Below are 111,660 nucleotides of genomic sequence, written 5' to 3' on the forward strand. Positions count from 1 at the left end.
ATCGCCATGGGTCTTCTCCTGCGCGCCACCTGCGACGAGGGAGAGGACGTCTCCCCGGGGTCACGGGTCTCCCATCTCGCCCACCCCTTCTCGGCCGGTGTCGCCGTCCCCCTCTTCGCCCTCTTCGCCGCCGGCGTCAGCGTCTCCGGCGAGTCCCTCGGTCAGGTCTTCACCACCCCGGAACCGCTCGGTGTCCTCGCGGGGCTGGTGGTCGGCAAGGTCCTCGGCATCTTCCTCGGCACCTATTTCGCCGCCCGCTTCACCCGGGCCCGGCTCAACCCGGACCTCGCCTGGGCCGACGTCCTCGGACTCGCCGCCCTGGCCGGCATCGGCTTCACCGTGGCCCTCCTCATCGGCGAACTGGCCTTCCCCGACCCGGCTCAGGCCGAGCACGTGAAGGCGGCCGTCTTCCTCGGATCCCTGACCGCGGCCGCCCTCGCAGCCGTTCTCCTGCGCTGGCGCAATCGTGTCTACAAACGCTTGTACGAGGCGGAGGAGCGCGACGCGAACGCCGACGGCGTCCCCGACGACGAGGCCGACGGCCCGGCGGACGGCGTCCGCTGACCAGGCGGGGCGAGGCGGGCGAGGTCGAGCAGTGCCGAGCCCACGAGCGGCGCCTGCCCCTCCGGTCCCGCCCGGTGCTCCGTCGGCCGGGTGGCGGCACGATCGGACGGGGACCAAGCTGGGAGGACAGGAGCACCCGGAGCGGGGAGGCGTCGTGGCCGGTCCGATCGTCGTCGGAGCGGACGGGTCGTCTTCGAGTCTCGCCGCGGTGGAGGAGGCGGCCAGGGAAGCCCGGCGGCGCGGGGCGGGACTTCGGATCGTCCACGCGTTCGTCTGGCCCGCCATGCACCCGCCGTCGCTGCTGGGGCTGGAGGGAGGGTTCCGCGAAAGGGTCGAGCAGCTGGTGGCCGAGGCGGCGGTACGAGCCGGGGAGACGGCACCGGGAGTGGAGGTCACCTCCGCCGTGGTGACCGGCCAGCCGCTGACTGTGCTGGAGAAGGAGTCGCGAGGTGCGGACCTCGTGGTCGTCGGGACGCATGGCACGGGCGGCTTCGCCGGACTGCTGGTGGGTTCCACCGGGGTGCACCTCGCGGCGCACGGAAGCTGCCCGGTGCTGGTCGTACGGGAAGGAGGCGCCGCGTCCGGGCCGGTCCTGCTCGGTGTCGACGGCTCGCCCGAGGGCGAGCGGGCGGTGGACTTCGCCTTCGCCGAGGCGGCCCTGCGCGAGGCGCCTCTCGTGGCGCTGCACGCCTGGACCACGTGGAACGCGCCGCTGCCCCCGCCACAGGACGAATCGGAGCCGTACGCCAACCCTCCGGGCGCGCTGGCCGCGGGGGAGGAGCGGCTCGTGGCCGAGGCGCTGGCCGGTCACCGGGATCGGTATCCGGGCGTGACGGTCGAACCCCGGGTGGTGCGCGGCCGCACCCGGGAGGCGCTGATCGAGGCGAGCCGGTCCGCCCAGCTGCTGGTGGTGGGTGCGCGGGGACGGGGCGGTTTCACGGGACTGCTGCTGGGCTCGGTCAGCCAGGCCCTGCTGCATCACGCGCACTGCCCGGTGGCGGTGGCACGGGGGTCGGACGCGGGACACTGACGGCCCGGCCCGGGCACGACGGCTCAGCCGTCGTCCGGTGGGCGGTCCGGCTTCCGGTCGTGTGACGGGCCGGAGTCGTCGCTTCCTCCGGCTCCTGAGCCGCGGGTGTCGTCCGGGGCACCGGGCCGGAGCAGGCTGAGGAGGACCGACGCGGCGAGGACGACGACGATGACGGCGAGGCTCACGTGGACGGGGATCTCGGGGATCGCGGGTGTGATCATTTCATGGGACGCCTGGAGGAGGAGCTTGACGCCGATGAAGAAGAGGATGATCGCCAGACCGGTGTCGAGGTGGCGGAACCGGTTCAGGAGGCCGGCCAGCAGGAAGTACAGCGCCCGCAGGCCGAGGATGGCGAACGCGTTGCTGGTGTAGACGATGAAGAGGTCGTCGCTGACGGCGAGGACGGCCGGGACGCTGTCCACGGCGAAGACGAGGTCGGCCGCCTCGATCGCCGTGATCACGACCAGCAGCGGGGTGGCCATGCGCCGGCCGTGCTCCCTCACGAAGAACCTCGTCCCCGCGTACGCGTCGTGGACCGGCACGATCTTCCTGAGGGCGCGTACGGCGAGACTCCTGTCCGGGTCGAAGGACTTCTTCTCCTGGAGCAGCTTGTAGGCGCTGTAGAACAGGACCGCGGCGAAGACGAAGAGGACCGCCGTGAAGCGGCTGACCACGGCGATCCCCAGGAAGAGGAAGACGCCTCGGAAGACCAGGGCGCCGACGACGCCGAGGAACAGCACGCGGTGCTGATAGGCGCGGGGGACCTGGAAGTAGCCGAAGATCACGGCGAAGACGAAGAGGTTGTCGACCGCCAGGCCCTTCTCCAGCAGCCACGCGGTCGTGTACTCGGTCCCCGCCGCCGTGCCGAGGACGAGGAAGACCGCACAGCCGAAACCCAGGGCCAGACCGATCCACAGTCCGCTCCAGGCCGCGGCCTCCTTGAAGCCGAGGACGTGCTCACCGCGGTGGGCCAGCAGGTCGACGGTGAGCGACACCGCCACCGTGACCGCGAACGCCGCCCAGAGCCAGAAGGGGACCTCCAGCATGCGGTCTCACCCCCGGCGACGGGTGCGAAGGAGCGGCGGCCCGTTCACCGTTCGCGCTTCGGAGGAAGTTCCCTGCGCCGCCTGCGGAGAAGGAACCCCAGATTCACCCCGGCCAGGAGGCACAGGGCGCCGCAGGCCACCGCCAGCACCGTCAGCTCCCCCGCACCGGGGCTCCCGTCCGGTGGGACGGTGCTCGCCCACACCCCGAGGGCCGCCGACGCCAGGGCGAAGAGCACCAGGGCCGAGAAGGCCAGGACGATCCGGAGCCCCAGGGCGCTCTGGGCGGTCACCGGCTCCGTACCGGTCCGCGGGAAGTGGCGTCCCAGCATGCCGGACCGGGAGCGGGGCACGGAATGCCGGGAAGGGCGGGATCGACTCATCACGGCCTCCTGATCGACACGAGCGGCACGCGGGGAACCCGGCCTGCCGGACCACGTCCGGACGGCGCCGTACGACGGCACCGTCCCCGGATACCAGGCGGCTGCCCGACACGACGGCCCGCTAACGGACAGGACGCCCCGGAACAGGCGGACAGACGGACAGGCCGCATGCTTCCGGGCCTCGTGAAGATCCGCAGGGCAGAGGGTGGAGGTGACCGCCGTGAAGCCGACGGTCTCCCTCGGGAGGCCGTCGGGCCTACGGGTCGTGGTGCACTGGAGCGCCCCGCTCATCGCCGCGGTGATCGGCGCGGCCTCGCGGGCCGACTGCCCGTCGCCCACCCCGAACAGCCGGGCCGGCAGTACGGCCTCACGGCCGTCGCCGCCGCGGCGGTCCTCCCGCTGTGCCTGCCGGCCCACGAGCTCAGCCACGCCGTCGTCGCCCGGCGCAACGGCGTCGAGGTTGAAGGACGTCACCCTGTGGCTCCTGGGCGGCATGGCACGGCTGAGGGGCGAGGCCCCTCTCCCGGAGCGGAGGCGCGCATCGCCGGCGCGGGACCGCTGGTCAGCCTGCTGCCGGCGGTGCTGCTCGGCCTGCTCGCCGTCTTCAACGCCCTCCCCGCGGCCCCGCCCGACGGCGGGCGGCCGCTCAGAGCGGCAATGCGGCGCCGGACCGGCGACCGGCTGAGGGCCACCGCCGTGGCGACGGCCGTCGGCCGGACGCTCGGCTGGGTACGGGTCGCCCTCGGCCTCTACCTGGCGACCCGCGGGGTGGCGCTCAGCGGCCTGTGGCCCGTCGTGATCGGCTGGTTCCTCGTCGCCGTGGCGACCGCGGAAGGGGGACAGGCGCAGCCGGCGGAACCGCTGACCGGGGTCACCGTCGGAGACGTCATGGGACGATCCCCGCTCACCGTGCCCGCCGCACTCGCCGTCGGCGCCGTCCTCGCGTCCCCCGGGTTCCGCTTCCGGCACGCCGCCTTCCCCGTCGTCGACGCCGACGGCCACCCCGTGGGCCTGGTGAGCGTGAACGCCGCCGCGCGCGTACCGGCCGACCGGCGTGACACCCCCGTGGCCTCGGTGATGGTCCCGATCGAGGAGATCCCCACGCCGAACCCCCACGATCCGCTGGTGGACGTGGTGCGCGACCTGGAGGAGAGCCCCGCCCGCCGCGCCGTCGTCGTGGCGGACGGCACGGCCGTCGGCGTGGTCACCAGCTCCGGCATCAGCAGGGTGACTTCCTGGCTCGCCTCCTCCGCATGGCGAGAACGGGACTCCTGAGCCGCGACAGGACCCCGGACCGGTCGACGTGCCGCCCCGGCGGACACAGCTGCCGGCCGCGCCGACCGCCGCGCGGCGGGAGCGGAGGACGAGGCCGTGAACGACTCCGGGACCCGAGGCACTCCACCAGGAACCCCACGTCGTTCCGGTCCGGCGCGTCCGGGTGACCGCCGCGTACGCCCGGGTCCCGCCCGGCCGACGCGGCGAGGGTCATCCGCCCCGGGGCCGTGATGCCCACCGCTCACGCGTGAGTCTGCCGACGAAGGCGCCTCCGTAGAGGACGAAGCCCACCCCGACGAGCCACGACAGGATGATCACTACGGCTCCGATGGGGCCGTACACCGTCATCTGGGAGATGATCAGGGGCGAGAAGACCAGCCACGCGAAGAGCCGCAGACCCACCAGACCGAGCGTGGTGGCGATCGCCCCGGAGAGAAGGGCCCGCCCTCCCGGCCGACCGCCCAGGAGCACCGCTTGCGACGCCCAGACGAACGCGAGGACGACGATCAGGACGGCCACCACCCCCAAGGGGCCGGGGAGGAGGCCGGTGCGGCTGAGGGGGGTGGCGCCGAGCAGCAGGAGACAGCCGATCAGGAGGACGAGCCACAGCACGTGGCGGATCAGCTCCCGCAGGGCGGCCCGGACGCCGTCGACGTGCGGCCCGGGCGTCCCCCACACCGCCTCGTACGTCTGCCGAACGTGAGCGGCGAACGCCAGGCCGAAGACGCAGAGGGCGGCCAGACCGAAGCCCGTGACCTCCCGCAGGATGCGACGGGGACGGGCGAACAGCGCCAGGATCTCCCGCTCCGCCGGCTCCGACGCGCTCATGGCCCTGGCGAGCCAGCGGCCGAGTCCGGCCGCCCGCCCGGGGTCGGCCGCGGCGACGACCATCATGAGCGGAACGAAGGAGAGGAACCCCAGGGCGGCGAAGAGCAGGGAGCGGTTCATCAGATCCAGCCCGTCGGCCTTCTCCGCCACGAACGACAGGAGTTCCCGCAGCCGCCGTCCACGACGACGACTCGACCGCCCTGCTTCTCGTTCCGCTCCGGGGCACATGGCACTCCTCTACCACGACGGAGACGCGCGGCCGGCGCATCGCCACCCGCTTCCGGAACACAGTCCGTACGTCCGGGTACGGCGGTCACCGGGGGAACCGGTGCGTTCCACGCGTGTCGTCCCCGCAGGCGCTGGAGGACGCGATCGGAGACCTTGGCACCGGTCATGAGCTGCCGCCTCTCTCGCTCCCCGCCCCGCACACGTGGCCCCTTCGGTGGCGCCTACTCCTGTGGGACGGTGTACGCGACGGGACACGCCCCCGTGCCGGCGCGGGGCGGCGCAAGCGGCTTGGCACCCGGAGTGGCCTTCACCACGACTGGCCCATCCCGCTGGAGTGCAAAGAGGCCCCCGGGGCATCGGCTTCGCGCTCCTCGGCCCTCTGACCAGGAGGCGGCACCGGGGAGCGGTGACGAGCCCCCGGTGAGCGGCTCTCCCCGGGACGGAGTACGGCGGCGGCGGAGCACGACGGCAGTGCTGGGCACCAGACGCGCCCGACTGCCCCCCGCAGGCGCCCGGAGTGGGAGAGAGCCGGCCGGATGAGCGGGATGACCGTGGCAGCGCGGAAACGAGGTCTCCGCGTACGACGGGAGCCGATCGCCTGTGTGGTGAGCCGTCATCGGGCGGGGAGCCTGAGGACGCCGTCGCCGTAATCGACGGTGACCGAACCGAAGTCGCTGAGCACGTCCGACCCGAGCAGACCCTGAATCATGCCGGGGCTTCCGGGAACGTCGAGGTCGATGACGGTCACGAGGCCCGGGTCGAGACGCACATCGCCGAGACGCCACTGCTCGACCCGGGCGACCGGGACCCGACCCGTGCCCAGGATGCCGCTCACCGCGGATTTCTCACCGGTGCGTTCCAGGCCGGCCCGGTCGGCGACGTCATCGTCGACCACGCTGACGGAGGCGCCGGTGTCCAAGGCGAACATGAAGGGCCCCTCACCTTCGACGTGCACCGGGACGAACGCCAGCGTCCGGTCACCTTGGTGCACCACACGCAAGGGCACCTCGCGCACGGCTCCGGGGGAGGGCCTCGACGTGTCCGGGCCTCCGGGGTCTCCGTGGATCACGCACCCGGCGAGCAGCGCGGCCGTCGACACCGCCAGAGCGCTCGCCCGGCAGCGCCTCGGGTTGCGCGTTCGGCTGCCACCACCCATGGTGCGCCGCTGCCCTGCCCGACAGCGGGCAAACCCGATGCGAAACCGGGTCCGTGCCACCGTGGCGGAGGACCGCACGCCACGTCGCGCCCATGCGGCGTACGGACGCCGACGGGGCGCCCTGACAGCGAGGGCTCTCCTCGCGGCCGGTCACCGTCGCCTGGATGAGTGGGGGAATGATCCGCCGCTCCGTCATCCGGCATCCGGCGTCCGGTGGAACAAGCATGCAGCCGATGAACGGCTACGCAAGGTTGTCACCGGGGCCGACGCTGCCTGATAAGCACGGGGCGTCCGTGCGACGCGCCCCGTCGAGATCGACTCACGCCCCTCTTCGGCAGGAGGCCGGGCCGCGGTTCAGGCCGCAGCGAGGAAGACATGCGCCGTCATGGGGGCGGTGACCGGCCCCGGGCCCAGCCGGGCCGTCATCTCCTCGATGACGGTCGCGCGGACGGCCGGTCCGCCGCCGCGCTCCTCGACGGCCGCGCGCACCGGGGTTCCGGTGAGGTACCCGGCGGCAAGGTCGGCGGTCGACGCGGCCCGGCCCTGAAGCGTCAGCTCCTGCCCGTCCTCGACGGCGAACCCGGCGGCCGTCAGATCAGCGGCCACGACAGCGGGGTCGGCGTAGCCGTGCGGAACCGTCCGGAAGAACTGCGGCGGGTCGACCGGAAAGGCTCGCTCCAGGCCGGCCTGGAGCGCGTCCTCGAAGGTGTGCGCCCCGAGCGGGCCCCAGGTGTTGAACAGGAACCGGCCGCCCGGCGCGAGGACCCGGCGGACCTCTGTGAAGGCTCCGATGCGGTCGGGAAAGAACATCACGCCGAACTGGCAGGCCACCAGGTCGAAGCCTTCGTCCGGGAACGGCAGCCGCTGCGCGTCGGCCTGCCGCCATACTGCGCCGGGGGACCGGGCCGACCCGAAAGCGACCATGGCCTCGTTCAGGTCGGTGGCCGTCACCTCGGCCGACGGGGCCGCCGCGAGCAGTTCCGAGGTCAGCACTCCGGTCCCCGCGGCCAGTTCGAGGATTCGCCGAGGACGGAGTGCCGCCGCCCGGGCGGCCAGGTCCCCGGCGAAGGGCCGGAAGACCACCGGCACGAGGTGCTGCTCGTAGGCCGCCGGCATGGACTCGGACCACCGTCGGTCGGCATGGATTCCTGTCACCCTCGTGACGGTAGCGTCGCGTCAGGGAACCCCTGCCCACGCCGCGCCGTGACCTGGAGCCTGCCCCGCCTGACAGCGTGGAGGGCAGGTGTTCTCCGGCGCGGCACCGAGCAGGCGTCTGCGCACGGTCCGGAAGGGCCCGAGCTCCTCTGGAGGATCGCGCCGAGGCGAGCAGGTGCGGTACTTCCCTGCGGTTGCCTCCAGGGCTCGGCGATGGTCGGCTCACCGTCGTCCACGGACCGGATCGGGCGGCATCGACGGCTCGATCCGGCCCCACATCGCATCAGTGATCACCCAACGGGCAGGCTGTCGGGAAGACAGGGCCGCACCAGCCGACCGGCCCGCCGAGGACCCCGCCGTACCCGTGCGTCTCCGCCTGCCCGCCCGGGGGCTCGTGCGTGTCCGCGCCGTCCCCCCCCCCGCCGAAGCGCGGGATTCCGGAGCAGCGGCCCGGGATGGCAAGCGCCGGGAGGCGTACGCCAAGGACCGGGCGGAGTGGATGCCGCCGCCCGAGGCGCACCGCGCCGGTGCGTGTATGGGGGAGCGGCCGGGGAGCGAGGCGGCGCCCCCGGCGTACGAACCGCCCGCGGCGGCCGAACTCGACGAGAGGCCCGAGGAGTCCCTCAGCCGGCTCCGTACCGGAATCGCCGCGGGCCTCCCGGCCATGGCCGGGCCGGACGGCCAGGACTGGGTCTTCCCGCCCTCCCCCCGCGGCTACAGCGTCAACACCCCACTGCCTGGAGCACGGCACCGCCGGCGTCCCGCACGCCCTGGTGCGCTCCGGGACGGACGTCCCCGCCGAGCTCGTCGCCCGGTTCCGCGACGACGCGCCGGCGAACGCCGGATCCCTCGCCCCCGGCCTCCAGAGCGGCACCGCGGGAATCGCCTGGGTCCTGGCCGAACACGCCCGGTACGCCGGTGATCCCGAGGAACAGCGGACGGCCGTACGCATCGCCACCGGGCTCGCCAAGTACACGATCCGGCACCCCACCGGCCTGAGCGTCCTCGGTGGCGGCGAGGAACGCTTCCACGCCGACCTCGGCGGCGGCAGCGCCGGGGTGCTGCTCGGCCTCGCCCGGGTGCTCGACGGCCCCGGCACACCCCCGGCGTGACCGCGCTGGCGACGAACCGGCCCCGGGCCTATCGTGAGACGACTTCACCGTGCGGCACCTCCGCACCGCGGGGTGGCCCCGAGGCTTCGGCAGAGGAGACGGTCGCCATGACCCGGCCGATCAGACCGCACCCGCTCTTCGCCCGCTTCTACGCCGCGTTCGCCGGGCCCGCCCTGGAGAAGGCGGGCATCACCGAGCACCGCAGGCGGCTCCTGGCCGGCCTGACCGGCGAGGTGATCGAGATCGGCGCGGGCAACGGGCTCAACTTCCCCCACTACCCGCCCGGCGTGACCCGGCTCGTCGCCGTCGAGCCCGAGCCGAACCTGCGCCGGCTGGCCCAGCGGGCGGCCCGCGACGCACCCGTCCCCGTCGAGGTCGAGTCCGCCCGGGCCGAGCGACTCCCCTTCCCCGACGCGTCGTTCGACGCCGCCGTGGCGTGCCTGACCCTCTGCTCCATCGCCGCTCCCGCCGCCGCGCTCGCCGAGCTCCACCGGGTGCTCCGGCCGGGCGGACAACTCCGGTTCTTCGAGCACGTCCAGGCGGGCACACCGGTGATACGGGGCGTCCAGCGCGCCCTCGACGCCACCGTCTGGCCACGGCTGATGGGCGGCTGCCACACCGGCCGCGACACCCAGGCCGCCCTCACCGCCGCCGGTTTCACCCTCACCGACGTCGACCGCTTCGACTTCCCCGAGGCCCGCATCCCGATGCCGGCCGCCGCCCACATCCTCGGAACCGCCGTACGGCCGGAGGTCAGCGGTCCGGCTTGACCGCCAGCAGGGAGACGCTCTTGACGCCGTACTTGACGCCGGCGCGGCGGGCCCGGCCGGAGAGGAACGCGTAGTCGTTGCCGCGGAGTTCCTCGATCCGCAGCCCGGCGGCCTCGACGGCCCGCCGGTACGTGGTCTCGTGGGCGGCGCCGCCGATGCACGAGGCCCAGAGGTCGGCGTCGCAGACGATGGCCTCGGTCAGCGGCTGTTCGGTGACGATGTCGGCGAGTGCGAGCCGGCCGCCGGGGCGCAGGACGCGTGCCGCTTCGGCGAAGACCCGTTCCTTGTCGGCGGAGAGGTTGACGACGCCGTTGGAGATCGCGCAGTCGAAGCTCGCGTCCTCGGCGGGCAGCGCCTCGATGCGGCCCTCGCGGAACTCGACCCGCTCGAAGCCGCTGGCCTCGGCGAGCCCCCGGGCCTTGTCCAGCTGTGCGGGCGTGAAGTCGACGCCCACGACCCGCCCCGAGGCCGTGACCTGCCGTGCGGCGCAGAAGGAGTCCATGCCGGAGCCGCTGCCGAGGTCGATGACGCGCTCGCCCTCGCCGATCGCCGCCAGGTCGAGGAAGTAGCCGACCCCGGCGAAGGACTCGACGGCCCCTGCCGGAACCCGGTCCAGCAGGTCGGCGGGGTAGCCGAGACGACGGGCGAGGTCACGGCCCATCTCGAAGTGGTAGGAACCCCGGGGCTCCTGCGCCACCAGGCGGTACAGGGCCTGGACCTTCGCGTCCAGCTCCAGCGTGTTCACCGTGGCCATGGTTCTCGCCTTCCTTCCCGTTCCCTGTGATGACGAGGACGGTCCGGCAGCCCGGATTATTGCGTCGGCGATCAGAAAGCCCTTCCCTGAGAAATCTGGACAGAACGCAATAAAATGGCCGCTGGGGTCGTCCCAAGGTGTGTGCCGTCCATGCAGGAGACGCAGCAGATCCAGACCCGAGAGGTACGAGAGGCGGAGGACTTCCGCCGCCTCGCGCGCGAGCAGCTTCCCCGGCTCTACGCGATCGCCCGGGCCCTCGTCGGCGAGGACGCCGAGGACGCGGTGCAGGACTGCCTGCTCAAGGCGTTCCAGGGGTACGGGCAGCTCCACGACACCGCCGCCGGTCCCGCGTGGCTGCGTAAGATCCTCGTCAACCGCTGCCGCGACCTCGGCCGCACGAGGGCGCGGCAGCCCGTACAGGTCGACCTCGACCAGGCGGAGAACTTCTCCCTCTACCGGAAGATCGCCTACGAGGACCCGTTCCCGTACTCGGACTCGCTTCACCTCGACTTCCTCGCCGGATTCGGGAACGAGGACGTGAGAGCGGTGCTGACGAGCCTCCCCGAGCTGTACCGGGTCCCGCTCGTCCTGGTCCACATGGAGGGCTTCCTCGCCAGGGAGGTCGCGGCCGTGCTGGACGCCCCGCTCGGGACCGTACTGGCCCGGCTGCACCGCGGGCGCAAGCTGTTCGAGCTGCGCCTGTGGGAGTACGCGGAGGAGAACGGCCTGCTGAAAGAGGGTGCGTCGCGTTGATCACCTGTTCCGAGGCCACGAAGCGGCTCTGGGAGTACCTCGACGCCACGCTCGGAGCCGCGGACCGGGCCACCCTGGAGGAGCACCTGGCCGGCTGCCTGCGCTGCTGCGGCGAGCTGGAGTTCGCCGGGGAACTCCGGAGCTTTCTCGCCGCCGCCGGCCGCGAGGAGATCCCCGGTGACGTCCTGCGGCGCCTGAACCGGGTCCTGGAGGAGCTGGAGCCATGACGAGGGACCTCATGCACGGCGCGGAGGTGAAGGACCTGGTCCGCGCCGCGTACCGGAACGTTCCCCCGACCACCGCCGCGGTGGCCCGCCGCCTGTACGGCCCCGACGCGCTGGCGGACGTGCCGCGGTCCGCGATCGACCGGTCGCTCGGCGTGGCCGACCACCTCCGGCACGCCGGCATCGGGCCGGGGGAGCGCGTCCTCGACATCGGGTGCGGCGGCGGCATCGACACGATCCTCGCCGCCCGCCGCACGGGCCCCTCCGGCCGGGTGATCGCGCTCGACTTCCTCCCCGAGATGCTCGCGCGCACGGCGCAGGCCGTGTCCGAGGCCGGTCTCGCCAACGTCGACCTGCTGGAGGGCGAGATGGAGGACATCCCGCTCCCCGGCGGAACGGTCGACCTGGTCGTCTCCAACGGCGTCGTCAACCTCTCCCCGAGGAAGTCGAGGGCGATGGCCGAAGCGGCACGCGTCCTGCGGCCCGGCGGACGGCTGTGCGTGGCGGACCTGACCGTAGGGCAGGACGACCTCCCGCCGGAGATCCTCACGCGGCCGGCCGCCTGGGCGGGCTGCGTCGCCGGCGCGCTCGCGGAGGACACCTTCGTACGAAAGCTGGAGAAGGCCGGCTTCCGGGACGTCGAGGTGGTGCACCGGGAGGCGCTGAGCGTCGACGACTGCGCGCTGTACCCCCTCTTCACCCCCGACGTGATCCGCCTCATGAAGGAACTGCTGCCACCCGCCCGGCAGCGGTCGGTGGCCGTCGCGATCGTCGTCAGGGCCGACCGCCCGTAGGCGGTGACGGCCCGGACGGCGGTCCGACGGGACCCGTGCGGGCTCCGCGCGGGATCCGCGCCGCCGGGCAGGCGCATCCGGGTGAGCCCCGCGTGGCAGGGCCCCGTGGAGCGGCCCGGCGGCCGGGGGGAGATGGCACGCTCGGCCGGGAGTGGGACACCGCGAGCGAGACGAGGAGCCACGTGACGCAGCGCAGCAGGCGGACCACCGGAGACAGCGGACGCATGGCACGGCTGCGCCGCGACCCCTTCGTCGTCCAGGCCATCCGGTCGACGGCGGCGGCGACCCTCTCGTACGTCGTCGCCCTCCAGCTCAGCAGCGAGCCGGTGCCGCTCACCGCGCCGCTGACCGCGCTCCTCGTCGTGCAGGTCACGGTCTACTCGACGCTCACCACCAGTCTGCGCCGGGTGAACTCGGTGGTCGCCGGCGTGCTCGTCGCCATCGCGTTCAGCGTCCTCGTCGGACTCTCCTGGTGGAGCCTCGCCCTGGTCATCCTGGCCTCCCTCATCGTGGGCCGGTTCGTGAAGGTCGAGGAGTTCATCCCCGAGGTCGCCATCAGCGCGATGCTCGTCCTCGGCGTCACCCAGGTCGCCGACACCGCCTGGGACCGTGTCCTGGAGACCCTGATCGGCGCCGTCGTCGGCATGCTCTTCAACCTGCTGCTCGTACCGCCCGTGTGGGTGGAGACGGCGGGGGAGTCGATCGACGACCTCGCCCGGCGGATGCGGCGCCTGATCCTCGACGTGGCGGACGAGTTCGCCGGGGCGCCCACCGTCGAACGGGCGGCGGCCCGGCTGTACGAGGCGCGGCGGCTCGACGACGACGTGGCCGACGTCGACAGCGCCCTGCGCACGGCCGAGGACAGCCTGCGCTTCAACCCGCGCGTCAAGGAGGGCCTGCTGCACCGGATCGTGCTGCGCACCGGGCTCGACACGCTGGAGATCTGCGCCGTCGTGCTCCGGGTCCTCACCCGTACCCTCACCGACCTGGCGAAGGAGCGGGGCGGCGAGGAGCTGCTGCCACGCCCGGCCGCCCTCGCCCTCCAGGAGACCGCGCAGCACACCGGGGACGCCTTCGTCAGCTTCGCCGTGCTCGTCACGGCCCCCGGCAGCGACTCCGCCGAGGCCGCCGAGACCCGGCTCGCGGGCGACCTGCGGACCGCCCGCGCCTCCCGGGACAAGACCGCAGGACTGCTCCTCGCCCTCGCCCTGCGGGAGCCGGGCCACTGGCAGCTGCACGGGGCGCTGCTCGCCGAGATCGACCGCGTCCTCGACGAACTCGCCCCCGAGCACCGGGGCCGCCGCCTCATGGAGGAGCTCGACCGGCACACCCGCGAGCGGCGCGAGCGCCGCCGCCGCCTGGTGCCCCGGTACGGGCGGCGGGCCCGCGCGGAGGCCTGAGCCGGGTCACGCCGGAGGCGTACGGGCGGGCGGGTGCGGGGGCGCCATGGCGAGGGTGCAGACGCCGTCGGCGCACCGGCGCTCCAGCCGGCCCCGGGAGACGGTCTGTACCAGACCGACCGTCCAGCAGGTGGGGCAGCCGCGGAACGCGATCAGCGCCGGCAGGGCGGCGAGCAGGGCAACCGGTCCGGCGACGGGCACCAAGGCGATCGCACCGGCGATCAGTCCGAAGCCGACGGCGCCGCGCGCCAGATGACGCGGGACGGACCTGCTGGAGAAGTCCGGTCCGGGGGCGGGCGGTCGCACGGCATCGAGGGTGGGCGCGGTCTTCACCGGCGCGGTTCTCACCGGTGAGGTCTTCAGGAGTGTGGTCTTCACGGGTGCGGTCTTCACGAGTGCGGTTCTCACGGTCGTGGGTCTCCTTCGGCAGGACGGGAGTCGGGGGCGGGGCCGCTCGTCCGGCCAGGAGAAGGGTCGGGTCATGGCTCTTCCTCGTGCTCCGGGGACTCTCCGACGGGCGGACCCGGTCAGGCCCGGCTCCGGTACCGCCGCATGAGATGCCGGCCGCACGCTCCGACGAGTACGGCTCCGAGGGCGACGAGGGCGGTGATCAGCACGGTGTCTCCTTCCGGCGGGGCCGACCCCTTCGGCCGACCCGTACGCGCACAAGAGACGGTGGGACCCGAAAAGGATTCGCCCCCGTCGCGGAAACTTTTCCACGGCGGGGGCGCGGGGCCGACGGGCCCGTCCTCACACCGGAAGCCGCGTCAGCACCCCCGCGAAGTCCGTCGCCGGCGCGAGGGTGCCGAAGGCGAGGCCCTGGTCCCCGGCCAGCCGGGACGCGCAGAACGCGTCGGCCACCGCCGCCGGCGCGTGCCGGACCAGGAGCGAGCCCTGGAGCACGAGCGCGGCCCGCTCGGCGACGCGGCGGGCGCGCAGCGGGGCGTCCTCGGTGAGCCGCAGCTCCTCCCGCAGACCGGACCAGGCCGCGTCGAGCCGCCGGTCGGCCCCGGCCGCCGCGTCGACCTCCGCCCCGAAGGCCGCCAGCGCCTCCGGCTCGCGGGCCAGGGCGCGCAGCAGGTCCAGGGCGCTGACGTTCCCCGAGCCCTCCCAGATGCTGTTGAGCGGGGCCTCGCGGTACATCCTCGGCATGCCTGACGCCTCGTCATAACCGTTGCCGCCCAGGCACTCCAGGGCCTCGGCCACGGCGGCGGGCTGCCGCTTGCACACCCAGTACTTCCCGACCGCGGTGGCAAGCCGCAGGAAGGCGCGCTCCCGCTCGTCGCCGAGCCGGGCGCGGTCCGCGGCGCCGGCGAGCCGCAGGCCGAGGGTCGTGGCGGCCTCCGACTCCAGCGCCAGGTCGGCCAGGACGTTCCGCATCAGCGGCTGGTCGATCAGCTTGGCGCCGAACGCCGAGCGGTGCCGGGCGTGGTGGGCGGCCTGGGCGAGCGCGCCGCGGATGCCGGCGGCGGAGCCGAGCACACAGTCCAGGCGCGTCATCGTCACCATGTCGATGATGGTCCGCACGCCCTTGCCCTCGGCGCCGACCAGCCAGGCGACCGTGTCGTCGAACTCCGGCTCGCTGCTGGCGTTGGAGCGGTTGCCGAGCTTGTCCTTGAGCCGCTGGACGCGGAAGGTGTTGCGGCCGCCGTCGGGCAGCACGCGCGGCACGAGGAAGCAGGACAGGCCGCCCGGGGCCTGCGCGAGCACCAGGAAGAGGTCGTTCATCGGCGCGCTGGTGAACCACTTGTGGCCACGCAACCGCCAAGTGCCGTCCGGGTGTTCCACCGCCGTGGTGGTGTTGGCGCGCACATCGCTGCCGCCCTGCTTCTCGGTCATGCCCATCCCGGCGAGCAGCCCGCGCTTGCCCGTCGGGGTGCGAAGTCCGGGGTCGTACGAGCGACTGGTGAGCAACGGCTCGTAGACCTTGGCGAGTTCGGGGGAGTGGCGCAGTGCCGGAACCACCGCGTACGTCATCGAGACCGGGCACAGGTGGCCCGCCTCCAGTGTCGTGGCCAGCATGAACCCGCCGGCGCGCGCCACATGCGCGCCGGGCCGCTCGTCGGCCCAGGCGGCGCCCGCGAGGCCCTCGCCCACCGACAGGTCCATCAGCCGGTGGTAGGCCGGGTGGAACTCGACCTCGTCGATCCGGTTCCCGTACCGGTCGTGGGTGCGCAGTTCCGGTTCGTGGCGGTTGGCCTGGTCCGCCCAGCGCTGGGCCTCCTCGCTCGCGACCACGCGGCCGAGGCGGTGCAGGTCCTCCAGGTGCCACCCGGCGCCCTCCCTCTCCACGCCCTCAAGGAGCACCGGGTCGGCCGCCGCGTCGTGACCGGTCAGCGGCGGAGGCTGGTTGGTGACGTCGTGCGTCACGGCGGTGGGACGGCTCTGGGGCGTGGCGGTGGTCATGGTGGCTGCTCCGGGAGGCGGGTCGGGACGGGGCGTGCGGGGCAGGGGCACGGCGGCGGGATGCGACACCGGCGTGCGGCGGCGGGCTACGGCGGCGGAGGGGCGCCCGCGCACCGCAGGGCCATGGCGGTGAGCTCGGCGAGCAGGGCCTCGGTGGTGGTCTTGTCGTCGGCGGCGAGCGGGTCGACCAGGACCTCGCCGACCGCGCCGGTCAGCGCGGCGGCGGTGATCTCGCCGTCCTGCTCCGGCAGCACCCCCTCGGCGACCCCCTCGCGCACCACCGCGGCGAAGAGCGCGCGGTAGCGGCGCCGGAAGTCCAGCCGCTCGGCGCCGACGGCGGGCTCGGCGGGCGCGGCGAGCAGGGCGTGGGCGAGCCCGCGGTTCTCCAGGGCCCGCCGCGCGAAGACCTCGACCCCACGGCTCAGCCGCTCGACCGGGTCGCCCGGCGGGGCCAGCACCTCGCCGAGCACGTGGACCTCGCGCCCGGCGGCGCGCCGGAACACCTCCACGGCGAGCGCCGCCTTGGAGGGGAAGTGCTGGTACACCGAGCCCGCCGCGATCCCGGCGGCGTCGGCGACCGCGGTCACCGACGCCTGGGACCAGCCCACCTCGGCGACGACCGAGGTGGCACAGGCGACCAGGTGCTCGCGGGCCGCTTCGAGCCGGCGGAGCTCGGCGGGCGTCTTGCGGTAGGCCATGAATGAAGTGAACCACCATTCAGGACTTCACGCCATGGGTCCGGCACCTCGCCGGACCCCGGGGCCGGGCGCCCGGCCGGGTGAGAGACGTGGAACCGGGTGTCGGCCGGCGCCCCCGCACCCCTACAGTGCGAGATGACCACTGCGAGATGACCACGCCGCCCCGCACGCCCGTGCGGACGCCGGAGAGGAGCACCGCCGTGCCCGACCCCGCACCCCCGCAGGCCCGGGAGGCGCCCGCCCCGGCGGGCCGCCCGGTCCCCGAACCGGAACCCGGGCTCGTCGAGCGATGGCACGCGGGAGGCGGCGAACTGGTCGACCTCCTCGCCCTCGTACGGGAACGGCTCGGCGGCGTCTGCGCGTTCCGCCCCGCGCCCGGCGCCCCGCCCACGGTGCTCGTCACCGACCCCGACGCCGTCCGGCACGTCCTCGTCCTCCACCCCGACCGGTACGTCAAGCGCTCCCACCGGGCCCGGATCCTCGTCGGCGACGGCGTCCTCTCGGCCACCGGCGACGCCTGGCAGCGCCAACGGCGCCTCCTCCAGTCCCAGTTCACCGGCCCCGGCATGCGCCGGTACGAGGAGCGGATCGCCGCCGCCGCACGGCTGACGGCCGCCCGCTGGGACGCGTACGCCCGCACCGGCGAGGAGTTCGACCTCGGCGGGGAGATGCGCCGCTTCGCCCTCGACACCATCTGGCGTTCCCTGACCGGGCATCCGCTCGACCCCGGCACCGAGCGCGAACTCGCCGCCGTCGCCGGGGTGGTGGAGGCCCTGCCCACCCTCCCCGCCGACGAGGCCGTCGCTCACTCCGCCGTCGCCGCCGAGCTCGCCCGGATCGACGCCGTCGCCGAACGGGCCGTCGCCACGGCCAGGGAGACCGGCGCGGGGCCCGAAGGACCCGGCCTGCTGCACGTCCTCGTCGAGGGGGCCGGGAACCGTCCCGCGTACACGGACCGGCTGATCCGCGACGAACTCGTCACCCTCCTCGTCGCCGGGCACGAGACCACCGCCACCACCCTCACCTGGCTGTACCTCCTCCTCGACCGGCACCCGCAGGCCCGCGAAGAGGCCCTCGCGGCCGGGCCCGACGGCTCACCCGAGCGGCGGCGGGCCGTGCGGGCGCTCGTCCACGAGACGCTCCGCCTCTATCCCTCGGCCTGGATCCTGCCCCGGCACGCCCCCGAGGCCGACACCCTCGCGGGCCACGCGATCCCCGCCGGCACCGACCTGCTGGTCTGCCCCTACCTCACCCACCGCGACCCCGGTCTCTGGCCGGAACCCGAGCGCTTCGACCCCACCCGCTTCACCATCCCCGGCCGGCACCCCGGACACCCCGGCGCCTACCTCCCGTTCGGCCTCGGCCCCCGCGCCTGCCTGGGCGTCCAGTTCGCCCTCCGGGAGACCACCGCCCTCCTCGGGCGGCTTCTGCCCGCCCACGCCGTCCGCGTCCTCTCCCGCCCGGAGCGGGCGGCCTACGGCATCACGGTCCGTCCCGACGGACCCGCCTCGGCCGCCCTCACCCCGTAGGTCAGCGCATCACGGAGGAGAAGGAGTCGAGCTGCATCCAGGTGACGGGGTTGGACGCCTGCGGGCCGTAGACCTTGATGGCGCGGGCCGTGTTGGCCTCCACGCGGACCGCGTTGATGCCGTAGCTGTTGTTGCGGGGCACGATGCCGCGGGTCAGCTTGGGCGGCTGGATCGTGGCCGGCAGGGTGCCGAGGGTGCCGTCGGCGGTGAAGTTGCAGGTGAGGGTGCCGCGGAACTGGAGGAACTCGGTGCCCGCCAGGCGGATGACCCGGGCCTGGATCGGGGCGGTGGCGTTGGGGGTGACCCCGGCCGCGGGGATGATGTCGGTCCAGTCGACGACGGTCTGGCAGCCGTCGGCCGGGTCCGCGGCGGCGGCCGGGGCGGCGGTGACGAGCGGCACGCCGACGGCGGCGACGGGCGCGGCGAGCGCGGCGGTGAGCAGGGAACGGCGGCTGGTCGACGCCGAGGGCGACTGCTTGGTCATGAAGGAATCCTCCGAAGTGAGGTGAGAACGAGGGGAAAGAGGAGGGTCAGCGCCAGGCGACCGAGACGCCGTCCAGGTCGATCCAGGTGATCGCGTTGTCGGAGTAGGCGCCGTACGCCCACAGTTCGCCGCGGATGTTGGCCTCGATGCGGCAGACGCACCGGCCGGTGTTGTTGTTCCGCGGCACGTTCTGCCGGGCCAGCCGGGTCGGGCGGATCCGGTGCGGCAGGGTCGCGATCCTGCCGTCCGCGGTGAGCGAGCAGTTCAGGGTGCCGCGCAGCTGGAGGTAGGTGGTGCCGGCGAGGGCGACGAGCCGGCCGCGCGGGCGCTCGGCGCCGGCGGTGACGCCGGAGGCGAGCGTGAGGTCCACCCAGTCCGACAGGACCTTGACGCCGTCGACGGCGGGCTTCGTCGGGTACCAGCAGACGGTGACGTCCCGCGAACCGGTCGTGCCGGGAACGGTGTTGCTGAACCCGAAGAGCAGCCGGGTCTCCTGCGTCGCCGGGTCGATCTCGACGGCGACGCCCTCCGGCTCGCGCCGCTCCAGGCCGTCCGCGCTGGTGACGACCTGGCGGTCGAGGCGCTGCCCGGTGGCCCAGTCGTACGAGGTCATGAAGGTGATGCCGGGGAAGGCGCTCGGCACCGTGTCCGGGTAGGTCTTCGTGTCGTACGGCGCCCAGTCGTAGGCGTACAGCACGCCGCCCAGCGTCTGGTAGCCCTGCGAGGTCAGGGTCTTCTGCAGCGGGTAAGGGGACGGCACGGACGGCGTGACGTTCTCGCCGGCCGGCATGACGAAGGTCGTGCCGACGGGCGTCCAGTCGCCGGCGGCGGCGAGGTCGGCGTCGTACCGGGTGAAGTGCCGCTTGCCGTCCTTGTGGTACATGACGGTCAGCAGGCCCGTGGTGGGGTCGAGCGAGGGCCCGGTGCCCGCCGTGGAGCCCGGCGGGGTGAACTTCTGCGCCTGCGGGATCGCGGTGGCGTCGAGCGTCCCGCCGTTGACGAACTTGAAGCGCGTGACGGACTTGCCGAAGGCGACACCGCTGCTGGTGATGTGCAGCGGACCGCACTCGGTCCACAGGTAGCTGTCGGCGCCGACAGGCTGACATCCCATCGACAGACCGTGCCCGAAACCCTTGAGCCGCATGGAGCCGGTGACCGCGCCCGTCGTGCGGTGGATGCGGTTCACGTACATGTTGCCGGAGTCGCCCGGCGCGGTGGCCGAGGACTCCAACTGGAGCACGAAGACGTGCCCGTTGACCGTGTCGGTGGCTATCGCCTGCGGGGCGGGCCCCTGCACCAGGTCGACCGTCTGGATCAGCCTGCCGGTGACACCCGACAGGTCGACGCCGTTGGCGTCCGTGAATCCCATGTTCTCTCTCCTGTGTGGATCACCTCCGGATCCACGTCCCCGGGATCATCACACGAGGCTGCGGCCGCGGGACAACGGGGCCGGGCGGCCGGACGCCCCCGGGGGACGCTCTGTTACGTTGACGGCCACCGGTCCCGAGGAGAGGAAGCGATCCGCCCATGGCCCTCATCCACCGCACCACGATGCGGCCGACCAAGCAGGAACTGCTCGCCGCCTGGCTGCCCACCCGCACGTGGTACGCCGCCGGGGCGGAGGCGCCGCGGCCGGTGAAGGCCGGCGGGTTCCGGCTCGACGACCCCGAGGGCGAGGTGGGCGTCGAGTTCATGGCCGTCACCGACGGCGAGGGCCCGGACGCGGTCGCGTACCACGTGCCGATGACGTACCGGGGCAAGCCCCTCGACGGCGCCGAACACGCCCTCATCGGCACCTCCGAGCACGGGGTGCTCGGCACCCGCTGGATCTACGACGGCGCCCACGACCCGGTCCTCGTCGGCCAGTTGTACGCGCTCCTCGCCGGCCGGGCCGTACCGCAGCAGCAGTCCGTCAGCGACGCCGTCGACCCGACCGTGGCCGCCGCCCTCGACACGGACCACGTCTTCGCCGGGGACGCCGAGCCGCTGGAGGCCGTGGACGGGGCCGACCACACCGACGTCCGCGTCCGCGTGCCCGGCGCCGCCGGAGCCCTCGCCCTCCGCCTCCACCGCGTGCTGCGGGCCGCCGACGGGCGGGAACCGGGCGACGGCGCCCTCGGACGGGTCACTGCCGAGTGGACCCCCGCCGGGGATGCCGCCGCCGTGCGCGGGGCGTACGTGACGGTCCACCGGGCCTGACCGGAGGCGCTCCGCTCCCGGTCAGGGGCGGAGCGCCGTCGCCAGTTGGGCGCGGGAACGGACGTCCAGTTTCTGGTAGATGCGGGTCAGACGGGCCTCGACCGTCTTCACGCTCAGGAACAGTTTCGCCGCCGCCTCCTGGTTCGAGGCGCCCTGGCCGACCAGGCGGGCCAGCCGCAGCTCGGCCTCCGTCAGGGAGGCGAGGGCGGTCGGCGGCTCGTCGCCGCCCGGTGCCGTGCCCGGCAGCTCGCCGGCCGGGGCCTCCGTGGCCAGCGCCAGCCACGGGGCCGCGCCCGCCCGCTCGAAGACCGTCGCCGCCGCGTGCAGCGCCGCCTGCGCCGCCGAACGCCGCCGCCGCTTGCGCTCCACCCGGGCCAGCGCCATCAGCGCCCGGCCCTGTTCCAGCGGCAGGCCCGCCTCCGCGAACCGGTCGGCCGTCCGGGTCAGCAGCTCCGCCGCCTCGTCGGTCCGGCCCTCCGCCGCCAGACACAGCGCCTGCGCCCGGTCGCACCCCAGCAACACCGTGGAACGGCCCAGCCGTTCGGCCACCGGACGCACCTCCGCGAGCAGGGAGAGGGCCTCCTCGACCGCGTCGTGGGCGAGCAGCGCCTCCGCCAGCTCCTCGTGCCAGCGCAGCATCGACGGGTCGACCGTCGACTGCGCCCGCTCGTCCGCCTGCACCCGCCGCAGCGTCTCCAGGGCCGCCGCCACATCGCCGTTGATCAGCTGGACCCGGCCCAGGGCGTACCGGCTGCGGGAGAGGAAGACCCGGTCGCCCTCCTCCTCCGAGGCCTGCACGCTGCGCCGCGCGTAGCTCGCCGCCCGGCTCAGGCTGCCGCCCGCGGTCTCGGCCAGCGCCAGCGCGTACCAGGCGGGCCCCGGCGACAGGCCCGCCTCCAGGGTGAGCGCCAGCGACTGCCCGGCGTGCGCGAGGGCCGCCGGGCACGGGCCGATCCGCGACTCGATCTCGGCGAGCGTACGGAACAGTTCGATCGCGTCCTCGACCGAACCGCGCCGCTGCACCAGCGGCAGCAGCGCGTTCAGCTCGTCCCGGGCGTCGGTCAGCCGGTCGTCGAACAGGGCATGACGGATCGTCAGGATCTGGGCCGCGTTGCGGATGCCGAGCGGGCGCTCCGCCAGCTCCAGCTCCCGCGCCCGGGCCAGCACCGGCTCCGCGTTCGGCGAGCCCAACGCCCGCTCCATCCGGGCCTGCACAGTCAGCGCCTGCGCCGTCGTGCGCGGGTCGCCCACCGATGCCGCGAGTGCGGCGGACTCCATCGCCGCCGTCCGGGACCGCTCCGGATCGCCGTCCGCCAGCACGTACTTGACGGCGAGCCGGAGCTGCACGGCGGCCCGGAGCGCGATCTCGCCCTCCGAATCCTCCATGGCGTGCACGTACATGTCGTCCAGGCCGGTCAGGCCCTGACCCGCCGTGTCGAGGACCGCGAGCCGGGCCCGTACCCGGTCGGCGGGGGACGCGTCCCGGGCGAGCAGGTCCGTGGCGGCCCGCATCGCCAGGTCGGCGCGGGCCGCACGGGCCGCCTCCTCGGCCGCGTCCACGAGCCGGGCGATCCGCCGGTCCCCGTCCCGGCCGGGCGTCGACTCGGCGGCCAGCAGGGCCAGTTCGGCGGCGAGCGCGTTGTTGCCGCGCCGCCGGGCGGTCTCCGCCGCGGCCGCCACCTCGGCGGCCAGCTCCTCGTCAGGACGGTCGGTGGCCAGCGCCCGGTGCCGTACCGCCTCCACCGGATCGTCCACGACCTCCGCGAGCGCCGCGTGGCCCGCGCTGCGCTCCGCCCAGCAGGCGTCGTGCACCAGGGTGGACGGCAGCAGCCCGGCGGTGAAGGCGAGCGAGCCGTCCTCGGCGAGCGACACCAGACCGGCCCGCTCGGCCGCCGCCAGGTCCGCCTCCGCGTTGGGCCGCCCGGCCCGGCGCACCAGCGTCGCCGAGGGGCGCAGCGCAAGGGCCGCGAGCAGCAGGGTGGCCCGGACCGGCGGGGGAGCGGCGCCGAGCAGCTGGCGGGCGAGGTCCCGGGCGCGGCCGGAGAGCGTCAGCGCCTCGGCGTGGTGCACCGGCGTGCGGGCGTCGGCGAGGGAGCGGCCGACGGCCAGCGCGAGCCGCGGATTGCCGCCGCTGGCGCGGTGGATGCGGCCGGCCATCCGGGACGGCAACCGGTGGTGGATGAGGAGTTCGGCGATCTCGTCGGCCTGGAGCGGCGGCACGAGCAGCAGATCGGCCTCGGACGGCACCCACAGGTGCGCGGAGTGCGCCGCGTGCCCGGGGTGAGGACAGCCGGGGGCGCCGGTGCCGGTCTTCGGCCCGTCGGCGGGGTGGCTGTCCCCGTACGGCTCCGGGGTCTCGACCGCGATCACCCGCAGCGACGGCGGGGCGAGGTGGAGGGCGAAGCGGAGCAGGTCGGTGCTGTCGGGGTCGAGGAACTCGGCGCCGTCGACGACGAGCAGCACCGGCCCCCGGCCGGTCAGCGCGCGCAGGATCCGCGCGATGCCCAGGCGCAGCGCGATCGGGTCCCAGCCGCCCTGCTGGATGGGCGCCTCGCGGCAGAGCATGGCGACGGCGGTGCGCTGAGGCCCCGGCAGGTCGTCGAAGACGCCCGAGGTGAGGACGCCGGAGGACAGGACGTGCGGGGCGCCCGGGACGGTGGCGCCGGACGGGAGGTCCTCCCCCAGGGGGACAGCTTCGGTACGCGGCCCCGGCGGGGCGACGGTGGCCGCCACCGAGGCCACCAGGGCGGCCGCGGCGGCGCCGGGGATCGCGCGGTCGGCGGGGAGGGCGGCGAGCCACAGCACGGTCTCGCCGCGGGCCTCGGCCCGGGCGGCGGCGGCCAGCGCGACCTCGGTCTTGCCGACGCCGGCGGGCCCCGTGAGCAGGGCACGGCCACGGGCGTGCAGGACGTTCTCCAGACGGGCCAGCAGCTCCTCGCGGCCCACCGGTGCCGGGGGCCCGGCGGTGCCGGGGGCACGTGCGGGCAGGGGGCCGTGAGGAACCGTCGTCACCTGTCGTCACCTCCGCCCGTGGGCCCCGCCCATGAGCCCTGCGCAGAGGATACGGAGCCCACCGGCCCCGTCCAGGGGTCGTGTCCGGCATACGGACAGCCGACCCCGCTCCCGAGCCCCTTCCCCCTATGCGCGACACCCCCGTGGTGTAGACCACGGGGGTGTCGCTGACCAGCGGTGATGCTGGTGTGGGGGGTGGTGGAACGTGGGGGGAGCGGTGGCTCAGAAGGTGAGGCTCCAGGAGTCGATGTAGCCGGTGTCACCCGAGTACACATCGCGGACCTGGAGCTTCCAGGTGCCGTTGGCGACCTCGCTGGAGGCGTCGACCGTGTACGTCGCGAGGACGTTGTCGGCGCTGTCGGAGGAGTTGGACGTCTTCAGATTGCGCACCGTGCCGTCGGGGGCGACCAGGTCGATGACCAGGTCCCCGCGCCAGGTGTGCTTGATGTCCACGTCGACCTTGAGGTCGGCGGGGGCGTTGCCGGTGAGGCCGGTGACGGCGATCGAGGACGACACGGTGGTGTTGTCGGAGATCGTCACGTTGGCGTCGTTGGTGAAGACGGTGCCGGGCTGGGTGGTGCCGCCGGTGACCGCGTCCACGGTCTTGGCCGCGTCGGCGATGCCGGCGCCGCAGCCGCCGGAGCAGGTGCCGGGCAGCGGACGGGCGTTGCTCTTGATCGCCGACTCGATCTCGGCCGGGGTCAGGCTGCTCTTGGCCGACTTCAGGAGGGCGGCGAGGCCGGCGATGTGCGGCGCGGCCATGGAGGTGCCCTGGTAGGGCTTGTAGTTCTCGGTCGACTGGACCGTCGTGCCGGAGTTCAGCGTGGAGAGGATGCCGTTCTCGGGGGTGGTGACGGTGCCGGGCGTGTCGGTGGCGCGACGGGTCTCGCCGCCGGGGGCCGACACGTCGATGATGGTGCCGTAGTTGGAGTAGAACGACCGGTTGCCCTCGCGGCTGGTCGACGCCACGGTGATGACGTTGGCGCAGTTCGCCGGCGTGAAGCCGGAGGCGTTGGCGTTGCTGTTGCCCGCCGCGACGACGACGGTGGCGCCGCGCGCGACGGCGCCGTTGATCGCGTTCTTGTAGACGGTCGGGCAGGTGGAGCTGGCGCCGCCCAGGCTCAGGTTGATGACCTTGGCCGGGTTCGGGTTCGCCGGGACGCCCGCCACGGAGCCGCCGGAGGCCCAGGTGATGGCGTCGGCGATGTCGGAGGACGAGCCGCCGCACTTGCCGAGCACGCGGATGGGCTGGATCTTCGCGTTGTACGCGATGCCCGCGATGCCCTTGCTGTTGTTCGTGACGGCGGCGATGGTGCCCGCCACGTGGGTGCCGTGCCAGGAGGAGTTCGACGCCCGCGAGCCGGTGCCGCACTCGCCGTCGGTGGCGTTCCAGTCGCCCTCGTCCTTGGGGTCCGCGTCGCGGCCGTTGCCGTCGCGGGCGTCGGCGGAGGAGGAGATGAAGTCGTAACCGGCGACGACGTTGGACGCGAGGTCCGAGTGGGCCGCGTAACCGGTGTCGATGACGGCGACGGTGACGCCCGAGCCGGTCGTCTTGTCCCAGGCCGCGGGAACGTTCATGCCGCCGGTGGCCTCGAAGAGGTCCCACTGCTTGGCGTAGTCGGTGTCGTTCGGCGTCACGGCCATCGGGTAGGCGCGGATGTCCGGCTCGACGGTGGCGACGGACGGGTCGGCGCGGAAGGCGGCCATGACCTTGTCCACGTCCTGCTTGGAGGCCGAGTCGCCCAGGTCGACCAGGGCGCTGCCGCCGGTGAGGCGCCGCTCGAAGGCGAGCTTCTCGCCCGTCTTCGCGGCCTTCTCGGCGGTGTCGGTCTTCGCGGCCTCGTTGGAGCGGGCCTCGGCGGCCTGGCTCTTGTAGGTGACGATGACCTTCTCGACGGGGGCGCTGGGAAGCGCCTGCATCGCCTGCGAAGCCGGAGCGGGCTTCGGGGCGGGTGCGGCCGGGGCGGCGGCGAACGCCCCGGTGGTGGTGGCAGTGGCACCGATGATCGCGGCGGTGGCGACCACGGATATGACTCTCCGCCTGGAACCGTTCAAGGTGGATGGCCCTTTCGAGTACGACGTAGGTGCGGAGCAGTGGCGGCGGCGCGGGAGTCGCGGTGCGAAGTGGGGTCGCGGCCGTGGTCCCTGGGCTGGGGGGCCCGTGCGCCGCCACCGGCGCCGACGGCCCGGGTCAAGGCCGTCACCGGCGGCTTGCGTCCCCGCATGCACCTGTCAGGTGCGCTGGGGGATGTTATCCGCCGGTGCGGAGGACAGTAGGGAACGGGGAGGTGAACGCGATACGGGGAAAACCCTTGTCACCCCTCAGGGGCGGGGAGGGGGACCCTTGGGGGAGCCGCCGGAGAGAGCCCGCGGAGGGATCCGGAGGGGCGGGCCGCGGAGGGGTACGCGGGGCGGGGGAGTTACGTGGGCGGAGGGGACGCGGGGAAGGGCGGGGCCGGGTGGGACGACCGCCTCCGGTCCCGAGCGAGCGCCCTCCCGCCTCGACCGGGACCCGGCCCGCCTCGGCCGGGACCCGGCCCCGCCGAAAGCGCCTTGCCGTGGCCCGAGGGCTCTGGGACTGGCCGAAAGCGTCTTGGCTCGGCAGGGAATCCGGTCCTGGCCGAAAGAGCCTTGGCCCGACCGAGAATCCCGGTCCCGCCGAAAGTGCCTCGCCTTGACCCCGGAACCCGGCCCTGGGCAAAAGTGCCTCGCCTCGACCGAGAGCCCCGGTCCCGGCCGAAGCACCTTGGCCCGACCGAGAATTCCGGCCTTGGCCGAAGCGCTTTGCCCCGGTCCGTGAATCCCGGCCCCAGCCGAAAGCGCCTCGCCTCGGCCCGCGAACCCCGGCCCCAGTCGAAAGCACCTCGCTTCGGCCGAGAGCCCCCGCCCCGGTTGAAAGCGCCTCGGCTCAGCCGAGTTCGAGGGTCGTGACGCCGAAGATCCGCTCGCGTGCCACCGGGCGTACCGGGCCGGTGTACATCCGGGCGGTCTCGAAGGTCGGGGTGAGTCCGCGTTCCTCGGCGAGGTGTGCCGCCGCCGGGTTGGTCTCCGGCATGTCGACGGCGATCGACCGTGACCCGAACTCCCGTGCCGCCTCCGCCAGGGCGTCGAGCAGTGCCGCCGCGTCCGCCGGGCCGTCCGCGAACAGCGGGCCCACGCGCGCCTCGCCCTGCGAGGGCCGGACCACGCCGTAGCCGGTCACCCGGCCGTCCACGACCCGGGCCAGGGCGCGGTGCCCCGGTGTCGTCAGCCAGGCGGAGAGGAACCGGGGCCGTTCGGCGTGGTGGCAGGCGGAGTCGTACGCGGCGAGCAGCGCCGGATCGACCCGCGCGGCCGGTACCACCCCGGTCACCGGCCGCTCGGGCGAAGGGACTTCCCCGACATAACGGGCGGTTCGGTAGGCGGGGGCGAAACCGGATCGCCGGTAGTTCTCCTGCTGGGCGGGCACCCCGTCGAGCCCCACCGCCCGGTCGCCCGCGTGCGCGAGCCCCGCCCGCCAGGTGGCGAGCCCGAGCCCCTGCCCGCGCAGTTCGGGCCGGACCAGGTAGAACCCCAGGAAGGCGTACGCGTCCCCGTAGGTGACGACCGAGACGGCGGACACCGGCTCGCCGTCGATCCGCCCCAGGAAGAACCCGTCAGGATCCTGCGCGAAGAAGGCGTCGCCGTCCGCCCGTCCGGGGTTCCACCCCTCCTCGGCGGCCCAGGCCCGGACGAGCTCCCACTCCGCGCGGGTGGCGGGGGCGACGACGAGCGAGCCGGGGGAGAGGGAGGTCACGGGCGTTCCTTACGACGGGTGGGTCACCGCACGCGGAGCAGGCCGAAGGGCCGGCTGAAGCGCCGACTGAACCGCTTCACCGTAGCGTTCCCGCGCCCGCCTCCCGTCCCCCGCCGATCGATTCCGGCCGCCCCTCCGACCGCTCCAGGGTCGCGCTCCGCCGCAGGTCAGGCCACCAGCCGCAGACGGGTCTCGGCGACGGCGAGACGCACGGCCTGGCCCCACGTCAGGTCGAGCGCGTCGGACTCGACGCCGTCGCCGAAGGCGACCAGGCGGTCCGACTCGACGGTGAGGCGGAGGCCCTCCGAGGGCCCGAGGAGCCCTTCGACTCGGCTGGTTCCGGTCGCCGGGGACGGCCACGCCTCGCGGACGAACCAGGCGAGCCCGGGGTCGGTCGGCGAGGGCAGGGCGAGGGCGCTGGACCGCTGCTGCCAGAGCGAGCGGAGCCAGCCCGTCGCCCCGGTGCCGGTCCCGGCCAGCACCCCCGAGGACGCCTGGGCCTCGGACCCGGCGCCCCCTTCCCCCTCCGCGTCGAGGGTGTAGCGGGCGGTCTGGTGGCCGGCCGGTCCCACGTAGATCTCGTTGAGCGCGAGCAGCCGCCGCCCGTCGTCCGTGGTCGCCGCGACCATGGTGAGCTCGTCGGCCGCGACCCCCGGCCCGGCCGCGTACGGCAGCAGCCGGCGCGCGTCGGCCGGCCGGTGCCGGACGAGTACGCCGGGGTTGCGGCCCGGGTCGGCGTCGATGCCGACGACGGGCTGACCGGTGAGGTACTTGGCGGTGTTGGCGACGAGCCCGTCCTGGCCGACCACCACGACCACGTCCTCCGGCCCGAAGAGGAACCGGTCCAGATCGGCGCGCTCCACCGTGGTCTGCCGCCAGGCCGGCGGCACCGCCCCGGCGACGGCCGTCAGCGCCCGCCGCATCCGCTCGTGCCGCTCCCGGACCTCGTCGACCGAACGCCCCCGCGCGCCGAGGAAGAACGCGGCCTGCCCGTGCGTCCCGTGCCGGGCGAGCAGCTCCTCGTACTCCGTCCTGCGGTGTACGAGGACCGCCCGCGGCGCGAGGCTCACGCCCCCGCCCCCGCCCCCGCCCCCGCCCCTGTCCCCGTGCCGTCGCCGCCGCCCAGCTTCGCGAGCAGGCCGGTGAGGACGTCGGGGGAGAGGGTGAGGTGCTCGATCCGGGGCAGCTGCTCGGCGGCCCGGGTGAGGGCCAGGGCGTGCAGGACGGCCGGATCGGCGGTCGCGTGCGCCCGGAGCCAGGCCGTCTGCGCCTCGGCCCGGGCCTCGCCGACCTCGCGCGCCGCCTCCGCCTCGGCCCGCGCGAGGCGCACCTTCCGTACGGCCTCGGCCTCCGCCCGTACCGCGTCGGCGGCGGCGGACTCCTCCGCCTCGCGCCGCGCGTTGGCGCCGCGCTGCTCGACGAGCCGTTCCTCCTGCCGGGTCAGCTCGATCCTGCTGGCGAGCTCGTTCTCGGCGATCGCCCGCTCGCGCTCGACGGCGACCGCGCGGCGCTCGTACGTGGCCCGGTCGGCCTCCTGCTGGATCTGCTCGCGGGCGGGGGTCCGCAGGGCCCGCTCGACCTCGGGTTCGGGCCGGATCGCGACCACTCGGACGGCGACCACCTCGATCCCGGTCGCCGGCAGCCGGGGCTCGCCCGCGAGCCCGTCGGTGATCCGCTCCCGCACCGCCGCCACCCCGTCCGTCAGCGCCTGCGCGAGCGGCGTGCGGGCGAGCACGTCGAGCGCGTGCTGCTGGGCGGTCTCGGTCAGCGGGGTCGCGATCTGCTCCAGCGGGGTGCCGCGCCAGACGCCGGTGTCCGGATCGATGGAGAAGTCGAGCCGGGCGGCGGCGGTCGCGGGGTCCCCGATCCGGTACGTGACGGAGGACTGCACGCTCACGTCCTGGAAGTCCGCGGTACGGGCGTGGAACGCCATCGCGAGCTCCCGGTCGTCCACCGGCACCTCGGAGAGCGCGGCCCCGAGCGGCCGGAACCAGAAGCTGAGCCCGGCGCCGTCGTGCGCGAGCCGGCCGCGCCGCTGGTGGCGGATGTGGGCGGTGGGCGCGGAGCGCAGATGGCGCCAGCCGGCCCGCTTGGTGATGTCGGCCATGAGAGAACCCCCTTGTCGTCACCCTGACGATAGATCCGGATTCCGGTTGTCGTCAAGGTGACGCGAAGGGGGTGGGGGCAGGCGCCGCCCCGGTCAGCGCGCGGGCTCCGTCTCCGGTACGGAGGCGAGGGCCCCGCCCAGCGCCTCGGCCAGGCCCGCCACCCCCGACTCGGAGGGCGCGGACGGCACGGGCGGGTGTACGGGCTCCGCCGGGGCGGAGGGCTCCGCGGCCGCAGGGCCGCCCGCGGTCAGGAGGACGACGCCCCGGGCCGCGACCAGCGCCGCCGCGACGGCGATCGCCCAACCCCGGACGCCCGCCCGGAACGTCTCGCCGAGCAGCGCCACGCCGATGACGGCGGCCGCGGCCGGGTTCGACAGGTTCACCACCGCCAGCGGGGCGGCGAGCCCGCCCCGGTAGGCGGCCTGTGAGAGGAGGAGGCCGCCCACCGCGAAGGCCGAGATCAGCAGCGCGAGCAGGGCGGTCTGCCACCAGGACGGCCGGGCGCCGGGCAGGCCGAGCGTCAGTGCGGCGGTGAGGGTCTGGGTGAGCGCCGAGGCCACTCCGGAGGCGATCCCGGAGGCGGTGGCGTGCCCGAGCCCTCGCGTCCGTACGCCGCCCTCCGCACGATGCCCCCGCCGCCCGGCCCCGGGCAGGCGGCCCCCGGCGAGCGCCGCGATCAACAGCGCCGTCGCCGCGGCGACCGCCAGGGACTCGCGCAGGCTCAGCGCCTCGCCGGGTGCGGCGGGCCCGGTGACCGCGACGAGCCCGACCAGACCCGCCAGGGTCCACAGTGCGCCCCGCCACTCGGTACGGGTCACCCGCCGTCGGGCCGTGTACGCGCCCAGCGGCAGCGCCACCACGAGGGTCAGTGCGCCGAGCGGCTGCACCAGCGTCAGGGGCCCGTAGTGGAGGGCGGCCACGTGGGCGAGGGCCCCGGCGGCGTTGAGGCCGACGGCCCACCACCACTGGCCGCGCGCGAGCAGCGCCCGCAGCGCCCCGCGTCCCGACGGGGCAGAGGGGGTGGCGGCGAGCCGCGCCTGGCCGACGGCGGCGAGCGCGTACCCGGCGGCGGAGGCGAGCGAGAGGAGTACCGCGAACACGGTGCCGACGCTCATCGCCGGACCTCGGCGGGTACGGCGGCGGTCTCGACCCTCTTCGGGCGCTGTGCGATGACGGGCGCCGACGGCCGCGGAGGCATCGGTACGACCCACAGCGCGAGGCCCAGCAGGACCGCCGCGGCGAGCGCGTCGAGCCAGTAGTGGTTGGCCGTGCCGACGATCACGAGGAGCGTCACCGCCGGGTGCAGCAGCCACCACCGGCGCAACGGCGAACGGGTCGCGGCGATCAGGCCGATCGCGACCATCAGCGCCCAGCCGAAGTGCAGCGACGGCATCGCGGCGAACTGGTTCGCCATCGAGTCCGCCTCGGGGACGGCGCCGTACACGGACGGGCCGTAGACCCGCGCGGTGTCGACCAGACCGGTGGCGGCGAGCAGCCGGGGCGGCGCGAGCGGCAGCAGGATGTGCAGCGCGAGCGCCGCGCCGGTGACCAGCGCCAGGACGCGCCGCGACCACAGGTAGTGGGCGGGGCGGCGCCAGTACAGCCAGGCGAGGAAGGCGATCGTGGCCGGGAAGTGCACGGCCGCGTAGTAGGTGTTCGCGGTCCGGACGAGCGGTTCGCTATGCAGCAGCAGTTGCTGAACCGCACCCTCGCCGGGGAGGCGGAGGGCCCGCTCGGCGTCCCACACGCGGTCGGCGTTGTGGAAGGCGCGGGTCTCGTGGCCGTTCGCGAGAAGCCGGCCGAACTTGTAGACGAGAAAGAGCCCGGTGACGAGCAGCAGCTCGCGCAGGAGGGGCGGCCGCCCGCCCTCCGCCCCGGGGGCGGGACGCGACCCGCTCACCCCGCGTATCCGGGTAGCCATGGCGCGGCACTTCCCATCCGTCAATCCGTCAACCGGTCAATCGGTCAAATCCGCAACAAACGGAGGAACTCTAGATCCGATCTCATCGAGACGCAAACGTCTCGATACGTTTGCGTCTCGATTGCGCACCCCCTACTCTCGTCCGTGCAGCCTTCTCTCGTCCGCGCAGAGAGGTCCGGAGGATTCCGGGAGGAAACCGATGTCCACGCAGGCCGCCACCGCCGCCGCCCGCCGCAGCAAGATCACGCCGGAGCGCGAGGCGGAGCTGTACGAGGCCGTGCTCCGCCTCCTGCGCGAAGGCGGCTACGACGCGGTGACCATGGAGGGCGTCGCGGCCCTCACCAAGTGCGGCAAGGCCACCCTCTACCGGCAGTGGGGCACCAAGCCGCGGCTCGTCACCGCCGCCCTCGCCTCCCGTCGCTGCGCGCTCTTCACCGGCATCGACACCGGCACCCTCGCCGGCGACCTCCACGAGGCCGCCCGCGTCGCCTCCGCCCGCCACGCGCGCGACACCGAACTCATGGAGGCCGTCGCCCAGGCGTACCTCCACCACCCCGACCTGCGCACCGCCCTGCGCGAGACCGTCATCGCCCCCGAGGTCGCCGCCATCGACGCGATGGTCCAGCGGGCCGTCGAGCGCGGCGAGGTCGCCGCCGACAACCCCGCCATCGCGTTCGTCGCGCCCAGCCTCATGGGCCTGCTCCGCATCGAGCGGCTCCTGGAGGACCGCTTCCCCGACGCCTCCGCCGCCCGCGCCTTCGTCGACGCCGTCCTCCTGCCCGTCCTGCGCGTCGACGGGTGAACCGCGCCGGGGCCGCGCACCCTGGAACCATGCCCGCCGCCACCCCCGACGTCCGCGTCCGCCGCGTCTGCGAACCCCCGTCCCCCGACGACGGGATCAGGGTCCTCGTCGACCGCCTCTGGCCGCGCGGCCTCGCCAAGGCCGACGCCCGCGTCGACGCGTGGCCGAAGGCCCTCACCCTGTCCACGGAACTCCGCCGCTGGTACCACGGCCCCGGCGAGGGCGACCACGACGAGTTCCGCCGCCGCTACGAAGCCGAACTGGCAGCCCCCGAAGCGGCCGAGGCCCTGGGCCGGCTGCGTACCCTCGCCGAGGAGGGGACGGTCACCCTCCTCACCGCCGCCCGGCACCCCGAGACCGGTCACGCCGCCGTCCTCAAGGGCGAACTGACCGGCTAGCAGCCCGCCGGCCGGGGCGCCTCGGCGGCGGCGTCCGGCGGAGCGGCACCCCCGGCGGCCCCTCGCTCCACCCGCGCGGCCAGCTCCCCGGCCCACCGCACGAGCCCGGCGACGTCGACCCCGTACGTCTCCCCGCCCCCGGCGGCGTACCCGGAGACCCGGCCGGCGCCCCGCAGCAGCAGCCGTGCCCCGCCCGTCGCGTTCCCCCGGGCGGCGTGCGTCAGCCCCACGGCCAGCTGCGCCAGCCCCTGCCACAGCTCCCGCTCGCCGACCGGCCCCGACTTCCACGCGTCCTCGAAGACCTCGTGGGCATGGAACGGCATCCCCGCGTCCAGCAGCCGCTGCGCCTCCCGCAGGGTCTCCCCCGGCCCCCGCACCACCCCCTCGGGCTGCCGAGGCACCCCCACCGCCCCGCGCGGCAGAGGCCGCCCGAGCCCGTCCCGGGGCCGCGCGTTCCGCGCCCGCCCCTCCGCGTCACGGTCCCGGCCGCGCGAAGCCCCTCGGGAGTCACCACTCATCCCGCCATTCTCCGCCCCGTCACCCCGCCGCGTGATCTCTCCCCCCGGAGTGAGGTAATGTTCTCCTGCACGCCGACGCGGGAAACCCCGCCGCCGACGGGCACCGGGACGTGGCGCAGCTTGGTAGCGCACTTGACTGGGGGTCAAGGGGTCGCAGGTTCAAATCCTGTCGTCCCGACTCGAAGGAGTCGCAGGTCAGGGGCCGTTTCAGAGCAATCTGAAACGGCCCCTGACCGTTTCTGGGGACCAGTGGGGGCCGGCCCGTCCTGGCCGTCGGCGAGCGACCACGAGGGGGCTCGGCAGGGGCTGGCGCCGGAGAAGGTCGCGCCGGCATCCCGTGGTGCTGCCTTCCCTACGACTTCCCGCTCTGGAGCACGGCCTGCGGCTACTTCGCCGAATGAGCCGACGAGGGCGTGTCGAGGGTCGCGGTGGCCCCGGGCGCGGCGACGCCTTCGCCTTTCTCGCCCGTGCCGGTCACAGCGGAGCGGGCCCGATCGCGCGGCCTGCGACGGGTTCGCGGGGGCGGCCGCGGGCGACGACCACACCGAGCACGGAGGCGACGGGGACGTAGCCGAAGTGGCGGGAGTCCTGGGTGCGGGCGCCGTCTCCGCGGACCACCAGGCAGTCCCGGGGGACGTGGGTCGTGTCGACGGCCGGGCGGACGTCGTCCGGGACCGGGGCGCCCGGCATCGCCGTCACGCGCTTGACCAGCCACCGGACGTCCGTGTCGGCTCCCGGTACCGGATTGCGGAAGACCACGGCGTCCCCGGACCGGATCGGTGCCCGGCGGCGTACCAGGAGGCGTTCGCCGTCCCGGTACGTGGGCGCCATGCTCGACCCGGTCACCCGGACCAGGGCGAAGCGCGAGCGTACGGCGCGGACGGCGACCACGGCTCCGGCGCCCGCGGCGACCGCGGCCGCCGCCGTCCGTACGACGTACGTCACCGTGCCGCCTCCGAGGCGTCGTCGCGGTCGGTGTAGCCGGCGGCCTGGAGCGTGAACAGCCGGGCGTAGTGGCCGTCGCGGTCGGCCATCAGCCGTTCGTGGTCGCCGAGTTCGACGATGCGGCCGTCCACCAGTACGGCGATGGTGTCCGCGTCCCGCAGGGCGCTGAGCCGGTGCGAGACGAGCAGTGCGGTGCTGCCGGCGCGCTGCCGGGTCAGCGTGCGGTGGACTTCGTGTTCGGCCTCCGGATCGAGACCGGAACTCGGCTCGTCGAGCACCAGGAGGTCGGCGTCCGCCCGCATGAGGGAGCGCGCCAGGGCCACCCGCTGCCACTGGCCGCCGGACAGGTTCACTCCGTGCGCGCCGCCGTCCTCGTCGAGGTGGACGCGGCTCAACTGCGTCAGGTAGCCGTCCGGCAGGCCGGCGAGGAACTCGTCCATGCCGGCCAGGGCCGCGGTACGGCGGATCCGCTCGTGGTCCCCGAGGTGCGGCAGGTCGCCGACGCCGATGTTCTCGCCCGCCGTCAGGTCGTACGCCATGTAGTCCTGGAAGGTCACGCCGATCCGGCGGCGCAGGGCCTCCACGTCCATGGTGCGGATGTCGGTCCCGTCCCAGAGGATCGCGCCGCGCTCCGGGTCGTAGAACCGGCAGAGCAGCTTGATCAGCGTGCTCTTGCCGGCGCCGTTGCGGCCCACGAGGCCGGTGGCGCATCCCGCGCGCAGCGTCAGGTCCACGCCGCGCAGCACCCATGGCCCGTCGGAGTCGTAGCGGAACCATACGTCTCGGAACTCGATCCGGTCGCGAAGAGCGGGCACGGGACCCGCCCCCGCCGGCAGATCGTCCGGTGTGTCCATCAGGTCGAGGTAGTGGCCGAACAACCGCACCGCCTCGGCGGCCGCCCCCGCCTGCATCACGACCCCGCCGAACGCCCCCTGCACGCCGACGGCCGCGGCGATGAACAGCGTCACGTCCCCCACGGTGAACCGGCCCCGGGCCGCACCGGCGACGACCACGACCAGACCCGCCCCGACGACCGCCGCGTTGAGCACGGCGAATCCGGACTGGACCCAGGCGCCCCGCCGTTCCACCGCGAGCTCCGCCTCGGTGGCGTCACCGAGCGCGCGCACCAGCCGGCCGTGCAGGAAACCGCCGAGTCCGAACAGCCGGATCTCCTTGGCGGCCCGCGGATCGGTGAGCATCGCACGGTAGAACAGCCGTCGCCGCTGCTTGCCCGACGTCAGTTCCCAGACCGCCACCTGGCGGCGGGCCAAGGAGAGCCGCGCCACGAGGGCGGCGCTCCCGACGAGGAACAGCAGACCCGCCATGGGCGGCCAGACGGCGAGGAGCGCGCCCGCGAAACCGCCGACGGCGGCGAGAGAGCGAACGACCTCCTGGCTGAACATGACGATGTTGTGCGGCGCGTCCTGGGACGCCTGCTGAGCCAGCCGCAGTCGGTCGTGGAAGGCCGGGTCCTCGAAGCAGCGCAGCCCGTGGAACTCGTTCACCTTGGCGAACAGGGTGCGCTCCACCGTGACGGCCAGCCTTTGCCGCACCAACTCATCAAGATACGCGGCCAGTTGGAGCAGCACCGCGGAGGCCGCGCCGAGCGCCGCCACCGCGATGCCCAGGATCATGGCCCGGCCGGAGTCCAGGTGCGAGCCACGGCCGAGTTCGTCGAAGAGCAGCTTGCTCAGCCAGGCGGCCGTGACGGGCAGGGCACCGACCACCACCGTCGTCGCCAACAGCACGCACGCGGCCGGCGGGGAGGCCCTGAACTGCAGCAGCAGCGCGACACCCACCGCGCGTGCCCGGAGCCGGGTCCCCGAAGTGGCCTGCGGGGACCCGGCTCCGGAAGGTGACGGGGTACTGGTCAGCACGGCGCCGTGGTGCGGGCCTTGCATATGCCGTAGCAGTTCATGTACCACTTCACGCCGTTCTTGCAGTAGCAGTACGTGCCGTGCTCGGGCACGCACGCCCCCGCGCGCTCCTCCTTCAGCAGGAGCCCCAGCAGCTTGTCGCCCATCGTTCCGATCACACGGGTCATCGCGGACCTTCCGTAGCAGGGTTCGTGAGACAGGAGCTTGATCTGCTCCAGCCCGTTTCGAACGTAAGTTATGTGTCCAACGGAGCGCAATACGGAGGGTGTTGAAGGTGTCGCTGTTGCGGAAGCGGCATTTGGGGCTACAGTGCGTTCGGCCCAGTCGTCTAGGGAAGTCGGGGGCCGGTTCATGGGGTACGTCCTACTCTCCTGCCGACTGCTCCTCGGCGTTGTGTTCGCGGTCTCCGCGGTCGGGAAACTGCGCGGCGCCACGGCCTTCAGGGCCTTCGAGGGAGCGACTCGGAGCATGGGGGTCCCGGGACGTTTCGCCCGGCCCGTAGCCGTGGCGGTCGTGGGCGCGGAGTGCGCCGTACCGGTCCTGCTGGCCGTCGGCCCCGCGGGCGCCCCCGGGATCGGCCTCGCGCTGGTCCTCCTGGCGGCCTTCACCGTGGGGATCGCCGGCGTCCTCCGTCGCGGAACCCGTACCTCCTGTGCCTGCTTCGGCGCGTCGAGCGCGGTGATCGGACGCCGCCACCTGGTCAGGAACGGACTGCTGCTCCTGTGCGCCGGGATCGGCGCCGGCTGCGCCCTGGGCGGGGTGTCCTCCGCCACGCATGCCGGCGGTGTCGTGATCGCCGCCGTCGCCGCTCTCGTGGGAGCCCTGCTCGTGACCTTCACCGACGAGCTGGGCGAGCTGTTCGGGACGGGGCCGACCAGGCCGGCCGCGCCGATCCGCCGGTCTCCGCGCTCCCCGGCGTGACGGGGTCGCTTCCCGGTCCCGCGACAGGGGGCTGCCGCCCGGCCTCGCCCGCAGCCGTCCCGGCCGTCCCTGCCGTCTCAGCCGTTCCTCACAACGGAGAAATCTCATGCCCTTTCTGGCCGCCGCCGTGGCGCTCCTCACGATCCTCTGTCTGCTCAACCTCGTACTGACCTTCGGGGTCATCCGGAAGCTGCGCCTGCAGGCCGACCAGCGGGCGTCCGCGGCGGCCGACGAACTGATGCTGCCGCCGGGCTCGCCCGTACCGGACTTCACCGCCGTCACCACGGCCGGCGAGACGGTGACCCGTGACACTCTGGGCGAGACGCTCATCGGCTTCTTCTCGCCGGACTGCACGGCGTGTGCGGAACGGCTGCCGAAGTTCGTCGAGCTGGCCCGTGAGCTGGACGGGGACCGCAGCGTGCTGGCGGTCGTGCACGCGGAGAAGGGTGAGGCCGCGGAGGAGATCGCGGCGCTCGCGGCGGTCGGCCATGTCGTCGTCGAGCCGCAACAGGGCCCGATGGGCACCCTGTTCAAGGTCGAGGGCTACCCGATCTTCGCGCTTCTGCCCGGGGACGGCCCGGTGACAGCCACCGCCTTCGACCTCGACAGGCTCCCGCTGAGGGCCACGTCCCGCGCGTGAGGCGCTGGTGATCCTCATGGTGTGAGGGCGCGGAGCGGACCGTCTCGCCGGCATGCACGCCCCGTCGGACACCGATGTGGCCTCGAACTCGTTCCTGAGGACCGGGATGGTCGGCCGGGGGCTGATGCTCGCCGGACCTCCGTGTTCCGGACGAGCATGGGCGGGCACAGAAGGTCCAGAATCGAACATCTTTCGCTATGGCGCAGGTCAGTGGATCGTTCGACCTTGGACCGTCCGCCCCGCCGCCCCTTCGGGCGGCGGGGCGAAGCCCCGGAACACCCCCTCCCAACTGGCCGAACGACCGGTCGGCAGGGGGTTGTTCGGGGATTCCAAGGAGCGCGGCCGGATTGTTGCGACCGCGTGTGCGATCACCCTCCGCGTCGACAAGACTCCGGTGCGCAGCCGATCGGCTCGCATCTCCCGTCACCCCGCGAAGGGACACCCCGTGCGCTACTTCCGTACTCTCGGCGCCACCGCGTTCGCCACCGCGACCGGCCTCGCGCTCGTCGGCACCGCGTTCACCGGCGCCGGCACCGCAGAGGCGGCGCCCTCCAGCCTCTACACGCCGTCGGCGCTCGTGCTCACCCTCGGCGAGGGCGCGGACCCCGCGGCCGCCACCGTCGTCCGCGCGGTCACCCTGACCTGCGCCCCCGCCCCGTCCGGCAGCCACCCCGCCCCCGACGCGGCCTGTGCGGAACTGGCCGCCGCGGACGGCGACTTCACCACCCTCACGGCCTTACGGGAGGACCGCCCCTGCACGCGTGAATGGAACCCGGTCACCCTCACGGGCGACGGCGTCTGGCAGGGCCGACGCGTCACCTGGTCGACGACCTACGGCAACCCCTGCGAACTGCGCGCCCGCACGGCGGAGGGGGCGGTCTTCGCGTTCTGACGGCCGCCCAGGACCGGCTCTCTTCATGGGTATCCGGCACGCCGGGGGAAACCGGCGCCCCGGGGCGGGAGTTCGGCCGCCCGCACGGCTCCGGGGCGTTCTGGTCCCGCGTACCAGGGCGGGCGGTCGCTTTCGGAGCCGGTGACGACACGTCGTGCGTCCCGGCGGGCCACGATCGTGTCGTCACCGGCTCGCCCGGCGCACGCCGGTCGGCTCCGACCAGGCGCATCTCCCCGTTCTCATGCGGGCGGATTCCGCCGTTCCCGGCCGGGCGGCGGCGCTGCTCGGCGAAGGGCCGTCCCCCGTGCCCGCCCTCGTCGAGGGCGCCCGCTGGTCGCGGCGGGCGGGGGCCAGCTGTATCACCGTGCCCTGCAACACCGTGCACGCCCATGCCGAGCAGCTGTCCAGGGTCACCGGCGTCGAGGCCCTCGACATGGCCGGGGCCGAACCGTACGCATGCCGGAGACCGGCATCGGCCGCTCCGCCAACCTCGCCCTCGCCGCCCTCCCAGGCTTCACCCTCCCCGGCGACACCTCCGGCTCCCACCGCTACTTCGCCACGGACATCACCGACCCCTTCGTCCTCACCGAAGGCCACCTCGACGTCCCGAAGGGCCCGGGCCTCGGCATCGAACCCCTGCCGGACGTCCTGAAGGAGGTCACGACGTCCACGGAGTGGATCGCGCTCCAGCCCTCCGCCGCTCCCGGGTAGGCCGAAGGGGGCGCAGGGGTGGCCCATCCGGCCCTTCTCGTCGCCGTGCCGTCTGCGTCACGGTGCCGTGAGGCGGCACGCGTACGACCATGGGACGAGTGCGCCGGAGAACCGGCGGAGGCGTCCCCGGCACGACGGCGGCGGGCGCCGCGCCCCTTCACGAGACGGAGGAGACATGCGCAGGGACGAGGGCTCGGCCGGCGTACCCCTGACCGACGAGGAACTCGGCGAGCTCGACGCGCACTGGAGAGCGGCCAACTACCTCTCCGTCGGGCAGATCTACCTCATGGACAACCCGCTGCTGCGCAAGCCGCTGGAACCGGCGCACATCAAGCCGCGGCTGCTCGGCCACTGGGGCACCTCCCCGGGGCTCAACCTCGTGTACACCCACCTCAACCGGGTGATCCGGCGGCACGGCCTCGACGCCCTGTGCGTCTGGGGGCCCGGGCACGGCGGGCCGGCCGTGCTCGCCAACACGTGGCTGGAGGGCAGTTACAGCGAGACGTATCCCGACGTGAGCCGGGACGAGGAGGGCATGGCCCGGCTGTTCCGGCAGTTCTCCTTTCCCGGCGGCGTGCCGAGCCACGTCGCCCCGGAGACCCCCGGCTCCATCCACGAGGGCGGGGAACTGGGCTACTCCCTGTCGCACGCGTACGGCGCCGCCCTGGACAACCCGGACCTCCTGGTCGCGTGCGTCATCGGCGACGGCGAGGCCGAGACCGGGCCGCTCGCCGCCTCCTGGCACTCCAACAAACTCCTCGACCCCGTCCACGACGGGGCCGTCCTGCCGATCCTCCACCTCAACGGCTACAAGATCGCCAACCCCGCGGTGCTCGCCCGCCTCCCGGAAGCCGAGCTCGACGAACTGCTGCGGGGCTACGGCCACGAACCCCTGCACGTCGCGGGCGACGACCCGCACGAGGTCCACCGGGCGATGGCGGCCGCGATGGACACGGCCGTCGACCGCATCCGGCACATCCAGCGGGAAGCACGTACGGAGGGACGCACCGGCCGGCCCCGCTGGCCCGTGATCGTCCTGCGCACCCCCAAGGGCTGGACCGGTCCGGCCGAGGTGGACGGCCTGCCCGTCGAGGGAACCTGGCGCTCCCACCAGGTTCCCCTGTCCGGAGTACGGGACGATCCCGCCCACCGCGCACAACTGGAGGCGTGGCTCCGCTCGTACCGGCCCGAGGAGCTCTTCGACGAGCGGGGAGGCCCGCGGCGACCGGTCCTCGCCTGCGTACCGGACGGCGGGCGCAGACTGGGCGCCACCCGGCACGCCAACGGCGGCCTGCTCGTCCGGGAACTGCCCCTCCCGCCCCTCGAAGGCCTCGCCGTCGCCGTCGACCGCCCCGGCGGCACCCGGCACGAGCCGACCCGCGTCCTCGGCGACCTGCTGGAGGCCGTCATGGCCGCCACCGCCGACCGCCGGGACTTCCGGCTCGTCGGCCCCGACGAGACCGCCTCCAACCGGCTCCAGGCCGTGTACGGGGCCAGCGGCAAGGCGTGGCAGGGGGTGGTCCTGGGCACCGACGAACACCTCGACCGGCACGGCCGGGTGATGGAGATCCTCTCCGAACACACCTGCCAGGGCTGGCTGGAGGGCTACCTCCTCACCGGCCGCCACGGCCTCTTCTCGTGCTACGAGGCGTTCGTCCACATCGTCGACTCCATGGTCAACCAGCACATCAAGTGGCTGAGGACGTCCCGCGCCCTGTCGTGGCGGGCGCCCGTCGCCTCCCTCAACTACCTGCTGACGTCCCACGTGTGGCGCCAGGACCACAACGGCTTCTCGCACCAGGACCCCGGCTTCGTCGACCACGTGCTCAACAAGAGCCTCGAGGTCGTCCGCGTTCATCTGCCGCCGGACGCCAACACCCTGCTGTGCGTCGCCGACCGCGCCCTGCGCAGCCGGGACCAGGTCAACGTGATCGTCGCCGGCAAGCAGCCCTGCTTCGACTGGCTCTCCCTCGACGACGCCCGCACCCACTGCGCCCGCGGCGTCGGCGTGTGGGACTGGGCGGGCACCGAGGACGGCACGCGCGAGCCCGACGTGGTCCTCGCCTGCGCCGGCGACGTACCCACCGAGGAGGTGCTCGCGGCGGCCGCGCTGCTCCGCCGGCACCTGCCCCGGCTCGCCGTGCGGGTGGTGAACGTCGTCGACATGACCCGCCTCATGCCCCGCGAGGACCACCCCCACGGCATGACCGACAGGGAGTACGACGTCCTGTTCACCCGCGACAAGCCGGTGATCTTCGCCTACCACGGCTATCCGTGGCTGGTGCACCGGCTGGCCTACCGCCGCGCCGGACACCCGAACCTCCACGTACGCGGCTACAAGGAGGTGGGCACCACCACGACCCCCTTCGACATGGTGGTGCGCAACGACCTCGACCGCTACCGCCTCGTGATGGACGTGATCGACCGCGTGCCCGGTCTCGGCGTACGGGCCGTGGGCGTGCGGCAGGCCATGGCGGACGCCCGTATCCGCCACCACGCCTGGATCCGCGCCCACGGCACCGACATGCCCGAGGTCACCGACTGGACGTGGACCGGCTGAGCCGGAGTCCCGCCCGGCCCCGGCGAAGGCCGGGGCCGGTTCATCCGTTCCCGTCCGCCGGCCGGTTCACCACACCGACCACCCCCTCCACCCGCCAGGCCGCCCGGAGCGGCACCGACGCGTCCGCATCGGGCTCGAGGCTGCCCGCCAGGGTGACCACGCCGTCCCGGACGGCGACGTCGAGGCGGTCGGCGCCGTGCGCCGGCACGAGGGCCGCGAGGACGCCGGCGACGTCCGCCCGGATCTCCTCGTCGGTGCGCAGGAAGACGCGCAGGAGGTCGCGGCGGGTGGTGATGCCGATGAGACGGTCCTCCTCGTCCACCACGGGCAGCCGGTCGATGCGACGGCGCTCCATGATGCGGGCCGCGTCGACCACGCGCTGTTCGGGATGGACGGTGACCGCGGGGCTGGTCATCAGCTCACGGGCCGTCACGGCGGGGGGCCGGGCGGGACCGACGCGGACCGCCCGCCTCACCGTTCCCAGGAACCGCCGCCGCGGGGGGCCGGGCCGGCCGCGAGCCGCCTGGCGCCGGGTGAGGTCGGTCCGGGACACCACGCCCATGACCTTGTCGTCGTGGTCCACCACCGGCAGGCTGCTGATCCGGTGCGAGGCGAGCAGCCGGGCCACCTCCTCCACGGTGGTGCCCGGGCGTGCCCGCACCACCTCGCCGGTCATCACTTCCCCCACGGTCCGGTTCCCGACCACGGTCCTCATCTCCACTCGTTCCGGCAGGCGGCACGGCGATCGCCCGGGCCGGGGTGCTCCTCGATCACCCGCGACCCTTCCAGGATGGGGCGCGGCGCGGCCGGGGGACAGAACCGGTCAGGACCCGATCGCGGGCCATTGGGCCCGTGATCGGCCGGGCCGCAGGACGTGGGGGAGAAGAGGGCTTACGGCCCTTCGAGCCCGTCCCGCGCCCGGCCGCCGGGCCACCCGGACGGCCGATACGCTGTCCGTGCAGAGCGGGGGAACGACGGAGAGGGAAGAGGGCCGGTGAGCGTGGACGAGCCGCTGTCGCGGATGCCGCAGATGCGGCTCGACGAGCTGCTTGAGGAGCTCGAGGCGCGCATCAACGCCGCCCGCGGGACCAGGGACCGGGTGCACAGCCTGCTGGAGGCCGTCGTCTCGGTCGGCCGCGAGCTGGACCTCTCCCAGGTGCTGCGGCGCATCGTGGAAGCCGCCGCGTTCCTGGTGGACGCCCAGTACGGCGCCCTGGGGGTGATCGGCCCGGACGGCCGTACCCTCTCGCAGTTCATCGCCGTCGGCATGACGGAGGAGGAGATCGCGGCCATCGGCCCCCTGCCGGCCGGACACGGCATCCTGGGCGAGCTCATCCGCCACCCCGAGCCGCTCCGCCTGACGGACCTCGGCACCCACGAGGCCTCCTACGGCTTCCCCGCCCACCACCCGCCGATGCGGACCTTCCTGGGCGTGCCCATCCGCGTCCGCGACGAGGTCTTCGGCAACCTCTACCTGACCGACAAGCACGGCGGCGCGGACTTCGACGCCGAGGACGAGTCGGTGATCTCCACCCTCTCCGTCGCCGCCGGCGTCGCCATCGACAACGCGCGCCTGTACGAGGCGTCCCAGCGGCAGCAGCGCTGGCTCCGGGCGAACGCGGAGATCACCAACAGCCTGCTCTCCGGCAGCCCGCGCCTGGAGGTCCTCGAACTCATCGCCCGCCGCGCCCAGGAGATCACCGGCGCCGGGCTCGCCGACGTCTCCGTGCCCGTGGCGGGGACGGACGACCTCGTCGTCGAGCTCGCCCTCGGCGCCGGCGGCGAGACCCGCCGCGGCCTGGTCGTCCCGGTGACGGGCACCCTCTCCGGCGCCGCCTACCAGGCCGCCGCGCTCGTGACCACCGCCGGCCTGGCGGAGGACGGCCGTTACTCCGCCGGGCCCCGCCGCTTCGACGGACTCGGCCCTGCGGTCGCCGTCCCCCTCGGCACCGCGGCCAAGGACACGCGCGGTGTCCTCCTGCTGGCCAGGCGCCAGGGAGAGCCCGTCTTCACCGAGGCCGAACTGGAGCCGCTGTCGGCCTTCGCCGGGCAGGCCGCGCTCGCCCTGGAGCTGGCCGAACGCCGGAAGGACGCCGAGCAGCTCGCGCTCCTGGAGGACCGGGACCGCATCGCCAGGGACCTGCACGACCTCGCCATCCAGCGCCTGTTCGCGACCGGGATGACCCTGCAGAGCGCCGCCCGGCTCGTCCGGCACGAGGGCGCCGCCGAACGCGTCTCGCGGGCGGTCGGCGACCTCGACGAGACCATCAAGATCATCCGATCCACGATCTTCGGCCTGCGCGCCCGGGAGGAGGACGCGGGGCCGAGCCTGCGGGCCCGCGTGGCCCGCGCGGTGGGCGACGCGGCGACCACCCTCGGTTTCCCGCCCCGCCTGAGCATGGAGGGCCTGCTCGACACGGACGTGCCCCCGCAGGTCGCCGACCACGTCATGGCGGCCCTCACCGAGGCGCTGAGCAACGCCGCCCGGCACGCGCACGCCACCCGGGTCGAGGTCGCCCTGCGGGCCGCCACCGACGAGGTCGTCCTCACCGTGACGGACGACGGCCGGGGGATCCCCGCGGACGGCAGGCGCAGCGGCCTGGGCAACCTGGAGGAACGGGCCCGCGGCGTGGGCGGCACCCTGGCGATCGAGCGCCCCGAGGAGGGCGGCAGCCGCCTCGTGTGGCGGGCGCCGCTGGACACCGGCCCCCGCTGACCCGGCCCGGCCGGCCGGGGCTCACGGCGTGAGCCGGAAGCCCGTCACCAGGTCCGGCCGGATGCGCAGCGCGTCGTTCACGGAGGGGTGCTCCACCCAGGGGCGCAGGAGGCCGGTGAACCGCGCGAGTTCGCCCTCGTCGGTGACCCGGTAGGCGTAGCCGGTGACCACCACGCTCCAGCCGACGTGCGTCTCGGGGTCGATCACGTCCGCCTCGTAGGCCACCACGACGCCCGAGGTGTGGGCGGGCGTCACCACGGAGGCGAGGGTCGCGCCGTCGTGCAGCCGGACGACGACGTCCTCCCCGTCCATGAGGTGGTTGACCGGACGGATGGCCGGCAGGGCCTGCTGGGTGAAGACGATGCGTCCCAGCGAGACGGTGCCGAGCAGCCGCAGCGCCTCGGCACGGTCGAGCCGCGCCATGCGCCGGGGCGCCACCGCGGCCCGGTGGTCGTCCACCGTCCGATCCGTGGCTGCGTCCTTCATGGGGCCCCTTCTCCGCTCCGGTCCTGTCCTCGGGGCACTTCGGTGCCGTCGCCCAGCATGCCCCCGTGCCGTGCCCCGCAGTAGGGCCGATCGGCCCTGGTCGAGGGTCCCCTCGGCACGGCACGATACGGATGGGTCCGCCGGCGGCGGAGTGGGACTCGGCGAATACGGAGTGTGTGTGATGACGGACAGCGGCGGCGACCTCACGGGCGACCAGCCGGTGAGGGTCTTCCTCCTGGACGACCACGAGGTGGTGCGCCGTGGCGTGCACGATCTGCTGGACGCCGAACCCGACCTGACCGTGGTCGGCGAGGCGGGCACGGCGGAGCAGGCGCTCGTCCGCGTTCCCGCCCTGCGCCCGCAGGTGGCCGTCCTGGACGTGCGCCTGCCCGACGGGGACGGGGTGAGCGTCTGCCGGGAGCTGCGCTCGCGCATGCCGGACCTCGCCTGCCTGATGCTGACCTCCTTCGACGACGAGGAGGCGCTCCTCGACGCGATCATGGCCGGGGCCTCCGGCTACGTCCTGAAGCAGATCACCGGCACCGACCTGGTCCACGCCGTGCGCACGGTCGCCTCCGGCCGGTCCATGCTGGACGCCGGGGCCACGGCCCGGGTGATGGCCCGGCTGCGCGGCGAGACCCGGCAGGAGGAGCAGCCGCAGGGCCTGCCCGGCCTGACGGAGCGGGAGCGGGAGATCCTCGCCCTGGTGGGGGAGGGGCTGACCAACCGCGAGATCGGGAAGCGGCTCTACCTGGCGGAGAAGACGGTGAAGAACAACATCTCCCGGCTGCTGGCCAAGCTCGGCGTGGAGCGCCGGGTGCAGGCCGCCGTCATCGCCACTCAGGCACTCGGGACGGGAGAGCCGACGGGGCGGCTCGGCGGCGGAGCATAAGGCCGCCCGGGGACCTGTGAAGCCCACAGGTCCCCCTGGCAGGGACCAGTGGCCCCTCCGCGGCGGGTCGCGGAACGGCCATCGTGGAGGAGCACGCCCACCCCTTCCAGCCGAGGAGCCCCTGATGGCCCGCATCGTCACCGTCGGCATCGACGGATCCGCCGAAAGCCTCGCCGCCGCCGACTGGGCCGCCGAGGAGGCGCTGCGCCGCGCGGTGCCGCTGCGGCTGCTCCGCGCCTGGGACACGGACGACGACCCCCGTACGCGCGTGGTGGACCCGGCCACCGCACGGGAATGGGGCGAGCGCGCGCTGGACGCGGCGCGGAGGCGCCTGAGCAACCGTCACCCCGGCCTCCGGATCGAGACCGCAGGAGTGACGGAGGACCCCGTCGAGGCGCTCTGCGCGGCCGCCGGAGAGGCGGACGTGCTGGTGCTCGGCTCCCGTGGCCTGGGCGTCCTGTCCGGCTTCCTCGCCGGGTCCGTCTCGCTCGCCGTGCTCGCCCGCGTCCAGCGCCCCGTCGTCCTGGTCCGCCCGCAGGGCCGCCCGGCGCCGGGGGAGGACCGTCCGGCCGGGGACGTCGTCGTGGGGCTCGACGTGTCCGAGGCCGGGGACGAGGTGCTCGCGTACGCCTTCGCCGCCGCCGACCGGTACGGCTGCGGTCTGCGGGTGCTGCACAGCTGGTCGGTCCCGGTGTTCTACGGCGCCGAGCCGAGCGGCTACCTGCCGATGATCATGACCCAGACCGACCGGGAGGCCCGCCTGGCGCTCGACGCGGCGCTGGAACCGTGGGCGGAGAAGTACCCGGATGTTCCCCTCGTCCGCGAGTGCCGCCAGGGCCGGCCGGCGAAGGACCTCGTGGAGGCCGCGCGGGACGCCCGGCTCCTCGTGGTGGGCCGCAGGATCCGGCGCGCCCGGATCGGCACGCACATCGGGGCCGTCACCCACGCCGTCGTCCACCACGCGACGACGCCCGTGGCGGTCGTGCCGCACGACTGACGGCCCCGGCGGATCAGGGCGCGGACGGGGCCAGGCCGAGGAGGGCGGCCAGGCGGGAGCGGTGCCAGTGCGGGGGGCCGAAGAGCTGGGCCGCGCCGTGGGCCCGCTTGAAGTAGCGGTGGGCGTCGTGCTCCCAGGTGACGCCGATGCCGCCGTGGAGCTGGATCGTCTCGCCCGCCACCTCCGAGAACGCCTCCGAGCAGACCGACTTCGCCGAGGCGGCCAGACGGGAGAGCTCCGGTCCCGGCCCGGCCGTCGCGGCGGCGAAGGCCGCGCCCAGGGCCGCGGAGCGGGCCGACTCCACCCGGACGTACGCGTCCGCGAGCCGGTGCTTCACCGCCTGGAAGGAGCCGATCGGACGGCCGAACTGGACCCGCTCCCGGGCGTACGCCACCGTCAGTTCGAGGCACTTCGCCGCCGCGCCGGTCTGTTCGGCGGCCAGGGCCGTGCAGGCGAGGTCCAGGACCTCGCCCAGGATCCGTCCGCCGTCGCCCTCGGCGCCCACGAGGCGGGCCTCCGCGCCGGTGAGGACGGTACGGGACTGGGCGCGGGTGCCGTCCAGGGGAACCGTCTCCTCGTGGCGTACGCCCGGCGCGTCCGGGCAGACGGCGAAGAGGGAGAGGCCCGCCGGGGTACGCGCGGCCACCAGGAGGAGACCGGCCCGGGAGCCGTCCAGGACGTGGTCCTTCGCACCTGTCAGCCGCCAGCCGCCGCCGGGGGCCCGCTCGGCCCGGGTACGGATCGCGGCCGGGTCCCACGAGCCGCCCTCGGCCCACGCCAGGGCCGCCACCGAGACGCCCCCGGCCAGGTCCGGCAGCAGCTCGGCGCAGGCCGCCGGGTCGCCGGAGGCCAGCAGGGCGCGCACCGCGAGGACGGCGGAGCCGAGGTACGGGACGGGGCTCAGCTCCCGGCCCAGCTCCTCCATCACCACGTGGACCTCCACGGCCCCGCGGCCCGCGCCGCCGTACTCCTCCGGAACGGCGAGCCCCGCGGCCCCGATCTGCCCGGTCAGCGGGCGCCAGGCCGCCTCCCCGGGATGCCGCCGGAGCAACGCCCGGACGGAGGCGCGCAGTTCCTCGTGCTCGTCGGTGAGTCTCATGCCGGTTCCGCCTCCTCGGAGGGGCGAAGGGCCAGGACGCGGGCCCGGCAGGCGGCCGGGGTGCCCCAGGCGTCGCGCAGGGGGCGGGCCTTGCGAAGCCAGAGGGAGAGGTCCAGCTCCTCCGTGTAGCCGACGGCGCCGTGAAGCTGCAGGGCCGTCCGGGCGGCGGCGTACGCGGCCTCGCCCGCGGCGACCTTGGCGGCGGCGATCCCGCGCGGAGCCGTGTCGGCGCCCTGCGCGAGCTCCAACGCGGCCGCGTACACCAGCGGTCGGGCGAACTCCAGGGCGATGAGCGTGTCCGCGAGCCGGTGCTTCACCGCCTGGAAGGAGCCGACCGGGACGCCGAACTGGGTGCGCTGCCGGACGTAGGCGACGGTCCGGTCGAGCAGCGCCCGGCCGAGGCCGAGCGCCTGCGCGGCGGTCGTGAGGGCGGCGAGCCCGGAGGCGTACGCGGCGGCGGCCGTCACCTCGGGCCCGCGCGCCAGGACCGTGCCGCCGAGCGGGCGGGCGAGACGGCGCACCGGGTCGGCCGACGGCTGGACGGGGCCCGTGTCCTCCGCGAGGCGCAGGGTGTCCCCGGCCACGACGAGGACGGCGTCGGCCGCGTCGGCGTCCAGCGCGTAGGGGCCGCAGGACTCCGGCACGCAGAGGGAGAGGACCGCCTTGCCCGCGGCCACGCGCGGCAGCCAGGAGACGGCCTCGGGATGGTCGAGCCGGCCGAGGAGACCCGCCGCCGCCACCGTCTCCACGACCGGTCCCGGTACCGCGTGGCGGCCCAACTCTATGAAGGAGACGGCGAGTTCGACGGGGAGCTGGCCCATGCCCTCGTACGTCTCGGGCACCGCCAGGGCGAAGACGCCGGTCTCCGCGAGCCGGGACCAGAGCGCGAGGCCCGGCGCGTGGTCGCCGGCCGCCCAGGCGCGGGCCGCCCCCGGGGTGTCGGCCGAGGAGAGCAGGGCGTCAAGCGTGCGGGCGAGGTCGCGGTGCTCGTCGTCGGGGAGGAACCGCATCACCGACGTCCCTTCGGCAGGCCGAGCAGGCGCTCGGCGATGATGTCGCGCTGGATCTCGTTGGTGCCCGCGTAGAGGGGGCCCGCGAGGGCGAAGGTGTAGCCCTCCGCCCAACTGCCGTGCGCCGGGGCGTCCGTGGCGCCGTCGCCCAACTCGCCGTAGGGGCCGAGGAGATCGAGCGCCGTCTCGTGGAGGGCGAGGTCGAGCTCGGACCAGAAGACCTTGTTGAGGCTGGATTCGGCGCCGAGGGTGCCCCCGGCGGCGATCCGGGAGGCGTGGGCCCAGGTGAAGAGTTGATAGGCGCGGGCACCGACGACCGCGTCCGCGACCCGGTCGCGCAGCGCGGTGTCGGCGGGGTCGGCGTGCTCCCGCCACAGGGCGGTGAGCCGGTCGGCGGCGGCGGTGAAGCGGCCGGGGCTGCGCAGGGTGAGGCCGCGCTCGTCGCCCGCCGTGCTCATCGCGACCCGCCAGCCCTCTCCGGGGGCGCCGATCACGTCCTCGTCGGGGACGAACACCCCGTCGAGGAAGAGTTCCGCGAAGGCGGGCTTGCCGTCGAGCCGGCCCACGGGGCGCACGGTCACGCCGTCCGCGTCGAGGGGGAACATCAGGTACGTCAGGCCCTGGTGCGGCTTCGCGGCCTCCGGGTCGCTGCGGAAGAGGCCGAAGGCGCGGTCGGCGAAGGCGGCCCGCGAGGACCAGGTCTTCTGGCCGTGGAGCAGCCAGCCGCCGTCGGTGCGCACGGCGGTGGAACGCAGGCTCGCGAGGTCGGAGCCGGACTCGGGCTCGGACCACGCCTGGGCCCAGATCACCTCGCCGGAGGCCATGGAGGGCAGAACACGGGCACGCTGTTCCCCGTTGCCGTGCGCGAAGAGGGTGGGGGCGAGCAGGTTGATGCCGTTCTGGGCGACCCGGCCGGGGGCGCCGGCCGCGTAGTACTCCTCCTCGAAGACCAGCCACTGGAAGAGGGAGGCGTCCCGGCCGCCGTAGGCCCGGGGCCAGGAGACCGCCGACCAGCCTCCGGCGGCGAGGGTCCGTTCCCAGGCGCGGTGGGCGGCGAAGCCCTCCTCGGTCTCCAGGGAGGGGAGCGGGGCGGCGGGCACGTGGGCGGCGAGCCAGGCGCGGGCCTCGGCCCGGAACGCCTCGTCCGCCGGTGAGTGGTCGAGGTCCATCAGGCTCCCGCCGCCTTCCTCGCGGGGCGTACGGGCGCTGTGGTGAGGGGCTCCGGGGTGGTGCGGGCAGCGGACATCCGCCCTCCTTCCCTAACAAGTGTTTGGTAGGTTAACGTACGGCCATGAGCGACGTCGAGGAGTTCCGCAGAGAGGTCCGTGGCTGGCTGCGCTCCCACCTCACCGGCGAGTTCGCCGCCCTGAAGGGCCGTGGCGGACCCGGTCGCGAACACGAGGCGTACGCCGAACGCCTCGCCTGGGAACGGCACATGGCCGCCCACGGCTGGACCTGCGTCGGCTGGCCGAAGGAGCACGGCGGGCGCGGCGCGAGCCTGGAGGAACAGGTCGCCTTCCACGAGGAGTACGCCCTCGCCGACGCCCCCGCCCGCGTCGGCCACATCGGCGAACAGCTCCTCGGCCCCACCCTCATCGCCTTCGGCACCCCCGCCCAGCGGGCACGCTTCCTGCCCCGGATCGTCGCCGTCGACGAACTGTGGTGCCAGGGCTACTCCGAGCCCGACGCGGGCTCGGACCTCGCGGGCGTCCGCACCCGGGCCGAACGGGACGGCGGCAACTGGTTCGTCACCGGCCAGAAGGTCTGGACGTCACAGGCGCACGAGGCCGACTGGTGCTTCGTCCTCGCCCGCACCGAACCCGGCTCCACCCGCCACCACGGCCTGTCCTGCCTGCTCGTCCCGCTGCGCGCCCCCGGCGTGGAGATCCGGCCGATCGTCCAGCTCACCGGCACCTCGGAGTTCAACGAGGTCTTCTTCGACGGGGCCCGCACCGACGCCTCCCACGTGGTCGGCGCCCCCGGCGACGGCTGGAAGGTGGCCATGGCGACCCTCGGCTTCGAGCGGGGCGTCTCCACCCTCGGTCAACAGGTCGGCTTCCGCCGCGAGTTGGAGGCCGTCACCGCACTGGCCCGGCACAACGGCGCCGCCGCCGACCCCCTCCTCCGCGACCGCATCGCCCGTGCCTGGACCGGCCTGGAGACCCTCCGCTGCCACGCCCTGCGGACGCTGAGCGGCGTCGCCGCCGGGGCCCCAGGGCCCGAAGCCTCCATCGGAAAGATCTTCTGGGCCACCTTCCACCGCGAGCTGGGCGAACTCGCCATGGACGTCTGCGGGGCCGGCGGCATGCTCGCCGAGGGCAAGCCGTACGAACTCACCGACTGGCAGCGGCTCTTCCTCTTCTCCCGCGCGGACACCATCTACGCGGGCTCCAACGAGATCCAGCGGAACATCATCGCCGAGCGCGTCCTCGGCCTGCCCAAGGAGGCCCGCCCGTGACCCCCTCCCCGCCTCCCTACGTACAGGGCCACGGACTGCTCGCCGGCCGGAGCGCCGTCGTCACCGCCGCCGCCGGAGCCGGCATCGGCGGCGCGACCGCCCGCCGCCTCCTGGAGGAGGGCGCCCGGGTCGTCCTCTCCGACGCCCACGCCCGCCGCCTGAAGGAGTACGAGGCGGAACTGGCCGCCGAGTTCGGCGCGGACAAGGTCGCCGCCCTGCCCTGTGACGTCACCGACGAAGCCCAGGTCGCCGCCCTCCTCGACCTCGTCGAGGAGCGTCACGGACGGCTCGACGTCGTCGTCAACAACGCCGGTCTCGGCGGCACCGCGGACCTCGTCGACATGACCGACGAACAATGGGACAAGGTCCTCGACGTCACCCTGGGCGGCACCTTCCGCTGCACCCGCGCCGCCCTGCGCCGGATGAAGGCCGCGGCCACCGGGGGCGTCGTCGTCAACAACGCCTCCGTCGTCGGCTGGCGCGCCCAGCGCGGCCAGGCCCACTACGCCGCCGCCAAGGCCGGCGTCATGGCCCTCACCCGCTGCGCCGCGCTGGAGGCCGCCGCGTACGGCGTCCGCGTCAACGCGGTCTCGCCGAGCCTCGCCATCCACCCCCACCTGGTGAAGGTCACCACCCCCGAACTCCTCGCCGAGCTCACCTCCCGCGAGGCCTTCGGGCGGTACGCGGAGCCGTGGGAGGTCGCCAACGCCGTCGTCTTCCTCGCCAGCGACTACTCCTCCTACCTGACCGGCGAGGTCCTCTCGGTCAGCAGCCAGCACCCCTGAGACCAGCCTTCCGACCCTTCCCACGACCGAGGAGTGACCATGGCCGAGGCCTACATCGTGGAGGCCGTCCGCACCCCGGTCGGCAGGCGCAACGGCGGGCTCTCCGCCGTCCACCCCGCCGACCTCGGCGCCCATGTGCTCAAGGCGCTGATGGAACGCGCGGGCGTCGACCCGGCCGCCGTCGAGGACGTCGTCCTCGGCTGCCTCGACACCGTCGGGCCGCAGGCCGGCGACATCGCCCGCACCGCCTGGCTCGCCGCCGGCCTCCCCGAGGAGGTCCCCGGCGTCACCGTCGACCGCCAGTGCGGCTCCTCCCAGCAGGCCCTCCACTTCGCCGCGCAGGGCGTCCTGTCCGGCACCCAGGACCTGGTGGTCGCCGGCGGCACCCAGAACATGTCGATGGTCCCCATCGCCTTCGCCAGCCGCCAGGCCGCCGTCCCCCTCGGGATGACCGAAGGGCCGTACGCGGGCTCCGAGGGCTGGCGCGCCCGCTACGGCGACCAGCCCGTCAACCAGTTCCACGGCGCCGAACTCATCGCCACCACATGGGAGATCACCCGCCAGGACATGGAGGAATACGCGCTCCGCTCGCACCGGCGCGCGATCCGCGCCCTCGACGAGGGCCGCTTCGACCGCGAGACCGTGCCGTACGGCGACGTGACCGCCGACGAGGGCCCGCGCCGCGACACCAGCCTGGAGAAGATGGCCGGCCTGGCGCCGGTGGTCGAGGGCGGCCGGATCACCGCCGCCGTCTCCTCCCAGGTCTCCGACGGGGCCTCGGCGATGCTCCTGGCGAGCGAGCGGGCGGTACGGGAGCACGGGCTGACCCCGCGCGCCCGCGTCCACCACCTGTCGGTGCGCGGCGAGGACCCGATCCGGATGCTGTCGGCCCCGATCCCGGCGACGGCGTACGCCCTGAAGAAGGCCGGGATGACGCTGGACGACATCGACCTGGTGGAGATCAACGAGGCGTTCGCGCCGGTCGTCCTCGCCTGGCTGAAGGAGACCGGCGCCGACCCCGAGAAGGTCAACGTCAACGGCGGCGCGATCGCCCTCGGCCACCCCCTCGGCGCCACCGGCACCAAGCTGGCCACCACCCTCCTCCACGAGCTGGAGCGCACCGGGGGCCGCTACGGCCTCCAGACCATGTGCGAGGGTGGCGGCCAGGCGAACGTGACGATCATCGAGCGGCTGTGACGCCGTCCGTACGCGGCAGCGCCCGCAGCACCCCGGCCGCCTCGGCCATGATCCGCCCGACCAGCTCCGCGCAGGACGGCAGGTCCTCGATCAGGCCCGCGACCTGGCCCGAGGCCATCACGCCGAGGTCCGTCCGCCCGTCCACCATCGCCGCCCTGAGCAGCATCGGCGTGTTGGCGGCGAGCAGGACCTGACCCCACGTCAACTCCTTGCCGTGCTTCATGGCCAGGCCGTCGCGGACCATCCGCGCCCAGCTCGTGCCGGACTCGCGCCGGAAGGCGGCGGCGTGCCGGACCGCCCGCAGCAGCGAGGCGGCCCGGCCCGAGCGCTCCAGGGCGTCGACGAAGCCGGTGCGGAGCATCCGGTGCGGCAGGCCGTCCACGGCGGTGGTGACGGTGACGTCGGTGACGGCCGCCGCCAGATATCGGGCCTTCACGGCGTCGGGGACGGTGGAGTCGGAGGTGAGCAGGAAGCGGGTGCCCATGGCGATGCCGGCGGCGCCGTAGGAGAGCGCGGCGACCAGGCCGCGCCCGTCGTGGAAGCCGCCTGCGGCGATCACCGGGATGTCCACGGCGTCCACCACCTGCGGCAGGAGGACGGTGGTGGCGACGCTTCCGGTGTGGCCGCCGCCCTCGCCGCCCTGCACCAGGACCGCGTCGGCGCCCCAGGCGGCGACCTTCTCGGCGTGCCGCCGGGCGCCGATCGAGGGGATCACGACGACGCCGGCGTCCTTGAGCCGGGCGATGAGCTCGCGCGAGGGGGCGAGGGCGAAGGAGGCGACCTTCACGCCCTCCTCGATGATGATGCCCACCCGTTCGGCCGCGTCCCCGGCGTCCGCCCGCAGGTTGACGCCGAACGGCGCGTCCGTGCGGGACTTGACCTCGCGGACGGCCTCGCGCAGCCGCTCGGCGCTCATCGTCGCGGAGGCGAGGACGCCGAGGGCGCCCGCGTTCGCGGTGGCGGAGACGAGCCGGGGCCCCGCCACCCAGCCCATGCCGGTCTGCACGACCGGGTGGCGGACGCCGACGAGCGCGGTGAGCGGGGTGGCGATCGTGGTGCCGCTCACGCCCTGACCTCCCGGTCCCGCAGCCCCCTCGGGTCGATCTCCTCGCGGATCAGACGCAGTTCGAGGGCGGTCGGCTCACGGGTGTACGGCACCTCGTCGGGGACCACGAGGTCGAAGCCGGTCGCCTCCCGCACCTGGCCGACGGTGACGCCCGGGTGGAGCGAGCGCAGCCGCATGGCGCGGTCCGGGGTATCGAAGTCGAAGACGCCCAGATCGCTGACGACTTCGGCGACCCGGTGGTAGCGGACGGCGGACGGGCCGGCCGCGGCCGCCCGGTCGTGTCCGACGCCGCAGACCATGTCGACCCGTTCGACGAAGACCCGCGCCGAGTGCTTGGGCACCCAGTAACTCGTCGGGTTGTTGAGGGTGTTGACGGGCGCGCCGCGTACGCCGAGGAGCTGGCGGGTGGGCCGCCGCCAGTCGCCGATGCACGAGATGTTCTGGTTGCCGTACCGGTCGATCTGGCTGGCGCCCATCATCACGTGCCGCCGCCCGGTGGCGACCAGGGCCAGGTGCCGGCGGTACGGCAGCCAGCCCTCGACCACCCGGGCCGGCGTGCCGACCGGGGGAGTGTCGGCCACCAGCAGCGCCTCGCCGTCGGTGAGGAGCAGCTCGGGGGCGAAGGTGAGCCGGGCGAGCCGGGCACCGATCGTGGGGACGGTGCCCATGGGGCTGGCCAGCACCTCGCCCGCGTCCCGCCACGCCTCGGCGCACGCCACCACGCAGTACTCGGCCCGGGTGGCCGCCGCGCCCGCCGCCGTACCGGACCCGGCCCGCGTACCCGTGGGATCCGTGGTGTCCGTGCCGCTCATGCCCGCTCCTCCTCGTGGAAGGCCGCCACCGCGGCCTGGTACGCGTCCTCGTCGCCGGACAGGAACCGCTCGGTGAAGGCCCGCCACGCCCCGGGGTCGCGGGCGGCCTCGGCGTAGTGCCGCTGGAAGCGCTCGTCCCGGTCGTGGTCGGGGGCGCAGGAGGTGAAGTGGGCGCCGTTCGGGGCCTCCACGACCCCGGTGACGAAGGCGCGTCCGATCAGCAGCGACCGCGGCCCGCCCTCCTTGGCCAGCTCCGCCGTCTCCACGATCCGCTCGCAGGAGACGTACGCGGCGTCCGCGGCCTCGCAGAACAGGTCGTCGAAGTACGGGTCGGGGCCCAGGTACTGGGCGTTGCCGTGGACGTCGGCGCGGTTGAGGTGGACGAGGGCGGCGTCCATCCGAAGGGCGGGGACGGCCACCAGCTCCTCGCCGTCGTCGTACGGCGAGGTGACGGTCCGCAGCGAGGGGTTGACGGTCATCACGTCCGAGCCGAGCCCGGCCCGGACCGGCAGGAAGGGCAGCCGCTGCCCGGCGGCCGTAAGCCCCCACATGACCATCGCCTCGTCCAGCTCCACCAGTTCGAAGTCGCCGCGCCGGCGGGCGGCGCCGAAGTGCGGCTCCAGGGGGATGGAGTCGAGGGTCCCGAAGGCGGTGACGAGCTTGCGGATCCTCCCGGCGGCCGCGAGGAGGCCGACGTCGGGACCGCCGTACGAGATCACGGTGAGGTCGGTGACCTCGGACCGCAGCAGCGCGCGGACCAGCGCCATCGGCTTGCGCCGGGAACCCCAGCCGCCGATGCCGACCGTCATCCCGCTGCGGAGTCCGCGGACGGCCTCGTCGGCCGTCATCCTCTTGTCCCTGCTCACGGCTCAACTCTCCTCGTGGGTGGCGGGTTTCGTGCCGAAGGTGTCACGGACGCGGTCCGCGGCCCCGCTGAGGTTGGCCTCGAAGGTGAAGCCCTGCTCGAAGCGGTAGGCGCGCCGGACGTCCACCGGGTCGATGCCGTTGATGGCCGCCTTGGCGAGACGGATCAACTGCCCGTCCTTGGCGGCGATCTCCCCGGCAAGGCCGAGGGCGGCCCCGTGCAGCCGCGCACGGGGGACGACCTCCCACACCGAGCCGTGCCGGTGCAGCTCTGCGGCGGTGACCGTGCGCGAGGTGTAGTAGAGGGTGCGCATGAGGTGCTGCGGGACGAGCCGGGCGAGGTGGGTGGCCGCGCCGAGGGCGCCCCGGTCCAGCTCGGGCAGGCCGAAGACGGCGTCGTCGGAGGCGACGATCGCGTCGGCGTTGCCGACCAGGCCGACGCCGCCGCCCAGGCAGAAGCCGTGGACCGCGGCGACCACGGGGACCTCGCAGTCGTAGACCGCGGCGAACGCCTCGGCACAGCCCCGGTTGGCGCCCAGGATCGCCTCGGGGCCGGCCGAGCGCTGGATCTCCTTGATGTCCACGCCCGCGTTGAAGCCGCGGCCCCCGGCGGCCAGTACCACGCAGCGGACCTTCGGGTCGGCGCCGGCGGCGCGCACGGCGGCCGCCAGGTCGTACCAGCCCCGCACGGGAAGGGCGTTGACGGGCGGGAAGTCGACGGTGACGACGGCGACGCCCTCGTCGGGGACGGAGGTGGAGACACCCATGAGCGGATCAGCTACCTTTCCACCAAACGTTTGTTAGGTGGAAAGGTAGCAGCGGCAGGCCCGCCGCGGGAGGTGTCCCTTGCCCGTGACCATCGATCTGTCCGGCACCGTCGCCGTCGTCACCGGCGGCACCCGGGGCGTCGGCGCCGGAATCGCCCGCGCCCTCCTGGCGGCCGGCGCGGAGGTGGTGACCTGCGCGCGCCGGGCCCCCGGCCGGCCGGTCGGGGCGGCCGGCCGCACGGCCCGCTTCCTCCCCGTCGACCTGCGCGACCCGGAGGCCGTCACCGCCTTCTTCCAGCGGGTGCGCGCCGACCACGGACGGCTCGACACCCTCGTCAACAACGCCGGCGGCACACCCTTCCGGCTGCTCCACGACGGCGGCCCGGCCGCCCACGCCCGGGTCGTCGAACTGAACCTCACCGCCCCGCTGACCGCCTCCCTCGCCGCGTACGAGGTGATGCGCCACCAGCCCCGCGGCGGCTCCATCACCATGATCGGCAGCGTCAGCGGCACCCGCCCCTCACCCGGCAGCGCCGCCTACGGCGCCGCCAAGGCGGGCCTGGAGAACCTGGCCCGCTCCATGGCGGTCGAATGGGCGCCCCTGGTACGGGTCAACACGCTGGTCCTCGGCATGGTGCGCACCGAACTGACCCACCTGCACTACGGCGACGAGGACGGCGTCGCCGCCGTCGCCCGGACCGTCCCCCTCGGCCGGCTCGCGGAGCCCGCCGACGTCGGCGACGCCTGCGTCTTCCTGGCCTCCGACCGTGCCGCGTACATCACCGGCGCGGGCCTCCAGGTGCACGGCGGCGGGGAGCGCCCCGCCTTCCTCGACGCCGCCACCGTCAACCACCCCTGAAGAGAAGAGACTTGCCGTGAACGGAATCTGCGAGGGGCGTGTCGTCGTCGTCACCGGAGCGGGCCGCGGCCTCGGCCGCGCGCACGCGCTCGCCTTCGCCGCCGAGGGCGCGAAGGTCGTCGTCAACGACCTCGGCGTCGGCCTCGACGGCAGCCCGGGACCCGACAGCCCGGCCGCCCTCGTGGCCGGGGAGATCAGGGCCGCCGGCGGCGAGGCCGTCGCCCACGGCGGCGACATCGCGAGCGAGGAGGGCGCCGCCTCCCTCGTCGCCACCGCCCTGGACGCCTTCGGCCGCCTCGACACCCTCGTCAACAACGCCGGCTTCCTCCGCGACCGGATGCTCGTCAACCTCGGCGAGGACGACTGGGACGCCGTCATGCGCGTCCACCTCAAGGGCCACTTCCTGCCGCTCCGGCACGCCGCCGCCCACTGGCGCGCCGAGGCCAAGGCGGGTCGCACGCCCAGGGCCCGGGTGGTCAACACCAGCTCCGGCGCCGGCCTCCTCGGCAGCGTCGGCCAGGGCAACTACGCCGCCGCCAAGGCCGGCATCGTCGGCCTCACCCTCGTCGCCTCCGCCGAACTCGCCCCGTACGGCGTCCAGGTCAACGCCATCGCACCGGCCGCCCGCACCCGCATGACCGAGCGGACCTTCGCGGACACCATGGCCGCCCCCGAGGGCCCCGGCTTCGACGCCATGGCCCCCGAGAACGTCTCCCCGCTCGTCGTCTGGCTCGGCTCGGGCGCCGGCGAGGGGGTCACGGGCCGCGTCTTCGAGGCCGAGGCCGGCCGCATCACCGTCATGGAGGGCTGGCGCCCAGGACCCACCGCCGACAAGGGGGGCCGCTGGACCCCGGCGGAGGCCGGCGACGCCGTCCTGAAGCTCCTCGCGGACGCCGAACCCCCGCGGCCGGTGTACGGCGCGCGCTGACCCGGCCGGTACGGGCGGCGGAGCCCGTACCGGAGTCGTACCGGAAGAGGGGCGGGTCAGGCGGGGTCGGGCTCGATCGTCAGCTCGACGCGGTCCGTGTAGGCGCGGACCTCCGTCTCGGGGTCGGCGTCCCACGGCAGGTCGGCCACCACATAGGCCGAGCGGCCGGAGGAGTCGTGGAGGGCGCCGAGCCGGGAGCCGCGGGGGAGGCCCACCATGACGGAGGCGCAGCGGGCCGGGGCGTCCGGGGCGGTGGCCTCCACGGTGGGCCAGTAGGCGTCGTCGGCGATCCAGGAGACCGGCTGCCCGTCGTAACGGACGTCGGTGAGACGGCCGGGACGGTGCTCCACGAAGCGCTGCACGGCCCGGCGGGTGGGGGCGGGGTAGTCGGGGCGCACGCCGAGGGCGAGGTCGACGATGGCCGGCTCGATCGGACGGCCGGTGGCGAGGTGCCACATCATGGTGATGGCGTCGCCGGGGAGGCGGGCCGCGATCTCCATGAGGACCGGCTGCCCGTCGCGCAGCCGGAACTCGGCGTGCGTGATGCCGCTGTCGAAGCGCAGGGCCTTCAGGATCGCCGCGTTCGCCGCGACGAGCGCGTCCGAGTGGGCGAGCGGGAGGTCGGCGGGGCTGGTGTGGCCGATCTCGGTGAAGAAGCGGCTGCTGTCCTCGTTGGTGAGCTTGGCGGTGACCCCGCTCCACAGCAGCTCGCCGCGGTGGACCAGGGCCTCGACCGAGAACTCGGGCCCGGTGACGAGCTCCTCCACCAGGATCGTCTCGTCCGGCTCGTACGCGGTGAGCGCGGCCCGCAGCTCCTCGTCGTTCTCGACCCGCACGACACCCGAACTGAACATCCGCCCGGCCGGCTTGACGACACAGGGGTACGTGTCGGAGGCCGCGGACCGCCGCTCGTGGGGCGCGTAGGCGCGCCAGGCGGGGCCGTGGTCGCGGAGGACGACCCGCTGCATGACCTTGTCCCGGCAGACCCGGGCCGCCCAGGCGCCGGGGCCGGGCAGGCCGAGGGCCTCGGAGAGGACGCCGCACGGGTCGACGAAGACCTCGCCGCTGCAGATCACGCCACGTATGTCGTGGTCGGCGATCCAGTCCTGCACCGACGCCAGGACACCGGCGATCATGGCGTCGGGGAACTGCCGGACGGCCTTGATCCGGGACAGCGGGTGCGTCGGGTCCTCGACGTGCCGGGTCAGCTTCGCCAGGTCGGTGGTGGGGCCGACGACGACCAGGGGCACGAGTCCGCGCTCCGCGATGTCGGTGATCAGGCGGTGCTGGCGGGCCAGGGCCGCCAGGTCGCTCATGACGATCACGGCGGGCGGGCGTTGGCTCTGACGGTTCAACGGAGCTCCTCCGGTGGGATGCACCACGGGTGACGGGTGCGAGGAACGGTCACTGCGTGATCCAGCTTGCCCGCCGGTGCCGCGCGCGGTCCGGCGTTGCGCCGATTGACATTCCCGGCCGGTGAATCGGCCGGATCCGGCCGTCCGCCTCCGCTACTGGCGGTAGGTGGAGAGGAAGCGGCCGATGCGGTTGATCGCGGTCTCCAGGTCGTCGGCGCGCGGCAGCGTGACGAAGCGGAAGTGGTCGGGGCGCGGCCAGTTGAAGCCGGTGCCCTGGACGACGTGGATCTTCTCGCGCAGCAGCAGGTCGAGGACGAGCCGCTCGTCGTCGACGATCTTGTGCACCTCGGGGTCGAGCCGGGCGAAGGCGTACAGGGCACCCTTCGGCTTGACGCAGCTCACGCCCGGGATCTCGTTCAGCGCCCGCCAGGCCACGTCGCGCTGCTCGGTGAGCCGCCCGTTCGGCAGGGTGAGCTCGTGGATCGACTGGCGGCCGCCGAGCGCGGCCTGGACGGCGTACTGGGCCGGTACGTTCGGGCACAGCCGCATCCCGGCCAGCATGGTCAGGCCCTCCAGGTAGTCGGCGGCCTGCTCCTTCGGCCCGGAGACGACCAGCCAGCCGCTGCGGAAACCGGCCACGCGGTAGGACTTGGAGAGGCCGTTGAAGGTGAGCGTCAGCACGTCGTCGGCGAGCGCGGCCAGGCAGTGGTGCTCGGTGCCGTCGTAGAGGATCTTGTCGTAGATCTCGTCGGCGAGGACCATCAGGCCGTGGCGGCGGGCGAGTTCGAGGATCCCCTCCAGGAGCTCCTTCGAATAGACCGCGCCCGTCGGGTTGTTGGGGTTGATGACGACGATGGCCTTGGTGCGGTCGGTGATCTTCGACGCGATGTCGTCGAGGTCGGGGAACCAGTCCGCCTCCTCGTCGCACAGGTAGTGCACCGCCCGGCCGCCGGCGAACCGGACCACGGCCGTCCACAGCGGGTAGTCGGGCATCGGCACGAGGACCTCGTCGCCGTCGTCGACCAGCGCCTGCACGGCCATCTGGATCAGCTCGGAGGCGCCGTTGCCCAGGTACACGTCGTCGACCGTCACGCCTGTGACACCGCGCTGCTGGTAGTACTGCATCACCGCGCGCCGGGCGGGCAGGATGCCCCGGGCGTCGCTGTAGCCGTGCGCGGAGGGCAGGTTGCGGATGATGTCCTGGAGGATCTCCTCCGGCACCTCGAAGCCGAAGGGCGCGGGGTTTCCGGTGTTCAGCCGCAGCACGCTGTGCCCGGCCTCCTCCAGGGCGTTGGCCTGGTCGACCACCGGGCCACGGATCTCGTAGCACACGTCCTTCAGCTTGCTGGACTGTCGAAAATTCATCTGCGGCCTCCCGACCGTCACCGTCATCCGCGCCGCCGTGGCTGCTTTGTTCTACCAAGTTCCTACTTGGAAAGTCCAACCCTTTGGCTATGCTGGCCACCATGCCACGCCGAAGCTACGACCAGTACTGCGCCGTCGCCCGTGCCCTGGACGCGGTGGGGGAGCGCTGGAGCCTGCTGATCGTCCGGGAGCTCCTGCACGGCCCGCGGCGGTACACCGACCTCCACGCCGACCTCCCGGGCGTCTCCACCGACATCCTCGCCAGCCGCCTCAAGCAGCTGGAGGGCGAGGAACTGGTCGAGCGCCGCCGCCTGGAACGCCCCGCGAACGCGACGGTGTACCAGCTCACCCCGCGCGGCGCGGAGCTGCGCCCGGTCGTCGAGGCCCTGGCCTCCTGGGGCCTCGACGCGCTCGGCGAACCACGGCCCACGGACGCCGTCCGCACCCACTGGTTCACCGAACGCGACCCCGCAGGACGGGCCGCCTCCGTGAGCGGCTGAACGCCCGCGGACCCCGGCGGCTCAGGCGACCGCGGCCACCGACTCCCCCAGGACGTCGAGTCCTTCGGCCAGCTCCGCGTCGGTGGCGGTCAGCGGCGGCAGCAGCTTCACCACCTCGTCGTCGGAGCCCGAGGTCTCCACCAGGAGTCCGCGGGCGAAGGCCGTGTCGGCGACCCGCCGGGCCAGGGCCGCCTCCCGGAAGACCAGCCCCCACACCAGGCCGCGCCCCCGCCACCCCGCGACCCGCGCCGGGTACCGGCCGGCCAGCTCGGACAGCCGCTCCTCGAACAGCCCGGCCCGTACCTCGGTCTGCTTCTCCAGGGTGCTGTCCGCCCAGAACTCCCGCAGCGCGGCGGCCGCCGTCACGAAAGCCGGGTTGTTGCCGCGGAAGGTGCCGTTGTGCTCGCCCGGCTGCCAGACGTCAAGCTCGGGGCGGAAGAGCGTGAGGGCCATCGGCAGCCCGTATCCGCTCAGGGACTTGGACAGGCAGACGATGTCCGGGGTGATCCCGGCGACCTCGAAGCTGAAGAACGGCCCGGTGCGCCCGCAGCCCATCTGGATGTCGTCCACGATCAGCAGGACGCCCCGGCGTTCGCACAGCTCCGCGAGGTCGGCGAGCCACGTCGGGCTCGCCGTGTTCACCCCGCCCTCGCCCTGCACCGTCTCCACGATGACGGCGGCCGGCAGGTCCAGGCCGCTGCTGCGGTCGTCGAGCATGGCGTCGAGCAGCGTCAGACCGGAGACCTCGCCGCCGGCGAAGCCGTCGTAGGGGAGGCGCCAGGTGTGGTCGAGCGGAACGCCGGCGCCCGCCCGCTTCGAGGCGTTCCCGGTGACGGCCAGCGAACCGAGCGACATGCCGTGGAAGGCACCGGTGAAGGCGACCACGGTCTGACGTCCCGTCACCTTCCGGGCCAGTTTCAGCGCGGCCTCCACGCTGTTGGTCCCGGTCGGGCCGGGGAACTGGACCCGGTAGTCCAGCCGCCGGGGGCCGAGCAGCCGCGCCCCGAACTCGGCGAGGAAGCCCTCCTTGGCAGTGGTCAGCATGTCCAGACCGTGGGTGATCCCGTCCCGCTCCAGGTAGTCGAGCAGCGCCCGCTTCAGCACGGGGTGGTTGTGCCCGTAGTTGAGGGCACCGGCACCGGTGAAGAAGTCCAGGCGGGCACGGCCGTCACGGTCGGTCAGCCGGCTGCCGCGCGCCCGGTCGAAGACGACGGGCCAGTTCCGGCTGTAGCTGCGGACCTCGGATTCGAGGGCGGAGTCGTTCATGAGGGATCTCCTCGGAGAGGGGGGTGGAAAGAAGGGGGGACCGGGCGGCGGTACGGGCCCGGGGCCGTGGTTCAGGCGCCGGAGAGGACGGGCACGGCGAGCACCGCCACACCCCCCAGCACCAGCAGGAGCAGCACCCCGGCGCACCGCAGCGGCGGCCCGCCGTGGCGTACGGCGGCGACCGCCCCCAGGGCGTAGCCGGTCAGCGCGGCCGCGGCGGGACCGAGCAGCAGCAGGGGTACGGCGCCGCCCCGCGCCCCCGCCCACGCGAAGGCGCAGCAGGCCGCACCGACCGCCGTCACCAGCGCCTTCCCGGGGGGCCGCCCGGCGGGGCCCCGGCCGTCCGGGCGGAGCCGCGCCGCGATCCGCGAGGCCGTACGGATGTTGGTGAAGCAGTACGAGGTCAGGACGACGGCCGTCGCCCCGGCGAGCCCCCAGCGCAGCGGCACCGGCACCGGCCCCTGGCCGCCCCGCCCCTGGAGCAGCGCGAGCCCCAGGTGGACGACGGCCACGCCCGCCGTCCCCAGGACCACACCGGCATAGGTCCGCCCCCGCCCGGCGGCGACCGACGGCACCGCGTCGGTGACGGCCTCCCAGCCGACCCCGGCGAAGAACAGCGCCGCGAGGGCCAGCCACAGGGCGCCGCCGGACGAGAGCCCCGAGGGCGCGAGCGCGGTGTCCGCGCCCCCCGCCGGAACCCCCGGCCACCCCACCGCGGCGCACGCCACGGCCAGGGCACCGGCGACCCACGGCCGCCACCGCAGCACCGTCACGGGAAGAGCCACCGGGCCGAGCGCCGCCGCCCCCGCCACCACGAGCACACCGAGCGCGAGCAGCAGCCCGTCCGTCCCCGCCCGCGGCGGCGACCCGTCGGCGGCCGACAGGAGGGAGACGGCGGCGAACCAGGCGATCGCCGCCTGCCCGGCCGTGAAGGCGACGGCGAAGACCCCGTCCACCGCCCGCTCCGCCCATCCGCCGAGCAGCGCCCCGACGGCCCCCGCCAGCGAGACCGGCCCGAGGCGGGCACGGACAAGGGCGGCAAGCACCAGGGCGACCGAACCGCCGAGCAGGAGGTGGGCCGTCCACACGAGCGGACCGTCCCCACCCGCCAGGGCCACGACGACAGGAGGCATGACGAGCATGCCGGCACCGAGGACACCGCGCGAGAGCCGGGCGGCGATCACCCGCTCGGGCCGGGCCGCCGGGGAGACGGAGGCTTCGGGAGGCTCCGTCACGAGAGCCGCTTCCGCAGGCTCTCCGCGATGACCTTGGCGCGGAGCGACAGCAGACTGAACGAACCGGCGTCGCCGATGCCGTGGCTGGACTCGCACAGGCCGTTGAGGAAGAGCGCCGGAGTGTCGGACGCCACCGGCCGCACCTCGTAGTCCGGGCCGACCGCGAGATAGCCGTGCTCGTCGAAGGCGAAGTCGTCGGCGACCCCGCGCATCAGGGCCGGGACGCGCTCCTGGTGGGCGGCCGGGCCGAGGTCCCGGAAACCGGTGGCGAGGACGACGACATCGGCCTCGTGCTCCTCCGACTCCCCGGTGTTCAGCTCCTCGACGCGCATCCGGACCCCGTCCTCGCCGGCCTCCACCGCCCGCACCTGCCGGCTGCCGCTGACGAACACCCGCTGCTCGCCGTCGAGCCGCTGCTCGTAGATGAGCCGGTACAGCTCGCGCAGCACGTCGCCGTCGGCCGACGAGTAGTTCGTCAGCCGCATGAACCGGTCGATGGCGTCCTTCCGCTCGCGCGGCGCGCCGTAGTAGTACTCCGTGAAACCGGGGAAGTACCCTTCCTCGCTGAACGGACTGGTGTCCTTCTCGCGGAGCGTCAGCGACCGTACGAGCGTGGTCACTTGGGCGCGGGGGAACCGGTGGGAGAGGTCGAGGGTGAGCTCGACCGCGCTCTGGCTGCCGCCGACGACCGTCACCCTGCGCGGCACCACCCCCCGCTCCTCCAGCTCCTCCAGGGCCGGGAGGTAGCGCGTCAGGTGGAAGACCCGCGGGGAGTCCACCGCGTCGAACGGCTCCGGGACGTACGGGGCACGGCCGGTGCCGATCACGAGGACGCGCGCCTGAAGGGTCTCGCCGGAGGAGGCGGTCACGGTGTGGCACGGCCGGCCCTCGGCGTCACGGCCGAGGGAGACGCCGGTGACCCGCACCCCGTAGTCGACAAGGCGGTCGAAGTGCCCGGCGGCCCAGGTGACGTACTGCGCGTACTCCTTGCGCAGCGGGAACTCCATCGGGAGGTTGAGGTGGTCGAGCAACCGCCCGTTCTCGAAGAGGAAGTTGATGAAGCTGTAGCGGCTGCGCGGATTGCGCAGCGACACCAGGTCGCGCACGGGGTGGTTCTGGATGTCCGAGCCGTCGAGCATCATGGCGCTCTGCCAGGACGGGCCGGGACGGGCCTCCAGGAACCGTACGTCGAGGTCGTGGCCCTCTTCTTCCAGGGCGATGGCCAGGGCCAGGTTGGCCGGACCGAAGCCGATGCCGAGCACGTCGTGGCAGCGGGTCACTGTTCCCCCTTGAGGAAAGCGGATGGGAGTGGTGCGGTCGGGGCGCGGGCGCGGGGAGGCGCCGCCCGTAGGCGGTGGAGCCGGGCGACGCCGTCGGACGGTGCCGGGGTGGTGCCGGGGAGACGCGGTCAGGCGGTGTGGGGGCGGGTGGCGGCGAGAGCCGCGTCGGCGGAGACCGGGTCGGTGAGGACCGCGGCGGCGATGCGGCGGCCGGCCTCCGGCGCCGTCTTGACGCCGCCGCCGTTCAAGGCCCGCACCGCCCACACGCCCGGCACCCCGGTGCCCCGGAGCAGCCCGGGCGGGAGACCGTCGCCGCCGGGCACGTCGTAGGCGTCCGCGGCCCGGATCGTGTCGAGGTGCGGCGCCGTCGCCAGCCACGGGAAGTGGGCGGTGAGCGCGGCGACGGTCGCCCGCGCGTGCGCCGGGTCCGGCGGAGCGCCGACGGCGGAGCCCCAGACGAGGTGCGGCATGCCGATCAGCGTCCGGTCCGCGCCGACCGGCTTGGCGTAGAGCCCGGTCCGCAGGTCCACGAAGGTCGCGTGCGCCGGCACGTCCGGCCGGCGCCCGACGACGCTCACCTGGATCGACCGCGCACGGACCGGCACGTCCGGCCGAAGCCCGGACGGCGGGTCGGCCGCCCAGGGGCCGACCGCCGACACGACGGCCCCCGCCCGGACCGTACCCGCGTCGGTACGGACCACCGGACGGCCGCCGCGCGCCTCCACCGCCCGGACGCGCACCCCGCAGCGGACCACGGCGCCGTTCGCGGACGCCTGCGCCAGCCAGTCCGCCGTGACCTCGGCCGGCGCCACCCAGCCGGCCTCCGGCTCGACCAGCGCGACCCCGCTCGCCAGGCGGATCCCCGCCGCCTCGGCGGCCCCGGCCACCACGTGCGCCGTGGTGCCCAGCGCGCCGTTGATCCGCTCGGCGGCCGCCCGGAAGGCGGCCTCCTCGGCAGGTGCTGCGGCCGTCACCGCGCCGACCACGTGCAGCGGCGCCCGCCCCGAGGCCCACCGGCCGGGATCCCGGTAGGCGGCGAGCCCGGCCAGGGCCAGCTCGGCGACCACCGGGTCGGGGTCGAAGGCCCGCACCATGCCGCCGGAGCGGCCGGTGGCCCCGGCGGACGGACCGGGCGCCTGCTCCAGGACGACGACGGACGCGCCCCGGCGGGCCAGGTGGTGCGCGACGGCGGCGCCGGTGATCCCGGCGCCCACCACCACGACGTCCGCGCCGGCGGGAAGCTCCCCGCCGGGCGGGACGGCCGCCGGACCGGCGTCGCTCACGACCGTCCGCTCGCGGGTGCGGGTGCGGGTGCGGGTGCGACGGGCGCGGGCGCCGCGCACCGGCTGCCGGACGGCAGGAACGACCAGTCGGCCTCGCGTACCGGCTCGCCCGGCAGCCCCAGCCACTCCCAGACCCGCTGGGCGAGACCGGGCACGACCGGCCAGGCCAGAGCGGCGAACACCTTGGCCGCCAGGTACTCCAGGGCCAGGCTGGTACGCGCCTCCTCCGCCAGCGACGGGACCTCGCGCGCGGTCTCCTCCGTCGCCCGGAACTCGGCGCAGCGCTTCACGAAGGACTCCAGGAGGTCGACGTAACCGCGCGCGCTGAACGCCTCCGGCAGGACCAGACCGTCGAGTTGACGTGTGGTCAGATTGAGGCAGCGGTAGAACTCGCGGTGCGCGTCCGTCCACGCGCCGGTCCCCGGCACCAGGCCGTCGCCGTTCTTGTCGAGGGCCGCGAAGCCGTCCAGCCATGCCCGCGCGGCGAGGTACAGCGGGTCCTCGGCGAGCCGGCCGGCGCGCTCCTCGGTGATCCGGGTGACCCGCCCCTCCGGGGCGTCGCGCAGCAGCGCCAGGCGTACGGCGTCCGGCCCCGCCGCGGCGAGGGCGTCGTCGGCCCAGACCGCGTGGCCCCGGCTGGTGGAGAACTTCTCGTCGCCCAGGTGCAGGAACCGGTTGGTGACGAACGCGGCGGGCAGGTGCTCGCCGAGACCGGCGGCGAAGGCCAGGACCGGCAGCAGCACCGCGTAGTAGAAGCTGTTGTCGTAGCCGAGGAAGAGCGCGATCCGCGCCGGGCCGCCCTCCTCCGCCTCGGCCCGGGCGGCGTCCAGGAAGGTGAGCGCCAGGTCCGCCCAGGCGTCGAGGGCCTGCCCCTCACCCAGGCCGACGCCCCACTCGGTGGTCCTGGCCAGCCGGTACGGCGGCAGCCCCTCGTCGAGCAGGCGCTCGACCAGGATCCGCAGGTCGGGCGAGGCGGCGGCGGTCCGCAGGTACTCCCGCAGCTCCTCCGCGTGGGCGTTCAGATCCAGCCACAGCGCCCGCTCCGGACGGGTGACGGCCTCGGTGTCGCAGATCCGGCACCGCACGCCGGTGAGCTCCCGCGCCTCGCCCGGCCGACCGCACGCCTCGCAGATCTCCCCGTCGCTGGACGCCCCGCAGTGCGCGCAGGCCCCGCGGGCGAAGGCCTGGTGCAGGGAGAGGTCGCAGCTGGGGCAGTACGCCGTCTCCCGCTCCTCCTCCCGCACCGACGGCGAGGCGGTCACCCGGGCCAGCAGCTCCCGGATCCGGCCGGCGTGCTCCGGGTCCTTGGCCGGGCGGGTCAGCCGGTCGGCGTCCACACCGGCCGCGCGGAGGGTCGCCACGATCGCGTCGCCCTCGGCCGTGGCCACGTCGGCCGGGGCCGTACCGCGCAGGCGGGCGGCGGCGGCCACGTACGACTGGTGGTCGTCGGTGCCGGTGACGTACCGGGCCTCGCGGCCGGTGCTGCGCAGCGCGCGCACCAGCATGTCGGCGCGGACGTACGGACCCGCCAGATGGCCCAGGTGGAGGCCGCCGTTGGGCGTGGGCGGCGGGCAGAACACCAGAGTCCGATCAGCGAGCCGGTCGCGCGGCGGCGCCTTCTCCAGGACGGCGACGGCGCTCGGGATGTGCTCCCAGTAGACGGAGACGATGTCGAAGGGCTCGTCGTGGTCGTTGCGGATCTCGTGGAAGCCGAACGGCGACAGGTAGCAGACCTGGCCGGGGCCCAGCTCGCGCTCCTCGTCGCCGAGGACGACGGTGGCCCTGCCGGCCAGGACGATGAACATCTCGCCGTCCTGGTGGGCGTGGCGCTTCGAGACGGTGTGGCCGGGGACGCTGCCGAAGACGGAACCGAACGGCAGCCCCTCGATGTCGCTCGCGGACAGCATGGGTTGCAGGTGCATCTCGTAGGACCAGCTCATCGCCGACCGGTCGAAGGCACGCGTGATCAAGGAAGCCCCTAGAGGATGTGGAGGGTGGGGAGGAGAAGAAGGCGGAGGGGGTGGAGGAGGCGGTGTGACGCGGCGTCAGTCGCCGGTCCCCTGCCGCCCGGTCGCGCGGCGCAGCTGCGTCGGGGCGCCGTCGGCGTCGAAGGGCCGGCGGAACGAGAACGCGAACGGCGAAGGCCCGTGGTCGTGCAGGTGCTCAAGGCGGGCGCAGGCGTCCGCCCAGGTGGGGATCGTGTCGTCGGAGACCCACCAGGCCGCGTACGAGGGCCACTCGGGCTTCAGGAACCACTCGTGCCGCCGGCTCAGGGTGGAGCGGTGCAGGCCGGCGTAGGTGAAGGCGAGGACGGACTCCAGGTCGGTCCAGAGCGACAGGGTGGAGGCCCGGCTGTCGGTCTCGTCCGTCCGGCCGCCCGTGTAGAAGCGCGGGACCTCGAACTTCCCCCATTCCCCCCAGTCCCGCTGGAAGTTGGTGAGGTGGCTCTGGCCGGGGTCCTCCTTCGCTCGGGCGATGAACCCCGGGCTTTGCTCCGCCTCCTCGAACGTCGGCGGCGTCAGGTCGTCGAACTCCTGGACCTCGGGATTCCCGTACGGCTTCTTCAGGATCGCGAAAGTCGTGAAAGCGACGCGCGGCATCTTTCCCTGTCCTTCCTGGTGCTTTCCCGGTGCTTTTCCTGCGGAGGAGCCCGGATGCGGGGATCCCCGGAGCTATGCGCGTGCCGCGCCCGCCCGGCGGGCCATCAGGCCGCGCATGAACGCGCGCTGGAACTCGGCGGGCATGACCATCCGGCCGGTCAGCGCCAGATACGTCCGGCTCAGTTCCGGATCTCCGCAGATGGTCTCGAACATCCTCTGCCGGGTCGCCTCGTCCTTGCCGACCAGGGAGTCCCCGCAGATGCCCTCGGCGTGCGGCAGGAGGGCCTTCTCGAACCGCTGCCGGTAGTCGTCGAGCCCGGCCCGCACCCCGTCCGCGTCCAGGGACCGGCCGGCGAACGCGCGGGCGAGCAACTGGGCCGACAGGAGCGCGAATCCGCAGCCGACGCCGCTCATGGCGTCCAGCGAGAGCGCCGCGTCGCCGACGAACGGGACGGAGCCGGCGACCGGCCGGCGGATCAGGCTCGGATAGTCGGCGTACCCCAGCAGAGGGCCCTCCGGTACGGCGTCGGCCACCGAGGGCGCCGCGGCCAGCCCGTCGAAGTACTTCAGGAACTCCTGCATCCGGCCGTCCGCGCCGCGCCACCCCTCGACCCGCGACTTCTCCGCGAAGAGGACGAGCTCGGTGCGGCCGTCGACGAGCGGATAGGCGCAGGCCAGGTCGTGGTCGTTCATGACGAAGACCGACCGGCCGTCCTCGGGGGCCGCGATCCCGCGGAAGTAGCCGAAGAGCGCGGCCCGTTCGTTGGGGCGGCTCTCGGCCTCGTTGCCGAGCAGCCCGGCAAGGCGCGAGCGCCGCCCGTCCGCCGCCACCACCAGGCGGGCCCGGTACCGCCGGGGTCCGTGTGCGCCGTCGGTGTCGAGGGTCCAGCCGGAGGCGTCCTCCGTGACGCCCTCCACCCCGGTGGCCTCGACGAACCGGACGCCGTGTCGCCGCGCGGACTCCCGGATCGCGGGGTCGAGCACCCGCCGCTCCAGGTTGAGCGCGTACGAGTCCGGCCGCTCGGGGTCGTAACCGGTGCCGGGCGTGTCGACCACGCCGCCGGGCGTGACGAAGACGGCCTTGGTCGCCACCGACCAGGAGGGCTCGCGGAGATGGGCGAGGCCGAGGGCGGACAGGAGCGGGACCGCGTGCGGCTGGACGAAGTGGGTGCAGAGCTGCTTGTGGTACGACTCGGGCGTCGCCTTCCTCTCGAAGACCGCCACCCGGTACCCCATCGTGCCGAAGTGGACGGCGGCGGCGCAGCCGGCGAGGCTGCCGCCCACCACCGCCACGTCCAGCGGCGTGTCGTCGTGCTCCTCGGTGCTCACGGATCGGCTCCCCAACTCTCTGCTCGGGACGGCTGTTTCCTGTCTGCCGCTTACGGCGCCTAGCACCCGCAGCCGGTGTGGTGGGCGTGGGCCGGGGCGGCGTGGCCCTCGGTCGGGTGGCCGTCCCGCTTCCACCAGTCGAGGCCGCCGATCAGCTCCTTGACCCGGAAGCCCGCCGTCGCCAGCTTGATCGCCGTCTTGGTGGAGGCGTTGCAGCCGATGCCGTCGCAGTAGGTCACGTACAGCGGCGCCTTGGAGAGGCCGGCCAGCGACTCCTGGGAGATCGAGCGGTGCGGGATGCTGACGGCGCCGGGGATGTGCTCCGCCGCGTACGCCTCGCTGCTCCGCCCGTCGACGACGACGATGTCCTGCCCGGACGCGAGCGCGTCCCGGAGGTCCGCGGAGTCGGTCTCGTACGCCAGCTTGGCCTGGTAATAGGCCAGTTGGTCGTTCTGCTCCCGGGGCGCGGCCGGGATCTCCTCCGGCGCCGGCGCCTCCGGTTCGCCGAGGAAGCGGTCGGCGAGGGCGTACAGGTCGCCGAGGGTGCTGGGCGTGACGAGCGAGTCGGCGTGCTCGCCGAGGTCGACGCCGGCGTCCTCCAGGAGGGTGACGAGGACGCTGATGGTCAGGAGGGAGTCCAGGCCCAGCGTGTTGAGGGGGGTGGCGTCGGGCAGCGGGGCGAGGTCCACCGGCTTGCCGAGCGCCGCCTCCAGGTACGTGGCGACCTTGTCCTTGATCGTGTCGTTCACCGTGACGGTCATGTCTCCACCTCGTCAACCTCGTCGATGGGTTCGAAGGCGCCGTCGGCCGACAGCGCGAAGTACGGGGAGGGCGACCGCGAGGCCGCCGTGGCGAGCCGCCGGCCCAGGCCCCGCCCGTCGGGCGCCGGCGCCGACGGGCCCGGTGCCGAGGGGGCCCAGGCGAGCACGGCCGGGCGCAGGGGTTCGGGCAGGAGGCCGCGCAGGTGCTCGGGCAGGTCGGAGAGCGTCCGCCGTTCCTTCGAGACGACGACGAGGGCGACGGCGTCGCGGCCGCCGCGCCGGACCGCGGCGGCGGCCGCCCGCTCGACTCCGGGGCAGCTCAGGGCGGCCCGGTCGATCTCGTTCAGATGGGTGCGGCGGCCCGCCAGCCAGGTGATCCGTTCGTCGGCGTGGCGGCGCAGCACGAGGGCGCCGTCGGCGTCGTACCCGCAGACGTCCCCGGTGCGGAACCAGCGCGTCCCGTCGGCCTCGGCGACGAGCCGGCCGGTCTCCTCGGGCTGGTCGAAGTAGCCGCGCATGACCTGCGGGCCGCCGATCCAGAGCTCTCCCTCGGCGCCGGGTCCCCGGACCTCGGCCCCGTCCCGTACGAGCTTCGCCCGTACGCCTTTCAGCGGCCGGCCGACGGGGCAGGGCGCGGCGCTCTCGGTGTCCTCGGTCCTGACGGTGTGGGTGAGGCCGAAGATCGTGGCCTCGGGCGGGCCGAAGGACTGCACGAGCCGGGCGCCGGCGAGCCCTTGCGCCCAGGTGCGCAGGACGGAGGACGGGCAGACCTGAGCACCCGTCATGACCAGTTCGAGGTCGGGGAGTTTCTCCCGGGTGATCTGCCGCCCGTCGCCGGTGATCAGGTCGAGCAGCATCGTCACCGCGAGGAGGTGGGTGATCCGCTGCCGGGCGATCACCGACCGTATGACGGCACCCGCCGGGAGGCCCCGGAACTGGTGGACGAAGGCCCCCAGGGACAGAGGGAGCAAGGTGTCCAGGAGCGACACGTCGAAGTGGAAGGGGGAGAGGCTCAGGACGCGGGAGTCCGGGGTGAACCGCAGCACCTCGTCGTGGCCGGCGAAGTGGGCGAGCAGCCCGGCGACGCTGATCTCGGCGCCCTGCGGCTCGCCCGTCGCGCCGGAGGCGAAGACGATGTACGCGGCGTCCTCCGGCCCGTGGGCGATGGTGGTGTGCGGGGCTGCGGGCCCGTGGAGGACCGTGACCAGCCGTTCCCCGTCGAGCATCGGGATGCCGGGGAGTGTCGGGATGCCGGGGAGCGCCGCCTCCCGCCCGGCCGGTGTGATCACGGCGGCCGGGCGGAGCCGGTCGAGCAGCCCGTGGAGCCGGGGGCCGGGTTCGGCGGCGTCGAGCGGGACGTACACGGCGCCGCGCTTCCAGATGCCCAGGATGATCATGGGCATGACACTTCTTTTCTCGGTGAGGACCACGACCCGGTCGCCCGGCCCCACCCCCTGCCCGGCCAGCCATCCGGCGATCTTCAGGGCGCCCTGTTCGAGCTCGGCGAAGGTGTGCCGTACGGCTCCGTCGTCGATCGCGGTGCGGTCCGGCCACCTGCGTACCGGGGCCGCCAGCAGGTCGCCGAGGGCGGGCGGCGGACCGGCCGCGCCGGTCGTTCGGGCTGTCACGGTCGGCCCCTTTCCGTGCGTGGGGGTGCGGAGAGCGGGAAGGCGGTCCTGGCGATCTCGGCGACGGCGCTCCCGGCCGAGGCCAGCCGCCCGGCGTACAGGCAGAAGTCGTGCGGGAGGTCCGGGAAGTGCAGGTGCCGCAGGCCGGGGGAGCGGACGGCCATGAGCTCCGCCCAGGCGAGGCCCTCGTCGCGCAGCACGTCGCAGCCGGCGGTCACGATCGAACAGTCCGGCAGCCGCGCCAGGTCGCTCTCCGGCAGGTTCATCGGGTCGAAGTCGCGGGCCGAGAAGAAGGGTTCGAGGAACGAGGTGAAGAGCCGCATGGCGTCGCGGTCGAGGAAGTGGCCCTCGCCGAAAACCCGGTAGGAGGGGCGCTCCGTGCGCAGGTCGAGCACCGGGTAGACGAGGACGAGGCGCGAGAACACCCCCGGCAGGACACGCAGGCCGAGATAGAGCGCAAGCAGCCCGCCGACGCTGTCACCGGCCAGCACCACCGGACGGTCCGTCAGGGACCGGCAGCGGGAAGCGATGTGCCCGGCCAGCCGCTCCACCGACTCCTCGACGGTGTGCTCCGGCGCCTTCAGGTAGTCGAAGGCCTCCACCGGCGCCCCGAGGGCGTTCGCCAGCGTGCGTAAGAAGGGCTGGAAGACGGTGGTCGAGTAGTGGACCATCCCGCCGCCGTGGACGTACACGACCCACGGGCTGTCCGCCGCCTCCCGCGCCGGCCGGACGGTCACCCCCTGCTCGCCCGCCTCGACCGTCGCGCCGTCGCCCGGGTCCACGGCGCCGCCGAAACGGGCGATCCAGCGCTCGGCGTTGAGCCGGTCCTCCGCGAGCGAGCCGGTGTACCCCCGTACCGCCATGATCTTCCGGGCGGCGGCCAGACGCCCGAACTCGGCGTTCAGAGAAGCCGTTCCGGCGTCAGGCATGACCGTCCTCGTCGACGGCCTCGACGTCCCCGGCGGGCGTGAAGGCGAAGCGGGTCGCGCTCGTCTCCCCGGCCGCCTCGGCGAGCCGCCGCATCAGCGGCTTCTCGTCCGTCTTGCCCGTCGAGGAGAGGGTGAGTTCGGGCGACCAGGCGACGAGGGTCGGGAGCATGTACGAGGGCAGCAGCTCCCCCAGCCGCTTCTCCACGTCCGCCACCACCGCACGGTCCGGCGCCATCACCACGAGGGCGATCACGTCGTGGCCGTGGCGCGGCACGAGGGCGACGGCCGCCCGCTCGACACCGGGGCAGCTCAGCACCGTCTGCCGGATCTCACCGAGGTGGATCCGCCGGCCGGCCAGCTTCACCTCGTCGTCGTTCCGGCCGCGGAAGACGATGTCGCCGTTCTCGTCGTAGCTGCACAGGTCACCGGTGCGGTAGTGACGGACGCCGTCCACCTCGACCACGCGCCGCGCGGTCTCCTCCGGCTGCCCGTGGTAGCCGCGCATGACCTGCTCGCCGCCGATCCACAACTCGCCGATCCTGTCCGGATCATGGACCTCGGTCCCGTCGTCCATGATCCGTGCCGTGACCCCGCGCAGCGGTCGGCCGATCGGATACGCGCTCACGCGTTCCGGGTCGACCCGCTCGATCTCGTGGGCGACACAGACGATCGTCGCCTCGGTCGGCCCGTAGACGTTGATGACCCGCACCTCGGGCAGGCCGTCCTTCCAGACGTTGATGACACCGGGGTCGCAGACCTCCGCGCCCGTCATCACCATCTCCAGACGGGGGAAGTTCTCCCGGGTGACGTGCCGCCCGCCCTCGGTGATCATCGTCAACAGCGTGGACACCGCGATCAGATGGGTGATCCCCTCGCGGGCGATGACCGCCCGCATCACGGCACCGGCGTGCACGCCGCGGAACTGGTGGACGTACGCGCCCAGGGACAGCGGAAGCAGCGTGTCCTCGATCGACACGTCGAAGTGGAACGGGGAGAGGCTGAACACCCGTGACTCCGGCGTGAACCGCAGGATCTCGTTGTGGTTCCCGAAGTACGCGACCAGGTTGGCGACGGTGATCTCCACGCCCTTGGGCTCACCCGTGGAACCCGACGTGAAGATGATGTACGCCGTGGCGCCGGGCCGGTGCGGCACGGTCGGCCACTCCCGGGCCGGCCCCGCCAGGATCCCGTCCAGCTCCGTCCGGCCCGCCCACCGGAACCCGTCGGCCGTCGGCTCCCGGTCGTCCAGGGCGAGCACGACCCGCGGATCGAGGCGGTCGAGGAGGCCGCGCAGCCGCGGCACCGGGGCCGTACCGTCGAGCGGCACGTAGACGGCGCCGCACTTCCAGATCGCGACGGCCAGGACCGGCATCAGCGCGCTCTTCTCGGCGAGCACCGCCACCCGGTCGTCCGGCCCGACGCCCTGCCCGGCCAGCCAGGCCGCGAGCGTCCGGGCCCGCTGCTCCAGCTCCGCGAAGGTGAGACCGAGCCGCCCGTCGTGGAGCGCCTGCCGGTCCGGCCAGCGGATGGCCGCCGCGCGGACGAGGTCGCCGAGCGCGGGCGCCGGTCCCGCCTGGTCGGCCGGGTCGATCGACCACGGCGGCAGCGCGACCGCCGGAGCCTTCGGTGCCGGACCTTTCGATGCGGGGCCCTCCGGTATGGGACCCTCCGATACGGAACTCTTCGTCACGACAGGCCACGCACCCCGATGTCGTAGTGGAAACGGAGCTTGCTCCTGGTCCCGGCGCCCATGCGCCGGTAGAAGCCGATGCCGAGCTCGTTGTCCGGCGGCGTCTGCCACTCGGCCCAGCCGCAGCCCTCGGCGCGCGCGAACTCCCGCAGCCGCTCCAGGAAGACCCGCCCCAACCCGAGCCCGCGATACGGCTCCTGGAGGTAGAGGCAGTCCATGTAGGCGAACCGCTCGGCGCTCCAGGTGGCGAAGTCTGTGGTCACGGTCATGAAGCCGCACGGCTTCCCGCCGTCCGTCGCGACCCAGCCGTGCAGCGCGGGACGCTCCCCGAAGAACGCCGAATGCCAGCGCTCCACCTGCCCGTTCTCGTGGAACTCCGCCTTCTCGTACGCCGCGTGCTCGCGGCACAGCTCAAGGAGCGCGTCCAAGTGGTCCGGCCCGATCGGCCGGACCTCGATGTCGTGGTTCACACCCACCCCGAGAAGGTCGTGTCCAGGTACGCGCCGAGCGCCGCCCGGTCGGTGCTGCCGCGCGCCAGCACGGTGTTCACCCAGGCGTCGCGCTCGAACTTCACGATCTCCAGCTCCCAGACGCAGGCGATCAGAGCCCGCTGGGCGAGAGGCGCGAAAGCGGTCTCCCCCGCGGCGTCGACCACCGCCCCGCGCACCCAGTGCTTGAGCATGTCGGCGTCGTACCACTGGCTCACCAGCAGGTACGTGCCCTCCATTCCGTGGTGCAGGATCAGGAAGCCGGCCGGGTGGTCCCCGTCCCCCAGGGGCTCGGACAGCACCGTGGCCGCATGGTGCTCCAGCCACTCCGGCTTCGGGAGCTCACCGGACCGCTCGGGATCCGCGAACATCGCGTACGCCTTGAGGACCCGGCCGTTGACGTCCACCGGGGGAAGCGCCTTGACCAGGCGCGGCGAGTAGGTCAGAGGATTCATCGGGCGGTCTTCCCCGCCCGTCTTCCGTGTTCCGTGTCGCTCACGTGCTCTTGGCCTCCGGACTGTCGTGGATCGTCGGTACGGAAGTGCTCTGGGCGGCGGCGCGATGCGAGCATAGGGTGCGATCGGGCGCCGCGAAAGACCCTCGCTGACCTCCTCGTTTTCATGACGCACCGTCACTTTGCTTCTATGGCAACAAAGATGGGATGACCGATCGAAGAGCGGGGGGCGTGTGGCGTGTTCGCGTCTATCGCCGGACCGCTCCGACCGGTATTCATTCGGTGTCCGGGACGGCGGAACCCCCGGACCCGTACCATCCACCACGATCTCCGCCACGATCCACCACGATCGACGGTGTCACGACGAAGGGGAACGCATGCGATTCCGGCCACTGGCGAAGGGGCGCTCGTCCCTCGCCGCGACCTTCGGCGGGCTCCCGTCCGGCTTCTGGTGGCTCTGGACCGCTCAACTCGTCAACCGAGCCTGCGGGTTCGTGATGCCGCTGCTCGCCTTCTACGTCACCGAGGAGCTGCACCGCACCCCGGCCTTCGCCGGCTCCGTCGTGGCGGCGATCGGCGTCGGCTCGCTCGTGGCGGGACCGTTCGGAGGCGCCCTCGGCGACCGGTTCGGCCACAAACCGACCCTCGTCGGCGCCCTGGGCGCCACCGCCGTGAGCATGATCGCCCTCGCCTACGCGCGCTCGCCGTGGGCCCTGCTCCTCGGCGCCTTCGTCGTCGGCGTGGTCAGCAACGCGACGCGGCCCGCGCACAACGCGCTCATCTCCGACGTGATCTCCGGCCCGGACCAGGTCCGGGCCTACTCGCTCAACTTCTGGGCCATCAACGTCGGTTACTCCATCGCGATGCTCTCCGTCGGCCTCGTCGCCCTCACCGGCTACACCGCGCTCTTCTGGCTCAACGGCGCCACCACCCTGATCGGCGCCGTGATGATCGCGACGAAGGTCCCCGGCAAGGCCCCGGTCCCCGCGCCCCCGGACGCCGAGGAGGGCGAGGGCTTCGGCGCCGTCCTGCGCGACCGGAGCTTCGTGGCGTTCGTCGCCGCCCAGTTCCTCGTCCTCACGATCCTTCTCCAGTCCGAGAGCGGACTGCCGATCGCGATGGCCCAGGACGGGTTCTCGCCGAGCACCTTCGGTCAGGTCGCCGCGCTCAACGGCATCGTGATCGTCGCCGTGCAGCTGCCGCTCACCCGGCTCTCCAAGCGCTTCCCCGAGTCCTGGGTACTGGCCGGCTCGTCGGCGCTGATCGGCGTCGGCTACTCCGTCCTCCTCCTCGGCCACTCGGCCTGGATCTACGGCGCCTCCATCATCGTCTGGACCCTCGGCGAGATCGGCAACACCCCCACCAGCTTCGCCCTCGTGGCCCGCATCTCCCCCGAGCACCTGCGCGGCCGCTACCAGGGCCTCTACCAGGTCGCCTGGACCGGCTCCGCGGTCGTCGCGCCGCTGGTCGGCGGCTGGGTGATCCACACCTGGGGCGCGGCCCCGCTCTGGGTCGGCTGCCTCGTGGTCGCTCTCGCCGCGGCCACCGCGCAGTTCACCATCGGCACCCGCCTCACCCGCCGCGTCACCACCGAGGAGCAGGCCGCACCGGAACCCGCCCCCTCGGCCAAGGCCCCCGAGACGGGCTGAGCCCTCCCGGACGCGACCCCGTCACTGTGCCCCTTGCCCCTGCCCCAGGGGCAAGGGGCACAGTGGCCGCATGCACCAGGAGACGATCACCATCGGGGAACTCGCGGCCCGGACCGGACTCAGCCCCAAGGCCCTGCGGCTCTACGGAGAGCGGGGCCTGCTGCCACCCGCCCGCGTCGACCCCCGCACCTCGGTCCGCCACTACGGCCCCGGCCAGGTCGAACGGGCCCGCCGCATCGCCCTGCTGCGCGCCGCGGGCCTGCCGCTGGAGCGCATAGCCGCGGTCCTCGACGCGCCCGGCGAGGACGAGCCGGTACGCCTCCTCGACGCGTACTGGGACGAGCAGCGGGCCCTCCACGCGGCCCGCCGGGACGCGGTCGACTACGTACGCGCCGTGCTGGCGGGGCGGGAGCCGGCCCCGTACGAGATCGCCGAACGCGAGGTGCCCGAGCGGACGGTGCTGTGTATCCAGCGGCACGTGGACGCCGCCGCGCTGCCCGGCTTCCTCGCCGAGGCGAGCACCCTCCTCCTCGCCCGTCTGCGGGAAGCGGACGCCTGCCTGGCGGGTCCCCTCTTCGCCGTCCACCACGGCCTCGTCGGCGACGACTCCGACGGCCCGGTCGAGGTCTGCGCCCCCACGGAGGCCCCGGCGGGACCGGCGCCGGGGATCGGGGTACGGATCGAACCCGCGCACCGCGAGGCGTACATCGCCCTGACGAGCCGGGCCCGGGGCTATCCGGCGATGGCGGCGGCCCACCACGCCCTCGGCACCTGGCTCCTCCGCCACGGCCATGTCAGGACCGCCTCCCACCGCGAGGTGTACTACCCGAACTGGCCCGGCAGCGCGCCCGACGAGCACGTGGCGGACGTCGCCGTCCCGTTCCGGAGGGCCACCGCCCCGTGACCCGGAGGGAACGTCTCCGCCCGCCCGGCCGTCCTCTTCCCCGGAAACGGTGACCCATCGTGTGCGACCCGAGCGAGGTGCCATGCGGACGAACGACCCGGCTACGAACGACCCGGTCACGAACGACCCGGCCATGAACGGCCCGACCATGGACGAGCCGGCCGCGAACGCCCCGACCACCCTGGAGACGACCCTGGCCGACGGCCGGAAGATGACGCTCTCCCTCCCCGCCACCGACGCCGGCTGGGCCGCCGACGGCCTCGCGGCGCTCCGCCCGGTGCGGCCCACCCACACCGGCCGGGGCCAGGAACCGCCCGCCCTGCCCGAACGCCCCGCCCTCCCACTGGAGGTGGCCCTTCTGGGACTGGGGCTGTAGGCCCGGGGGAGGGGCCCGGCCGCGGTCCGCGTCCGGAGCGGGTGCCGTCCCCGGCCCGGCGTGGTGTGCTGGGGGAGAAGGGGGACCACCGCCTCACGAGGAGGAAGGGCCATGGCGATCCTCGTCCACGCCGTTCTCGACGGAATCAGCACGGACCAGTACGACACGCTCAACGCCAAGCTCCAGGCCATGCCCGGGCTCTTCGACGGCTGCATCTCGCACGCGTGCGTGGCGACCGACAGCGGCCTGGAGATCTTCGACCTCTGGGAGACCGAGGAGAAGATGAAGGCGTTCGCCGACAGGATGATGCCGATCGCGATCGACCTCGGCTGGCCGGAGGGGCCACAGCCGCGCGTGGTCTCCGTGCACAACTACTGGATCCCCGGCAGCGGCGGCTGACCGGCCCGGTCAGGGGCCGGCCGCCGCTGCCGGGCGGGCCGGGGGCGGCGCACCCTGGGGGACGAGGCACACGTCATGGGCCTCACGGGCCAGTTCGCGGCCCCGTCCGTCCGTCAGCCGGCCGGTGACCCGGTAGAGGCCCAGGTGCGCCCGGCCGACCGGCATGCGCAGCGGCGGAAGCCGCACCTCGTACGGGCCGCCGCAGCGGAAGCTGCCGAGCGCCGTCCGGGTGGTGGCCAGGATCCGGCCGTCACGGGCGCGCTCCTCCTCGAAGGCCAGCCCGTCGATGTCCAGGCCGAGCCGGAAGGTCAGCCCGAGGCTCACCACCGTGCCCTCCGCCAGGACCAGCGGCTCGACGGTCCCCTGGCCGCCCAGCGGCACCCCGAGACGGCCCTGATCCTCCGTGTGCAGCGACACGTCGAGGAGGCGGAAATCGGAATCGGAGCCGTTCACGACGTCACCACCTTCGGCCACGGGGCCCACGGCCGGCGCGGTGCCCCGGTCCGCCGCGCCGCCACGCCCGTACGGGCCCGGTACCGGTCCGGAAGGGCGCGCACCCGGTACTCCGCACGCCGCGGACGACGGGCCGCGCGCAGTACGGTCCGGGCCACGGCCTCCGGCCGGAGCCCCGGCGCCGCGGGCAGCCGCACGGCCGTGACGGCCACCCGGCTGCGGCGGCGCAGCAGCCCGCGGCGTACCGCCTCGGTGAACCCGTCGACCGCGTGCGCCTCCCCGTGGGGGGCCGGACCGACCTGTACGACGGTGCCCGCGTCGTACGGCAGCATGTGCCGCAGCGCCGCCCGGGTCCCGTCGACGCGGCCCGGACACGTGGCCTCAGGGAACGGCGCGAGGCCCGGCCCGAAGGCCGCGTTCACCCACACGTCCGGCGGGCCGAACCGCGCCGCGATCCGGTCCGCCGCCTCGTCCGCCCACCGGGGCACGGCCGGGTCGACCGGCACCACCAGCGCCTCGCCGCCCGCCCGCCGCACCTCCCCGGCCACCGCCTCAAGACCGGCCCGGTGCCGGGCGGGCAGCGCGACCCGGGCGCCCTGGGCGCCGAAGGCGCGGGCGACCGCCCGCCCCGCCCCGGAGCCCGCACCGGTGACCACCACGGTCCGCCCGGCGAACGGCCCCCGGCCGCGCCGGAGCGCCCGCAGCACCAGCAGGCCCTCCACGTACCCGATGACGTCCGACGCCCGGATCATGACCCGCGCTCCCTCTCCGGCGAGCTCGGCGAGCTCGGCGGACTCGGTGAACTCGGCGAACCCCGGCGGACCGCCGGGACCCGCTCCTACATGGGACCGGTGTACGGCGGGCCGGCACCGGCCGACGGCGGCGGGGGACCTTCGTACGGTGGGATGTCCTCGGTCGGCGTGGCGGGGGAGGCGGGCGTCGTGCCGCCGGCGCTCTCGGCCGGCCGGATCCGGCCGCGCCAGCCGCCGGTCGCGTGGTCGCGTTCCTCGATGAAGTCCTTGAACCGGTGCAGGTCCCCCTCGATCCGGTTCTCCACGAACCCCATCGCCTTCCCCGCCCGGTCCGCGACCCCGGAGGCCTCCACCTCCATCGACAGCCGCACGCGCGTGTGCTCCTCGTCCACCTTCTCGAACGTGACGACGCCCTTCTGCTTCACGTCCCCGCCGACCGTCCGCCACGCGATGCGCTCGTCGGGGAGCTGGTCGACGATCTCGGTGTCGAACTCACGGGTCGCCCCCGCGACCTTGGTCCGCCAGTGGCAGAGCCGGTCGTCGAGCTGCCGTACCTCCTCGACTCCGTCCATGAAGCGCGGGAACTCCTCGAACTGCGTCCACTGGTCGTAGACCTCGCGCAGCGGGGCCGTCACTTCGATCGTGTCGTGCACCATCTCGGTCATCTCCCTGGTCGGGCTGGTCCGGCGCAGCGCCTGTCGGCGCGCGGCTACCCGCCCCCGGACGCGGTAACCGTGCCCCTCCGCACCCGGCGCCAAGCAGGGGGCACGCGCGCGTGCCGGGCGCTCCGCCGGGTACCCGCGCCCGGACGAGGCCCGACGGCCCCGACGGCCCGACGGCCCCGACGGAGGGAAGCCCATGAGGATGATCAGACCGCCCGGCGTGTACGCGCCCCAGGGTGACACGCTCCTGCTCCTGGAGACCCTCGCCCGCGAGCGCCTGGAGCGCGGCGCGCGCACGCTCGACCTGTGCACCGGCACCGGGATCCTCGCCATCGCGGCGGCCCGCCGGGGCGCCCGGGCGACCGCCTCCGACATCGCCGCGACGGCCGTCACCACCGCCCGCTGCAACGCGCGCCTGCGCGGCTGCCGGGTCCGTGTGCTGCGGGGGGACCTCGCCGCACCGGTCGCGGGGGAGCGGTTCGACCTGGTGACCGCCAACCCGCCCTACGTACCCGCCCCTTCGCAGGAGCCGCCCCGCGCGGGCCCCGAGCGCGCGTGGGACGCGGGGCCCGACGGCCGGCTCCTCCTCGACCGGATCTGCGGCGCCGCGCCCCTCGTCCTCGCGCCCAGCGGCGTCCTGCTGCTCGTCCAGTCCTCGCTCAGCGGCATCGCCGCCACCCTCGCGGCCCTCCGCGCCGGAGGACTGCGGGCCGGGGTCGTCGCCCGCCGCGAGCAGCCGTACGGCCCCGTCATGACGGCCCGCGCCGTCTGGTTCGAGCGGCGCGGACTGGTCCCGCCGGGCACCCGCTCCGAGCAGCTCGTGGTCGTCCGGGCCGTCCGCATGCCCCGGCGGCACCCGGGAAGGCGCCCTGTGCCGGTGGCCGAGGACCGCCCCGGCCCCGCGGCACCCCACCGCCCCCGGGAGGCGCGATGACCCCGCACGCACCGCCGAACCGCGGCGCCGCCCTGTTCGACGTCGACGGCACCCTCGTCGACACCAACCACCTCCACACCCTGACCTGGTGGCTGGCGCTGCGGCAGCACGGCCACACGGTGCCGATGGCCCGGATCCACCGCGCCGTCGGCATGGGCGCCGACCGGCTCCTCGACGCCGTCCTCGGCCAGGGCCGCCGCTCCGACCAGGACGAGGCGATCGCGAACGCCCACGGCACGCTCTACGCCACCTGGTTCGACACCCTCGCCCCCTTCGAGGGCGCCGCGGAGCTGCTGCGTGCCACCGCCGCCCGGGGCTGGCGGATCGTGCTCGCCAGCTCGGCGTCGGAGGAGGAGGTGGCCGCCGTACGGGCCCGGCTCGGCGCCGACGACGTCATCGACGCGGCCACCTCCAGCGCCGACGTGTCCGTCACCAAACCCGCCCCCGACCTGGTGCGGGCCGCCCTCGACGCGGTGGGCGCCGAACCGGAGGACGCCGTCCTCGTCGGCGACACGGTCTGGGACGTCGAGGCCGCGGGCCGCGCCGGAGTCCCCTGCGTCGGACTCCTGACCGGCGGCACGACCCGCCGCGAACTGGAGGACGCCGGAGCCGTCGCCGTCCACGACGACCCCCTCACCCTCCTCCGCCACATCGACGCGGGACCCCTGGCCCGGCCCCCGCGCCGAGGCTCGTGACTCCGGTCACCCCAGCTCCTCCACCGCCACCCGCAGGTCGGCGACGAGCCCCGCGTACATCTCCTCCCGGTCCTGGTCCCGGGCCCGCAGGACCGCCGACGGATGGAGGGTGGGCACCACCCGTACATCGCCCTCCGCCTCCCCGTCCCCCTCGGGGTCCGGCAGCGGGACCGGCACGCCCCGGGCCTCCCCCACCCGGAAGGACGGCCCCAGCAGCGAGCGGCCCGCCGTCGCCCCCAGCGTCACCACGAGCTCGGGCCGGACGAGCCGGAGCTCCGCGAGCAGCCACGGCCGGCACGCCCGGGTCTCCCGCAGGGTCGGCGCCTTGTGGACGCGCCGCTTCCCCGTCTTCTCCGCGGTGAACTTGAAGTGCTTCACCGCGTTCGTGACGTACACCTCGTCCTCGTCGATCCCCGCCTCCCGCAGCGCCTTCGTCAGCAGCCGCCCGGCGGGCCCCACGAACGCCCGGCCCTCACGGTCCTCCTGGTCGCCCGGCTGCTCGCCCACCAGCATCAGCCGCGCGTCCGACGCACCCCGTCCGAAGACGGTCCCGGTCGCCTCCCGGTACAGCGGGCACCCCCGGCACCCCTCCGCCGCCCGCCGGTGCGCGGGCAGCCCGCCCCGCTCCGGCGGGAACGGCGTCGCGTCGTACGACTCCGGGCCGCGGCCGCCGCTCATGACCGCACCCCCGCCGCCCCGGCACGCGCGCGCGTGCCGACGGTGATCCGGAGCCCGTCACGGGGGCGGGTGGGAACGCGGCGGAGCGGGATGCGGGTGTCCTGCCCGGCCACGGCGAAGTCCAGCCGCGCGAGCTCCCGGGAGAGCCGGGCCAGCAGCACGACGGTGATGTCCTCGCCCGGGCAGCGGTGCCCCTCGGGCGGCCCGCCGCCCTGCGGGATCAGTCCGGCCGGGTGCGCGGAGGCGCCGAGGAAACGGTCCGGCACGAAGCGGTAGGGGTCCTCCCACAGGGCGGGGTCGTGGTTCTGCCCGAAGACGTCGAGGAGCAGCGGCGTCCCGCGCCCCACCCGTGTCCCGCCGTCGAGGACCAGACCGCGGGCGGCCAGCGCCCCGACGAACGGAGCGAAGGGATAGAAGCGGCGAACCTCGTGCGCGAAGGAGCGGGCGAGCCCGGCAGGGCCCTCGTCCCTCCCCTCCGGCTCCTCCGCGAGCCGCCGCCGCACGTCCGGCCGCCGGCTCATCGCGTACGCCGCGAACGTCGTGAACCAGGCGATCGCGACCGTGGGCCGCACGATGTTCAGGAGCTCCACGGCGGCCGTGTCCGGCGGAAGGAGCGAACCGTCCGCCTCCCGGTGCGCCACCACCGCCTCGAACGGCGTACGCGGCGGATCCCCGGCCCCGCCGCCGGAGCCGTCCTCCCGAGCCCGGACGACTGCCTCGCGCAGCAGGGCCTCCTGCCGCGCGCGGGCCCGCCGGGCGCGCAGATGGCGCGGCCCCGGCGTCGCGAAACCGTCCACCATCGCCACGCAGTCCCGCCCCAGCAGGGCGGTGGCCCCGTCGTCGTACCCCGGCAGACCGGCCCAGTCGCGGACCGCGCGGGCCAGGACGAGCGCGGCCTCGTCCAACAGCACGGCCTCGCGTCCCGGCACGCCGAGCCGCGCCCGGAACTCCCCGACCGTCCCGTCGGCCAGCGCGGCGACCCTCGACGGCTCCGTCAGCCAGGACAGGAAGAGCTCCTTCCGGACCCGGTGCCCGGCGCTGTCCAGGGTGTGCACCGCGCCCCGGCCGAAGAGCGTGTCGAGGACCGGCCCGGGGAGGGCGCCGGAGCGCAGGGCGTGCCGCTCGTCGTAGAAGAACGGCACGGCGCCGGGGCCGCGCAGCACCACCGCCGGGCGGCCGAACAGCCGGATCGGCAGCGGACCGGTCCCCGTCTCGGCCCCGGTACGGGGCGGCAGCCACCCGTATCCCTTCAGGAACAGGGCCACGGTCCGGTCGGCACCGGGCCACGACCGGCGGGTCAGGGGGTTCGACACGTCCACGGCTCGATCGCCTCCTCGGAGCGGGTACGGCGGGTACGGCGGGTACGGGAGCGCCCCCCCCGCGGCCGTCTGCGACTACCCGTCCCGGGCGGGGACACGCCCACCCCCTCCCGGGCATGCCGGGCCCGGGAGGGGGCATGCGCCAAGGCGTCCGTTCCGTGAGGCAGGCAGCCGTTACGGGCTCCGCCTCCCGCCCCCGCCCCGGAGGTGCGCCGTGGAACCCGTGCACGAGCAGCCCGCAGCAGCGAAGACGCCGACGCGGCCCGAGGACGGCCCCGGCCGCCCCGACCGCGCCCCGGCCCCCGCCCGTACCGTCCGCGTCACGCCCCTGGAGGAGGGACCGCTGCTGGTCGACGGCCCCGTGGAGGTCGTCATGCCGGACGGGACCGTGCGGCGCAGCGAGCGGCCCGTGGTCGCCCTGTGCCGGTGCCGCCGCAGCCTGCGGGACCCGTTCTGCGACACCAGCCACCGCCGCCGGTCCCGGCCCGGCCGCTCCGGCGGACCCTCGCCGGCACCGCCCGCCTGACGGCCATCCGCCCCGACACCGAGGAGGCCGCGCCATGACGACCACCGCACCGCGCGCCGAAGCCGGACGCCCGCCCGAGGGCGCCCCCGCGGGCACCGAGGGGGCCCCCGCCCTGCCCCCGGCCCGCGGCGAGCTCTCCGCCGCCGTGACCGGCCGGCTGCGCGGCAGGCCCGCCGCACTGCCGGGCCCCGGCGCCGTCGAGGCCGCCGATCCGTACGGCGAGGACGTCCAGCTGGCCCTGCACCTCTGCTACGAGCTCCACTACCGCGGCTTCGCGGGCGTGCCGGACACCGCCGAGGGAGACCTGGAGCTGCTGCGCCTGCGGGTCCTCCTGGAGGACCGCTTCGAGGAGGCGCTGCGCGCCGGGTGCGAGGGGAGCGCGAGGCCCGAGGAGGTCTTCGAGGCCCTCTTGACCGAGCCGCCGGACGGGCGGGGCGTCTCCCGCTTCCTGCTGCGCCACGGCACCCTGCGGCAGCTGCGGGAGTACGCGGTGCTCCGCTCCGTGCACCAGCTCCGCGAGTCCGATCCGCACGCCTGGGTGCTGCCCCGGCTGTGGGGCCGCGCCAAGGCCGGGATGGCGACCGTGCTGTACGAGGAGTTCGGCTGCGGCCGGGAGGAGCGGGTGCACGCCCGGCTCTACGCCGACCTGATGCGCGCCCTCGGGCTCGACCCCCGCTACGGCCACTACCTCCCCGTCGTCGGGGCGCCCGTCCTCGCCACCGCCAATCTGATGTCCCTCTTCGGGCTCCGCAGGGCCCGCCGGGGCGCCCTCGTCGGCCACTTCGCCGCCCTGGAGATCTCCTCCCCGCCCGCCGCGTCCTGGCACGCCGCCGCCCTGCGCCGGTGCGGCGCCGACGAGGCGGCCGCCCGCTTCTACGACGAGCACGTGGAGGCCGACGCCGTCCACGAGCAGCTGGTCCGGCGCGAGGTCGTCGGCGGACTGCTCGCCGAGGAACCCGGTCTCGCCGCCGACGTCGCCTTCGGCGCGCGGGCCACCGGCCTCCTGGAGGATGCCCTCGCCGAGTCCGTCGTCCGGGCCTGGCAGACCGGTGGCAGTGCCCTGCGCGCCCCGGTCGAGGAGACTGAGGAGATCGAGGAGGGGACGGAGGAGGAGGCATGAACCTCATGACACGGACCCGAGACGACGGCGGCGGAACCGCGGACGTGCTGCCGCCCGACCACACCCAGGCCATCCTGGAGGTCACCAAGGAGGTCGGCTCCGTCCTGAAGGGTTCCGGCTGCCCGTTCGCCCTGGTCGGCAGCGTCGCCGCGTACGCGTACGGCATCCCGGTCCGGCTCCAGCACGACGCCGACTTCGCGCTGCGCGCCGAGGACGCCGACACCGTCGTCGAACTGCTGCGCGAACGCGGCGTCCAGATCGTGGAGCCGCCGGAGGACTGGCTGGTGAAGGCCCGCAGCGGGGGAGAACAGATCGACCTGATCTTCGCCCTCGCGGGCCGGGCCGTCACCAGGGAACTCCTCGACCGTGCGTGGATCCTGCCGGTCGACTCCGTCCACCTGCCGGTGATCGACCCCACCGATCTGATGATCGGCCGCCTCGCGGCGCTCTCCGAGCACCACTGCGACTACGGCGCCCTGCTGCCCGTCGCACGCGGCCTGCGCGAACGCGTCGACTGGGACCGGGTCGCGGAGGAAACCCACGACCTGCCCATGGCGGCCGCCTTCCTCTACCTGCTCCGCCTCCTCGGCGTCCTCCCGCACACCCCCCAGACGGGAGGGGACCCGGCACGCGTGAGGCGCCCGGAAGAGCAACGGACGGAAGAGCAACGGACGGAAGAGCAACGGACGGAAGAGCAACGGACGGAAGAGCAACGGACGGAAGAGCAACGGATGGAAGGGCGACGTCCGGGCGAGGAGGCGAACGACCATGACTGAACGCCCTGAGCGACCGGAGCCGTACGAAGACCGGCCCCCCGGACCGGCGGCCTCGTCCGCACCCTCCTCGGTCCTCGACTCGGACACCGACGAGTACCGCATCGCCCGGCTGCGGGAGCGGCTCGCCGAGGACGGACCGGCCGAGCTCGGCGTGCAGGTGGAGCGGCGCGGCAGCGCCGTCCTGCTCACCGGGACCGTCCCCACCGCCGACCGGCGCGACGAGATCGTCGAGCTCGCCCACGCCACCCTCACCGGGTTCACGGTCCGCACGGAGATCGCCGTCGCCGGCTGTGACGCCCCCGACCACGGGGAGGAGCTGCCATGACTCTCCTCGGACCGGAACGGACCGCCCGACAGACCGCCCGACAGGCCGACGGGCAGAGCGACGGACAGACCGACGGGCAGGCCGTCGTCCGGGTGGCCGCGGTCGGCGACATCCACCTCGGCGAGGACTGCGCGGGCCTGCTCCGCCCCGCCTTCGAGGCCCTCCCCGGCTGCGCCGACCTGCTGCTGCTCGCCGGCGACCTGACCCGGCACGGCGACGTCGCCGAGGCCGAGGTGGTGGCCGGCGAGGTCGCGTCCCTGGGGATCCCCGTCGTCGCCGTCCTCGGCAACCACGACCACCACGCGGGCGAACCGGCCGAGGTCGCCCGGGTGCTCCGCGACGCCGGCGTGCGGGTCCTGGAGGGCGAGAGCACCGTCCTGCCCGTCGCGGGGCGCACGGTGGGCGTCGCCGGCGTGAAGGGCTTCTGCGGTGGCTTCGTCGGGCGCAGCGCCGGCGAGTTCGGCGAGCCCGAGATGAAGGAGTTCGTCCGTACGACCCGGCGGAGCGCCGAAGCGCTGGCCCGCGCACTCGCCGAACTGGGCGAGCACGGCTGCGCCGTCCGCATCGCGCTCACGCACTTCTCCCCGGTGCCCGACACCCTCGCGGGGGAGCCGCTGGAGATCTACCCGTTCCTCGGCAGCTACCTGCTGGCCGAGGCCATCGACGCCCAGGGCGCCGACCTCGCCGTCCACGGCCACGCCCACCTCGGGACCGAGCACGGCATGACGGCGGGCGGCGTCCGCGTCCGGAACGTCGCCCAGCCCGTCATCGACCACGCCTTCGCCCTCTACCGCCTCCCCCTCGACGGCCACGCCGGCGTCCCGGCCGGCCTCACCGCCCGCTACGACAACCGCTGACCCGGCCCCGGGCCGAGCCCGTTCAGCCTCCCCGCACCGAGCAGCGGTACGGTTCGTCCCCGCCGCCCTGCGGCTCGCAGCCGGCCGCCGTGACCAGCCGGCCCGCGTCGAACAGCGACAGGAACAGCGTGTCGCCGGTCATCCGCGGCAGCGCCTCGCTCCCGTAGACGTCGACCCCGCGCGGGAGGCCGGCCGTCGGCAGCTCCGCCTCGCGCAGCCCGGGCCCGCACGGGGCCTGCGCGTCCTCCTCGACCCGGTCGCGGGTCTCGGGGGCGAGCAGCGCGCAGGCGGTGCGGTGGTCCCCGGCCGCGACGGCGGCGGCGAACCGCCGTCCGGCGCCGGTCGCGCCGTCCTCGCGCGCCGCGAGCGCCCCGCGGCCGCTCAGCAGGAACGCGGCCAGCAGCACGCCGGCCGCGTAGGGGAGCGCCCTCGCCGTACGCCTCCCGGGGGTCACCGCCATGGGCCTCGCCCTGCCCATGACGGGCGCGCGGCCCCGAGACGCGGGGCCGCGCGCCGTACCGGCTTCACCCGATCGCGTACTCCTCCTGTCCCGCCGCCCGCTCAGTGGGCCGCGGCGCCGAACTCGGCGTGCTGCGTGCGGAGCGCGAAATCGGCCTCGTCCGGCGGCGGCCGGCCCAGGAAGCGACGCCGCGCCTCGGATCTGGCCTCCCGCATCAGGGTCCTGAACTCCTCATCGGTGAGCCTGCGTCGGCAGCCCGCGCCCGTGTCGGTCGCCCCGGGCCGAAGAAGTCCGCGCATCGCCCTCACCGTCCTTCCGCCCGGTCGTTCCTCTCGGTCCGCGTCTACCCGCCGCCCACCGGAACAGCCGTCCCCGTAAGCCGGTTTCGGACGCCGCCACCGGGTTACACGCGCGGCATGAAGACCTTTCCGCATGCCCTGCGGTCGGCCCTCCCCTCCGCCGAGGAGGGGCCCGGCCGTGTGCTGAGGGCGATGGACCGACTGGAGAAGTCCCCACGGGCCGACGGCCTCGCCGACGCCCTGCGGGGAACCGTACGGCGCCTGCCGCTCGGCGCCGCGCGCGACGGGCTGCACGGCCGCTGGCTCGGCCACCCCGTGCACCCCCTGCTGGTGCAGTTCCCGCTCGGCGCGTGGCTGTCGGCCGCCGTGCTCGACCTCGTACCCGGCGGACAGCGCGCGGCGCGGCTGCTCGTCGGCGCCGGGCTCGCGGGGGCGGGTCCCACGGCCCTCGCCGGCTGGGTCGACTGGGCCGAGATGCGGCGGCCGCAGCTGCGGGTGGGACTCGTGCACGCCGCCGCCAACAACGTGGGCGTGATCTGCTACGCAGTGTCCCTCACGGCCCGGTGCCGCGGCCACCACCGGCGCGGCCGGCTCTGGGGCTTCGGCGGCCTCGCCGCCGTCTCGGTGGGCGGCGCCCTCGGCGGACACCTCGCCTACCGGCAGGCCGCCGGGACCAACCACGCCGAACAGGTCCCCGCGCTCACCCCGCCCGGCTGGCATCCGGTGGCGGCCCTGGCCGACCTCCCGCCCGGCCGGCCGCACCGCGGCCACGTCGGCGAGACGGCCGTGGTCCTCGTCCGCACCGACGACGACACGGTCCGTGCCCTCGCGGAACGGTGCAGCCACATGGCCGGGCCGCTGGCCGACGGCGAGGTCGTCGACGGCTGCCTCGTCTGCCCCTGGCACGGCAGCACCTTCCGCCTCGACGACGGCTGGAACGTCACAGGACCCGCCACCGCCCCGCAGCCCGCCTTCGACACCCGGATCGTCGACGGCCGCGTGGAGGTCCGGCTCCGCGCCTAGAACTCCCCGGCGGGCGAACGGGGAGTTAGGGTGAAGCGCCCCCGGACCCCGCCCCGAAAGGCCGCCCATGAGCGAGCAGACCACCAGCCCCGCCGTCCGCCGTGTCGACGAACGGCACCGGTACGAGATCCTCGTCGACGGGGTGCGGGCCGGGCTCACCGCGTACCGGGACCGCGACGACCGGCGGGTGTTCTTCCACACCGAGGTCGACGACGCCTACGCGGGGCAGGGGCTCGCCGGGATCCTCGTCGAACAGGCGCTGAACGACGTGCGCGCCTCGGGGATGCGGATCGTGCCGGTCTGCCCGTACGTCGCCAAGTTCCTGAAGAAGCACGAGGAGTTCGCCGACCTCGTGGACCCGGTGACCCCCGAGGTCCTCGAATGGCTGGACGCCCGGCTCAAGCGCTAGGCGTGTCCTTCGGGTGCTCGGCCTCCCGCAGCGCGGTGCGCAGCGCGGCGACCCCGGCGGCGTCGAGGTTCTCCACGAAGCGGGTCAGGGTGGCCGTGCGGTCCTCGCCGGCGCCCAGGGCGTCCTCCATGAGGGCGGCGGCGTACGCCTCGCGGGTGGCGGCGGCCCGGTAGAGCCAGATCCGGCCCTCGCGGGTGCGGGTGAGGTGGCCCTTGTGGAAGAGGATGCCGGTCACCGTGGTGACCGTGGTGTAGGCGAGGGTGCGGTGGCGGTTGAGGTCGTCGACGATCTCGCGCACGGTGGCGGGGCGCCGCCACCGCCAGAAGCGGTCCATGATCTCCGCCTCCAACTCCCCGAGCCGACGCATGCGTCCCTGCCCTCCCCACCGACCCCGCGACCGGCCCCATGGTAGTCGGGCCGGTCGCGGGGGGTTCGGCGCTGACGCCGTCATACGCCGTCATACGCCGTGTGTGCCGTCAGACGCCGCCAGGACCCGGGACCGCCCGTGCCCGCTCGTTGCGCCGCCAGTCGGACCACAGCACGTCGTCCCCGCAGTAGACGCAGGAAGGGCCGAAGAAGAAGCCGCGCGCGTTCTCGTCGCCCATCAGCCAGAACCGCAGCCACGCGGTCGTCGGGGCACGGAAGTCCCCGCCGTCCCCGATGGACGACAGATGGCCGGCGCCCCGCACCTCCCCGTACACGGCGGGCAGATGGCCCGAGTCCCGGTACATCGCCTTGACCAGGGCCGGCCACACCGTCAGGTCCCGCTGCCCGGCCAGGTAGAAGACCGGTACGTCGATGAGGTCGGGGTCGGTCAGCGGCCCCGGCTGGATCGGGACGGCCGTGTCCACGCGGGCGTCGACCGCCGCGTTCACCGCCGCCGCCCCGCCCTGCGAATGGCCCGCCGAGCCGATGTGCTCCAGATCCACCTTCCCGAAGTACACGCTGTCCGGATCGGCGTTCCGCCGCTCCAGGACGTCGATCCCCGCCCGCATGCTGATCGCGAAGTTCGAGGTGGGCGTGTTGGCCGCGGCGACGATGAAGCCGTGGCTCGCCCAGTGCCGCAGCAGCGAGCTGTAGATCCCGGGCACCGCCCCCGTACCGTTCCCCCAGATCACCACCGGGTGCCGCTCACCCGTCCGCCCCATGTCCCGCGGGCGGTAGAAGGTGTGCACCACCTCGATGTCGACCTCCACCTCGTACGGACCCGACCGGTCCCAGGCGGTGCCCACCGACGGAATGCCGCCGCCCGTCGTCGCGGCGGCGGTACCGGCCGCGGCGGCCGGTGTCATGCCGAGCGCCAGCAGGACGGCGAGCAATACGCCGCCGAGCAGACGGCTCCTTCTCCCTGGCATGGGAACTCCTCCGTGCTTCCGTACGGTCGCGCGTCCTCGCGACCGTGGCCAGGGACATGGTGGAGCGGCCCGCCCCGCGTGTCTGTGCCCAGGAGCCCAGTCCTGCGCCGGCCGACTTGTGCACCTGCACAGCACGCCCTTCGCCGCCTCGCGAAACCCCTTTCACCAAAACGGAGTTGAGGGGGCGGGGGAGGGGGTGGGCGAGGTCCTGGGGGAAGCCCCGGGGCCTCGGGAGGGGCCGCGTTGACGCCGCCGGTTGACTTGTGTGACGGCAGGAACGGATTGTCAAGGGAGGGCGGCCGGGCCCGACGTGGCCGGAACGCGTGCCATCCGATCGGGGCGCCGACCGACCCCGTCGCCCCCACCGGCCCACATGCCGCCGTACCCCCGGACACCGTGGCGGAAAGCCAACGGGTCGGCCGGTAAACCAGCACCGAAACAAGATCACCGCATCGAGGTAATGCCCCCCGTCTCCCCGGGCGGGCCGCGCTGACGGGCCACTACTGTTCCCCGCGTCTGGACGGATGACCAACGGATGACCAGACGCCCCATTCCTCCTCCCCGACGACGGGTCCGGCGTGCCGCCGTGCCCGGTCACCACCCTCAGCTCGAAGGAGAGCCCGGTCCGATGACCGTCGACACCAGCCCGGAAGCCCAGGCGGCGCCCCCGCAGCAGTCCCTCAGCACCCACGCCGCGCGGAACCTCGCCACCACCACCAAGTCCGTCCCGCAGATGCAGGAGATCACCTCCCGCTGGCTGCTGCGGATGCTCCCCTGGGTCGAGACCAAGGGCGGCGCCTACCGGGTCAACCGCCGGCTCAGCTACACCGTCGGCGACGGCCGCGTGGAGTTCGTCCAGGACGGCGCCACCGTCCGCGTCATCCCCCGCGAGCTCGGCGAACTCGCCCTGCTGCGCGGCTTCGAGGACGACGAGGTGCTCACCGCGCTCGCCGGCCGCTGTGTCCAGCGGGACTTCTCCGCCGGCGACATCATCGTCACCCGCGGCAACGCGGCCGGCGAGATCCACCTCCTCGCGCACGGCCGCATCACCCAGACCTCCGAAGGCCCCTACGGTGACGACATCACCGTCGCCGTCCTCGGCGACGGCGACCGCTTCGGCGAGAACGCCCTCCTCGACGCCGACGCCACCTGGGACTACACCGCCACCGCCGAGACCGCCGGCACCCTCCTCACCCTCTCCCGCGCCGACTTCGCCGCCGTGATGGCCGGCTCCCCGGCCCTCCAGGCCCACATCGAGGAGTTCAGCAGCCTCCCCGAGCAGGCGCAGAACAAGCACGGCGAGGCCGAGATCGCCATGTCCGCCGGCCACGTCGGCGAGGCCGTGCTCCCCGGCGCCTTCGTGGACTACGAGCTCAAGCCGCGCGAGTACGAACTCTCCGTCGCCCAGACCGTCCTGAAGGTCCACACCCGCGTCGCCGACCTCTACAACGGCCCGATGAACCAGACGGAGGAACAGCTCCGCCTGACCATCGAGGCCCTCCGCGAGCGCCAGGAGTACGAGCTCGTCAACAACCGCGAGTTCGGCCTCCTCCACAACGCCGACTTCAAGCAGCGCATCCAGACCCACTCCGGCCCGCCCACCCCGGACGACATGGACGAGCTGCTCTCCCGCCGCCGGGGCACCAAGCTCTTCCTCGCCCACCCGCGCACCATCGCCGCCATCGGCCGCGAGTTCAACGCCCGCGGCCTCTACCCGGACCACGTCGACCTCGGCGGCCAGTCCGTCCCGGCCTGGCGCGGCGTCCCGATCCTGCCCTGCAACAAGATCCCGATCACCAAGGAGCAGACCAGCTCCATCATCGCCATGCGTACCGGCGAGGAGAACCAGGGCGTCATCGGCCTGCGCCAGACCGGCATCCCGGAGGAGTACGAGCCCGGCCTGTCCGTCCGCTTCATGGGCATCAGCGAGCAGGCGATCATGTCGTACCTCGTCACCACCTACTACTCCGCCGCCGTCCTCGTCCCCGACGCCCTCGGCGTGATGGAGAACGTGCAGATCGCCCGCCGCCGCGACTGACCCCCTCCTCCGTCCCGGACCCGGGACAGCCCACCCCACGCAGCAAGGAGCCACGGATGCCCGACCCCGGGTCCTCCCCCCTGCCGACGGGCCTCCCGGCCCCGGCGGCCCGTCTCGGGGCCGACGTCCTCGCCCGGGCCCTCGCCGGCCCGGCCGCCGAGGCCCCGGCCCCTGAGGCCGCACCGCGCTGGATCCCCGGCGGACCCAGCGGGCTCGGCACGGCCAGCGTCTCGTTCGCCCGTCCGGCACCGGTCCCGGTGCCGGACGGGGAACCCGGCCCCCTGACGGAGCCGGAGCCGCCCGCCGCCCCCTCGGCGGCGGAGGGCCGGCCCATCCCGGGCCTCTACTTCCACCCGATCCCCGACCCCGACCCCGCCCGGGTGGACGAGGTCAGCCGCCGGATCAAGGACTGGGCCGTCGACGAGGTCCAGCTCTACCCGGAGGAATGGGAAGGCCAGTTCGACGGCTTCTCCGTCGGGCGCTACATGGTGGCCTGCCACCCCGACGCCCCGACCGTCGACCACGTCATGCTCGCCACCCGGCTCATGGTCGCGGAGAACGCCGTCGACGACTGCTACTGCGAGGACCACGGCGGCTCGCCGATCGGCCTCGGCGGCCGCCTCCTCATGGCCCACACCGCGCTCGACCCCCTCCACACCACCCCGGAGTACGCCCCGGGGTGGGCGGAGTCCCTCGGCTCGGACGCCCCGCGCCGCGCCTACCGCTCCGCCATGGAGTACTTCGTCCGCGCGGCCTCGCCCTCCCAGGCGGACCGCTTCCGCCACGACATGGCCCGCCTCCACATGGGCTACCTCGCCGAGGCGGCCTGGGCCGAGACCGGCCACATGCCGGAGGTGTGGGAGTACCTGGCCATGCGCCAGTTCAACAACTTCCGCCCCTGCCCCACCATCACCGACACCGTCGGCGGCTACGAACTGCCGGCGGACCTCCACGCCAGGCCTGAGACACAGCGGGTCATCGCCCTCGCGGGCAACGCGACCACCATCGTCAACGACCTGTACTCGTACACCAAGGAACTCGCGAGCCCCGGCACCCACCTCAACCTGCCGGTGGTGCTCGCGGAGCGCGAGAAGCTCTCCGAACGCGACGCCTACCTCAAGGCGGTCGAGGTCCACAACGACCTCATGCACGCCTTCGAGGCCGCCGCCGCCGAACTGGCCGCCACCTGCCCCGTCCCCACCATGCTGCGCTTCCTCAAGGGCGTCGCCACCTGGGTCGACGGCAACCACTACTGGCACCAGACCAACACGTTCCGCTACAGCCTGCCCGACTTCTGGTAAGCACCTTCCGCCAAGAAATGGATTCCTCTGTGACCACCGAGCTGACCGCCCCCGACGCCGCCATGACCATCCCCGGCCCGGCGACCCCGTACCAGGGCGACATCGCCCGCTACTGGAACGCCGAGGCCCGGCCCGTGAACCTGCGCCTCGGTGACGTGGACGGCCTCTACCACCACCACTACGGCATCGGCGCCGTCGACCACGCCTCCCTCGGCACCCCCGAGGACAGCGAGTACGAGAAGAAGCTGATCGCCGAACTGCACCGCCTCGAGTCCGCCCAGACCGAGGTCCTCCTCGACCACCTCGGCCCGATCACCGCCGCCGACACCCTCGTCGACGCCGGCTGCGGACGCGGCGGATCGAGCGTCATGGCCCACCAGCGCTTCGGCTGCAAGGTCGAGGGCGTCACCCTCTCCTCCACCCAGGCCGACTTCGGCAACAAGCGCGCCCGCGAACTCGGCATCGACAGCCACGTCCGCGCCCAGGTCTGCAACATGCTCGACACCCCGTTCGAGAAGGGCTCCATCGCGGCCTCCTGGAACAACGAGTCCAGCATGTACGTCGACCTCGACGACCTCATGGCCGAGCACGCCCGCTTCCTCAAGGTCGGCGGCCGCTACGTCACCATCACCGGCTGCTGGAACCCCAAGTACGGCCAGCCCTCCAAGTGGGTCTCCCAGATCAACGCCCACTTCGAGTGCAACATCCACTCGCGCCGCGAGTACCTCAAGGCGATGGCCGACAACCGCCTGGTGCCCCAGGCCGTGATCGACCTGACCCCCGACACGCTGCCCTACTGGGAGCTGCGCGCCACCTCGTCGCTGGTCACCGGCATCGAGGAGGCGTTCATCGAGTCGTACAAGGACGGCTCCTTCCAGTACGTGCTGATCGCCGCCGACCGCGTCTGATCCCCTGCGTGGCCGGTCCGGGGCCGGGCCCGTCCTCCCGGACGGACCCGGCCCTCAGCGCGCCCCGGCCCGGGCCGCGTTCCACCCCGCCAGCTCCGCCGGACGATCGGTGATCACCCCGTCCACACCGAGCCCCGCCAGCACCCGCCAGCGCGCCGGATCGTCCACGGTCCACACGTTCACCGCCACCCCCGCCGCGCGCAGCTCCGCCACCACCCCCGGACGGGCCGACAGCGCTCCGTCCGACACGTGGTACCCGGTCAGCCCCAGCTCCCGGGCCACCGCCACCGGATCCGCGTCGAGCCGGTCCCGCAGCAGCGCCAGCGGCAACTCCGGCGCCAGCTCCCGCACCTGGCGCAGCGACGCCGCGTCGAAGCTCTGCACCACCACCCGGTCCGCCATCCGCTGCTCCCGCACGTCCCGCACGATCCGCTCCACCTCCGCCCGCGAGTGCCACCCCTTGACCTCCAGGAGCAGCCGCCCGCCCCGCACCCGCAGATCCGCCAGCTGCGCCGCCAGCGTCGGCACCCGGGCGCCCGCGTAGGCCGGGGCGAACCAGGAACCGGCGTCCAGCGCGTCCAGCTGCGCCGAGGTCAGCGACCGCACCGGACCCGTACCGTCGGTCGTCCGGTCCACCGTGGCGTCGTGCATCACGTACGGCACCCCGTCCCGGCTCGGCCGGACGTCGCTCTCGATCCACTCCGCCCCGCCCCGCCGCGCCACCTCGCCCGCCACCAGCGTGTTCTCCGGGGCCGCCGAGGACGCGCCCCGGTGGGCGATCACCGTCAGCGCGGTGGGAGCGGGGGCCGCGGGCGCGGGCGCGGAGACGAGGAGGGCCGCGACCAGCGCGGCACAGGAGACCGCGGCGCGCCGGCGGAGTCGTACGGACGTCACGGCGGGCCAGCCTAACCACCGCCCCCGGTGACCCGGCCGCGACGCACCGGCGCCGAACCCTTCGGTGACACGTCCGGGTCTGCGGCATCGTGGGAGGGCGTCCGGAGCCGCGCCACCGGGGGACGACGGCCGGGCGGAGAGAACAGGGAGACCCGACCCATGGACCACGGGACAAGACCGAGACCCGACGACCCGCCACGGGTGGCAGGACCGGACCGGCCGGGACGCGGCCGGGGCGTGCTCGAAGGGGCCTTCGCCCTGCTCGGCGCGCTGCGCCGGTGCGGCGACGAGGCGGGCGTCACCGAACTCGCCCTCGCCTGCGGGGTGCCCAAGGGCAGCGCCCACCGCCTGCTCGACCAGCTCGTCACCCTCGGCGCGGTGGAGCGGCACGGCTCCCGCTACCGCGTCGGCCCCCAGCTCTACCGGCTCGGCCAGGGCTGGGAGCCGCACCCGGGCCTGCGGCTCGCCGCCCGGCCGCCGGTGCAACGGCTGCGGGCCGCGACCGGCGCCAGCGTCGTCCTCGCCGTCCTGCGCGAGGACCAGGCCCTCGTCGTCGCCTCGGCCCCGGGCGAGCTCGAACCCCTGGTGCCGGTACGGAACGGCACCGCCTTCCGGCTCGACACCGCCGCCGGACACGCCCTGCGCGGACCCCTCCGGGGCGGCGCCGTCCTCGACCGCGAGGACGTGATGGACGGCGTCTGCTGCGCCGCCTTCCCGGTACGCGGCCGGGACGGGCGTACCGTCGCCGCGCTCGCCGCCATGGTGCCGTCCGGACGGCGGCTCGACGTCCTCGCCGAGGCCGTCGCCGCCGCCGGGGCCGCGCTCGGCCGCGCCCTGGCCCGGGGCGTACCGCACCGTGCCGTCCCGCCCGCCGCACTCGCCCCCTGACCTCCTCCCGTCAACTTCCTCCTTCGCGCGTTCCGTTCAGCGGAACGCGCGTAGAACGGAACAGGGGAGGGGCGGCACAGTGAGGGACGTGCCGGGGGAACGGCACGGAACGGAAAACAGGAACGCACACCTTCGGGGGACACCCACCATGCGCAAGAACCGGATCGCACGCCTCGCCGTCACCACCCTCCTCGGGCTCGGCAGCCTCGGCGCCTTCGCCGGCACCGCCCACGCCGAGCCGATCGACTACGTGCTGATCGAACTCTTCGAGCTGCACTGCCAGAAGAACAGCGAGGGCGACCACGACGAGGCCTACCTCAAGATCACCGACGCCAACGGCAACGCCGTCAAGGTCTGGCCGGGCAACGGCCTCAAGTACCAGACCATGGGCACCGGTTACGTCCGCTCCATGGCGGACGGCAACGGCAGCGCCACCCTCATCCTCGGCAAGGAGCAGGCCCGCACCCTGACCCTGTGGGACTACGACTCCACCAGCAGCGACGACAAGCTCGGCGCCACCCTCGTCACCGGCAGCGAGGTCGGCGCGGAGACCCAGTGGCGCACCGTCGAGGGCTCCGGCGGCATCTACGTCATCGGCTACCGTGTGGTCGACATCTGACAGACGCTCAAGAAGCGCTGAGGGCCGTGCCGGTGAACCGGCACGGCCCTCTTCCACGTCCGCTCAGACCGCGTCGGGCGCGTGCAGCTCGCCCGAGCGCGCCACCCGCGCGTACCAGCGGGCGCTGGTCTTCGGGGTGCGCACCAGGGTGTCGTAGTCGACGTGGACCATACCGAACCGCTTCGCATAGCCGTACGCCCACTCGAAGTTGTCGAGCAGCGACCACAGGAAGTAGCCGCGCACGTCGATGCCGTCGGCCATCGCCCGGTGCACCGCCTCCAGGTGCGCGTGGACGTACGCGGTGCGCTCGGGGTCGTGCACCCCGCCGTCCTCGCCGACCACGTCCTCGTACGCGGCACCGTTCTCGCTGATCACCAGCGGCAGCCCCGGGTACGCCTCCGAGGTCCGGCGCAGCAGGTCGTACAGGCCGCTCGGGTCGACCGGCCAGCCCATCGCCGTCCGCTCGCCGGGCGCGCGGTGGAAGGCGACCGAGTCGGCGCCCGGCCACGGCGAGTGGGCGCTGTCGCCGTGCCCGTCGTCCTGCGGCTTCTCCTCGCCCTCGGCGACGTGCGCCACCAGCGTCGGCGCGTAGTAGTTGATGGCCAGGAAGTCCAGCGGCTGGTTCGCCGTCGCCGTGTCGCCGTCCTGGACGAAGGACCAGTCGGTGAGGTGCCGGGTGTCGGCGATCAGGTCCTCGGGGTAGGCGCCCTCCAGCATCGGACCGAGCCAGACCCGGTTGCCGACCGCGTCGATCCGGCGGGCCGCCTCCAGGTCCTCGGCCGAGGCGGAGCGCGGCCGCACCTCGTGCAGGTTGAGCGAGACCGCGATCTGACGGTCCGTCGGCAGGGCGGCGCGCAGCGCCTGGACCGCGAGGCCGTGGCCGAGGTTGAGGTGGTGGGCGGCGCGCAGCGCGGCGACCGGGTCGGTGCGGCCGGGGGCGTGCACCCCGGAGCCGTACCCGAGGAAGGCACTGCACCAGGGCTCGTTGAGCGTCGTCCACCGCTTGACCCGGTCGCCGACGGCGCCGGCGACGATCCCCGCGTACTCGGCGAACCGCTCGGCCGTGGCGCGCTCGGGCCAGCCGCCCGCGTCCTCCAACTCCTGCGGCAGGTCCCAGTGGTAGAGGGTGAGGGCCGGCTCGATGCCGGCGGCGAGCAGCTCGTCCACCAGGGCCCGGTAGAAGTCCAGGCCCTTCTGGACGGCCGGGCCCCGGCCGGTGGGCTGGACCCGGGACCAGGAGACGGAGAACCGGTAGGCGTTCAGGCCGAGTTCGGCCATGAGGGCGACGTCCTCGCGGAACCGGTGGTAGTGGTCGACGGCCACGTCGCCGGTATGGCCCTCGAAGACCTTGCCGGGGGTGTGCGAGAAGGTGTCCCAGATGGAGGGGGTGCGGCCGTCCTCGCGGGCCGCCCCCTCGATCTGGTAGGCGGCGGTGGCCGCCCCCCAGAGGAAGTCGGAGGGGAACTGGCGGATGGCGGTGAGCGGCCGGGTTTCGGACGCGGTCATAGGAGAGCGCTCCCAACGCGGGGTACGGGTCGGCCCGTCCGGGTCCGGCGACTGCGGCGGACCCGGACGGCCGACGTGAAGGCGGTACGGAGAGGGGCGGGGCCGGTCAGCTCTTGACCGCGCCGGCGGTGATGCCGCCCACGATGTGCTTGCCCAGGAAGGCGAAGACGAGCAGCAGCGGCACGGTCGAGATCAGCGCGCCGGTCAGCACGATCGCGTGGTCCACCGTGTGGTTGCCCGCGCCGAGCCCGGCGAGCGCGACCTGGAGGGTGGGGTTGCCGTCCGGGGTGAGCGCGATGAACGGCCAGAAGAAGTCGTTCCACGCCTGGACGAAGACGAGCATGCCGAGCACGGCCATGGCCGGCCGGGCGACCGGGAAGACGACGTGCCAGATGATCCGCAGGCTGTGCGCCCCGTCCATCCGGGCCGCCTCCACCAGCTCGACGGGCAGCGCCTCAAGGAGGAACTGGCGCATGAAGAAGACGCCGAAGGCCGCGACGAGCGAGGGCAGGACCACCGACTGGAGCTGGTCGAACCAGCCGAGGTCGGTGATGATCTGGTACAGCGGAATGACGCTGAGCTGCGGCGGGATCGTCATGGTGGCGACCACGAGCGAGAGCAGCATGCCGCGGCCCTTGAAGGGCAGTTTGGCGAAGGCGAAGCCGGCGAGCGTCGAGAAGAGGACGGTGGAGCCGGCCACCAGGCTCGCCACGACCGTCGTGTTGATCAGCGCCTCGCCCATGTCGACCTGGTCCCAGGCGAAGCTGAGGTTGTCGAGCAGCCGGGAACCGGGCAGCAGCGGGGCGGGCGCCTGGACCACGCGCTCGCCGGTGTGCGAGGCGGCGACGAGGTTCCAGTACAGCGGGAAGAGGGAGACGAAGGCCGCCACGACCAGGAGGACGTAGGTGAACGGGCCTGCGTGGTGCTGCCGGCCGGCGCCCTGACGGAAGCGGCGGCCGGGGCGCGCGGGCGCGGCCCCGGGCTCCGCGGGCGCGGTGGGTTCGAGGGTGCGGGCCATGGGTCAGCCTCCCTGCTTCGTGCGGTTGCGGCGGGAGACGAGGGCCTGGACGGCGCCGATGAGCAGGAGCAGGAGCAGCATGACCCAGGCGATCGCCGAGGCCGAGCCCAGCGAACCGGTGATCCACCCCTTCTCGTACATCAGCAGGCTCAGCGTCTGGAACTGGTGGCCGCTGCCGCCGCTGATGCCGACGCTGCCGCCGAAGAGCATCGGCTCGCCGAAGAGCTGGGTGGCGCCGATGGTGGAGACGATGATCGTGAAGAAGATCGTCGGCCGGATGGAGGGGATGGTGACGCTGATGAACTGGCGCCAGCGGGAGGCCCCGTCGAGCGAGGCGGCCTCGTAGAGGTCCTGCGGCACGGCCTGCATGGCGGCCAGGTAGATCAGCGCGTTGTAGCCGGTCCAGCGCCAGGTGACGATGGTCGAGATGGCGATCTGCGCCGGCCACTTGTCGGTGTTCCAGTCGACCGGGTCGAGGCCGACCCAGCCCAGGACGCTGTTGATCATCCCGTAGTCGGTGTTGAACAGCTGGGCGAAGACCAGGGTCGCCGCCGCGATCGAGGTGGCGTACGGGGCGAGGATCGCGACCCGGAAGAAGCCGCGGCCACGGAGCTTGTAGTTCAGCAGGTGTGCGAGGCCGAGGGCCATCAGCAGCTGCGGGACGGTGGAGATGACCCCGATGGTGAAGGTGTTGAGGAAGGCGTTCCAGAAGAACTCGCTGGTGGCGAGGGAGGAGTAGTTCTCCAGACCCCTCCACTCGGGGGTGCCGCCGAGCTCGACCCGGTTGAGCGAGAGCCAGCCGGTGTAGAGCAGCGGGAAGAGGCCGAAGGCGGCGAAGGTGAGGAAGAAGGGGGCGATGAAGACGTACGGGACCGCCTTGACGTCCCAGCGGTAGAAGGTGCTGCGCAGGCCGCCCGGGCCGGGGCGGCGGCGACCGCGCGGGGAGGGCGGGGAGGGCGGTGCGGGGGGCGACGGGGCGCCGTCCTGCGTCGCCCGTACGGAGGTGGCCACGGGGGCGTCCTTCCAGGTCGATGCGTGCGGTGGTGCGGACGGTGCCGGCCCGCCGCCGGGAGGAGGAGGCGGCGGGCCGGCACGCGGTCCCCGCTACTGGTCGATCTTGTCGTCGACCAGCTTCTTGACGTTCTCCCAGGCCTTGGCCGGGTCGGTGCCCCGCTGCTCGATGTCGAGGATGCCGTTGTCGGTGAGGAAGGTCTTCACCTGGCCGTCCCAGCGGCTGATCACGGCGGGCTGGATGCCGGCCGCCGCCGAGGAGAAGATCTTGCCGACCGGGGTGTCGCCGAAGTACGGCAGCTTGGCGTTCTGCACCTCGGGGGAGAGGAGGGTGTCCTTGGTGGACGGGATGTTGCCGTTCACCGCGAAGACCTTGGCGTGCTGCTCCGGTGCGGTCAGCCAGGCGGCGAGCTCGGCGGCCTCCTTGGCGTGCTTGCTCGCCTTGGGCACGGCGAGGAAGGAGCCGCCCCAGTTGCCGGAGACCGGTGGCGCGGCGATGTCCCACTTGCCCTGGTTGGCGGGTCCTGCCTGGTCCTTGATGATGCCGGTCATCCAGGACGGGCAGGCGACGGTGGCGAACTTGGAGTTCTTGAAGCCCGCGTTCCAGGTGCCCTTCTCGTCGAACTGGCGGAGCTTGGCGGTGAGTCCGCCCTGGGCCGCCTTGACGGCGGTCTCCCAGGCCTTCTTCACGCCGGGGCTGTTCTCCCAGTCGAGCTGCCCGGAGGAGTTGGCGTACTGGACGGGGTCGCTGGAGAGCACCGCGTTGAACAGGCCGCTGGCGGAGTCGTGGAAGGCGGTGCCGGCGGGGGCGTTCTTCTGGTACGTCTCGCCGACCGTGACGAACTTCGACCAGTCGCCGCTCCAGAGCTGGGCGACCTCCTCGCGGACGGTGGGCAGCTTGGCCTTGGCGAAGAGCTCCTTGTTGTAGCAGATGGCCATCGGGCCGATGTCGGTGCCGAGGGCGATGACCTTCCCGTCGGCGGTGGTGGCCTGCTTGACCTTCCAGTCGAGGAACTTGGAGGTGTCGGCGCCGCCCTCCTTGCCGAGGTCGACCCACTTGTCGGCCATGCTCTCGCCGGTGGCCTCGGCGATGTAGCCGACCTCGATCGCCTGGATGTCGGCGACGCCGCTGTTCTGGGAGAGGCGCAGCTTCAGGGTGTCCCAGTACTTCTGGCCGTCGGAGACGTTCGACTCCTCGATCCTGATGTTCGGGTGGAGCCGCTCGTACTCGGCGTAGAGCTTCGCGCCGGTCTTGTTGTCGTAGCCGAACGAACCGAAGGTGCCGACCCGCAGCGTGATCTTGCCGCCGTCCTTCCCGCCGGCCTCGTCGTCCTTGTCGCTCCCGCAACCGGTGAGCAGGACCGTGCCGGTGACCACTGCGGCGACCGCCGCGGCGGCCGTACGGCGTCCGCGTCTGCTGCTGGAAGTGCGCATTCCACTCTCCTCGTCCAAGGTGGTGCTCGTTGTGCGCCAAGAGGTCCGGCCGGCTGTCGCGGCTCGGCGGGCCCTGCCGGGACCTGATGCAGGCTGTGCCGCGTCCCTTGATGGGAGCGCTCCCACGTCGCTGCCGGAAGGTTGCCGCCGGGCGGGTGGGGGTGTCAAGACGTGAAGGCGGATTCGTTACCGGAAGGTGTTCCGCGGGTTTCCGGCTGCCAGGTGCCGCTTCTTCACGTCATCTCCTGAACGCGCGCGTGGCGCGGCGGGAGGGTGGTGCTCTAGTGTGGGAGCGCTCCCATCCCGGTGTGGCCCTGGTGAGCGGCACGAGGTCCGACGAGGGGAGTACGGCGAGCGTGAACGGACGGCGGAACAGCAGACCCACCCTGGAACAGGTCGCGGCCCGCGCCGGGGTCGGCCGGGGCACGGTCTCCCGGGTCATCAACGGCTCCCCGCGCGTGAGCGAGCAGACCCGCGCCGCCGTGGCCAGGGCCGTCGCCGAGCTCGGCTACGTACCGAACCAGGCCGCCCGCGCGCTCGCCGGCAGCCGCACCGACGCCGTCGCCCTCGTCATCCCCGAGGCCGAGGCCCGGCTCTTCGCCGAACCGTACTTCCTCGACCTCATCCGCGGGGTGAGCGCCGAACTCGCGCAGGCCGACAAGCAGTTGCTGCTCACCCTGGTCCGCAGCGAACAGGAGCGCCAGCGCTTCGAGCAGTACCTCGCCGCCCAGCGCGTCGACGGCGTGCTGCTCTCCTCCGTCCACGGCGACGACCCGCTCCCCGACCGCATCCGCGAACTCGGCATCCCCGTCGTCATGAACGGCCGCCGCTCCGAGGCCGAACCCGTCCCGTACGTCGACTCCGACAACATCGGCGCCGGCCGCGCCGCCGTCGCCCACCTCGTGGGCCGTGGCAGACGGCGCATCGCCACCGTCACGGGCCCGCTCGACATGTACGTGGCCAGGGCCCGGCTCGGCGGCTACCGGGCCGGCCTCGCGGAGGCGGGTCACGAGCCCGACGAGGGTCTGGTCGCGGCCGGCGACTTCACCGAGGAGGGCGGCCGCCGCGCCATGCGCGAACTCCTCGCCCGGCGTCCCGACCTGGACGCGGTCTTCGTCGCCTCGGACGTCATGGCGGCCGGCGCCCGGGCGGCGCTGCGCGAGGCCGGGCGCCGGATCCCCGACGACGTGGCGCTCGTGGGCGTCGACGACTCGCCGGTGGCCCGGCTGATGGACCCGCCCCTCACCAGCGTGCGCCAGCCCACGGAGGAGATGGGCCGCACGATGGCCCGCATGCTCCTCCGGGACGTCGCGGGCGCCCCGGAGGAGCCGCGCCGCGTCTTCCCGACGGAGCTGGTGGTACGGGGCTCCTGCTGACGCCCCACCGGGCGCCCGGGGTGAGCGCACGCGGCGGGGGCCGCCCCCGGTCCCGCCGGACCGGGGGACGGCCCCCTCTCCTCAGGGAGTCCCTACAGCGCGGGGTGGGCGTTCCTCATGAGCTCCTGGAACTGGGCCGAGAACCACTTGCCCGCGAGCGGGGCGTCCGGCAGCGCGCCCGACATGCTGTTCCCGTTGCGGACGTTGCCCGTGTAGGTCGGGTCGCACATGCGGTCGAAGCCCTTGCCCTCGTCGTTGGGGATCTCCTTCGAGGCGCCGTCGGACTCGCCCGGGGGCTTCATCCAGACGTACGCGTCGATGCCGGGGGCCGGGGCCGCCTGGGGCCGCTCGCCGAGACCCGCTCCGGCCTGGTTGCACCAGTTGCCGGGGTTGATGCGCCGGTCGTAGCGGCCGCCTTCGACGTAGGTGTCGACGCTGGTCAGCGAGCCCGGTCCGGTGGGCCGCTGGGCACCGCCCCAGCCGTTGCGGGAGGTGTCGATCAGCATGCCGAGCTTGCTGTCGAAGCCGAGCGAGACGAGCTTGTCGCGCATGGCCTGGGCGTAGGACAGCTCGTCGGCGTACCAGTTCCAGTCCACCCACTTCGACTGGCGCACGGAGGTGCCGTTGACGGTGTCGGTGATCTTGAAGTTTTCCTCCTTCAGCGCGCTGTAGTTGGCGGTGTTCACGATGAAGCCGTGGACGTTGGCGACGGTCGAGCCCTCGGCGGTCGCGGCCTGCTTGAACAGCTCGGCGGAGGGGCCGAAGTTGGAGTCCCAGCCCAGCCAGCCGTGGTGGCCCGCGTCCACGTAGTTGTAGACGTTCGGGATGGCGCCCAGCTTGCCCAGCGCGTAGCCGACGCCCTTGATGTAGTTGCCGTTCTCCTTCATCACGTTGCAGTTCTCGGTCGCCGTGTCGCGCCCGGCGACGTTGGTGACGAGGTTCGGCAGCGAGTCGATCTCCACGGTGGTGACGATCCGCAGGCCCGCGTACTTCGGGTCGGCGAGGATCGCGGCGATCGGGTCGATGTACTCGGTCTTGTACCGGTCGATCTCCGTCGGGCCCAGCTCGCCGTTGGAGGCGAGCGCGGCGCAGTCGCGGCCGGGCAGGTTGTAGATGACGAACTGCACGACCAGCTCGCCGTCGCCCTTCTGCCGCAGGGCCTCGTCGAGGTGGTCGCGCAGGCCCATGCCGCCGTTGACGCCGTTGATCGCGGCGGTGCGGTCCAGCCAGACGCCGGTGGGCTGGTTGGAGACCCTGCTGCCGCCCGGTTCGGCGGCGGCGTTCGCGGACCACTCGGGGTTCACGTACACCTTGGCGCCGACGTACGGGTTGTCCGCCTTCTGGCCGGGCGGCGGCGTCGTGGGCGGGGTGGTGGGCGGCGTGGTCGGGGGAGTGGTCGGCGGGTCGGTCGGCGGGGTGGCGGTGTTGCAGGTGACGCCGTTCAGCTTGAAGACGGCCGGCACGGAGTTGGTGCCGCTGTAGGAGCCGTTGAAGCCGAAGGAGGTCGAACCGCCGGTCGCGAGCGCCCCGTTGTAGGACATGCTCCGGGCGGTGACGGCGGCGCCGGACTGGGTGATGGTGGCGTTCCAGCCCTGGGTGACCTGCTGGTCGCCCGCGTAGCTCCACTCCAGCGTCCACGAGGACGTCGGGTCGCCGGTGTTGGTGACGACGACGTTGGCGCCGAAGCCGGTGTTCCACTGGTTGGTGATGGTGTAGTCGACCTTGCAGCCCGGGGTGGCTGCGCCGGCGGTGGTGCCGAAGACCGTGGCGGTGGCTCCGGCCGCCGTGACGAGGCCGAGGGCCGCCAGGAGGGCGGTACGGCTGGTGCGGCTCATGGGTGGGGTTCCTCTCGGGGGGTGAGGGCGCGCAGGTGGTCGCGCAGCCCGATGCCGAATGCGGTGGGTGTGCCGTCGTACGAGGTGATCAGCGCGGGACCGGAGTTGCAGTTCCAGGTGTTCCAGGTCCAGCCCAGGTACGAGAGCCCGCGGTCGTCGAACCACTGCATGACGCGATCGATGAACGCGTGTCCGCAGGTGTTCTCGCCGATCTCGCCGGCCAGCAGGGGTACCTGCGCGGCGACGGGGGCGAGGGTGTCGTTCCAACACGACTCGGTGGAGCAGGTGTTGAAGTTGTAGACGTGCCAGGCGGCGGCGAGATTCGCGGCCGGGTCGGTGGGACGGTACGTCAGCCACTGGCTCAGGTCGTTGGAGTACGCGAGGCCCGGGACGAGGATCAGGTTCTCCGCTCCCGTGGCGCGGACCGCGTCCACCAGGTCCTGCATGCCTGCGACTTCGTAGCCGATGCCGGGGCAGGTCCCTCCGTCGCGCCAGCAGGTCCATGCCTGGGTGGCGGTGGAGGTCGCCCGGTCCGGGTAGGGCTCGTTGAAGAGGTCGAAGACGACCCGCTTGTCGTTCTTGAACGTCTCGGCGACCGAGGTCCAGAACGCCGGGGTGTACCGGGCGTTCGGCATCGGCTTCTGGCAGGAGGCGTGGACGTCGCCGCAGCCCGAGGAGTTGCCGGTGTACTGGCCGTAGGACCAGTGCAGTTCGACGACCGGGGTCATGCCGTGGGCGAGGACCTTGGCGACCAGGTCCTCGACCGCGTCGATGTAGTTCGCGCCCCGGTACTCGGGCTTGATGTTGTCCAGGCCGAGCCAGCACTCCTCGTTGAGGGGGATGCGGACCGTGTTGGCCTTCCAGTCGGCGATCGCCCGGACGGAGGCGTCGTCGGCCGGGCCGTCCCAGATGCCGTGGCCCTGGACGCACATGAACTCGCCGCCGGAGCGGTTGACGCCGAGCAGCCGGCGGGTCGCGCCGTTCTGGTCGACGAACTTGTTCCCGGAGACGGAGAGTTCGGGTGCTCCGGAGACCGGGTCGGTCGGGGGAGTGGTGGGCGGGGTGGTCGGCGGGTCGGTGGGAGGCGGGGTGGTCGGATCGGTCGGGGGCGGGGTGGTCGGCCCGTCCGTGGTGCAGGGCGCGCCGTCGAGGGTGAACGCGGTGGGGGCCGTGTTGGTCCCCGTCCACGAGGCGATGAAGCCCGTCGTCACCTGCGCGCCGGCGCCGAGCCGGGCGTTCCAGCTCTCGTTGGTGACGGTGACGGCGGCGCCGGACTGGGTCCACTTGCCGCCCCAGCCCTGGCTGACCTGCTGTCCGGCGGGGAAGGAGAAGCCGAGGCTCCAGCCGTTCAGCGCGGTGCCGCCGTTGGTGACGGTGACGGCACCCTGGAAGCCTCCGGTCCACTGGTTGGTGACCGAGTACTCCACGGTGCAGGCGGGTGCGGCCGCGGCTCCTGAGGCCGTACCCACGAGGGCGAGCGCGGTGCTCGCCATCGTGACCGCTGCTCCGGCGAGCAGCGCGGTGAGACGTGGGGGATGTCGCATGAGCGAGTCCTCACAGCGAGGGCACGCCTCCTGCGGCGTGCCGACTGGATGGAATCGCTCCCACTGGTCGGGCAGACCGTAGCGGCAACGGCCGCCAAGGGAAAGAGGAGTTGTGGAAATTCCTCGTTACCCGCCTTCGACTCTTCGCGCGTCTTGACGTGGTTGCGTCACGCTTGCACAGTGGGAGCGCTCCCACTGGTTCAGGGCTTGTTCCCCATGCCCGCCCCGCACCACCGAGTGCCACCCCGCACCGCCAAGCGCTGCCGCACCACCGAGTGCCACCCCGCACTGCCGAGCACTTCCCCGTAGCGCCGAGTGCCACCCCGCACCACCCGAACGGCCCGCTCTTCGCACACCCCGACCTCCCGAGCCGCGAGGAGATCCACCCGCATGCCACCCCTGAGAAGACGACGCCCCCGCAGGCACCTGACCGCCCTGACCGCCGCGCTCTCCCTCCCCCTCGGCCTCCTGGTCGCCGGGGCGGGCACCGGCACCGCGCAGGCCGCCGCCCTCCAGTGCAGCGTCGACTACACGACCAACGACTGGGGTTCGGGCTTCACCGCCGAACTCACCCTGACCAACCGGGGCTCCGAGGCCCTGAACGGCTGGACGCTCACATACTCCTACGCCGGTGACCAGAAGCTCACCAACGGCTGGAACGGCGTCTGGTCGCAGTCCGGCAAGGACGTGACCGTCACCAACGCCGGCTGGAACGGTACCGTCGCCGCCGGCGCCGCCGTCACGACCGGCGGCCAGTTCACGTACAGCGGCGCCAACGCCGCCCCGACGAACTTCGCCGTCAACGGCACCCTGTGCACCGGTGCCCACCAGCCGCCGGTCGCCGTCCTCACCAGCCCCGCCGCCGGCGCGGTCTACGCCCAGGGCGACGCCGTCCCGCTGGCCGCCACCGCGGCCGCGGCCGACGGCGCCACCGTCGACAAGGTCGAGTTCTACAGCGACACGACCCTCCTTGGCACCGACACCACCGCGCCCTTCACCTACAGCGCCACCGGTCTCGCCACCGGCGCCCACTCGCTCTACGCCAAGGCGTACGACAGCCAGGGCGCCTCCGCCGAGTCCACCCCCGTCGGCATCACCGTCGCCGCAGGACCCGCCCTCGTCGCCACCCCGGGGCAGCTCGCCGTCCGGCAGGGCTCCACCGGCACCTTCGACCTCAAGCTGTCGAAGGCCCCGGCCTCGAACGTCACGGTCACCGTGGCCCGTACCTCCGGCAACACCAACCTGTCGGCCTCCCCGGCCACCCTCACCTTCACCCCGGCGAACTGGAGCACCGCCCAGAAGGTGACCGTCACCGCCGCCTCCACCGGCACCGGCATCGCCGTCTTCACGGCGACCGCCCCCGGTCACGCCAAGGCCGAGGTCCAGGCCACCCAGCTCGCGGCGGACTCCACCTACGACGCCCGCTTCCTCGACCTCTACGGGAAGATCACCAACCCGGCCAACGGCTACTTCTCGCCCGAGGGCATCCCGTACCACTCCGTCGAGACCCTGATCGTCGAGGCCCCCGACCACGGGCACGAGACGACCTCGGAGGCGTACAGCTACCTGATCTGGCTCCAGGCCATGTACGGCAAGATCACCGGTGACTGGACCAAGTTCAACGGCGCGTGGGACATCATGGAGAAGTACATGATCCCCACCCACGCGGACCAGCCGACGAACGCCGGCTACAACGCCTCGAAGCCGGCCGCCTACGCCCCCGAGTGGGACCTCCCCTCGCAGTACCCGGCCCGCCTCGACTCCGGCGTCACCTCCGGCTCCGACCCGATCGCGGCCGAGCTGAAGAGCGCCTACGGCACCGACGACATCTACGGCATGCACTGGATCCAGGACGTCGACAACGTCTACGGCTACGGCAACGAGCCAGGCAAGTGCTCCGCAGGACCGACGGCGACCGGCCCCTCGTACATCAACACCTTCCAGCGCGGCCCGCAGGAGTCCGTCTGGGAGACCGTCACCCACCCGACCTGCGACAACTTCTCCTACGGCGGCAGGAACGGCTACCTCGACCTCTTCACGGGGGACGACTCCTACGCCAAGCAGTGGAAGTTCACCAACGCCCCCGACGCCGACGCCCGCGCCGTCCAGGCCGCCTACTGGGCCGACCTGTGGGCCAAGGAGCAGGGCAAGGGCGAGCAGGTCGCCGCCACCATCGGCAAGGCCGCCAAGATGGGCGACTACCTGCGGTACGCCATGTTCGACAAGTACTTCAAGAAGATCGGCGACTGCGTCGGCCCGACCGCCTGCCCCGCGGGCACCGGCAAGAACAGCGCCCACTACCTGCTGTCCTGGTACTACGCCTGGGGCGGCGCCGTCGACACCTCGGCCGGCT

107 protein-coding genes, 1 tRNA gene and 3 pseudogenes (1 of these 111 only partly in view) are annotated in these 111,660 nt (G+C 73.9%); 48 read left to right on the top strand and 63 right to left on the bottom strand.

Annotation, left to right across the window (positions count from 1 at the left end; genetic code table 11):
- Both QK442_RS04370 and QK442_RS04375 read left to right on the top strand, forming a co-directional pair.
- On the top strand, window positions 1-564 hold a 564-nt coding region (locus QK442_RS04370), incomplete at its 5' end, for a Na+/H+ antiporter NhaA (RefSeq protein ID WP_282692467.1).
- Window positions 565-718: 154 nt separating this feature from the next.
- Window positions 719-1,594: a universal stress protein gene (locus QK442_RS04375; RefSeq protein ID WP_282692468.1), complete on the top strand. Its 876-nt coding sequence runs from the start codon at window positions 719-721 to the stop codon at window positions 1,592-1,594.
- A 23-nt stretch (window positions 1,595-1,617) separates the two neighbouring features.
- On the opposite strand, the gene QK442_RS04380 is transcribed toward QK442_RS04375, so the two are convergent.
- Window positions 1,618-2,640, bottom strand: a complete 1,023-nt coding sequence (locus QK442_RS04380) for a TerC family protein (protein WP_282692469.1) — start codon at window positions 2,638-2,640, stop codon at window positions 1,618-1,620.
- A gap of 44 nt (window positions 2,641-2,684) precedes the next feature.
- Window positions 2,685-3,020: a DUF6343 family protein gene (locus QK442_RS04385; RefSeq protein WP_282692470.1), complete on the bottom strand. Its 336-nt coding sequence runs from the start codon at window positions 3,018-3,020 to the stop codon at window positions 2,685-2,687.
- A gap of 168 nt (window positions 3,021-3,188) precedes the next feature.
- Between QK442_RS04385 and QK442_RS04390 the strand changes: the two genes are divergently transcribed.
- On the top strand, window positions 3,189-4,295 hold the full coding sequence (locus QK442_RS04390) for a CBS domain-containing protein (protein WP_282692471.1): 1,107 nt from the start codon (window positions 3,189-3,191) through the stop codon (window positions 4,293-4,295).
- Window positions 4,296-4,505: 210 nt separating this feature from the next.
- Here QK442_RS04390 and QK442_RS04395 read toward each other — a convergent pair whose 3' ends face one another.
- From QK442_RS04395 to QK442_RS04410, 4 genes and pseudogenes are all read right to left on the bottom strand, one after another.
- Window positions 4,506-5,351 carry a YhjD/YihY/BrkB family envelope integrity protein gene (locus QK442_RS04395; RefSeq protein WP_282692472.1) on the bottom strand — a complete coding sequence of 282 codons (846 nt, stop codon included), beginning with the start codon at window positions 5,349-5,351 and terminating at the stop codon, window positions 4,506-4,508.
- A gap of 613 nt (window positions 5,352-5,964) precedes the next feature.
- Complete coding sequence (locus QK442_RS04400; protein WP_282692473.1) at window positions 5,965-6,366, bottom strand: retropepsin-like aspartic protease; 402 nt, start codon at window positions 6,364-6,366, stop codon at window positions 5,965-5,967.
- Between the two features lie 495 nt (window positions 6,367-6,861).
- On the bottom strand, window positions 6,862-7,623 hold the full coding sequence (locus QK442_RS04405; RefSeq protein WP_282692784.1) for a class I SAM-dependent methyltransferase: 762 nt from the start codon (window positions 7,621-7,623) through the stop codon (window positions 6,862-6,864).
- 147 nt (window positions 7,624-7,770) lie between these two features.
- Window positions 7,771-7,941, bottom strand: a pseudogene (locus QK442_RS04410) (transposase); the annotation flags it as partial.
- 494 nt (window positions 7,942-8,435) lie between these two features.
- Between QK442_RS04410 and QK442_RS04415 the strand changes: the two are divergent.
- Together QK442_RS04415 and QK442_RS04420 are read left to right on the top strand one after the other, a co-directional pair.
- Window positions 8,436-8,774, top strand: a complete 339-nt coding sequence (locus tag QK442_RS04415; protein WP_282692474.1) for a hypothetical protein — start codon at window positions 8,436-8,438, stop codon at window positions 8,772-8,774.
- A 107-nt stretch (window positions 8,775-8,881) separates the two neighbouring features.
- On the top strand, window positions 8,882-9,544 hold the full coding sequence (locus QK442_RS04420; RefSeq protein ID WP_282692475.1) for a class I SAM-dependent methyltransferase: 663 nt from the start codon (window positions 8,882-8,884) through the stop codon (window positions 9,542-9,544).
- On the opposite strand, the gene QK442_RS04425 is transcribed toward QK442_RS04420, so the two are convergent.
- Window positions 9,528-10,298, bottom strand: a complete 771-nt coding sequence (locus QK442_RS04425; protein WP_282692476.1) for a methyltransferase domain-containing protein — start codon at window positions 10,296-10,298, stop codon at window positions 9,528-9,530. The genes QK442_RS04420 and QK442_RS04425 overlap by 17 nt on opposite strands.
- 150 nt (window positions 10,299-10,448) lie before the next feature.
- On the opposite strand from QK442_RS04425, the gene QK442_RS04430 reads away from it, so the two are divergent.
- From QK442_RS04430 to QK442_RS04445, 4 genes are all read left to right on the top strand, one after another.
- Complete coding sequence (locus QK442_RS04430; RefSeq protein WP_282692477.1) at window positions 10,449-11,051, top strand: sigma-70 family RNA polymerase sigma factor; 603 nt, start codon at window positions 10,449-10,451, stop codon at window positions 11,049-11,051.
- Complete coding sequence (locus QK442_RS04435; protein WP_282692478.1) at window positions 11,048-11,278, top strand: zf-HC2 domain-containing protein; 231 nt, start codon at window positions 11,048-11,050, stop codon at window positions 11,276-11,278. Before QK442_RS04430 ends, QK442_RS04435 begins: the two co-directional genes overlap by 4 nt.
- Window positions 11,275-12,069: a methyltransferase domain-containing protein gene (locus tag QK442_RS04440; protein ID WP_282692479.1), complete on the top strand. Its 795-nt coding sequence runs from the start codon at window positions 11,275-11,277 to the stop codon at window positions 12,067-12,069. Before QK442_RS04435 ends, QK442_RS04440 begins: the two co-directional genes overlap by 4 nt.
- Before the next feature lie 224 nt (window positions 12,070-12,293).
- The gene (locus QK442_RS04445; protein ID WP_282692785.1) at window positions 12,294-13,469 is read left to right on the top strand and encodes an aromatic acid exporter family protein; all 1,176 of its coding nucleotides are present in this window, start codon (window positions 12,294-12,296) and stop codon (window positions 13,467-13,469) included.
- A gap of 6 nt (window positions 13,470-13,475) precedes the next feature.
- Here the strand turns inward: QK442_RS04445 and QK442_RS04450 are convergent, their stop codons facing one another.
- From QK442_RS04450 to QK442_RS04460, 3 genes are all read right to left on the bottom strand, one after another.
- The gene (locus QK442_RS04450; protein ID WP_282692786.1) at window positions 13,476-13,802 is read right to left on the bottom strand and encodes a hypothetical protein; all 327 of its coding nucleotides are present in this window, start codon (window positions 13,800-13,802) and stop codon (window positions 13,476-13,478) included.
- 417 nt (window positions 13,803-14,219) lie between these two features.
- Entirely contained in the window at window positions 14,220-15,875 is a 1,656-nt protein-coding gene (locus QK442_RS04455) for an acyl-CoA dehydrogenase family protein (protein ID WP_282692480.1), read from the bottom strand.
- Between the two features lie 86 nt (window positions 15,876-15,961).
- On the bottom strand, window positions 15,962-16,573 hold the full coding sequence (locus QK442_RS04460; RefSeq protein WP_282692481.1) for a TetR/AcrR family transcriptional regulator: 612 nt from the start codon (window positions 16,571-16,573) through the stop codon (window positions 15,962-15,964).
- Between the two features lie 200 nt (window positions 16,574-16,773).
- On the opposite strand from QK442_RS04460, the gene QK442_RS04465 reads away from it, so the two are divergent.
- Window positions 16,774-18,102, top strand: coding sequence for a cytochrome P450 (locus tag QK442_RS04465; RefSeq protein WP_282692482.1), 1,329 nt, complete (start codon window positions 16,774-16,776; stop codon window positions 18,100-18,102).
- Window position 18,103: 1 nt separating this feature from the next.
- Here the strand turns inward: QK442_RS04465 and QK442_RS04470 are convergent, their stop codons facing one another.
- Together QK442_RS04470 and QK442_RS04475 are read right to left on the bottom strand one after the other, a co-directional pair.
- Window positions 18,104-18,586, bottom strand: coding sequence for a hypothetical protein (locus QK442_RS04470; RefSeq protein ID WP_282692483.1), 483 nt, complete (start codon window positions 18,584-18,586; stop codon window positions 18,104-18,106).
- A gap of 46 nt (window positions 18,587-18,632) precedes the next feature.
- A complete protein-coding gene (locus QK442_RS04475; RefSeq protein WP_282692484.1) occupies window positions 18,633-19,955 on the bottom strand; it encodes a hypothetical protein in 1,323 nt (440 codons plus the stop codon).
- 158 nt (window positions 19,956-20,113) lie between these two features.
- Here QK442_RS04475 and QK442_RS04480 point away from each other — a divergent pair, with 158 nt between their 5' ends.
- The gene (locus QK442_RS04480; RefSeq protein WP_282692485.1) at window positions 20,114-20,785 is read left to right on the top strand and encodes a 1,4-alpha-glucan branching protein; all 672 of its coding nucleotides are present in this window, start codon (window positions 20,114-20,116) and stop codon (window positions 20,783-20,785) included.
- 21 nt (window positions 20,786-20,806) lie between these two features.
- On the opposite strand, the gene QK442_RS04485 is transcribed toward QK442_RS04480, so the two are convergent.
- The 7 genes from QK442_RS04485 to QK442_RS04515 form a co-directional block, all read right to left on the bottom strand.
- Window positions 20,807-23,797 carry a LuxR family transcriptional regulator gene (locus QK442_RS04485; protein WP_282692486.1) on the bottom strand — a complete coding sequence of 997 codons (2,991 nt, stop codon included), beginning with the start codon at window positions 23,795-23,797 and terminating at the stop codon, window positions 20,807-20,809.
- A gap of 222 nt (window positions 23,798-24,019) precedes the next feature.
- Window positions 24,020-25,717, bottom strand: coding sequence for a S8 family serine peptidase (locus QK442_RS04490; RefSeq protein WP_282692787.1), 1,698 nt, complete (start codon window positions 25,715-25,717; stop codon window positions 24,020-24,022).
- Between the two features lie 988 nt (window positions 25,718-26,705).
- Entirely contained in the window at window positions 26,706-27,572 is an 867-nt protein-coding gene (locus tag QK442_RS04495) for a GNAT family N-acetyltransferase (protein WP_282692487.1), read from the bottom strand.
- Between the two features lie 167 nt (window positions 27,573-27,739).
- The gene (locus QK442_RS04500; protein ID WP_282692488.1) at window positions 27,740-28,642 is read right to left on the bottom strand and encodes a hypothetical protein; all 903 of its coding nucleotides are present in this window, start codon (window positions 28,640-28,642) and stop codon (window positions 27,740-27,742) included.
- A complete protein-coding gene (locus QK442_RS04505) occupies window positions 28,639-29,679 on the bottom strand; it encodes an SPFH domain-containing protein (protein ID WP_282692489.1) in 1,041 nt (346 codons plus the stop codon). Before QK442_RS04505 ends, QK442_RS04500 begins: the two co-directional genes overlap by 4 nt.
- Window positions 29,680-29,772: 93 nt before the next feature.
- Window positions 29,773-30,795, bottom strand: a complete 1,023-nt coding sequence (locus tag QK442_RS04510; RefSeq protein WP_282692490.1) for a DMT family transporter — start codon at window positions 30,793-30,795, stop codon at window positions 29,773-29,775.
- Window positions 30,792-31,601 carry a phosphatase PAP2 family protein gene (locus QK442_RS04515; protein ID WP_282692491.1) on the bottom strand — a complete coding sequence of 270 codons (810 nt, stop codon included), beginning with the start codon at window positions 31,599-31,601 and terminating at the stop codon, window positions 30,792-30,794. Before QK442_RS04515 ends, QK442_RS04510 begins: the two co-directional genes overlap by 4 nt.
- A 199-nt stretch (window positions 31,602-31,800) precedes the next feature.
- Between QK442_RS04515 and QK442_RS04520 the strand changes: the two genes are divergently transcribed.
- Window positions 31,801-32,403, top strand: a complete 603-nt coding sequence (locus tag QK442_RS04520) for a TetR/AcrR family transcriptional regulator (RefSeq protein WP_282692492.1) — start codon at window positions 31,801-31,803, stop codon at window positions 32,401-32,403.
- A gap of 29 nt (window positions 32,404-32,432) precedes the next feature.
- Entirely contained in the window at window positions 32,433-32,801 is a 369-nt protein-coding gene (locus tag QK442_RS04525; protein ID WP_282692493.1) for a DUF488 family protein, read from the top strand.
- Here QK442_RS04525 and QK442_RS04530 read toward each other — a convergent pair.
- Window positions 32,798-33,319, bottom strand: coding sequence for a DUF309 domain-containing protein (locus QK442_RS04530; RefSeq protein ID WP_282692494.1), 522 nt, complete (start codon window positions 33,317-33,319; stop codon window positions 32,798-32,800). The genes QK442_RS04525 and QK442_RS04530 overlap by 4 nt on opposite strands.
- A 104-nt stretch (window positions 33,320-33,423) precedes the next feature.
- Between QK442_RS04530 and QK442_RS04535 the strand changes: the two genes are divergently transcribed.
- Window positions 33,424-33,497: transfer RNA gene (locus QK442_RS04535), tRNA-Pro, on the top strand.
- Window positions 33,498-33,793: 296 nt separating this feature from the next.
- Here the strand turns inward: QK442_RS04535 and QK442_RS04540 are convergent.
- From QK442_RS04540 to QK442_RS04550, 3 genes are all read right to left on the bottom strand, one after another.
- On the bottom strand, window positions 33,794-34,264 hold the full coding sequence (locus QK442_RS04540; protein ID WP_282692495.1) for a S26 family signal peptidase: 471 nt from the start codon (window positions 34,262-34,264) through the stop codon (window positions 33,794-33,796).
- Window positions 34,261-36,063: an ABC transporter ATP-binding protein gene (locus tag QK442_RS04545; protein ID WP_282692496.1), complete on the bottom strand. Its 1,803-nt coding sequence runs from the start codon at window positions 36,061-36,063 to the stop codon at window positions 34,261-34,263. Before QK442_RS04545 ends, QK442_RS04540 begins: the two co-directional genes overlap by 4 nt.
- A gap of 71 nt (window positions 36,064-36,134) precedes the next feature.
- Window positions 36,135-36,308, bottom strand: coding sequence for a hypothetical protein (locus QK442_RS04550; protein WP_282692497.1), 174 nt, complete (start codon window positions 36,306-36,308; stop codon window positions 36,135-36,137).
- 184 nt (window positions 36,309-36,492) lie between these two features.
- Here QK442_RS04550 and QK442_RS04555 point away from each other — a divergent pair, with 184 nt between their 5' ends.
- The 5 genes and pseudogenes from QK442_RS04555 to QK442_RS04575 all read left to right on the top strand — a co-directional run bounded on the left by QK442_RS04555 (window position 36,493) and on the right by QK442_RS04575 (window position 41,865).
- Window positions 36,493-37,062: a MauE/DoxX family redox-associated membrane protein gene (locus tag QK442_RS04555; protein ID WP_282692498.1), complete on the top strand. Its 570-nt coding sequence runs from the start codon at window positions 36,493-36,495 to the stop codon at window positions 37,060-37,062.
- 106 nt (window positions 37,063-37,168) lie between these two features.
- Window positions 37,169-37,702 carry a redoxin domain-containing protein gene (locus QK442_RS04560; protein WP_282692499.1) on the top strand — a complete coding sequence of 178 codons (534 nt, stop codon included), beginning with the start codon at window positions 37,169-37,171 and terminating at the stop codon, window positions 37,700-37,702.
- Window positions 37,703-38,147: 445 nt separating this feature from the next.
- Window positions 38,148-38,594 (top strand): SSI family serine proteinase inhibitor, encoded by a 447-nt coding sequence (locus tag QK442_RS04565; RefSeq protein WP_282692500.1) that lies wholly within the window; start codon window positions 38,148-38,150, stop codon window positions 38,592-38,594.
- 456 nt (window positions 38,595-39,050) lie between these two features.
- Window positions 39,051-39,305, top strand: a pseudogene (locus QK442_RS04570) (enolase C-terminal domain-like protein); the annotation flags it as partial.
- 175 nt (window positions 39,306-39,480) lie between these two features.
- Entirely contained in the window at window positions 39,481-41,865 is a 2,385-nt protein-coding gene (locus QK442_RS04575; protein WP_282692501.1) for a phosphoketolase family protein, read from the top strand.
- 40 nt (window positions 41,866-41,905) lie between these two features.
- On the opposite strand, the gene QK442_RS04580 is transcribed toward QK442_RS04575, so the two are convergent.
- A complete protein-coding gene (locus tag QK442_RS04580; RefSeq protein ID WP_282692502.1) occupies window positions 41,906-42,580 on the bottom strand; it encodes a CBS domain-containing protein in 675 nt (224 codons plus the stop codon).
- A 315-nt stretch (window positions 42,581-42,895) separates the two neighbouring features.
- Here QK442_RS04580 and QK442_RS04585 point away from each other — a divergent pair, with 315 nt between their 5' ends.
- On the top strand, window positions 42,896-44,581 hold the full coding sequence (locus QK442_RS04585; RefSeq protein WP_282692788.1) for a GAF domain-containing sensor histidine kinase: 1,686 nt from the start codon (window positions 42,896-42,898) through the stop codon (window positions 44,579-44,581).
- Window positions 44,582-44,602: 21 nt separating this feature from the next.
- Here the strand turns inward: QK442_RS04585 and QK442_RS04590 are convergent, their stop codons facing one another.
- The gene (locus QK442_RS04590; RefSeq protein WP_282692503.1) at window positions 44,603-45,067 is read right to left on the bottom strand and encodes a pyridoxamine 5'-phosphate oxidase family protein; all 465 of its coding nucleotides are present in this window, start codon (window positions 45,065-45,067) and stop codon (window positions 44,603-44,605) included.
- 181 nt (window positions 45,068-45,248) lie between these two features.
- Between QK442_RS04590 and QK442_RS04595 the strand changes: the two genes are divergently transcribed.
- Complete coding sequence (locus QK442_RS04595; RefSeq protein ID WP_282692504.1) at window positions 45,249-45,959, top strand: response regulator transcription factor; 711 nt, start codon at window positions 45,249-45,251, stop codon at window positions 45,957-45,959.
- A 124-nt stretch (window positions 45,960-46,083) separates the two neighbouring features.
- Window positions 46,084-46,956, top strand: a complete 873-nt coding sequence (locus QK442_RS04600) for a universal stress protein (RefSeq protein ID WP_282692505.1) — start codon at window positions 46,084-46,086, stop codon at window positions 46,954-46,956.
- 13 nt (window positions 46,957-46,969) lie between these two features.
- Here QK442_RS04600 and QK442_RS04605 read toward each other — a convergent pair whose 3' ends face one another.
- Genes QK442_RS04605 through QK442_RS04615 form a run of 3 tightly spaced genes read right to left on the bottom strand, consistent with a single transcriptional unit; the run spans window position 46,970 to window position 50,234 of the window.
- Entirely contained in the window at window positions 46,970-48,055 is a 1,086-nt protein-coding gene (locus QK442_RS04605; protein WP_282692506.1) for an acyl-CoA dehydrogenase family protein, read from the bottom strand.
- Window positions 48,052-49,065 (bottom strand): acyl-CoA dehydrogenase, encoded by a 1,014-nt coding sequence (locus QK442_RS04610; RefSeq protein WP_282692507.1) that lies wholly within the window; start codon window positions 49,063-49,065, stop codon window positions 48,052-48,054. Before QK442_RS04610 ends, QK442_RS04605 begins: the two co-directional genes overlap by 4 nt.
- The gene (locus tag QK442_RS04615; RefSeq protein WP_282692508.1) at window positions 49,065-50,234 is read right to left on the bottom strand and encodes an acyl-CoA dehydrogenase family protein; all 1,170 of its coding nucleotides are present in this window, start codon (window positions 50,232-50,234) and stop codon (window positions 49,065-49,067) included. Before QK442_RS04615 ends, QK442_RS04610 begins: the two co-directional genes overlap by 1 nt.
- Before the next feature lie 122 nt (window positions 50,235-50,356).
- Between QK442_RS04615 and QK442_RS04620 the strand changes: the two genes are divergently transcribed.
- From QK442_RS04620 to QK442_RS04630, 3 genes are read left to right on the top strand one after another with little or no spacing between them, the layout of a single operon-like run.
- Entirely contained in the window at window positions 50,357-51,523 is a 1,167-nt protein-coding gene (locus QK442_RS04620) for an acyl-CoA dehydrogenase family protein (protein ID WP_282692509.1), read from the top strand.
- Window positions 51,520-52,308 (top strand): SDR family oxidoreductase, encoded by a 789-nt coding sequence (locus tag QK442_RS04625; protein ID WP_282692510.1) that lies wholly within the window; start codon window positions 51,520-51,522, stop codon window positions 52,306-52,308. The genes QK442_RS04620 and QK442_RS04625 overlap by 4 nt, the downstream gene beginning before the upstream one ends.
- Before the next feature lie 39 nt (window positions 52,309-52,347).
- Window positions 52,348-53,505, top strand: a complete 1,158-nt coding sequence (locus QK442_RS04630) for an acetyl-CoA C-acetyltransferase (RefSeq protein ID WP_282692511.1) — start codon at window positions 52,348-52,350, stop codon at window positions 53,503-53,505.
- Here the strand turns inward: QK442_RS04630 and QK442_RS04635 are convergent.
- From QK442_RS04635 to QK442_RS04650, 4 genes are read right to left on the bottom strand one after another with little or no spacing between them, the layout of a single operon-like run.
- On the bottom strand, window positions 53,489-54,556 hold the full coding sequence (locus QK442_RS04635; protein WP_282692789.1) for a nitronate monooxygenase: 1,068 nt from the start codon (window positions 54,554-54,556) through the stop codon (window positions 53,489-53,491). The genes QK442_RS04630 and QK442_RS04635 overlap by 17 nt on opposite strands.
- An 11-nt stretch (window positions 54,557-54,567) precedes the next feature.
- Window positions 54,568-55,383, bottom strand: a complete 816-nt coding sequence (locus tag QK442_RS04640; protein ID WP_282692512.1) for a CoA-transferase — start codon at window positions 55,381-55,383, stop codon at window positions 54,568-54,570.
- Window positions 55,380-56,231: a CoA-transferase gene (locus QK442_RS04645; protein ID WP_282692790.1), complete on the bottom strand. Its 852-nt coding sequence runs from the start codon at window positions 56,229-56,231 to the stop codon at window positions 55,380-55,382. The genes QK442_RS04640 and QK442_RS04645 overlap by 4 nt, the downstream gene beginning before the upstream one ends.
- Window positions 56,232-56,252: 21 nt before the next feature.
- Window positions 56,253-57,014, bottom strand: a complete 762-nt coding sequence (locus QK442_RS04650) for an enoyl-CoA hydratase family protein (RefSeq protein WP_282692513.1) — start codon at window positions 57,012-57,014, stop codon at window positions 56,253-56,255.
- 79 nt (window positions 57,015-57,093) lie between these two features.
- Here QK442_RS04650 and QK442_RS04655 point away from each other — a divergent pair, with 79 nt between their 5' ends.
- Both QK442_RS04655 and QK442_RS04660 read left to right on the top strand, forming a co-directional pair.
- Window positions 57,094-57,873 (top strand): SDR family oxidoreductase, encoded by a 780-nt coding sequence (locus QK442_RS04655; RefSeq protein ID WP_282692514.1) that lies wholly within the window; start codon window positions 57,094-57,096, stop codon window positions 57,871-57,873.
- A 16-nt stretch (window positions 57,874-57,889) separates the two neighbouring features.
- Window positions 57,890-58,801 carry an SDR family oxidoreductase gene (locus QK442_RS04660; RefSeq protein ID WP_282692515.1) on the top strand — a complete coding sequence of 304 codons (912 nt, stop codon included), beginning with the start codon at window positions 57,890-57,892 and terminating at the stop codon, window positions 58,799-58,801.
- A 56-nt stretch (window positions 58,802-58,857) separates the two neighbouring features.
- On the opposite strand, the gene QK442_RS04665 is transcribed toward QK442_RS04660, so the two are convergent.
- Together QK442_RS04665 and QK442_RS04670 are read right to left on the bottom strand one after the other, a co-directional pair.
- A complete protein-coding gene (locus QK442_RS04665) occupies window positions 58,858-60,156 on the bottom strand; it encodes an ATP-grasp domain-containing protein (protein WP_282692516.1) in 1,299 nt (432 codons plus the stop codon).
- A 153-nt stretch (window positions 60,157-60,309) separates the two neighbouring features.
- Window positions 60,310-61,521, bottom strand: coding sequence for a pyridoxal phosphate-dependent aminotransferase (locus tag QK442_RS04670; protein WP_282692517.1), 1,212 nt, complete (start codon window positions 61,519-61,521; stop codon window positions 60,310-60,312).
- Window positions 61,522-61,622: 101 nt separating this feature from the next.
- On the opposite strand from QK442_RS04670, the pseudogene QK442_RS04675 reads away from it, so the two are divergent.
- Window positions 61,623-61,976: pseudogene (locus tag QK442_RS04675) on the top strand (helix-turn-helix domain-containing protein); the annotation flags it as partial.
- Between the two features lie 66 nt (window positions 61,977-62,042).
- On the opposite strand, the gene ectB reads toward QK442_RS04675, so the two are convergent.
- The 13 genes from ectB to QK442_RS04740 all read right to left on the bottom strand — a co-directional run bounded on the left by ectB (window position 62,043) and on the right by QK442_RS04740 (window position 76,965).
- Window positions 62,043-63,287, bottom strand: coding sequence for a diaminobutyrate--2-oxoglutarate transaminase (gene ectB, locus QK442_RS04680; RefSeq protein WP_282692518.1), 1,245 nt, complete (start codon window positions 63,285-63,287; stop codon window positions 62,043-62,045).
- Between the two features lie 71 nt (window positions 63,288-63,358).
- A complete protein-coding gene (locus tag QK442_RS04685; RefSeq protein WP_282692519.1) occupies window positions 63,359-64,522 on the bottom strand; it encodes an amino acid:polyamine antiporter in 1,164 nt (387 codons plus the stop codon).
- Window positions 64,519-65,802, bottom strand: a complete 1,284-nt coding sequence (locus tag QK442_RS04690; protein ID WP_282692520.1) for a SidA/IucD/PvdA family monooxygenase — start codon at window positions 65,800-65,802, stop codon at window positions 64,519-64,521. The genes QK442_RS04685 and QK442_RS04690 overlap by 4 nt, the downstream gene beginning before the upstream one ends.
- A 128-nt stretch (window positions 65,803-65,930) precedes the next feature.
- Window positions 65,931-67,085: an FAD-dependent oxidoreductase gene (locus tag QK442_RS04695; protein WP_282692521.1), complete on the bottom strand. Its 1,155-nt coding sequence runs from the start codon at window positions 67,083-67,085 to the stop codon at window positions 65,931-65,933.
- Window positions 67,082-69,055: a class I tRNA ligase family protein gene (locus tag QK442_RS04700; RefSeq protein WP_282692522.1), complete on the bottom strand. Its 1,974-nt coding sequence runs from the start codon at window positions 69,053-69,055 to the stop codon at window positions 67,082-67,084. Before QK442_RS04700 ends, QK442_RS04695 begins: the two co-directional genes overlap by 4 nt.
- Before the next feature lie 75 nt (window positions 69,056-69,130).
- Complete coding sequence (locus QK442_RS04705) at window positions 69,131-69,685, bottom strand: DUF3291 domain-containing protein (protein ID WP_282692523.1); 555 nt, start codon at window positions 69,683-69,685, stop codon at window positions 69,131-69,133.
- A 72-nt stretch (window positions 69,686-69,757) separates the two neighbouring features.
- Window positions 69,758-71,014, bottom strand: coding sequence for an NAD(P)/FAD-dependent oxidoreductase (locus QK442_RS04710; protein ID WP_282692524.1), 1,257 nt, complete (start codon window positions 71,012-71,014; stop codon window positions 69,758-69,760).
- A 59-nt stretch (window positions 71,015-71,073) separates the two neighbouring features.
- The gene (locus QK442_RS04715) at window positions 71,074-71,775 is read right to left on the bottom strand and encodes a rhodanese-like domain-containing protein (RefSeq protein ID WP_282692525.1); all 702 of its coding nucleotides are present in this window, start codon (window positions 71,773-71,775) and stop codon (window positions 71,074-71,076) included.
- The gene (locus QK442_RS04720) at window positions 71,772-73,403 is read right to left on the bottom strand and encodes an AMP-binding protein (protein ID WP_282692526.1); all 1,632 of its coding nucleotides are present in this window, start codon (window positions 73,401-73,403) and stop codon (window positions 71,772-71,774) included. Before QK442_RS04720 ends, QK442_RS04715 begins: the two co-directional genes overlap by 4 nt.
- The gene (locus tag QK442_RS04725; RefSeq protein WP_282692527.1) at window positions 73,400-74,332 is read right to left on the bottom strand and encodes an alpha/beta hydrolase; all 933 of its coding nucleotides are present in this window, start codon (window positions 74,330-74,332) and stop codon (window positions 73,400-73,402) included. The genes QK442_RS04720 and QK442_RS04725 overlap by 4 nt, the downstream gene beginning before the upstream one ends.
- The gene (locus QK442_RS04730) at window positions 74,325-75,992 is read right to left on the bottom strand and encodes an amino acid adenylation domain-containing protein (RefSeq protein WP_349239632.1); all 1,668 of its coding nucleotides are present in this window, start codon (window positions 75,990-75,992) and stop codon (window positions 74,325-74,327) included. The genes QK442_RS04725 and QK442_RS04730 overlap by 8 nt, the downstream gene beginning before the upstream one ends.
- 26 nt (window positions 75,993-76,018) lie before the next feature.
- Window positions 76,019-76,498 carry a GNAT family N-acetyltransferase gene (locus QK442_RS04735; protein WP_282692529.1) on the bottom strand — a complete coding sequence of 160 codons (480 nt, stop codon included), beginning with the start codon at window positions 76,496-76,498 and terminating at the stop codon, window positions 76,019-76,021.
- Window positions 76,489-76,965 (bottom strand): hypothetical protein, encoded by a 477-nt coding sequence (locus tag QK442_RS04740; protein ID WP_282692530.1) that lies wholly within the window; start codon window positions 76,963-76,965, stop codon window positions 76,489-76,491. The genes QK442_RS04735 and QK442_RS04740 overlap by 10 nt, the downstream gene beginning before the upstream one ends.
- Before the next feature lie 376 nt (window positions 76,966-77,341).
- Here QK442_RS04740 and QK442_RS04745 point away from each other — a divergent pair, with 376 nt between their 5' ends.
- The 4 genes from QK442_RS04745 to QK442_RS04760 all read left to right on the top strand — a co-directional run bounded on the left by QK442_RS04745 (window position 77,342) and on the right by QK442_RS04760 (window position 80,292).
- Window positions 77,342-78,613 (top strand): MFS transporter, encoded by a 1,272-nt coding sequence (locus QK442_RS04745; RefSeq protein WP_282692531.1) that lies wholly within the window; start codon window positions 77,342-77,344, stop codon window positions 78,611-78,613.
- 70 nt (window positions 78,614-78,683) lie between these two features.
- The gene (locus QK442_RS04750) at window positions 78,684-79,517 is read left to right on the top strand and encodes a MerR family transcriptional regulator (RefSeq protein ID WP_282692532.1); all 834 of its coding nucleotides are present in this window, start codon (window positions 78,684-78,686) and stop codon (window positions 79,515-79,517) included.
- A gap of 82 nt (window positions 79,518-79,599) precedes the next feature.
- Window positions 79,600-79,893 carry a hypothetical protein gene (locus QK442_RS04755; protein ID WP_282692533.1) on the top strand — a complete coding sequence of 98 codons (294 nt, stop codon included), beginning with the start codon at window positions 79,600-79,602 and terminating at the stop codon, window positions 79,891-79,893.
- Window positions 79,894-80,004: 111 nt separating this feature from the next.
- Window positions 80,005-80,292, top strand: coding sequence for a hypothetical protein (locus QK442_RS04760; protein WP_282692534.1), 288 nt, complete (start codon window positions 80,005-80,007; stop codon window positions 80,290-80,292).
- Window positions 80,293-80,301: 9 nt separating this feature from the next.
- Here the strand turns inward: QK442_RS04760 and QK442_RS04765 are convergent, their stop codons facing one another.
- The 3 genes from QK442_RS04765 to QK442_RS04775 form a co-directional block, all read right to left on the bottom strand.
- Entirely contained in the window at window positions 80,302-80,745 is a 444-nt protein-coding gene (locus tag QK442_RS04765; protein ID WP_282692535.1) for a hypothetical protein, read from the bottom strand.
- Window positions 80,742-81,497, bottom strand: a complete 756-nt coding sequence (locus QK442_RS04770) for an SDR family NAD(P)-dependent oxidoreductase (protein WP_282692536.1) — start codon at window positions 81,495-81,497, stop codon at window positions 80,742-80,744. The genes QK442_RS04765 and QK442_RS04770 overlap by 4 nt, the downstream gene beginning before the upstream one ends.
- An 86-nt stretch (window positions 81,498-81,583) precedes the next feature.
- Window positions 81,584-82,162: an SRPBCC family protein gene (locus tag QK442_RS04775; protein WP_349239631.1), complete on the bottom strand. Its 579-nt coding sequence runs from the start codon at window positions 82,160-82,162 to the stop codon at window positions 81,584-81,586.
- Between the two features lie 193 nt (window positions 82,163-82,355).
- Here QK442_RS04775 and QK442_RS04780 point away from each other — a divergent pair, with 193 nt between their 5' ends.
- Together QK442_RS04780 and QK442_RS04785 are read left to right on the top strand one after the other, a co-directional pair.
- Window positions 82,356-83,093, top strand: a complete 738-nt coding sequence (locus QK442_RS04780; RefSeq protein WP_282692537.1) for a HemK2/MTQ2 family protein methyltransferase — start codon at window positions 82,356-82,358, stop codon at window positions 83,091-83,093.
- Window positions 83,090-83,788, top strand: a complete 699-nt coding sequence (locus QK442_RS04785) for an HAD family hydrolase (RefSeq protein WP_282692538.1) — start codon at window positions 83,090-83,092, stop codon at window positions 83,786-83,788. Before QK442_RS04780 ends, QK442_RS04785 begins: the two co-directional genes overlap by 4 nt.
- Window positions 83,789-83,794: 6 nt before the next feature.
- Here the strand turns inward: QK442_RS04785 and QK442_RS04790 are convergent, their stop codons facing one another.
- A complete protein-coding gene (locus QK442_RS04790) occupies window positions 83,795-84,466 on the bottom strand; it encodes a UdgX family uracil-DNA binding protein (RefSeq protein WP_282692539.1) in 672 nt (223 codons plus the stop codon).
- Window positions 84,463-85,785: a cytochrome P450 gene (locus QK442_RS04795; RefSeq protein ID WP_282692540.1), complete on the bottom strand. Its 1,323-nt coding sequence runs from the start codon at window positions 85,783-85,785 to the stop codon at window positions 84,463-84,465. The genes QK442_RS04790 and QK442_RS04795 overlap by 4 nt, the downstream gene beginning before the upstream one ends.
- A gap of 223 nt (window positions 85,786-86,008) precedes the next feature.
- On the opposite strand from QK442_RS04795, the gene QK442_RS04800 reads away from it, so the two are divergent.
- The 5 genes from QK442_RS04800 to QK442_RS04820 are packed head-to-tail and all read left to right on the top strand — an operon-like array spanning window position 86,009 to window position 89,389.
- Window positions 86,009-86,311, top strand: a complete 303-nt coding sequence (locus QK442_RS04800; RefSeq protein WP_282692791.1) for a CDGSH iron-sulfur domain-containing protein — start codon at window positions 86,009-86,011, stop codon at window positions 86,309-86,311.
- Window positions 86,312-86,345: 34 nt separating this feature from the next.
- Entirely contained in the window at window positions 86,346-87,431 is a 1,086-nt protein-coding gene (locus tag QK442_RS04805; RefSeq protein ID WP_282692541.1) for an iron-containing redox enzyme family protein, read from the top strand.
- 5 nt (window positions 87,432-87,436) lie between these two features.
- Window positions 87,437-88,207, top strand: a complete 771-nt coding sequence (locus tag QK442_RS04810) for a nucleotidyltransferase family protein (RefSeq protein ID WP_282692542.1) — start codon at window positions 87,437-87,439, stop codon at window positions 88,205-88,207.
- Window positions 88,200-88,532 (top strand): BON domain-containing protein, encoded by a 333-nt coding sequence (locus QK442_RS04815; protein WP_282692543.1) that lies wholly within the window; start codon window positions 88,200-88,202, stop codon window positions 88,530-88,532. Before QK442_RS04810 ends, QK442_RS04815 begins: the two co-directional genes overlap by 8 nt.
- Complete coding sequence (locus QK442_RS04820; protein ID WP_282692544.1) at window positions 88,529-89,389, top strand: metallophosphoesterase; 861 nt, start codon at window positions 88,529-88,531, stop codon at window positions 89,387-89,389. The genes QK442_RS04815 and QK442_RS04820 overlap by 4 nt, the downstream gene beginning before the upstream one ends.
- A 22-nt stretch (window positions 89,390-89,411) precedes the next feature.
- Here QK442_RS04820 and QK442_RS04825 read toward each other — a convergent pair whose 3' ends face one another.
- Together QK442_RS04825 and QK442_RS04830 are read right to left on the bottom strand one after the other, a co-directional pair.
- Entirely contained in the window at window positions 89,412-89,849 is a 438-nt protein-coding gene (locus QK442_RS04825; RefSeq protein WP_282692545.1) for a hypothetical protein, read from the bottom strand.
- Between the two features lie 101 nt (window positions 89,850-89,950).
- Window positions 89,951-90,148, bottom strand: a complete 198-nt coding sequence (locus QK442_RS04830; RefSeq protein ID WP_282692546.1) for a hypothetical protein — start codon at window positions 90,146-90,148, stop codon at window positions 89,951-89,953.
- Window positions 90,149-90,265: 117 nt separating this feature from the next.
- On the opposite strand from QK442_RS04830, the gene QK442_RS04835 reads away from it, so the two are divergent.
- Window positions 90,266-91,171 carry a Rieske (2Fe-2S) protein gene (locus QK442_RS04835; protein ID WP_282692547.1) on the top strand — a complete coding sequence of 302 codons (906 nt, stop codon included), beginning with the start codon at window positions 90,266-90,268 and terminating at the stop codon, window positions 91,169-91,171.
- A 67-nt stretch (window positions 91,172-91,238) separates the two neighbouring features.
- Complete coding sequence (locus QK442_RS04840; protein ID WP_282692548.1) at window positions 91,239-91,580, top strand: GNAT family N-acetyltransferase; 342 nt, start codon at window positions 91,239-91,241, stop codon at window positions 91,578-91,580.
- Here QK442_RS04840 and QK442_RS04845 read toward each other — a convergent pair.
- Both QK442_RS04845 and QK442_RS04850 read right to left on the bottom strand, forming a co-directional pair.
- Window positions 91,570-91,947 (bottom strand): BlaI/MecI/CopY family transcriptional regulator, encoded by a 378-nt coding sequence (locus QK442_RS04845; protein WP_282692549.1) that lies wholly within the window; start codon window positions 91,945-91,947, stop codon window positions 91,570-91,572. The two genes, QK442_RS04840 and QK442_RS04845, sit on opposite strands and share 11 nt — an antisense overlap.
- A 109-nt stretch (window positions 91,948-92,056) precedes the next feature.
- The gene (locus tag QK442_RS04850) at window positions 92,057-92,935 is read right to left on the bottom strand and encodes an acetylxylan esterase (protein WP_282692550.1); all 879 of its coding nucleotides are present in this window, start codon (window positions 92,933-92,935) and stop codon (window positions 92,057-92,059) included.
- A gap of 628 nt (window positions 92,936-93,563) precedes the next feature.
- On the opposite strand from QK442_RS04850, the gene QK442_RS04855 reads away from it, so the two are divergent.
- The 3 genes from QK442_RS04855 to QK442_RS04865 are packed head-to-tail and all read left to right on the top strand — an operon-like array spanning window position 93,564 to window position 97,182.
- Window positions 93,564-94,973, top strand: a complete 1,410-nt coding sequence (locus tag QK442_RS04855; protein ID WP_282692551.1) for a family 2B encapsulin nanocompartment shell protein — start codon at window positions 93,564-93,566, stop codon at window positions 94,971-94,973.
- A 56-nt stretch (window positions 94,974-95,029) separates the two neighbouring features.
- Window positions 95,030-96,274: a family 2 encapsulin nanocompartment cargo protein terpene cyclase gene (locus tag QK442_RS04860; RefSeq protein ID WP_282692552.1), complete on the top strand. Its 1,245-nt coding sequence runs from the start codon at window positions 95,030-95,032 to the stop codon at window positions 96,272-96,274.
- 29 nt (window positions 96,275-96,303) lie between these two features.
- On the top strand, window positions 96,304-97,182 hold the full coding sequence (locus tag QK442_RS04865) for a geranyl diphosphate 2-C-methyltransferase (RefSeq protein WP_282692553.1): 879 nt from the start codon (window positions 96,304-96,306) through the stop codon (window positions 97,180-97,182).
- Between the two features lie 54 nt (window positions 97,183-97,236).
- On the opposite strand, the gene QK442_RS04870 is transcribed toward QK442_RS04865, so the two are convergent.
- The gene (locus tag QK442_RS04870; protein ID WP_282692554.1) at window positions 97,237-98,076 is read right to left on the bottom strand and encodes a glycerophosphodiester phosphodiesterase family protein; all 840 of its coding nucleotides are present in this window, start codon (window positions 98,074-98,076) and stop codon (window positions 97,237-97,239) included.
- A gap of 201 nt (window positions 98,077-98,277) precedes the next feature.
- On the opposite strand from QK442_RS04870, the gene QK442_RS04875 reads away from it, so the two are divergent.
- Entirely contained in the window at window positions 98,278-98,964 is a 687-nt protein-coding gene (locus tag QK442_RS04875; RefSeq protein WP_282692555.1) for a helix-turn-helix domain-containing protein, read from the top strand.
- Between the two features lie 148 nt (window positions 98,965-99,112).
- Complete coding sequence (locus QK442_RS04880) at window positions 99,113-99,583, top strand: hypothetical protein (RefSeq protein WP_282692556.1); 471 nt, start codon at window positions 99,113-99,115, stop codon at window positions 99,581-99,583.
- Between the two features lie 63 nt (window positions 99,584-99,646).
- On the opposite strand, the gene QK442_RS04885 is transcribed toward QK442_RS04880, so the two are convergent.
- The 4 genes from QK442_RS04885 to QK442_RS04900 form a co-directional block, all read right to left on the bottom strand.
- Complete coding sequence (locus tag QK442_RS04885; RefSeq protein WP_282692557.1) at window positions 99,647-101,089, bottom strand: GH1 family beta-glucosidase; 1,443 nt, start codon at window positions 101,087-101,089, stop codon at window positions 99,647-99,649.
- 106 nt (window positions 101,090-101,195) lie between these two features.
- Entirely contained in the window at window positions 101,196-102,107 is a 912-nt protein-coding gene (locus QK442_RS04890) for a carbohydrate ABC transporter permease (RefSeq protein WP_282692558.1), read from the bottom strand.
- 3 nt (window positions 102,108-102,110) lie between these two features.
- Complete coding sequence (locus tag QK442_RS04895) at window positions 102,111-103,118, bottom strand: sugar ABC transporter permease (protein ID WP_282692559.1); 1,008 nt, start codon at window positions 103,116-103,118, stop codon at window positions 102,111-102,113.
- 93 nt (window positions 103,119-103,211) lie between these two features.
- Window positions 103,212-104,552, bottom strand: a complete 1,341-nt coding sequence (locus tag QK442_RS04900) for an ABC transporter substrate-binding protein (RefSeq protein WP_282692560.1) — start codon at window positions 104,550-104,552, stop codon at window positions 103,212-103,214.
- Between the two features lie 356 nt (window positions 104,553-104,908).
- Between QK442_RS04900 and QK442_RS04905 the strand changes: the two genes are divergently transcribed.
- A complete protein-coding gene (locus QK442_RS04905; protein ID WP_282692561.1) occupies window positions 104,909-105,928 on the top strand; it encodes a LacI family DNA-binding transcriptional regulator in 1,020 nt (339 codons plus the stop codon).
- A 92-nt stretch (window positions 105,929-106,020) separates the two neighbouring features.
- On the opposite strand, the gene QK442_RS04910 is transcribed toward QK442_RS04905, so the two are convergent.
- The gene (locus QK442_RS04910) at window positions 106,021-107,763 is read right to left on the bottom strand and encodes a glycoside hydrolase family 6 protein (protein ID WP_282692562.1); all 1,743 of its coding nucleotides are present in this window, start codon (window positions 107,761-107,763) and stop codon (window positions 106,021-106,023) included.
- Window positions 107,760-109,307 (bottom strand): cellulase family glycosylhydrolase, encoded by a 1,548-nt coding sequence (locus QK442_RS04915; RefSeq protein ID WP_282692563.1) that lies wholly within the window; start codon window positions 109,305-109,307, stop codon window positions 107,760-107,762. The genes QK442_RS04910 and QK442_RS04915 overlap by 4 nt, the downstream gene beginning before the upstream one ends.
- A 390-nt stretch (window positions 109,308-109,697) precedes the next feature.
- On the opposite strand from QK442_RS04915, the gene QK442_RS04920 reads away from it, so the two are divergent.
- Window positions 109,698-111,660, top strand: the 5' portion of a protein-coding gene (locus QK442_RS04920) for a glycoside hydrolase family 48 protein (protein ID WP_282692564.1). Its footprint extends 953 nt past the window's final position; only the first 1,963 of its 2,916 coding nucleotides appear in the window; its start codon is at window positions 109,698-109,700; the stop codon falls past the right edge of the window.

Origin of the sequence: Streptomyces sp. CC208A (assembly GCF_030010625.1) — a bacterium.
Classification (GTDB): Bacteria; Actinomycetota; Actinomycetes; order Streptomycetales; family Streptomycetaceae; genus Streptomyces.

Excerpts from the sequence above, each read along its gene's own strand:
- ectB (WP_282692518.1), bottom strand. The coding sequence starts at position 63,287 with ATGAACGACTCCGCCCTCGAATCCGAGGTCCGCAGCTACAGCCGGAAC.
- QK442_RS04770 (WP_282692536.1), bottom strand. The coding sequence starts at position 81,497 with ATGATCCGGGCGTCGGACGTCATCGGGTACGTGGAGGGCCTGCTGGTG.
- QK442_RS04475 (WP_282692484.1), bottom strand. The coding sequence starts at position 19,955 with ATGGGATTCACGGACGCCAACGGCGTCGACCTGTCGGGTGTCACCGGC.
- QK442_RS04915 (WP_282692563.1), bottom strand. The coding sequence starts at position 109,307 with ATGCGACATCCCCCACGTCTCACCGCGCTGCTCGCCGGAGCAGCGGTC.
- QK442_RS04910 (WP_282692562.1), bottom strand. The coding sequence starts at position 107,763 with ATGAGCCGCACCAGCCGTACCGCCCTCCTGGCGGCCCTCGGCCTCGTC.
- QK442_RS04515 (WP_282692491.1), bottom strand. The coding sequence starts at position 31,601 with ATGGCTACCCGGATACGCGGGGTGAGCGGGTCGCGTCCCGCCCCCGGG.
- QK442_RS04645 (WP_282692790.1), bottom strand. The coding sequence starts at position 56,231 with ATGACGGCCGACGAGGCCGTCCGCGGACTCCGCAGCGGGATGACGGTC.
- QK442_RS04640 (WP_282692512.1), bottom strand. The coding sequence starts at position 55,383 with ATGAGCGGCACGGACACCACGGATCCCACGGGTACGCGGGCCGGGTCC.
- QK442_RS04585 (WP_282692788.1), top strand. The coding sequence starts at position 42,896 with ATGCGGCTCGACGAGCTGCTTGAGGAGCTCGAGGCGCGCATCAACGCC.
- QK442_RS04785 (WP_282692538.1), top strand. The coding sequence starts at position 83,090 with ATGACCCCGCACGCACCGCCGAACCGCGGCGCCGCCCTGTTCGACGTC.
- QK442_RS04430 (WP_282692477.1), top strand. The coding sequence starts at position 10,449 with ATGCAGGAGACGCAGCAGATCCAGACCCGAGAGGTACGAGAGGCGGAG.
- QK442_RS04425 (WP_282692476.1), bottom strand. The coding sequence starts at position 10,298 with ATGGCCACGGTGAACACGCTGGAGCTGGACGCGAAGGTCCAGGCCCTG.
- QK442_RS04420 (WP_282692475.1), top strand. The coding sequence starts at position 8,882 with ATGACCCGGCCGATCAGACCGCACCCGCTCTTCGCCCGCTTCTACGCC.
- QK442_RS04530 (WP_282692494.1), bottom strand. The coding sequence starts at position 33,319 with ATGAGTGGTGACTCCCGAGGGGCTTCGCGCGGCCGGGACCGTGACGCG.
- QK442_RS04755 (WP_282692533.1), top strand. The coding sequence starts at position 79,600 with ATGCGGACGAACGACCCGGCTACGAACGACCCGGTCACGAACGACCCG.
- QK442_RS04650 (WP_282692513.1), bottom strand. The coding sequence starts at position 57,014 with ATGGGTGTCTCCACCTCCGTCCCCGACGAGGGCGTCGCCGTCGTCACC.
- QK442_RS04830 (WP_282692546.1), bottom strand. The coding sequence starts at position 90,148 with ATGCGCGGACTTCTTCGGCCCGGGGCGACCGACACGGGCGCGGGCTGC.
- QK442_RS04760 (WP_282692534.1), top strand. The coding sequence starts at position 80,005 with ATGGCGATCCTCGTCCACGCCGTTCTCGACGGAATCAGCACGGACCAG.
- QK442_RS04810 (WP_282692542.1), top strand. The coding sequence starts at position 87,437 with ATGACACGGACCCGAGACGACGGCGGCGGAACCGCGGACGTGCTGCCG.
- QK442_RS04460 (WP_282692481.1), bottom strand. The coding sequence starts at position 16,573 with ATGGCCTACCGCAAGACGCCCGCCGAGCTCCGCCGGCTCGAAGCGGCC.
- QK442_RS04670 (WP_282692517.1), bottom strand. The coding sequence starts at position 61,521 with ATGAATTTTCGACAGTCCAGCAAGCTGAAGGACGTGTGCTACGAGATC.
- QK442_RS04605 (WP_282692506.1), bottom strand. The coding sequence starts at position 48,055 with ATGAGACTCACCGACGAGCACGAGGAACTGCGCGCCTCCGTCCGGGCG.
- QK442_RS04490 (WP_282692787.1), bottom strand. The coding sequence starts at position 25,717 with ATGCAGGCGCTTCCCAGCGCCCCCGTCGAGAAGGTCATCGTCACCTAC.
- QK442_RS04590 (WP_282692503.1), bottom strand. The coding sequence starts at position 45,067 with ATGAAGGACGCAGCCACGGATCGGACGGTGGACGACCACCGGGCCGCG.
- QK442_RS04850 (WP_282692550.1), bottom strand. The coding sequence starts at position 92,935 with ATGCCAGGGAGAAGGAGCCGTCTGCTCGGCGGCGTATTGCTCGCCGTC.
- QK442_RS04630 (WP_282692511.1), top strand. The coding sequence starts at position 52,348 with ATGGCCGAGGCCTACATCGTGGAGGCCGTCCGCACCCCGGTCGGCAGG.
- QK442_RS04900 (WP_282692560.1), bottom strand. The coding sequence starts at position 104,552 with ATGCGCACTTCCAGCAGCAGACGCGGACGCCGTACGGCCGCCGCGGCG.
- QK442_RS04750 (WP_282692532.1), top strand. The coding sequence starts at position 78,684 with ATGCACCAGGAGACGATCACCATCGGGGAACTCGCGGCCCGGACCGGA.
- QK442_RS04885 (WP_282692557.1), bottom strand. The coding sequence starts at position 101,089 with ATGACCGCGTCCGAAACCCGGCCGCTCACCGCCATCCGCCAGTTCCCC.
- QK442_RS04445 (WP_282692785.1), top strand. The coding sequence starts at position 12,294 with ATGGCACGGCTGCGCCGCGACCCCTTCGTCGTCCAGGCCATCCGGTCG.
- QK442_RS04820 (WP_282692544.1), top strand. The coding sequence starts at position 88,529 with ATGACTCTCCTCGGACCGGAACGGACCGCCCGACAGACCGCCCGACAG.
- QK442_RS04835 (WP_282692547.1), top strand. The coding sequence starts at position 90,266 with ATGAAGACCTTTCCGCATGCCCTGCGGTCGGCCCTCCCCTCCGCCGAG.
- QK442_RS04775 (WP_349239631.1), bottom strand. The coding sequence starts at position 82,162 with ATGACCGAGATGGTGCACGACACGATCGAAGTGACGGCCCCGCTGCGC.
- QK442_RS04860 (WP_282692552.1), top strand. The coding sequence starts at position 95,030 with ATGCCCGACCCCGGGTCCTCCCCCCTGCCGACGGGCCTCCCGGCCCCG.
- QK442_RS04440 (WP_282692479.1), top strand. The coding sequence starts at position 11,275 with ATGACGAGGGACCTCATGCACGGCGCGGAGGTGAAGGACCTGGTCCGC.
- QK442_RS04725 (WP_282692527.1), bottom strand. The coding sequence starts at position 74,332 with ATGCCTGACGCCGGAACGGCTTCTCTGAACGCCGAGTTCGGGCGTCTG.
- QK442_RS04815 (WP_282692543.1), top strand. The coding sequence starts at position 88,200 with ATGACTGAACGCCCTGAGCGACCGGAGCCGTACGAAGACCGGCCCCCC.
- QK442_RS04480 (WP_282692485.1), top strand. The coding sequence starts at position 20,114 with ATGGCCCTCATCCACCGCACCACGATGCGGCCGACCAAGCAGGAACTG.
- QK442_RS04510 (WP_282692490.1), bottom strand. The coding sequence starts at position 30,795 with ATGAGCGTCGGCACCGTGTTCGCGGTACTCCTCTCGCTCGCCTCCGCC.
- QK442_RS04855 (WP_282692551.1), top strand. The coding sequence starts at position 93,564 with ATGACCGTCGACACCAGCCCGGAAGCCCAGGCGGCGCCCCCGCAGCAG.
- QK442_RS04595 (WP_282692504.1), top strand. The coding sequence starts at position 45,249 with ATGACGGACAGCGGCGGCGACCTCACGGGCGACCAGCCGGTGAGGGTC.
- QK442_RS04890 (WP_282692558.1), bottom strand. The coding sequence starts at position 102,107 with ATGGCCCGCACCCTCGAACCCACCGCGCCCGCGGAGCCCGGGGCCGCG.
- QK442_RS04385 (WP_282692470.1), bottom strand. The coding sequence starts at position 3,020 with ATGAGTCGATCCCGCCCTTCCCGGCATTCCGTGCCCCGCTCCCGGTCC.
- QK442_RS04455 (WP_282692480.1), bottom strand. The coding sequence starts at position 15,875 with ATGACCACCGCCACGCCCCAGAGCCGTCCCACCGCCGTGACGCACGAC.
- QK442_RS04825 (WP_282692545.1), bottom strand. The coding sequence starts at position 89,849 with ATGGCGGTGACCCCCGGGAGGCGTACGGCGAGGGCGCTCCCCTACGCG.
- QK442_RS04745 (WP_282692531.1), top strand. The coding sequence starts at position 77,342 with ATGCGATTCCGGCCACTGGCGAAGGGGCGCTCGTCCCTCGCCGCGACC.
- QK442_RS04550 (WP_282692497.1), bottom strand. The coding sequence starts at position 36,308 with ATGACCCGTGTGATCGGAACGATGGGCGACAAGCTGCTGGGGCTCCTG.
- QK442_RS04880 (WP_282692556.1), top strand. The coding sequence starts at position 99,113 with ATGCGCAAGAACCGGATCGCACGCCTCGCCGTCACCACCCTCCTCGGG.
- QK442_RS04840 (WP_282692548.1), top strand. The coding sequence starts at position 91,239 with ATGAGCGAGCAGACCACCAGCCCCGCCGTCCGCCGTGTCGACGAACGG.
- QK442_RS04380 (WP_282692469.1), bottom strand. The coding sequence starts at position 2,640 with ATGCTGGAGGTCCCCTTCTGGCTCTGGGCGGCGTTCGCGGTCACGGTG.
- QK442_RS04715 (WP_282692525.1), bottom strand. The coding sequence starts at position 71,775 with ATGACCGTCACGGTGAACGACACGATCAAGGACAAGGTCGCCACGTAC.
- QK442_RS04780 (WP_282692537.1), top strand. The coding sequence starts at position 82,356 with ATGAGGATGATCAGACCGCCCGGCGTGTACGCGCCCCAGGGTGACACG.
- QK442_RS04610 (WP_282692507.1), bottom strand. The coding sequence starts at position 49,065 with ATGCGGTTCCTCCCCGACGACGAGCACCGCGACCTCGCCCGCACGCTT.
- QK442_RS04615 (WP_282692508.1), bottom strand. The coding sequence starts at position 50,234 with ATGGACCTCGACCACTCACCGGCGGACGAGGCGTTCCGGGCCGAGGCC.
- QK442_RS04620 (WP_282692509.1), top strand. The coding sequence starts at position 50,357 with ATGAGCGACGTCGAGGAGTTCCGCAGAGAGGTCCGTGGCTGGCTGCGC.
- QK442_RS04845 (WP_282692549.1), bottom strand. The coding sequence starts at position 91,947 with ATGCGTCGGCTCGGGGAGTTGGAGGCGGAGATCATGGACCGCTTCTGG.
- QK442_RS04740 (WP_282692530.1), bottom strand. The coding sequence starts at position 76,965 with ATGAATCCTCTGACCTACTCGCCGCGCCTGGTCAAGGCGCTTCCCCCG.
- QK442_RS04505 (WP_282692489.1), bottom strand. The coding sequence starts at position 29,679 with ATGGCCGACATCACCAAGCGGGCCGGCTGGCGCCATCTGCGCTCCGCG.
- QK442_RS04580 (WP_282692502.1), bottom strand. The coding sequence starts at position 42,580 with ATGAGGACCGTGGTCGGGAACCGGACCGTGGGGGAAGTGATGACCGGC.
- QK442_RS04705 (WP_282692523.1), bottom strand. The coding sequence starts at position 69,685 with ATGCCGCGCGTCGCTTTCACGACTTTCGCGATCCTGAAGAAGCCGTAC.
- QK442_RS04600 (WP_282692505.1), top strand. The coding sequence starts at position 46,084 with ATGGCCCGCATCGTCACCGTCGGCATCGACGGATCCGCCGAAAGCCTC.
- QK442_RS04390 (WP_282692471.1), top strand. The coding sequence starts at position 3,189 with ATGCTTCCGGGCCTCGTGAAGATCCGCAGGGCAGAGGGTGGAGGTGAC.
- QK442_RS04805 (WP_282692541.1), top strand. The coding sequence starts at position 86,346 with ATGACGACCACCGCACCGCGCGCCGAAGCCGGACGCCCGCCCGAGGGC.
- QK442_RS04395 (WP_282692472.1), bottom strand. The coding sequence starts at position 5,351 with ATGTGCCCCGGAGCGGAACGAGAAGCAGGGCGGTCGAGTCGTCGTCGT.
- QK442_RS04470 (WP_282692483.1), bottom strand. The coding sequence starts at position 18,586 with ATGACCAAGCAGTCGCCCTCGGCGTCGACCAGCCGCCGTTCCCTGCTC.
- QK442_RS04520 (WP_282692492.1), top strand. The coding sequence starts at position 31,801 with ATGTCCACGCAGGCCGCCACCGCCGCCGCCCGCCGCAGCAAGATCACG.
- QK442_RS04525 (WP_282692493.1), top strand. The coding sequence starts at position 32,433 with ATGCCCGCCGCCACCCCCGACGTCCGCGTCCGCCGCGTCTGCGAACCC.
- QK442_RS04560 (WP_282692499.1), top strand. The coding sequence starts at position 37,169 with ATGCCCTTTCTGGCCGCCGCCGTGGCGCTCCTCACGATCCTCTGTCTG.
- QK442_RS04575 (WP_282692501.1), top strand. The coding sequence starts at position 39,481 with ATGCGCAGGGACGAGGGCTCGGCCGGCGTACCCCTGACCGACGAGGAA.
- QK442_RS04555 (WP_282692498.1), top strand. The coding sequence starts at position 36,493 with ATGGGGTACGTCCTACTCTCCTGCCGACTGCTCCTCGGCGTTGTGTTC.
- QK442_RS04405 (WP_282692784.1), bottom strand. The coding sequence starts at position 7,623 with ATGCCGGCGGCCTACGAGCAGCACCTCGTGCCGGTGGTCTTCCGGCCC.
- QK442_RS04790 (WP_282692539.1), bottom strand. The coding sequence starts at position 84,466 with ATGAGCGGCGGCCGCGGCCCGGAGTCGTACGACGCGACGCCGTTCCCG.